The following is a 115343-nucleotide window of genomic DNA, read 5'->3' as shown; positions in this document are numbered from 1 at the left end:
TCGCCGTGACAGGCCAGACACGGCGCGATGCGCTCCTGGAAGGTTTCCGCGCTTGCGATTGAGGCGATAAAGGTAAATGCCAGCGCCGTTATTATTCTATGCATTGGCACCGCCGTCATTGCGAGGAGCGAAGCGACGAAGCAATCCACTCTTCCTTTGTTGAAGGTGGATTGCTTCGCTTCGCTCGCAATGACGTTCCTTCCAATCACTTGGCGCCAGCCACCTTCTGCTTGCCGTAGGTGATGCGATAGACGGCGCCGTTGTAGTCGTCAGAGACCAGCAGCGAGCCGTCCTTCAACTGCAGCACGTCGACCGGGCGACCGATATACTTGTTGTCCTCGACAAACCCGGTGAGGAACGGCTCCACGGATTTGACTGACCCGTCCTTGTTCAGCCGGGCGACGAGGACGTCACCGCCAACCTTCTTGGTCCGGTTCCACGAACCATGGCGGGCGATGAAGATCGCGTTCTTGTAGGACTTCGGGAACATGTTGCCGGTGTAGAACCGCATGCCCAGCGCTGCGGAATGCGGGCCCAGCAGGCCGACCGGCGCGGTGTAGTCGCTGCAGGATTTTCCCCAGCCGAATTCGGGATCGACGATGTTGCCCTGCAGGCAGTAGGGCGCGCCGAAATGTTCGCCCACCTTGGTGATGCGATTGAGTTCATCCTCGGGCACGTCCTCCGACATCCAGTCGCGTCCGTTGTCGGTGAAATAGAGCTGCTTGTTCTCCGGGTGCCAGTCGAATCCGACCGTCATGCGCACGCCGCGCGCGAGCACTTCGGCGCCTGACCCATCGAGATTCATGCGCCTGATCTGGCCGTGCGCATCGCTGTGCAGCACGTTGTTGCCGGGTTGCCCGACCGGAATGTACAGCTTGTTGTCGGGGCCGATGCCGATGAACTTCCAGCCGTGGGCTTCATCCTTGGGCAAATTGTCGTAGATCACGGTCGGCTTCGGCGCATTGTCCAGATTGTCCTCGATCTTGTCGATCCTGGAGATCTTCGACAGTTCGGCGATGTAGAGCGTGCCGTTCTTGAACGCGACGCCGTTCGGACGATAGAGGCCGGAGGCGATCACCTTCACCGAACGCTTGCCGTCCTTGTTGACGACCGCATAGACCTTGTCGATCAGGCGGGTGCCGGCAAACACCGTGCCCTTGTCGCCTTCGATCAGCGAGCGCGCGTTGGCCATCCCGGCGGCGTAGACTTCGATGTTGAAGCCGGCCGGCACCTTCAGCTTGGCGGTCGGCAATTTGTCGGGCGCAGCGGGAATCGGCGGCGGTGCGATCGGGGCGAGCTTGGCGGCGGCTTCATTATCGGCTGGCCGGCCGATCAAGGGCGAGCCCGGCGGAAGCGGGGCGGCGGCTGCCGGCGCCGCACCTGCCGCAGGCGGCGTGGCCGGCTGCTGCGCTGCAACGTTCAACGTCAATGCACCGAAAAAAGCGCCGGCCAGCAACAGGCTGCGCGGCGCCGACGAATAGCTCATCATGGCATTCTCCCTGGCGGAAGCCTTATCCTCGCGCGGACAAGCATGTCAGCGCCGGTGGCATTCCCGGGCGGCACTCTCTAATATTTGTCCGTACATCTGCAATCGGAAAACATCGCTGACCCATCGTCCACGGTCATTCCGGCCGATGCGCAGCATCGAACCTCAGACGTGCATTTGCGCATCGGGGAATCTCGAGATTCCCCAGTGTGCAATTGCGCACCTGAGGTTCGCGCTCTCGCAAGCCCCGCAATGACGGTGGCTGAATCAATGCCGGGTGATGGAGCGATCCGTCGTGTCGAGAATCGCCTCCGTGAACGGAAACTCGAGCACGATCTCGCCCTCGTCGTCGGTGACCTCGATGGTCGCGTTCAGCAGCGCGCCGTCAGTGCCTTCGGTCTTGAGCAGTTCCCGGATCATGGCGCGCGCCATTTCCCAGGCGCGGTCGGGATCCCGCAGCACTTCGCCATCGGGATCGGAAATCAGCTCATCGCCGATACGGGTGTTGAAAAAATAGCGTGGCATCGGCGGTAACCTACTCCATGGAGGCAGCACTTCGTTGCAAAGAAAAATCAACATTCACGGCGCTGCGATCAACCCGGAAACGCTTGATCCCACGCCGTTTTGACCACCTGCCTTCGCACAAAAACGTGACTTATTTCGCAATGCAACATGCAAACACGCATGCCTGCTGCAAAGATTTCACTGGCGAACTTTTTGATCCGCATTACCTTGTGTCCGAGGGCGAAGTTCGTCCGGTAGCAAAAGGAGCGCCTATGGCCTGGAAAGCACCGAAAATCGTCGAAGTGCCGGTCGGCATGGAAATCAACATGTACGCGTGCGCCGCCCGCAAGTAACCGGCAGCGACCGCAAAGGCTTTAGCGAGGTGGATCCCGGGCCTGACACGTTCCCGAAAGCGGAACTGTGTCTTTGGCCCGGATCCGCCTCGTAGCGTTTGACATCACCGTTTGTGCCCAAGTCTTGAATTTGCCAGGAGACGGATCATGCTTCGCGTCGTCGTCCTGGGCGCCGCGGCAGGCGGCGGCGTTCCGCAGTGGAACTGCGGATGTCCGGTGTGCCGGACGGCCCGCAACGAACATCCCGAACTTCAGAGCACGCAGGCCTCGATCGCGGTCAGTGCCGATGGCGAGCACTGGTTCCTGATCAACGCCTCGCCCGATCTGCGCCAGCAACTGACCGCGACGCCGCAGCTTCATCCCAGGGCAGGCCAGCTCCGTCACAGTCCGATTGCGGGCGTCATCCTGACCAATGGCGAGATCGACGCGGTCGCAGGCCTGTTGTCGATGCGCGAGGGATCGCCCTTCACTCTGTATGCGCATGAGCGGGTGCTTGCGATCCTCAAATCCAACAGCATCTTTAATGTGCTGAGCGAAAAGAATGTGAAACGCCAGCCGATCGCGGTCGACCGGGCGTTCGAACCCGCATTGCCCGATGGTTCGCCATCCGGCATCGAAATCCTCCCCTTCGAGGTTCCCGGAAAGGGCGCATGGTATCTCGAAGGCAAGGCGCATCCGGCCGGCGGCAGTGGTGTGGGCGATACGCTTGGGCTTCGCATCCTGGACAAAGCCAGCGGCAAGTATCTCTATTTCCTTGCCGCCTGCGCGCGGGTGACCGACGATCTGAAGGCGCGGCTGAACGGCGCCGCACTGGTGTTCTTTGACGGTACGGTGTGGCGCGACGACGAACTGGTTGCCGCGGGCCTCGGCAACAAGACCGGGCAAAGCATGGGACACATCTCGATGTCAGGCGAGGACGGCGCGATCGCAAGCCTTGAAGGACTCGACATCGGGCGCAAGATGTTTTTGCATATCAACAACTCCAACCCCGCCTTGCTGCACGGCTCGGACGAGCGCAAAACCGCCGAGCAGGCCGGCTGGCACATCCCCGCCGATGGAATGGAGATCACACTGTGAGCGTCGTGCCCGTCACCAGAATGACCGCGCTATCGATCGGCAAAGGCATTTCGCTCAATAACGCCGAGGAACTGGAGGCGACGCTGCGTCACATCGGCGCGACGCGCTATCACAACCTGCATCCGTTCCACCGGCTGCTGCATGGCGGCAAGCTCAACAAGGGCCAGGTGCAGGCCTGGGCGCTGAACCGTTATTTTTACCAGAGCACGATCCCGCTCAAGGACGCGATGGTGATCTCGCGGTTCCGCGACCGCGCGACCCGCGTCGAATGGCGGCACCGGATCGAGGATCACGACGGCGATCTCGGCTCCGAAGGCGGCATCGAGCGCTGGCTCAAGCTGACCGAAGGCCTCGGGCTCGACAGCGCCTATGTGGAATCGACCGAAGGCATCCTTCCCGCGACGCGCTTTGCGGTCGAGGCCTACGTGCATTTCTGCCGCGACAAGACGCCGCTCGAGGCGATCGCCTCCTCGCTGACGGAACTGTTCGCGCCGAACCTTCATGAGGAGCGCATCTCGGGCATGCTGCAGCACTATGATTTCGTCAATCCGGACATCATGAGCTATTTCAGCCGCCGCCTGCAGCAGGCGCCCCGCGACGCCGGATTCGCGCTCGATTACGTCAAGGCGCACGCCAGGACGCCGGCGGAACGCGAGGCGGTCTGCAACGCCCTGATCTTCAAGACCAATGTGCTATGGGTTCAGCTCGATGCGCTGTATCATGCCTATATCGAGGGCCACATACCGCCCGGCGCGTTCGTGCCTCAAGAGGGCTGAAGCCGAAGCCAATAACCAGGAACTAGCGATCGATGGCAGTAAGCCGCAACATCAGTGTCAGCGAGGCGAGCCGGCCGAAATTGCCGCGGCACGCCAAGCTGAAATTTGATGAGACGCGGCAGGTCTGGGTGATCCTGGCGCCCGAGCGCGTGCTGGCGCCGGACGAGATCGCAGTCGAGGTGCTGCAGCTTTGCGACGGTGTTCGCAGCGTCTCCGACATGATCGATCAGCTGACCGCCAAATACGCCGCGCCCCGCGAGGCAATTGCAACCGACGTCGTCGCCATGCTGCAGGACCTCGCCGACAAGGGCTTTCTCACCGAAGCGCGCGAGAAGACGTCATGAGCGACATTCTCACCGACGGCAAAGCGGCAACCGCGCCCCATGACGGGCTCTCGGTGCTGGAGCAGCGGCGCTCGACGGCGGAGACGTTCGGCATCCCGCTCGCGGTGCTGGCCGAGCTGACGCACCGCTGCCCGCTGCAATGCCCCTATTGCTCCAATCCGCTCGAACTCGACCGCGGCGGCACTGAGCTGACCACCGAGGAATGGAAGAAGGTTTTGACCGAGCTCGCCGAAATCGGCGTGCTGCAGATCCATTTCTCCGGCGGCGAGCCGACCGCGCGCAAGGATCTGGTCGAACTGGTCCAGCACGCCAGCGACGTCGGGCTCTACAGCAACCTCATTACTTCCGCTGTGTTGCTGACACGCGAAAAACTGTCCGCTCTGGCCGATGCCGGGCTGTGCCACGTGCAGATCAGTTTTCAGGGCAACGAGCCCATGGTGGCCGACCGCGTGGCGGGCCTGAAGAAGTCGCATGAGAAGAAGCTGGAGGTCGCGAAGTGGACGCGCGAACTCGACTTGCCGCTGACGGTCAACGCCGTCATGCACCGCCAGAACCTGCATCAGCTGTCCGACATCATCCAGATGGCAGTCGATCTGGACGCCGACCGGCTCGAGGTCGCCAACGTGCAGTATTACGGCTGGGCGCTGAAGAACCGCGCCGCCTTGATGCCGACCGTGGCACAGATCGAGGAGACCAGCCGCATCGTCGAGGAAGCCGAAGTGCGGCTGAAGGGCATTCTCGCGATCGACTACGTCGTGCCGGATTATTACGCGCTGCGGCCGAAGAAATGCATGGGCGGCTGGGGCCGGCAATTCTTCAACATCTCGCCTGCCGGCAAGATCCTGCCGTGTCACGCCGCCGAGAGCATCACCGGGCTCGAATTCCTTTCGGTGCGATCCAATCACTCGATCGCCTGGATCTGGCAGAATTCCGAAGCCTTCAACCGCTATCGCGGCACCGGCTGGATGCCCGAACCCTGCAAGAGCTGCGAGTTCCGCGAAGTCGATTTCGGCGGTTGCCGCTGCCAGGCCTTTGCGCTGACCGGCGATGCCGGCAATACCGATCCGGCCTGCACGCTGTCGCCGATGCATGAGCCGATCTTCAAGCAGGCCGAGCAGGAAGCAGCCTCCGACAATAACCGTTTCCTCTATCGCAATTTCGCCGGCGGCACGCTGGAGGCGGAAGACAAGCATGGCGCCTGACGCCGACGCCGGAAAATCCGCCAAACGCGCCGATCCGTTTGCACCGCTGACCTCGGAGCAGCTCGATGTCGGCGATGGCCACGACGTCTATGTCGAGAGCGTCGGCCGTATCGACGGCATTGCGGCGGTCTATCTGCATGGCGGGCCCGGCAGCGGTTGCCAGCCCGATCACCGCCGGCTGTTCGACCCTGAAAGATTCCATGCCGTGCTGTTCGACCAGCGCGGCGCCGGCCGCAGCCGCCCCAAGGGCCGGCGTGAGGACAATACCCTGCCGCATCTGATTGCGGACATGGAGAGAATTCGCGAGAAATTCGGTTTTGAGCGCTGGATGATCGTCGGCGGCTCCTGGGGCGCGACGCTGGCGCTGGCGTATGCGCAAGCGCACCCCGACCGCGTCACCGGCATCGTGCTGCGCGCCACCTTCCTCGGCACCCGCAAGGAGATCGAGGATGGCTTCCTCGAGGTGCTGCCGCGCTTCTATCCGGCGCTGCACGCGGAGTTCCTCGACGTGTTGCCGCCAGCGGAACGTACGCACCCGATCGACGCATATTTCCGCCGGATTCTTGATCCCGACACCGGCGTGCATGGCCCGGCCGCACGGGCATGGGGCGAGACCGAACGTATCCTCTCCGAGCACACGCCGGGCCGCGCCCGGCTCGATCCGGTCAATTCGTCGCGCGCCCTGCCCGCCACGCCGTTCATGGAAGCGCATTATTTCGCCAATGACTGCTTCATGCGGCCGAACCAGCTGATCGAAGAGGCCGGCAGGCTTGCTGACATTCCCGGTATCATCGTGCAGGGCCGTTATGATCTGCTGTGCCCGCCGGCGACCTCGCATGCGCTTGCCGCAGTGTGGCGCGAGGCCGAAATTCGCCTGGTCGAAGGCGCCGGTCACACGCTGTACGATCCCGGCGTCCGCGACGCCGTGATGAAAGCAGTCGCGGATATGGCTTCCAAGATTACCAGATAGGGATTTTCGAAATGCCGATAGCCGGAAAAGGCATGCTGCTGACGTCGATGAACATCGATGCGGCCGACGAGGCCGAATTCAACCGCTGGTACGACCGCGAACATCTCGAAGAGCGCGTCGCGATGCCGGGCTTCCTCGAAGCGCGGCGCTATGTCGCGCACGAAGGTGACCCGAAATATCTCAGCCTCTATTCCACCGAAACCATCGAGGTACTGGACAGCCCGTTCTACCGCACCGCGCTCGCCAATCAGACTGCCTGGTCGAAGGCCAACATTGCCCGCTTCAAGAACATGATCCGGGGCGTTTCGCGTATCACCATCAGCCGCGGCACCGGCCGCGGCGCCGCGCTCGGCATCATCCGGCTGCGGCCGCCCGCCGGCGGCGAGGATAAATTACGTACCGCACTGCGGGATCAACTCGATCCCGCAGAACTCGACGGCATCATTTCCGTGCACCTGCTGGAGAACAATCCGGCGCTGTCGAAACCGATCACTGATGACCCCGCAGCGCCTAATCCGGGCGCCGGCGACTGGTTCGTGCTGATCGACGCCACCGATGTCAGCGCGGTTCCGGCGGCCGCGGCGCGCTTCAACGACAATGCCGCAATCAAGCCGCTGGTGGTGACGAGCGGCGTTTACCGGCTGATGTGGGATCTCGCGAAGAGCGATCTGCACCGTGCGTAACATTGGCGACAACGCCGTGCACTCATGCTGCACCGCCACATAGTATCAGCGAATATTAACGTTCACACGTGCCATGCATGAAAGCTGGCAATCGCGCAAATTTGCCTTTGTGACTCGTCTGGAATGGCTCTAAGCTCCGATAAGATAAGCCTATGATCCAATTCAAAAACCACAAGAACGCCTACTGAGCGTTCAGGCAACAAGGCCGCGTTCGGATTGCTGACGCGGAAAGGTAGGAATGAAACCGACTGACATCTCGGCGCCGGACTACTTTCACAAAGTGGTTGATTGCCAATGGGCCTGCCCCGCTCACACGCCAGTTCCCGAATACATCCGTTTGATTGCCGAGGGGCGTTATAGCGACGCCTACATGATCAACTGGAAATCGAATGTGTTTCCCGGAATTTTGGGACGCACCTGCGATCGCCCGTGCGAGCCGGCCTGCCGCCGCGGCCGCGTCGAGGAAACACCCGTTGCGATCTGCCGGCTGAAGCGCGTCGCCGCCGACTTCAAGGACGACGTCAAGCACCGCATGCCGAAGGTATCGGCGAAGAACGGCAAGCGCGTCGCGCTGATCGGCGGCGGTCCCGCTTCGCTTGCGGTGGCGCGCGATCTTGCGCCGCTCGGCTATCACTGCACGGTGTTCGACGCCGATCCCAAGGCGGGCGGAATGATGCGCAGCCAGATCCCAAAATTCCGGCTGCCGGATTCGGTGATCGACGAAGAAACCGATTACATCCTAAACCTCGGCATCGAGTTCAAGGGCGGTCACCGCATCGACAGCCTGAAGCAGCTGATGGCTGAAAATTATGATGCGATTTTCGTCGGTTCCGGCGCGCCGCGCGGCCGCGAACTCGACATCCCCGGCCGCAAGGAGGCCGCCGCTAATATCCATATAGGCATCGAATGGCTGGCTTCGGTTTCGTTCGGCCATGTCGAGAAGATCGGCCGCCGCGTGATCGTGCTCGGCGGCGGCAACACCGCGATGGATTGCTGCCGCACCGCGCGGCGCCTTGGCGGCGAAGACGTCAAGGTGATCGTGCGTTCCGGCTTTGAGGAAATGAAGGCGAGCCCATGGGAAAAGGAAGACGCCATTCACGAGGACATTCCGATCCTCAATTTCATGGTGCCGGTGGGATTCAAACATGTAGCCGGCAAGCTCATCGGCGTCACCTTCCAGAAGGTGAAGGCGGAATACGACGCCAAGGGCCGGCGTAACCTGGTGCCCGCGGGCGAGCCGGACCAGACCATTCCCTGTGACGACGTGCTGGTCGCGGTCGGGCAGGAAAACGCCTTCCCCTGGATCGAGCGCGACTGCGGCATCGAGTTCGACAAGTGGAACATGCCGCAGGTCGATGCCAAGACGTTCGCATCGACCAATCCGAAAGTCTTCTTCGGCGGTGACGCGGCGTTCGGCCCCAAGAACATCATCTGGGCGGTGGCGCACGGCCACGACGCCGCGCTGTCGATCCACAAGATGCTCTCCGGCGAGGATATCACCGAGCGCCCGCTCCCCGAGGTGCACGTCTCCTCGCAGAAGATGGGAATCCACGAGTGGAGCTACGACAACGACATCTCCGGCGACAAGCGCTACAAGGTGCCGCACCGCGACAAGGTGATTGCGCTCAAGGACATCCGCGCAGAGGTCGAACTCGGCTACGACGTCAAGCTCGCGCTCGGCGAGGCGCAGCGCTGCCTGAACTGCGACGTGCAGACGATTTTCAGCGCGCCCGCCTGCATCGAATGCGACGCCTGCGTCGACATCTGCCCGATGGATTGCATCACCTTCACGGAAAATGGCGAGGAAGAGGATCTGCGGACCCGGCTGAAAGCGCCCTCACCGCGTCACGACCAGGCGCTTTATCTTGCCGACGGGCTCAAGACCGGGCGCGTCATGGTGAAGGACGAAGACGTCTGCCTGCATTGCGGGCTCTGCGCCGAGCGTTGTCCCACCGGAGCCTGGGACATGCAGAAGTACCTCATCGATATGACTCACGCGGGATCACCATGTCAGTCCAAAGCCCGATCAGCAGCGTAAACGACTTCGTCGTCCGTTTCGCCAACGTCAACGGCTCGGGTTCGGCCAGCGCCAACGAGCTGTTCGCGCGCTCGATCCTGCGCCACGGCGTGCCGGTGAGCCCGCGCAACATCTTTCCCTCCAACATCCAGGGCCTGCCGACCTGGTACGAGGTGCGGGTGACCGAGGAAAGCCATCTCGGCGCCCGCGGCGGCGTCGACATGATGGTGGCGATGAACCCGCAGACCTGGGACAAGGACGTCGCCTCGATCGAGCCCGGCGGCTATCTGTTCTACGATTCCACCAAGCCGATGCCGACGTCGAAGTTCCGCGCCGACATCAACGTCATCGGCGTGCCGCTGACCGCGATCACCAACTCGACCTATACCGATCCGCGCCAGCGCCAGCTGTTCAAGAACATCATCTATCTCGGCGCGATGTGCGCCCTGCTCGACATGGACCCGAAGATCGTCGAGCAATTGATATCAGAACAGTACAAGGGCAAGGAAAAGCTTCTCTCCTCGAACGTCCACGCGCTGCATCTCGGCCGTGACTGGGCGCTGCAGAACCTGAAATGCCCCATCGGGCTGCAGGTGAAGAAGGCCGACAAGGTCGGCGACCGCATCTTCATGGAAGGCAACAGCGCGGCCGCGCTCGGCGCCGTCTATGGCGGCGCCACGGTCTGCGCCTGGTATCCGATCACGCCGTCGTCGTCGGTGGCGGAAGCCTTCACCAGCCATTGCAAGAAGCTGCGGCACGACCCCGAAACCGGCAAGGCCAAATACGCCATCGTGCAGGGCGAGGACGAGCTTGCATCGATCGGCATGGTGATCGGCGCCTCCTGGAACGGCGCGCGCGCCTTCACCGCGACTTCCGGACCCGGCGTCTCGCTGATGACCGAGTTCATCGGGCTTTCGTATTTTGCCGAGATTCCCGGCGTGATCATGAACATCCAGCGCGCCGGCCCCTCGACCGGCATGCCGACGCGCACCCAGCAATGCGACATCATCGCCTGTGCGTACGCTTCGCACGGCGACACCAAGCATATCCTGCTGTTCCCGGAAGACCCGGCCGAAGCATTCGAGTTCGCGGCGCAATCGTTCGATCTCGCCGAGCGGCTGCAGACCATGATCTTCCTGATGCTCGACCTCGACATCGGCATGAACCACCGGCTCTGCCGTCCCCTGAAGTGGGACGATTCCAGGCAATATGACCGCGGCAAGGTGATGACCGCAGAGATGCTCGACGAGCCTGGCCGCGATTTCGGCCGCTATCTCGACGTCGACGGCGACGGCATTCCCTACCGCACCTATCCCGGCACGCATCCGACCAAAGGCTCGTTCTTCACCCGCGGCACCTCGCGCGACCGCTATGCGCGCTATTCGGAAGAAGGCGCTGTTTACGCCGACAACATGCAGCGGCTGGTGCGCAAGTTCGAGACCGCGCAGGACATGGTGCCGCGGCCGTTGCAGGCCAACGCCACCAAGCCGACCAAATACGGCGTGATCTATTTCGGCTCGACCGCGCCGGCGATGGACGAGGCGATCGGCCTGCTGGAGGCGCGCGGGCACCAGCTCGACCGCATGCGCATCCGCGCCTTCCCGTTCCACTCCAGCGTCGCCAGCTTCATTGCCGACCATGACTTCGTGTACGTCGTCGAGCAGAATCGCGACGCCCAGCTGCGCCAGTTGATCGTCAACGAGAACGGCATCGATCCGGTGCGGCTGGTGCCGATCCTGCACTATGACGGCACCCCGATCACCGCGCGCTTCATCGCCAGCGCCATCGGCGACCATCAGGACCATCTGAAAGTGACTCCTCTCCGCAAGGCCGTGTCATGACCTACATTGCAAAACCGAAATTCCACCATCCCGGCCTGCCGAAGAACGATCTCGGCTACACCCACAGGGACTACGAGGGCAAGATTTCGACGCTGTGCGCCGGCTGCGGTCACGACTCGATCACCGCCTCGATCATCGAAGCCTGCTTTGAGCTATCGATCGAGCCGCATCGCGTCGCCAAGATCTCCGGCATCGGCTGTTCCTCGAAAACGCCGGATTACTTCCTCGGCAATTCGCACGGCTTCAACTCGGTGCACGGCCGCATGCCGTCGGTCCTGACCGGCGCCAACCTCGCCAACCGCGACCTGATCTATCTCGGCGTCTCCGGCGACGGCGACAGCGCCTCGATCGGCTTCGGCCAGTTCGCCCATTCGATCCGGCGTGGCGTCAACATGACTTATATCGTCGAGAACAACGGCGTTTACGGCCTGACCAAGGGCCAGTTCTCGGCCACCGCCGACCGCGGCTCGAAATCCAAGAAGGGTGTGATGAACACCGACAACGCCATCGACCTGGTGGCGATTGCGCTGCAGCTCGGCGCCAGCTTCGTGGCGCGCAGCTTCTCCGGCGACAAGACCCAGCTGGTGCCGCTGATCGCGGCCGCCATCCGCCACAAGGGCGCGTCGTTCATCGACGTCATCAGCCCTTGCATCGCCTTCAACAACCACGCCGGCTCGACCAAGAGTTTTGACTACGTCCGCGAACATAATGACGCGGTCAACCGCCTCGACGTCATCACGGGTCGCGACCCCATCACCGTCGATTATGCCCCGGGCTCGGTGCAGATGGTGGAGCAGCACGACGGCACCAGGCTGGCGCTGCGCAAGATCGACGCCGATTACGACGCCAACGACCGGCTGGCGGCGATGACCTTCCTGCAGAAGCACGCCGCCAAGGGCCAGGTGGTGACCGGCTTGCTCTACGTCGATCCCGACGCCGAAGACATGCACACCCATCTCGACACCGTCGAGACGCCGCTCAATAAGCTGGAAGCCAAGGAATTGTGCCCGGGCTCGTCAGCGCTGGACAAGATCAACGCCAGCCTGCGGTAGGGCATCTAGTCGTCAGGTCGCAACGTCCATGCATCCTGCGATATGAGCATTAGCCTCGGAAGCAGGCATCGGTTGCTTGCGTACAAGCAATCATCGCGACCGCGCTGCCGACAATAAGCCCGACCGGATTCGCTATCCACGGAATCCGACGGGCGTGCTATGGTTTGTCGACCACGCGTCGATAACTTGCCGCCATAAATTTTCATAATTCCTAGTTGAGAAATATGATGAGGCACAAACCTGCCGCGGTTGCCGCGGCCCTGGCGGCGACGATCTTTTGGACCGTCGGCACAGCAAGCGCAGCCCCCAAAAGCAAGCCGAACCAGATCAAGTACGAATATGTGTCGCCAAAGGACCCGGCACACCAGCCGATCCACGACCAAATGAGGCAGGGTCGCGCACTCGAACACCTGCAGGAACTGCTCAGTCCACTCCGCCTTTCCTACCCGCTGACGCTGAAGGTCGCGGGTTGCGATGGCGCCGCAAACGCCTGGTACGGCGATGAAGTCATCACCGTGTGTTACGAAATGCTGGCGGACATCCTGAAGGGCGCGCCACCGCAAGACCTTCCCGGCGGATTATCCCGGGCGGACACGGTGCTGGGCCCAATTCTCGCGGTGTTCCTGCACGAGACCGCGCATGCGGTTTTCAACATGCTGCAAATACCTGTGCTCGGCCGCGAGGAAGATGCCGCCGATCAATTCGCCGCCTACGTCATGCTTCGACTAAGCAAGGACGAGGCCCGCAGAACGATCCTGGGCTACGCCTATCACCATGCGATTCAGATGCCGGGACCGCAGGTCACCGTTCCTATCCAATCGCTTTCAGGTGAACATTCGACGCCGGCCCAGCGAGCGTTCAACATTCTGTGCATCGCCTATGGCGCAGACAAGACGTTGTTTGCCGATGTCGTCGAAAAGGGCTTCCTGCCCAAGGACCGGGCCGAAGTCTGCGCAAGGGAATACGATGACCTCAACTTTGCCATGACAAAGCTGATCAAGCCGCATATTGACCAGCGCCTGGCCGGAAAATTTCACGGAACCTGGGCACGAACCGTCAGCGCCCGTCGCGCAAATCTGGCGCGTCGATAGGATTTGGGGACGCGGGAGCAGCTGACACCCAACCCACCCCGCGGCTGGCCAGCGAATTGCGCCTCGGCTCGTCAGCGCTGGAAAAGATCAACGCCGGCCTGCGGCAGAGCGGAACGTACGAAGAAAGGGTCTGCCGAGTGCAGCCGACCTTATTGTGCGCGTCTCAATGCGGTTGCACTGGTAGCAACGGAAAACCTTGATGAGTGGCTTGGCCCCGATAGCGGGCAGCTTGCCTAACAGCCGCATTTCGGCGTGGCACTTTTCGCATACCCGGATTTCCCGTATTTGCTGGCCCATCTCGATATGATGTGTACGAAACCCGTCGGAACAATGGAGTTTTGCTCCGTAAGACTACGGCAAAAGAAAAGCCGCCCCCTGCCGAGAGGACGGCGATTAAGGGAGTCTTAGGCTAGTCGTGCCGATGATCGACCTCAGGTGAACGCTCAAGGAAGAGGTTCCGCCGTGCTCAGAGACGGCACTTATGCGGCATGGTTCAAGACCCCCGTAAGCCAAGGCACTGGCATCGTCCATGTTGCAGACGGCAGGATCTGGGGGCGCGACGGCGTCATGACCTACGAGGGGTCATGCGAAGTCGAGGGAGACCGATTCACCGCGGTCGTCATTACAAGAAAACACACCGACGGGCTGCCAACCGTATTCGGCGATGATCAGGAGCTCGAGCTTAAGCTGCAGGGAACGTGCACCGGCAAGATAGCGACCTACACCGGAACGGCGGCACAGTTCCCGGGCCTGCTCCTGGAGGGAACGCTGATTTACAACGAGCAGACGCGCGCCGCGGAGGCGAGCGAGCCCATACCCCCGTTCGATCCGCACAAACTGCCGAAATTACCGACGCGCGGGCGCTGATCGCTCGGGATCGCCGGCGTGGCTACGCCACCGCGGCCAGCCCGCGCGGGTTGGCGACGTATTCCTTCAGCACCTTGCCTGTCGCGTCGACCTCGACCAGCGAGACGTTGTAGGTCCAGAGGTCGGCGAGGTGCTGCAGCACGCGCTTGGCGTCGGTGTCATTGAGCTGCGCGCCGTTCAGCACGGTATGGCGCAGCATCAGATGACGGTCGCCGGCGAGGTCAACATCGACGACTTCGATGTTGGCGTCGATGAAGCCGACGTCGTATGACCGTGACAGGGCGCGGCGCACGCGCCGATAACCGCGCTCGTCGTGGATCGCATCGACCCGGATGCCGGCGGTCTCGGCTGGATCGTCATGCAAGTGGAACATGCGGAAGTGCCGCATCAGCCGCGGTGATAGGAACTGGCTGATGAAGCTCTCGTCGCGGTAATTGGCCCAGACATCGCGGAGGACGCCCATCGTATCGCCCTTGCCGGCGATATCCGGAAACCATTCGCGATCCTCGTCCTCGGGATTGGTCACGATGCGCTCGATATCCTGCATCATCGCAAAACCGAGCGCGTAGGGGTTGAAGCCCGAGAAATATTTACTGTCGAAGTCGGGTTGGAACACGACGTTAGTATGCGACGACAGGAATTCGAGGAAATTGCCGTCGGAGAGCTGCCCCTGCAGGTGCAGCCGGTTCATGATGCGGTAATGGACGTAGGTCGCGGTGCCCTCGTTCATGACCTTGGTCTGGCTCTGCGGGTAAAAATACTGTGCGATGTGCCGCACGATGCGCAGCAGCTCGCGCTGCCACGGCGCCAGGCGCGGCGCGGTCTTTTCCAGGAAGTACAGGATGTTTTCCTGCGGCAGGCCGAGCAGCGCGCGGCGGCGATCGGCGCTCAGCGTTGCCACGCTCTTGACCGGCCCGGTCGGAATGGTCCGCCACAAATCATTGAACACGCTTTCTTCGTGCTGGCGGCGGTACTGGGCCCGCTTCTCCTCGACGCGCAGATCCGGCAGCTTCTTGCCGGGATAGCGGTTGATGCCATGCGACATCAGCGCGTGGGCCGCATCGAGCGTCTGCTCGACCGCCAGCCGGCCGTGACGCTCCTCGCACTGCGCGACATAGGTCTTGGCGAATTCGAGATAATCGAGAATGCCGTCGGCGTCGGTCCACTGCTTGAACAGATAATTGTTCTTGAAGAAATGATTGTGGCCGAAGGCGGCGTGCGCGATCACCAGCGTCTGCATGGTCGCGGTGTTCTCCTCCATCAAATAGGAGATGCACGGCGACGAGTTGATGACGATCTCATAGGCCAGGCCCATCAGGCCCTTGCGGTAGGACGCCTGCTGATAGGCGAAGTGCTTGCCGAACGACCAATGCTTGTAGAACAAGGGCATGCCGACCGAGCAATAGGCGTCGAGCATCTGCTCGGCCGTGATCACCTCGATCTGGTTCGGATAGACATTGAGCCCAAGCTCGGACTCCGCGATCTCCTCGCAGGCGTCATGGATCCGCTGCAGCGTCGGGAAATCCCAATCAGCACCCTGAAACAGCCGTTCGCCTGTCATGGTGCCCTCTCCTGTCTTACGCGGCGCTGGAAGAGATCGTGAAACACCGGGAAGATTTCGCTGCGCTCGCAGACCTTGCGCATCGACAGCGGCGCACCGGCGAGGCGCAGGCGCTCGTACAGCGTCCATAGCGACGAGTCCGGCATCTCGAAAGTCAGCCCGGCATCCTGGCCGACCTCGAGATAGGCAAAGAACTGGCTGACGGGCAGAATCTTCTCGGTCAGCAGCCGGCCCGCCACCTCGCCGTCGGACGTGGAGTTGTCGCCATCGGAAGCCTGCGCGGCGTAGATATTCCAGTCCGCCGGGCGGAACCGCGAACGCACGATCTCGTGCATCTCCTGCAGCGCACTCGACACCAGCGTGCCGCCCGATGCCGGGCCATGGAAGAATGTATCCTCGTCCACCTCTTCGGCGCGGTCGGTATGACGGATAAAGACGATCTCGACATGGCGATAGCGCCGCTTCAGGAAGACATAGAGCAGCGTGTAGAAGCGCTTGGCGAGGTCCTTCATGTGCTCGGTCATCGAGCCCGAGACGTCCATCAGGCAGAACATCACGGCCTGGGCAATCGGCTTCGGCGTGGTCTCGAACCGCCGGTACCGGATGTCGATCGGATCGATGAACGGGATCCGCTTGGCCTTGGCCTTCAGGGTTTCAATCTCGGCCAGCAGTTCGGCGCGGCGCGCCTCGTCGCCGCAAATCAGCAGTTCGGCTTCAAGCGCCGCAATCTCTTCCGGCTTCGGCCGCCGCAGTGCCACCCGCCGCGCCATCGCGCGGCTCACGGTACGGGAAATGGAAATATTCGCCGGCGAACCCGACGTCGCATAACCGGCCCGGCGGATTCCTTCGCTCTCCACCTCGGCAAGCTTGCGCTTGGCGAGATCAGGCAATTCGAGATCGTCCAGAAACAGGTCGACGAATTCCTCGCGGCTGAGAACGAAGCGGAACGCGTCTTCGCTGTCGCCCTCCCCCGCGCCACCGGCCTTGCCGCCCGAGCCGCCCGAGCGCGGCAGCATGTCGCCTTCGATGAACTTCTTGTTTCCGGGAAGTATCATGTCGCGGGTGCCGCCTTCACGGCGGAACCGCGGCTCGTCCATGCCGTCGAGCGGGATGCTGACCTCGCCGCCTTCCAGGACATCCTTGATGTCCCGGTCGTGCGAGGTCTTCTTCACCGCCTGCTGAACCAGCGCCTTTGCCCGGCGCAGGAACCGCTGACGGTTCTCGAGACTCTTGCTGCCCGGATTTAGCCGCCGGTCAACGATGTGAATAGCAACCACTTCGCATCCGCCTCAGCCGGCTTGCTTCACGCGCATATACCATTCGACGAGTCGGCGGACCTGGCGTTCGGTGTAACCGCGGTCCACCATCCGCGCGACGAAATCGTCGTGCTTCTTCTCGGTTTCGCCGTCCTTTTTCGAGCCGAACGAAATGACGGGCAGCAGATCTTCCACTTGCGAGAATATCCGCTTTTCGATCACCTCGCGAACCTTTTCATAGCTGGTCCAGCCCGGATTCTTGCCGCCATTCTGGGCCCGCGACCGCAGCGAGAACTTCACGACCTCGTTACGGAAGTCCTTCGGATTGGCGATACCCGCAGGCTTTTCGATCTTGGTCAGCTCCTGATTGAGCAATTCGCGATCGAGCAATTGTCCGGTGTCGGGATCCTTGAAGTCCTGATCCTCGATCCAGGCATCGGCGTAATCCACGTAGCGGTCGAACAGGTTCTGGCCATAATCCGAATAGGATTCGAGATAGGCCTTCTGAATCTCGTTTCCGATGAATTCGGCATATCGCGGCACCAGTTCGGCCTTGATAAATTCGAGGTAGCGCTTTTCGGTTTCATCAGGGAGCTGCTCGCGACGGATCGACTGTTCCAGCGCATACATCAGGTGAACGGCATCCGCGCCGACTTCCGACGTATCGTGATTGTAGGTTGCGGCGAGCACCTTGAACGCAAAGCGGGTCGAGACGCCGTCCATGCCTTCGTCGACGCCGGCGGCATCCTTGTATTCCTGGACGCTGCGGGCCTTGGGATCGGACTCTTTCAGGCTTTCGCCGTCATAAACCCGCATCTTTGCAAACACGGTGGAGTTTTCGTGACGTCGCAGCCGCGACATGACCGAGAAGCGCGCCAGCGTCTCCAGCGTCGACGGCGCGCAGGGCGCGGCGGCGAGTTCAGAGCCCTGGATCAGTTTCTCGTAGATCTTCTGTTCCTCGGTGACGCGCAGGCAATACGGCACCTTGATGACGCAGATGCGGTCGATGAAGGCTTCGTTGTTCTTGTTGGTCTTGAAGCTCTGCCATTCGGATTCGTTGGAGTGCGCAAGAATGACGCCGGTAAAGGGAATCGCACCGATATTCTCGGTTCCGATATAGTTGCCTTCCTGCGTCGCCGTCAGCAGCGGATGCAGCATCTTGATCGGCGCCTTGAACATCTCGACGAATTCGAGGATGCCCTGGTTGGCGCGGTTCAAGCCGCCGGAATAGCTGTAGGCGTCGGGGTCGTTCTGGGCAAAGGTTTCCAGCTTGCGGATGTCGACCTTGCCGACCAGCGACGAGATGTCCTGGTTGTTTTCATCACCTGGCTCGGTCTTGGCGACCGCGATCTGCCGCAGCCGCGACGGCTGGATCTTGGCGACACGGAATTGCGAGATGTCGCCGCCGAACGATTCGAGCCGCTTGTAGCACCACGGGCTCATCAGCCCGGTGAGGCGGCGGCGCGGAATGCCGTATTTTTCCTCGAGCATCGGCCCGAGTGTTTCCGGATCGAACAGGCTGAGCGGACTTTCGAAGACCGGGCTTAACTCATCACCAGCCTTCAAAACGTAAATGGGGTGAACTTCCATCAACGCCTTCAAACGTTCGGCGAGCGATGACTTGCCGCCGCCGACCGGTCCGAGCAGATAGAGTATCTGCTTGCGCTCTTCGAGGCCTTGAGCGGCGTGCCGGAAGAACCCGACGATGCGCTCGATCGTTTCTTCCATGCCATAGAAGCCGGCGAAGGCCGGATAGGTGCGCATGGTGCGGTTCAAAAAAATACGGCCAAGGCGTTGGTCCCTGGCCGTGTCGATCATCTGAGGTTCGCCGATTGCCGCTAGCAACCGTTCGGCCGCATTCGCATATTTAAGCGGATCGCTTCGACACGATTCCAGATAATCCGCCATCGACATGTCGCTCTGACTTCTGGCTTCGAAGGAGCGGGCGAAGGCGTTGAACAGAGAATCGTTGTACATAGATTCATCTCCTCATGGTTCAGCTATAACGTAGGATGCGCTGGCCAAGTTCCAAGCCCCGGCAAGCCTCCTGCGTATCCAATCGCGAATCACCAACAGCAGATGTGATATCTGACACGCGAGTGACTCCATCACGCAATGCAATAGTCGTGCTAAACGACTCCGCAGCTCAAGAATGTGCTGGAATCCACCGAATCTGTAACCGGAGTGCAACATGCGGCATCCGGAGAAGTACTGGTTTTTCAGGTAGATGAACGAACCTGCAGAGTTCGCGCGGTCGAATACGCGCCGCCGCAATGCTTGTCGATTCATTAATGCGCGCCGCGCGCGGCGTCCGTTCAGCGCGTTGGACCATAACGGACGATCTGAGATCCAGATCACTCCAGGCTGCGTCATCCTCGGCAGATCATCTCTCTGTTCGGTGTCGTTCGACGAATCCAAACGCGCAAATTCCGTTTCTGGGGCTTATGCCACTCACCACGACGGGTGACGTTTGCGTTCTCGTCGGCATGAAGGCCGTCAAGGCGGCGTTCATTGCGACTGTAATCAAGTCCCGAACGCGGCGAACCGATACAAGAGGCTCGCGCGCTAGTACTTTTGGATTAGTCCGGCGCAACCAATTTGCAGATCCTCCTGAGTGCGGCGCAAAACGAACCCGCGCTGCCGCCAATCGGCACAGCTGTGCTCCAGGTCACGGTCCGAATTGGACACCGGCCGGGATTTATTGTGCAAGGCACAATGCGGGCAAATCATGGGGCGCGAACGGGCGCATCGCCCAATATTTAGGCAACCGGCTGCCTGCAGCGGTTTCCCGCCAACTGCCTGAAATTGAACGCAGCCGCGGCCACCTGCGACCAATGAGCAGATTGAAGCCACACCTTGGCGGCGCCTGGCGCCGCACCACTTCGGTGCGGACGGTCGGTGTGTCACGCATCTAGGGACGATCATGAAGCGTATCTTCCTGTGCACCCTCACGCTGGCCGCGATGGCCTCGCTTGCCGGGCCCAGCCATGCTCAGGACGGCGTCGTGAAGGCAAAAGCTGCCGCCTTCGACAACAGGGTGTTCGCCGGCCCCCTCGGTCAAAAGACCTATGCCTGTTTCGTGCGTCGCTATGACGCCAACCACCTGGCGCAGCACCCCAAGCAAAAAGTCAGCGCCATGAAGCTGCTGGTCACCGCCGAAAATCCGCCGGAAGAGAAGATCACCAATTACTCCTTCCGCATCGGCGTCAAATATCGGCATCGGCCGGGCAATTTCGACTCCAGCGGTTATTGCAACCATGTCGTCACCGAGGACAAAGGCAACGAAATCCACTTCGGCTGCGGCGTCGATTGCGACGGCGGCGGCATCGATATCGCGATGAAGGACGACAAATCAGCCATCATCCAGCTGGAGCGGATCAGGATCTGGGACCGCAACAAGCCCGACGACGATTCCAGCAATGATCTGGTGGCAGGCGCCGACGACAAGATTTTCCGGGTCGACCGCGCCGATTTGCGCGAATGTGCCGAACTCGTGACCGACCGCAAGGAACTCGCGGCGCTCAGGCATAAGTGACAGCTTTTAGGCAATCGAGTTGGAAGACGTCATGCATCGACGCAGCATCTTGTGGGCCACGGCGTCCGCTTTCGGTACCGCCTTTGCTGCCTCGCGCGCCGGCGCGGCGACCGAGGCGCCGCCGACGAAAAAACTGAAAGTGGTCTATCACCTCAACGACCTCGACAAGGTGAGCTTTGTCGTCGGCAACATCCAGAACCATCTCGACGGCGTCGGCGGGCCCGACAACGTCACCATCGCTCTGGTCGTTCACGGCCAGGCGCTACGCGCGTTCCACGCCTCCGCGGCCAATCCCGATCTGGCACGGCATGTCGGCCAGTTCGCCAGGGCCGGAATTGAACTCGCCGTCTGCGGCAACACCATGAAATCCCAGAAAGTCGGCCTCGCCGATCTCTTGCCGGGCTTCATTTCCGCCGATCAGGGCGGCGTGGTGCGCATCGCCGAGTTGCAATCGCAGGGCTATCTCTATCTGCGACCCTGATCGCAATCCGCGATCGTGATCGCAATCTGCGATCGTGACCGCGGCGTCCGCTTTCCCGTCACAAAATTGTGCTGGATTTCGGCAACTTCCCGGGCGCTCGTCCCGCGGATCGAACTGACATAAATGGCGTTATCCCACCGGATACACCCTTTCCGACCAGCAGCCATTCAATCGACTTGCCGTCCACTTGCCATCCAATTGTTGACATTCCCGCCTCGCACCCGAAAGCTGCCGGGGAACCCGAAACCGACGACCGGACAGAACAGGCATCATGAATCCCGTCAAAGCACTCGAAAACCATGGTCAGGCCGTCTGGCTGGATTTCCTCGCCCGCGGCTTCGTCGCCAAGGACGATCTGAAGAATTTGATCGACACCGATGGCGTCAAAGGCATGACATCGAACCCCGCGATCTTCGAGAAAGCCATCGGCAGTTCGGACGAATATGACAGCGCGATCGGCCAGGCGCTGAAAAAGGGCGACCGCCCGGTCGCCGATCTGTTCGAACACGTCGCCATTGAAGACATCCAGAACGCCGCTGACGTGTTGCGGCCGGTCTACGACCGACTGAAGGGCGAAGACGGTTTCGTCAGTCTCGAGGTCTCGCCCTATCTGGCGATGGACACCAAAGGCACCATCGCCGAGGCCGAGCGGCTGTGGAAGGACGTCAAGCGCAGGAATTTGATGGTGAAGGTGCCGGCGACGCCGGAAGGCCTGCCTGCGATCGAGCATCTGATCGGCGAAGGCATCAGCATCAACATCACGCTATTGTTCTCGCAAAAGGTCTATCGCCAGGTGGCGGAAGCCTATCTCGACGGGCTGGAGAAACTCGTCGCTGAGGGTGGTGATCCCTCGGGTGTGGCCAGTGTCGCCAGCTTCTTCGTCAGCCGGATCGACAGCGCCGTCGACAAGCAGCTCGACGAGAAGATCGCAAAGGCCAACGACCCCAGCGAAAAGGAACGCCTGAGCGTGCTCAAGGGCAAGGTCGCGATCGCGAACGCCAAGATGGCCTATCAGGACTACAAGGGCCTGTTTTCGGGCGCGCGCTGGGACAAGCTCAAGGCCAAGGGTGCAAAACCGCAGCGGCTGTTGTGGGCTTCGACCGGCACCAAGAACAAGGACTACAGCGACGTTCTCTATGTCGAAGAACTTATCGGCCCCAACACCGTCAACACCGTGCCGCCGGCGACGCTGGACGCATTCCGCGATCACGGCAAGGTGCGTGACAGCCTTGAAGAAAATGTCGAGGACGCCCGACGGGTACTGGAGGAATTGGAAAAGTCCGGCATCTCGCTCGACGCGATCACGGCCGAATTGGTCACGGACGGTGTCAAGCTGTTCGCCGACGCCGCCGACAAGCTCTACGGCGCGGTCGCCCACAAGCGCGCGGCGTCGCTCGGCGCGGGCATCGACAGGCAGCAATTGGCGCTTGGCGACGGCATCAAGAAAGCCGTCGAGAAGAGCACCGAGGACTGGCGGGCGTCAGCGAGAATCCGCCGGCTCTGGCACAAAGACAAATCGGTCTGGAGCAACGACGACGAAAATAAGTGGCTGGGCTGGTTGAACAGCCCGGCTGCCGCTGATGTCGCCGACTACGAGGATTTTGCCCGGCGCGTGAAGGGACAGAACTTTTCGGACGCCATCGTGCTCGGCATGGGCGGATCGAGCCTCGGTCCGGAAGTGCTGGCGGAAACATTCCCGAAGAAATCCGGCTTCCCGAAACTGCACGTGCTCGACTCCACCGACCCCGCGCAGGTCCGCGCGATGGAGAAGAAGGTCGACCTGGCAAAGACCCTGTTCATCGTTTCCAGCAAATCCGGCGGCACTACCGAGCCGAATGCGATGAAGGATTATTTCTTCGATCGCGTTGCCAAGACCATCGGCGCCGACAAGGCCGGCCATCGCTTCATCGCGGTGACCGACCCCGGCTCATCGCTGGAGAAGGTCGCGACCAAGCAGGGTTTCGCCCGCATCTTCTACGGTGATCCCTCGATCGGCGGACGCTACTCGGTGCTGTCGCCGTTCGGGCTGGTGCCGGCGGCGGTCGCCGGCATCGATGTCAAAAGCCTGACCAAGCACACGCTGGCGATGGTGCGCTCCTGCGGCGCCGACGTGCCGCCGCACGAAAACCCGGGTGTGCAGCTCGGCCTTGCGCTCGGCCTCGCCGGGCTCGAAGGCCGCGACAAGGTGACGATATCCTCGTCGAAGAAGATTGCCGATTTCGGCGCCTGGGCGGAGCAATTGATCGCGGAGTCCACCGGCAAGGACGGCAAGGGCCTGATCCCGATCGACGGCGAGCCGCTCGCCGATCCCGCCATCTACGGCGACGACCGCTTCTTCATCGATATCCGAACCGAAGGTGAAGTCGATGCGGCACACGACGACAAGCTGGCCGCCCTCGAGGCCGCCGGGCATCCGGTGGTCCGCATCGTGATGAAATCGATCGACCATATCGGCCAGGAGTTCTTCCGCTTCGAGATGGCGACCGCCGTCGCCGGCGCCATCCTCGGCATCAATCCGTTCAACCAGCCTGATGTCGAGGCGGCCAAGATCAAGACGCGCGAACTGACTGCGGCGTTCGAGAAGACGGGTTCGCTGCCGGCCGAGCAGCCGGTGGTCGCAACCGCCGAGGCCGACATCTACACCGACGAAGCCAATGCAGCCGCGCTGCGCAAGGCCGGCGCCAATGGCACTCTGGAATCTTGGATCAAGGCGCATCTGACGCGTCCCGGCAGCGGCGACTATTTTGCGCTGCTGGCCTATATCGCGCGCGACGGCGGCTCGATCGACACCCTGCAGAAGATGCGGCTGGCGGTGCGTGACGTCAGGCATGTCGCGACCTGCGCCGAATTCGGACCGCGCTTCCTGCATTCGACCGGCCAGGCCTACAAGGGTGGGCCCGACAGCGGCGTGTTCCTGCAGATCACCGCCGACGATGCCAAGGACCTGGCCGTGCCCGGCCAGAAGGCGAGTTTTGGCGTCGTCAAGGCGGCCCAGGCGCGCGGCGATTTCGACGTGCTGACCGAACGCGGCCGGCGCGCATTGCGGGTTCATCTCAAGGGCGACCTCAAGCCGGCGCTTGCCGCGCTGGATGCCGCGATATCGGAAGCGCTCAATTAGGGAAGTATTGGCATGCAGCTTGGCATGATCGGCCTCGGCCGGATGGGCGGCAACATCGTGCGGCGGCTGATGAGGAACGGCCACACGTCAGTGGTCTACGACAAGGATTCCAAGGCCGTTGCCGCGCTGGCGGCCGAAGGCGCTGCCGGCGCCGAGACGCTGGAAGCTTTCGTGGCGAAACTGGAAAAGCCGCGCACCGCCTGGGTGATGCTGCCGGCCGGCAAGATCACCGAAGCCACCATCGACGCACTGGCCACGCTGATGGAGCCCGGCGACGTCATCATCGACGGCGGCAACACGTTCTGGCAGGACGACGTCCGCCGCGGCAAGACGCTGAAAGAACGCGGCCTGCATTATGTCGACGTCGGCACCAGCGGCGGCGTCTGGGGCATCGAACGCGGCTATTGCATGATGATCGGCGGCGACAAGGCCGTGGTCGACCGGCTCGATCCGATCTTCAAGACGCTGGCGCCGGGGATCGGCGACATTCCGCGCACCGGCGGCCGCGACGGCCGCGATCCCCGCATCGAGCAAGGCTATATCCATGCCGGCCCCAGCGGCGCCGGCCATTTCGTCAAGATGATCCATAACGGCATCGAGTATGGGCTGATGCAGGCCTACGCCGAGGGTTTTGACATTCTCAAGAACGCCAATATCGAGGCGCTGCCCGCCGAGCATCGCTTCGATCTCGACATTGCCGATATCGCCGAGGTGTGGCGGCGCGGCAGCGTGATCCCCTCCTGGCTGCTCGATCTCACTTCGTCGGCGCTCGCCGAGAACCAGACGCTGGATAATTATTCCGGCCATGTCGAGGATTCCGGCGAAGGCCGCTGGACCGTCAATGCCGCGATCGACGAGGCGGTGCCGGCCGAGGTGCTGACGGCCGCGCTCTACGCCCGCTTCCGCTCGCGCAAGGACCATACATTCGCGGAGAAGATCCTTTCCGCGATGCGCGCAGGCTTCGGCGGTCATAAGGAGCCGCCGAAGAAGCCGGACTCGAAGGCTTAACGCCCATGGCGGTCGGCAAACTGGCACAGACGAAACCCGATCCCTGCTCCTTCGTCATCTTTGGCGTCACCGGCGATCTCGCGCATCGGCTGGTGATCCCGGCCCTCTACAATCTGGCGGCAGCCGATCTGCTGCCGGAAAAGTTCTGCGTCGTCGGGATAGCCCGCAAGGGCATGACCAGCGACCAGTTGCGCGACAGCCTGATGAAGGGCCTGCATCAATTCGCCACGCGCCAGGTGGACGAGGAGATCGCGATGCGCCTGCTCGCATGCGTCACCTGCATCGAGGCTGACCCGAGGGATCCCTCCTCGTTCGACGCGATGGGCGAGCAACTCGACAAACTGGAAGCCGCGCGAAACACCCAGGGCAATCGCCTGTTCTACCTCGCGACGCCGCCGAGCGCCTTCCTGCCGATCAGCCGCGAACTCGGCCGCACCGGCATGCTGGTCGAGAACGGCACATGGCGGCGGCTGGTGGTCGAAAAGCCGTTCGGCACCGATCTGGCATCGGCAAGAGAGCTCAACAGCGAGCTCCTGAAGCTGGTCGAAGAGCATCAGATCTACCGGATCGATCATTATCTCGGCAAGGAGACCGTCCAGAACATCCTGGTGCTGCGCTTTGCCAACGGCATGTTCGAGCCGATCTGGAACCGCAACCATATCGACCACATCCAGATCACGGTCGATGAAAAGCTCGGCGTCGGCCATCGCGGCAGCTTTTATGACGCGACCGGCGCGTTGCGCGACATGGTGCCTAACCATCTGTTTCAACTGCTGTCGCTGGTCGCGATGGAGCCGCCATCGAAATTCGATGCGCATTCGGTGCGCTCGGAGAAGGCCGACGTGCTGGCCGCGATCCAGACCCAGAGCGAGCAGGAGGCGCTGCACAATTCGGTGCGCGGGCAATATCGCGCCGGCATGGTCGGCGACACCGAGATCGAGGATTATCGCAGGACTGCCGACGTCAAACCCGCCAGCACCACGGAAACCTATGCCGCGCTGAAACTGACCATCGACAATTGGCGCTGGGCCGGCGTTCCCTTTTATCTGCGCACCGGCAAGGCGCTCGGCATCAAGCGCACCGAGATCGCCATCAAGTTCAAGCAGGCGCCGTTCGCGATGTTCCGCGACACGCCGGTGGACCGGCTCTCGCAGAATTACCTGATCATCTCGACCGAACCGACCGAAGGCATCGCGCTGCAGTTCAACACCAAGGTGCCGGGCCCGGCCATCAATATCGACGGCGTCGAGATGAAGTTTCGCTACAAGGATTATTTCCAGGCCGAGCCATCGACCGGCTATGAGACCCTGATCTACGACTGTATGATCGGCGACAACATCCTGTTTCAGCGCGCCGACAGCGTTGAGGCCGGCTGGCGCGCGGTGCAGCCCTTTCTCGACGCCTGGAAGAACGCCGGCGGCAAGGGCCTGAAGGTCTATGAACCCGGCAGCGAGGGCCCCGAGGAGGCCAACGACCTCCTGGAGCGCGATGGCCGAAGCTGGCGGAAGCTCAGTTAGAGATATGTCGAACGACAATCGCCATGTGATGACAGTTGCCGATCCGGCCGCGATGGCCGAGGCCGCCGCGGAGCGGGTCATCGCGCGGATATCGGAAAACGCCGGCCGCGTCGCGATCTGTCTGACCGGTGGTTCTAGTCCGAGACAGCTCTATCAGTTGCTCGGCACTGACCCCTGGCGAAGCCGGATTCCGTGGCAGCGCGTGCACTGGTTCATGGGCGACGAACGCTTCGTTCCGGCAGATGATCCCCTCAACAACATGGGCGTGGCACGGAAAACCTTTCTGAACCAATGTGCGCCGGCCGCCAACGTCCATCCAATCCCGACGAGTACAGCCGACCCCACCGATCCCGGTCGCGGTGCTGCGCTCTATGAGGGCGAACTGAAAGCGTTCTACGGCGCCGATGCCCTCGACCCGGCCCGGCCGCTGTTCGATCTCGTGCTGATGGGCGTCGGGCCCGACGGCCATACCGCGTCGCTATTTCCCGGCGATCCCGCGCTCGACGAGGTCAGGCGCTGGGTGGTCGGCGTACACAAAGCGAATGTCGAACCGTTCGTCCCGCGCATCACGCTCACGCTTCCGACACTCGCTTGCTGCCGCGAAATGCTGTTCGAGATCGCAGGAGCCGACAAACGCGCGATCTTGACGCGCGTTTTCGCAGGCGAGAACCTGCCGGCGAACCGCGCGCGATCCGACGGCGAGACGATCTGGCTGGTGGATCAGGCGGCATTGCCGGAGAATTTTCGTGCGTGATGCGGCAAGCCCCTGCGCGCTGGTGGTGATGGGCGTCTCCGGCTCGGGCAAGAGCACCATCGCTGAAAGCCTGGCCGCGCGGCTGGGCTGGCGCTACGAGGATGCGGACAAATTTCACCCGCCCGCCAATGTCGCGAAGATGAGCGCGGGCCAGCCGTTGACGGATGAAGACCGCTGGCCGTGGCTGCAGGCGATTGCCGACGAGATCGACCGCCTTTCGGCGGCCGGACAACGCGCCGTCGTCGCCTGCTCGGCGCTGAAGCGCAGCTATCGCGACATTCTCGTGCATGGACGCGATGATATCCGCATCGTCTTCCTGAACGGGACGCAGGACCTGATCGCGGACCGGTTAGCTGCCCGCAAGGGGCATTTCATGCCGCCGGGGCTGCTCGCCAGCCAGTTCAGGACGCTGGAGCCGCCGCAGCCAGGCGAACGTCCCATTACGGTGTCGATTGCCGCGCCGATTGAAACCATCGTGGACGACATTGTCCGTCAATTGAAAGTGCCCTCATGAGCCGCATTGCACTTGTCGTTTCCGATGTCGATGGCACGCTGTTGACCAAGGACAAGATCCTCACCGACGACGCAAGGAACGCCGTGCGCGCGCTGCACGCCGCCGGGATCGGCTTCACCATCGTCTCAAGCCGCCCGACCATCGGCATGGGCTTTCTGATCGAACCCCTTGCGATCACGCTGCCGGTCGGCGCCTTCAACGGCAGTTCGATCGTTAATGCGAAGCTGCAGCCGATCGAGCAGCATCTGATCGCGCCAGCGATAGCGCAGCGCAGTCTCGACGTGCTCAATGAATTCGGCGTCGATATCTGGCTGTTCAGCAACGAGCGCTGGTACACGCGCAATCCGGACGGCGAATACGTTCCGCACGAGATACGGGCGATCAAGGCCGATCCGACCATCATCGCGGATTTCACGCCGCATCTGCTAGAGGCCTGCAAGATCGTCGGCGCCAGCTCGGACGCGGCACTGCTCGCGCGCTGCGAAGCCGCAATGCAGCAGGCGCTGGGCACGGAGGCCACCGCGGTTCGCTCGCAAACTTATTACCTCGACGTCACCCCCGCGGGCCACGACAAGGGCACCTTCGTCGAGAACGTCGCCAAACGGCTCGGCATTTCCTTCGACGCCGTCGCCACCATCGGCGACATGCAGAACGACCTGCCGATGTTTGCCCGAAGCGGCATGTCGTTCGCGATGGGAAACGCGGCCGATGACATCAAGCAGCGCGCCACGCATGTCACCGATACGAACGAACGGGGCGGTTTTGCCCGCGCGATGGAGACGGTTCTGAAGTTCGGCTAGATCGAACCGAAGCTACTTCGACCGCTGCATCGCCGGCTTCTCGGTGGTTTGCTTCGCCGCGCTGAGGTTATGGGCGGTATTGATCAGCGCGATATGCGTCAACGCTTGCGGGAAATTACCGGTCTGGCGGCCAGCGCCGGTGTCGAACTCCTCGGCCAACAGGCCGACATCATTGGCAATCGCCACCACGCGCTCGAACAACACCCGCGCCTTGTCGAGTTCTCCCGTCAGCACATAGGCATCGGCGAGCCAGAGGCTGCAGGCCAGGAATGCGCCTTCCGCCGGCTGCTGCTCGACTTCGCGGGGGTCATGCCGCAACACGAAGCCGTCCCGCATCAGGTGTTTCTCGATTGCGACCAGTGTGCCGCGCACGCGAGGATCCGTTGGTTCAAGGAACCCGACCGATGGCAGCAACAGGATGCTGGCATCCAGCATTTTCGAACCGTAGGATTCGACGAACGAGTTCAGCTCGCGATCAAAACCCTTTTCGCAGACGTCGCGATGAATGATGTCGCGCAGCCTCCGCCACTTTTCCAGTGGCGCCTTGAAGCCGAATTTTTCGACGCTCTTGATGCCACGGTCGAATGCGACCCAGGTCATCACCTTGGACGAGACATAGTGCTTGCCGTCGCCGCGGCGCTCCCAGATGCCGTGATCCAGCTGATCCCATTGTGTGGCCAGATGCTCCAGCACCGTGCATTCCAGCGCCCAGCTTCCTTCATAGAGGTCGAGCTTGGCTATTCGCCACTGATGGAAGGCGTCGATCAACTCGCCATAGACGTCGAGTTGCAGCTGCGCGTACGCGGCGTTGCCGACCCGGACCGGCTGCGCGCCCTCATAGCCCGGAAGCCAGCCCGCTTCCCATTCCAGCAGCCGCCGCTCTCCCATGATGCCGTACATGATCTGCATGTTGGCCGGCGATCCCGCCACCGCGCGCAACAGCCAATTGTGCCAGGCGAGGGCTTCCTCGGTGTAGCCCGAGTTCATCAGCGCCAGCAGCGTAAAGGTGGCATCGCGCAGCCAGCAGAAGCGATAGTCCCAGTTGCGCGCGCCGCCGAGTTTTTCCGGCAGCGAGGTAGTGGGCGCCGCGACGATGCCGCCGGTCGGCGCATAGGTCAGCGCTTTGAGCGTGATCAGCGAGCGCATCACGAGATCGCGATGTTCGCCTTCGTAGCTGCAGCGGGCGCTCCATTCGCTCCAGAACGCCTCGGTTTCCTGCAAAGCGACCGCGGCATCGATCGGCCCGGGCACCGCCAGATGCGAGGGCCCGTAGGTAAGGACAAAGGGCACGGTATCGCCCTCGCCTACCTCAAACTCCGCCACCGTGGTCAGGTCCTCGCCGCGGGTCGCGACCGGCGTTCGCAGCACGGTCATGTCAGGCCCGCAAATCGCGAGCAGCCCCGAGCCGTCCTCGCTTTTCCTGACCCAGGGAATGTCGGCGCCAAAACCAAAGCGGATCACCAATTGCATCCGCAGCTTGACCCGGCCGCTGACCCCGCGCACCAGCCGCACCACGTCGGACGCATTGCCGCGCGGCGGCATGAAATCGATCAGCTCGACCACGCCATTGGCGGTGTCAAACCGCGTCTCCAGGATCAGCGTGTTGCCCCGGTAGCGGCGTGACGTCCTGGTGATCTCTTCTGCGGGCGCGATCAGCCAGCGGCCATGCTTATGGGTGCCGAGCAGCGCGGCAAAGCAGGCGTCGGAATCGAACGCCGGCCAGCACAGCCAGTCGATCGAGCCGTCACGACCGACCAGCGCCGCGGTCTCGCAATCGCCGATCAATCCGTAATCTTCTATCCTGCACGACAAGGCTTGCTACCACCTGGATCGGACCTATCCGCGCGACCGCTCGCGTGTCGCCGCCTTCAGCGCGGCAACGTCGATCGTGGACGCGATCTGCTCGAGCGGCACCGGCAGCCGGCGACGCCAGTTCGGGTGTTCGTTGACCGTGCCGGGAATATTGGGCTGGTCCACCAGACCCAAAAAATCCTCCAGCGCGATCGCGAGCAGCCGTGATGGCGTCCGCGCGAGGAAATTCGTCACGGAATAGAGATCGTTTTTGTCGATGCCGTTACCGCGCAGCAAATCGTCCAGCATCGCCAGCGCGTGCCAGCGCGCATCATCGCTTTCTCCGGGGTCGATGCCGAGCGCGCGCTTGGTCTTGAGGTCGCCAAAAGAACGCCAGCCGGCATAGGTCGAGAGATCGTGGGTGTTGAAGGTGACCAGTGCGTTGGCGAGGTAGTGATCGAGGCTCTTGAACGGACCTTGGTCCTCGCGCTCGAACATCATCACCAGATAGGACCAGATGCCCCAGCTGGCGATCTGGTCGCGGAATCCCTCCGGCACCGTGCCGAGGTCCTCGCCGATCACGACGCAGCGGCTGGCGACACTCTCCTGCGCAGTTGCGGCCAATAACGCCTCGAACGGCATCGGCACATAGACGCCGTCGGCGGCGCTGAAGCCTTGCGGCACCAGGTAGAGCCGTTTCAGGCCGAGCACGTGGTCGAGCCGGATCGCCCCGGCGTGCCGCATCGAGGCGCGCAGCATTTCGCGATAGGGCTCGAAGGATTTTTGCTCCAGCCCGGTCGCGTTGAACCCGGCGAGACCCCAGCTTTGGCCCGCGGTGTTGAGCGGATCGGGCGGCGCGCCGACGCCGAGGTGCCTGGAGATCGCCACCTGCTCGTTCCAGGCGTCGAAACCATCGGACTGAACGCCGACGGCAACGTCGAGATAAAGCCCGACCTTCATGCCGAGCTGGTGAGCACGATCCTTCGCGGCAGCCAATTGCCGGTCAGCGGTCCATTGCACGAATTCGACGAAGCCGATCTCGGCCGCGTCGGCGCCATGGTGCAATTCGGCGCACATCGCATCGTCCGGCTGCCGCCACGGCTCCGGCCATTCCCACCAAGGCTTGTTGAATCTGTGCCGGAGGACTTCGAAGCAGGCGAACCGCGACAGCAGGGCGGCGCGCTCGGCCCGGAATATTTCCAGGTCCTGTCGGCGACTTTCTGTCGCACCGGCCGTAAACTGGTCAAACGCCACCCGTAGCGCCCGCCACTTTAGACTGGCAATGCCGACATAATCGATGATTTCGCCGGTCTTGACGCCCGCCAGCGCGCCTCTCGTCTCGTCGTCGATGCGGAATTCAGGGATCTTCTCGACGTCAATATAGAGCGCGTTGAGAAACAGCCGGCTGTTCGGCGAATAGGGGCTGCAATCGCCGGGCCGGTCGTCGAACAGGGCATGCAGCGGATTGAGGCCGACGCCATCGGCGCCGAGATGATGTGCGAGCTCAATCAGGCCTTGGAGGTCCGTAAAATCGCCCATCCCCCAGTTGCGCTCGGACCTGACGCTGTAGAGCTGAACCGCCAGCAGCCAGACACGATCGAAATCCCCGCCAAAAGCCCTTGGCGGCGCCGATATCAGCGGTACGTCCTCTGTGACCACCCCCGCATCGGTCAATTGCAGCCGATGGATGCCCAGCGGCAGCCGTTCGGGCCATGCAATAGCCCGTTCGTTTGCTTCGCCCTCCGCGACAACCTCCGCCCCCGCAACGATTTTCCATCGGACCGGAAGTTTTGCAGTCGCTGCGAGTTCGGTGTGGGCCACCTGCCCTGACCGGACCACGACCGGGGCGCCAATCAGCGGGCCCGGGGCCTGCGGCGGCAAGGCATCGAGGATGATTTTGAGGGCGGCCGCGTCCGTCACACGGCGATGACCCTGACCGTCCACGAATTCGGTCTGGATTCCCTGGCTGGCAGCTTGAGCGAAAAGGTCCATTCGGCACGCGGTTTGCACGCAAACGTCTCAGAGGCGTCGCGAAATTGTCCAAATACAGGAAGGGGATAGACGGTGTCTAACGCTCAGCCCTCTGATCGGTTCCAAGGGAACCAAAGTCGGCTGAGCGGCTTCTTACATATCTCCGGAACGTCTCCTTTCTCGCAAGTGAAATGGGGCGTCGTTTCCATGGCTATGGCATCACCGTGAACAAAAAAGTCCAAACCGGCGAAAGCTCCAAGGCCGGCGTCTCCTTCCGATTCGATACTGCCGATCCGCTGAATGACGGCGGCAGCTTTGCGATCGATGCAAGCGAGGTGCCAGCCGTCGAGTCCAGCGACGACGAGCTTTGGTACAAGGATGCCATCATCTATCAGCTCCACGTCAAGGCTTTTGCCGACAGCAACAATGACGGCATCGGCGATTTCGCAGGCCTGACGGAGAAGCTGGGTTACCTCCAGGATCTCGGCGTCACCACGCTGTGGCTGTTGCCGTTCTACCCCTCACCCGGGCGTGATGACGGCTACGACATCGCCGACTATGGCGACATCAATCCCGATTTCGGGACGATGAAGGATTTCCGGCGCTTCATCCAGGAAGCCAAGCGGCGCGGCCTGCGCGTCATCACCGAGCTCGTCGTCAATCACACCTCCGACCAGCACGACTGGTTCAAGCGCGCCCGGCGCAGCGGCCCGGATTCGAGCGCGCGCAACTGGTACGTCTGGAGCGATACCGACCAGAAATACCAGGGCACGCGGATCATCTTCACCGATACCGAGAAGTCGAACTGGACCTGGGACCCGGAAGCCGGCCAGTTCTACTGGCATCGCTTCTTCGCGCACCAGCCGGATCTCAATTTCGACAATCCGCGCGTGGTCAGCGCGCTGGTGAAGGTGATGAAGCGCTGGCTCGATACCGGTGTCGACGGTTTCCGCCTCGATGCCATTCCCTATCTGTGCGAGCGCGACGGCACCAACAACGAGAACCTGCCCGAGACCCACGCCATCATCAAACGGCTGCGCATCGAGCTCGACGCCTATGCCAAAGGCAAGGTGTTGCTCGCGGAGGCCAACCAATGGCCCGAGGACGTGCAGGAATATTTCGGCCGCAGCGATGAATGCCACATGGCCTATCATTTCCCGCTGATGCCGCGCATCTACATGGCGATCGCGCAGGAAGACCGCTTTCCGATCACCGACATCCTGCGGCAGACGCCTGACATTCCGAGCAATTGCCAATGGGCGCTGTTCCTGCGCAACCATGACGAGCTGACGCTGGAAATGGTCACCGACGTCGAGCGCGATTATTTGTGGTCGACCTACGCCAACGACCCCCGCGCCCGCATCAATGTCGGTATCCGCCGGCGCCTGGCGCCGCTGATGGACAATGACCGGCGCAAGATCGAGTTGATGAACTCGCTGCTGCTGTCGTTCCCGGGCACGCCGATCATCTATTACGGCGACGAAATTGGCATGGGGGACAACATCTATCTCGGCGATCGCAACGGCGTGCGCACGCCAATGCAGTGGACGCCGGACCGCAATGGCGGGTTCTCGCGCGCCGATCCGGCGCGGCTTTATGCGCCCACCATCATGGATCCCGTCTACGGCTATGAATCCGTCAACGTCGAGGCGCAGTCGCGCAGCCTGTCGTCGCTGCTGTCAGCCACCAAACGGCTGATCGCGGTCCGCAAATCGACGCTGGCTTTCGGCCGCGGCACCATGACGTTCATCCGCCCGGAAAACCGCTCGGTGCTGTGCTATGTGCGCCAATACGAGGACGAGGCCATCCTCTGCGTCGCCAATTTGTCGCGCTCCGCACAGGCCACCGAACTCGATCTCTCGGCGTGGAAGGACCGGATTCCCCTGGAGATGCTCGGCCGCACGCGCTTCCCCGCGATCGGCGAACTGCCCTACATGATCACGCTGGCGCCGTACGGTTTCTACTGGTTCGAGCTGCAGGAGCGCGACAAGTCCGAGCCGGTGGCGCAGCGGGCGGTGCCCGAATTCGAAACGCTGGTGGTGCCGCTGGGCGCGACCTGGGTGTCGCTGGCGCGCACCCGCGGCGTGTTCGAACGCGACGTGCTGCCCGGGCATCTGGCGCGGACGCGCTGGTACCCGGAGCGATCGGCCAAGGCCATCCAGCCGACGCTGATTTCGGCGATCCCGTTCTGCGATATCGGTGACAACCGGCCGTGGCTCGCCTTCTTCAAGTCGACGCAGCGTGGCGTCACCACGCGTTATGTGCTGCCGATGCAGATCGAATGGGTGCGGTTCGACCGCGAGCGCTACAACCCACGCGCCCTGGCGGCCGTGCGTCAGGGCGCCCGCGAAGGAACGCTGCTCGACGTCGCCAACGACCAGATTTTCATCGCGATCCTGCTGCGAAACCTCAAGGAGTCGCTGATCGTCGACGAAAGCGAGCAGGGTTTGAAGCTGGAATTCCGGCCGACCAGCCGTTTCTCCGACAAGGCAATCAAGCAGCCCGAGCACATCCGCACGATCGAGACCGAGCGGGCCGACAGTACTGCGCAGGTGGACGACGATTATGTCGTCAAGATCTACCGCACGCTGCAGGCCGGCATCAGTCCCGAGATCGAGATGGGCCGCTTCCTGACCGAGATCGCCGGCTTTGCCAACACGCCGGCGCTGCTCGGCAGCGTCGAACTGATCGATGGCGACGAACGAAACGCCATCGGCATTCTGCATGCTTTCGTCGCCAATCAGGGCGACGCCTGGGCCGTGACCGCGGCCTATCTCGACCGCTTCGTCGACGAGCAGCGGCTGCTGGCGGCAAGCGAGCGTGTCAGGGAAAGCGAGGATCAGGTCTCGTTTCTGCGCTACATGTCGCAGGCCGGCCGGCGCGTCGCCGAGATGCATGTCGCACTGGCCAGCAACAATGAGCTGCCCGACTTCGTGCCGGAGCCCATCAAGCACGAGGATGTCCAGCGCTGGTACGGCGACACCCTGGCCCGCGTCGAGCGCGTCTTCGACACGCTGAAGCAGCGACGCGATGCGCTGAAAGAGGCGGATCGTCCGCTGGTCGATCAGCTATTGGCCCAGCAATCCGGCCTGCCCGATCGGCTGAAGGCGCTGTTGCCGCAAGAAAATGCCGGGCTCAATATCCGCCATCACGGCGACTTCCATCTTGGCCGGCTGCTCATCGTCAAGGACGACATCTTCATCGTCGATTTCGACGGCGACCCGCGGCGCTCCATCGCCGAGCGCCGGCGCAAGGCGCCCGCGGCGCGCGATGTCGCCAGCATGGTTCGTTCGATCGATTATTCGACGACTGCAGCCCTTGAGCGGGCGCTCAAGGTAGCCCACGATGAAAACGGCAGGCTCGGGGCTGCGCTCGCCGAGTGGCGCAATCGGGCGACCGCCGCGTTCCTGGCCGCCTATCGCGAAGCCCTGGTTAACAAGCGCCTTTGGCCGGCCGACCCCGAAGCCGCCGAGTCGATGCTCAACTTCTTCCTGCTGGAGAAGGCATGCTACGAGATCGAATATGAACTATCCTACCGGCCGGATTGGCTACGAACGGCCTTGACCGGAATGCTCCGTATTTTGCCGCAACAGTCGCTTGAGGCCTTATGACCAAGCTACCCGCCGAGGCCTATGCAATCATCCAGGGCAATCACACCGATCCCTTCCATTATCTCGGCCTCCATACCGAGGGCGACCGCAAGATCGTGCGTGCGTTCCTGCCGGAAGCCTCCAATGTCGAGGCAATCGGTGAACATGGTGAACGGGCGCCGCTGGCGCGGATCCATGACGCCGGGCTGTTTGCCGGTGCGCTGCCCAACGGCTCTACGCGCTATCAATTGCGCGCCCGGTTCGGCGACAAACTGGTCGAACTCGACGACCCCTACCGCTTTCCGCCCGTCCTGAGCGACTTCGACCTTTATCTGCTCGGCGAAGGCACTCATCAGCGCATCTACGACAAGCTCGGCGCCCATCCGATGACGCTGGAAGGCGTCGCGGGGGTGGCCTTCGTCGTGCTGGCGCCGAACGCCCGCGGCGTCCACGTGGTCGGCGATTTCAATTACTGGAATCCGCGCCGGCACCCGATGCGGGTGCGCGGCGTCGGCTATTGGGAGCTGTTCATCCCCCACGCCAGCGTCGGCGACCACTACAAGTTCGACATCATCGAACCCAACGGACAACATTTGCCGCTGAAGTCCGATCCGGTCGCCTTTGCCGCCGAAGTGCGTCCCAAGACCGCCTCGATCGTTTTCGACCAGGCCAATCTGCCGCGTCCGCGCCCGGCTCCGACGGGAATGAACGCGTTGAACGCGCCGATGTCGATTTACGAGGTTCATCTCGGCTCATGGCGACGCAAGGGCAGCAACGAATGGCTGACCTACCGCGAACTCGCCGAGCAGCTTCCGGCCTATGTCAGGGATCTCGGATTTACCCATGTCGAACTTCTTCCCATCAGCGAACATCCGTTCGACGGCTCATGGGGCTATCAGCCGACCGGCCTGTTCGCACCGACCAGCCGGTTCGGCACGCCCGAGGATTTTGCCGCGCTGGTCGATGCCTTCCATCGCGAGGGCATTGCCGTGCTGCTCGACTGGGTGCCCGGACACTTCCCCGACGATCCCCACGGCCTCGGCCATTTCGACGGCACCGCATTGTACGAACACGCCAACCCCTTGCAGGGCCGCCATCTCGACTGGGGCACGCTGATCTACAATTACGGCCGCACCGAAGTGGTGAACTTCCTGGTGTCGAACGCGCTGTTCTGGCTGGAAAGATACGCCATCGACGGGCTGCGCGTCGATGCGGTCGCCTCGATGCTCTATCTCGACTACTCGAGGCCCGCCGGCGAATGGATTCCGAACCAGCATGGCGGGCGGGAAAATCTCGAAGCCATCGGCTTCCTGCGCCGCTTCAACACCGAAGTGTTCGGACGCTTCCCGGACGCCACCACCGCGGCGGAAGAATCCACCGCATGGCCGCAAGTCTCCCGCCCGGTCGAATATGGCGGGCTCGGCTTCGGCTACAAGTGGAACATGGGCTGGATGCACGACACGCTGAAATACATCGGCAAGGATCCGATCCACCGCAAATTCCATCACGGCGACATCCTGTTCGGCCTGCAATATGCGTTCTCGGAAAACTTCATCCTGCCGCTGTCGCATGACGAAGTCGTGCACGGCAAACGCTCGATCCTGGGACGGATGCCCGGCGACGACTGGCAGCGTTTTGCGAATTTGCGCGCCTATTACGGCTTCATGTTCGGCCATCCCGGCAAGAAGCTGATGTTCATGGGCTGCGAATTCGGCCAGGAGCGCGAGTGGAATCACGATCACTCGCTGGATTGGCACCTGCTGCAGCAACCAAGGCACGCCGGAATCCACAGCCTGGTCCGCGACCTCAATCACCTCTATCGCACGGTGCCGGCGCTGCACGAGCTGGATTGCAGCCAGCCGGGCTTCGAATGGGTCATCACCCATGATTCCGGCGGCAACGTCTTTGCCTGGGTCCGCAAGGGCCTTGATGCGCGAGCGCGCTGCCTCGTGGTCGTGAACTTCTCGCCCAACGTCTACTATGATTACCGGGTACGTGTGCCGTTTGCCGGCAAATGGAAAGAAGTATTCAATTCGGACTCCGCGCATTATGGCGGCAGCAATGTCGGCAATATCGGCGAGGTCCGGACGCTGGAGGGCAACATCCCCGAACTCAACCTGACCATTCCGCCGCTGGCCGCGATCTTTCTCGTACCGGATAGCTGACGCATGCGCCTGACCGCGGGAACGCCCTCACGTCTTGGCGCAAGCTGGGACGGCAGGGGCACCAATTTTGCGCTGTTCTCGGCCAACGCAGAGAAGGTCGAACTCTGCCTGTTCGACGGCCAGGGCCGCCGCGAACTCGAGCGCATCGAATTGCCCGAGCGAACCGAGGATGTCTGGCACGGCTATCTCAACGACGTCTCGCCCGGGCAGCTCTACGGCTATCGGGTCCACGGGCCCTACCATCCCGAGCACGGGCACCGCTTCAACGCCAACAAGCTGCTGCTCGATCCCTATGCAAGGCGGCTGGCCGGCCGGCTGGTCTGGAGCGACGCGCATTTCGGCTACCGGGCCGGCAGTTCGCGCGAGGATCTCTCCTTTGACCGGCGCGACAACGCCCGCGGCATGCCCAAGGCGGTGGTCGTCGACGAGACCTTCAATTGGGGCCGCCGCGAGATGCGCCCCAACATTTCCTGGGAAGACACCATCATCTACGAGGCCCACGTCAAGGGCCTGACGCAGAAGCGCGACGACGTCCCGCCGGGCCTGCGCGGCACCTATAGCGGGCTCGCCTCGCCTGCGATGATCGATCATCTCAAGCGCCTTGGCGTCACCACCATCGAATTGCTGCCGGTCCACGGGCTGATCGACGACCGCGTGCTGGTCGAAAAGAAGCTGGTGAACTACTGGGGCTACAACACACTGGCGTTCTTCGCGCCCGAAGGGCGCTACGCGCAGGACAATCCGCTCGATGCGTTCCGCACCACGGTGGCACGGTTGCACGACGCCGGCATCGAGGTGATGCTCGATGTCGTCTATAATCACACCGCCGAAGGCAATCATCTCGGCCCGACGCTGTCGTTTCGCGGCATCGACAATGCGTCCTACTACTGGCTTAAGCCGGACAATCGGCGCTTTTATGACGACTTCACCGGCTGCGGCAGTTCGGTCAACCTGACCCATCCGCGCGTGCTGCAAATGGTGATGGATTCACTGCGCTATTGGGTCGAGGTCTGCCACGTCGACGGCTTCCGCTTCGATCTCGCCACCACGCTGGCGCGCGGGCCGAACGGTTACAACCGCAACGCCGCCTTCCTCACCGCCGTGCGGCAGGATCCGGTGCTGGCGACCGTGAAACTGGTCGCCGAACCCTGGGATCTCGGTCTGGGCGGCTACCAGGTCGGCGCGTTCCCGTCGCAATGGTCGGAATGGAACGACCGATACCGCAGCGCGATGCGGCGCTACTGGAGCGGCGCAGGCAGCCTGATCGGCGAAATATCCGGTCGTATGACCGCCTCCTCCGACCTGTTTCACCATGACAATCGCGCGACGCGCGCCGGCATCAACCACATCACCGTTCATGACGGCTTCACGCTGGCGGATTTGTTCAGCTACAACGAGAAGCACAACGAGGCCAACGGCGAAGACAATCGCGACGGCTCCAGCCACAACGACAGCAACAATTGCGGGCATGAAGGCCCGACCGATGACGTTGCGATCATTGCGTTGCGCCGCCAGCTCCGCAAGAATCAGCTGGCATGCCTGATGCTCGCGCAGGGCACGCCGCTGATGCTGGCCGGCGATGAAGTCGGCAACTCGCAAGGCGGCAACAACAACGCCTATTGCCAGGACAACGAGATCGGCTGGGTTGGTTGGGAAAACCTCGGCAAGGAAGGCGAGGACCTCACCGATTTCATCGGCCATTTGACCGGCCTGCGCCGGCGGTTCGGCCAGATCCGCTGCCAGCGCTGGCTCGATGGCCGTCGCGCCGACGGCTCCTACGGCGTGCTGTGGCTGACGCCGGCCGCCGAGGAAATGAAGGAATCCGACTGGAAGTTTCCGGAAGGACGATTCCTCGCCTATGTGCTCGGACCGATGGAACAAGGACAAGCACCGATCTTTATCGTTCTGAACGCCGCCCCCGAAGAGATCGCATTCAAATTGCCCAAGATGAGCAAATACAAGAGCTGGCAGCGGGTGCTGAATACCACCGAAATCGCACAAGCGACGGCCGACTTCGCTGCGGGCGCCGACCTGAAAGCACCGCCGCGCTCGGTGCTCGCCTTTGCGGGCTCAGCATGAATGACCGACAATTTGGCCCACAGCTGACGAAAGACGGCACGCGCTTTCGCCTGTGGGCGCCGGCGGCCAAGCGCGTCGATTTGCTGCTGCAACAACCCCATGCGATGCAGCGCGGCGACGATGGATGGTTTGCCGCCGAGGTCCCCGGCGCGAAATCAGGCGCCCACTATAAATTCCGCATCGATGACGAGATCGATATCCCCGACCCCGCCGCCGATTTCCAGCCCGAAGACGTCTTCGGTCCGAGCGAGGTGATCGACCACGCCGCCTTTCCGTGGCGCGCGACGGAGTGGCGCGGGCGGCCCTGGCAGGAAGCCGTCATCATCGAGGCTCATGTCGGAACCTTCACGCCGGACGGCAGCTACCGCGCCATGATCGGGCGGCTCGATCATCTCGTGCAGACCGGCATCACCGCGATGGAATTGCTGCCGCTGGCGGACTTCGCCGGCAGCCGCAACTGGGGGTATGACGGCGTGCTGTGGTATGCGCCCGACAGCGCCTATGGCCGGCCTGAGGATCTCAAGGCGCTGATCGACGAGGCGCATCTGCGCGGCCTGATGGTGTTTCTCGACGTGGTCTATAACCATTTCGGCCCCGAAGGAAATTATCTCGGCCGTTACGCGCCGGGGTTCTTTACGGAAGCCCACACGCCGTGGGGCAGCGCGATCGATTACCGCGTGCCGCAGGTACGCGCCTTCGCGATCGAGAATGCGCTGCATTGGCTGCGCGATTATCGCTTCGACGGATTACGGCTGGATGCGGTGAACAGCATCGTCGAGCCCGGTGGTCTCTCGCTGCTGCACGATCTCAGCATGGCTGTAGGTCAGCTCGCCGCGGCTACCGGGCGGCACATTCATCTGGTGCTGGAAAACGGCGACAACCGCGCCAGCATTCTGGATGCGGCGCAGGACCCTCCGCGCGGCAAATATCGCGCGCAGTGGAACGATGATTATCATCACGCCTGGCGCGTGCTGATGACCCGCGAGAAGCAGGGATATTATTGCGACTATCAGCGTTCGCCGCTGGACGATATCGCCAGATCTCTATCCTCAGGGTTTGTCTACCAGGGCGAAATGTCGGAGTTTCGCCGCGGCAGGCGCGGCGAACCCAGCGGCAAACTCGCACCGACGGCTTTCATCAATTTCCTGCAGAACCACGACCAGATCGGCAACCGCGCCTTTGGCGACCGGCTCGAAGCAGTGGCGGATCCCAATGCGATCGAAGCGGCGCTCGCCGTCATGCTGTTGGCCCCTGCGATCCCGATGCTGTTCATGGGGGAGGAATGGGGCTCGAAAACACCCTTCCCATTCTTCTGTGATTTCAAGGGCGATCTTGCCGACGCGGTCCGCAAGGGGCGCCGCAGCGAATACGCCTGGGCCTATGCCGAATATGGCGACGAGGTCCCCGACGCGTTGGCGCTATCCACCTTCCAATCGGCTGTCCTCGACTGGAATGAACGTGCCGCGCCGGCGGCACAACGACGGCAGTCAACCGTGCAGCAGATGCTGGCGATCCGCCGGCGGGAGATCGTGCCTCGCCTCGCCAGCGCGGCATTCGGCGAAGCAGAGGCCGCCGGCAATGGCCTGCTGACCGCCAGTTGGCGCATGGGCGATGACGCCACGCTTCGCCTGCTCGCCAACCTGTCGGACCTGGAGATCGCCAATACTTCAGGTGAATTCAAGGGAACCCTGATCTGGGGCAGCGAGTTGGGAGAGCGCGTCCCGCCATGGTCGGTGCACTGGCGCATCGGATAGGAAAATGCCCCCGGCGATCCCGATCGCGACCTACCGCCTGCAGCTCTCGGCGGATTTCGATTTCGATGCGGCCGCTGCCGTCGTCCCGTATCTTGCGGCCCTCGGGATCACGCATCTCTACGCTTCGCCCTTCATGACGGCTCGCAAGGGCAGCACGCATGGTTACGACATCACCGATCACACCCATTTCAATCCCGAGCTCGGCGGCGAAGCCGGCTTCGAGCGGTTGAGCGCGGCGCTGCGGAAATACGATCTCGGACTGATCCTCGACTTCGTCCCCAACCATGTCGGCGTGCATTTCGCCGATAATCCGTGGTGGCTGGACGTGCTGGAATGGGGCCAGACCTCGCCGCACGCGGCATCCTTCGACATCGACTGGGAACTGTTGCCGTATCGCGCGCGTGGCGGCGTGCTGCTGCCGATCATCGGTTCATCCTATGGCCAGGCGCTGGAAAGCGGCGAGATCGAACTGCGCTATGATGCGGGCGAAGGCAGCTTTTCGGCATGGTATTTCGAGCATCGGCTGCCGATCGCACCCGAGCGCTACAGCGAAATCCTCCGAACCGTCGTCAGAGAAGCAGGCGCCGAAGATAGTCCAGCCGGCAAGGATATCCTTGCCCTCGCCGCGCGCTACCACGGGCTGCGCCGCCCGAACCGGAAGGAAGCGCCGGCGTTCAAAGAGGGGCTACGGGCAATCGCTGGAAGTACTGAGGCCATCGCGCACGGGATCGACGCCTATCGCGCCGGACCGGATCGTCCCGCCCAGACGCTGGCGCTGCATCACCTTCTCGAACGCCAGCATTACAAGCTCGGTCACTGGCGGCTTGCCTCCAGCGACATCAACTACCGCCGCTTCTTCGACGTCAATTCGCTCGCGGGATTGCGCGTCGAGGACGCCGGCACCTTCGAGGCCATCCATCAACTCGTCAGACGTCTGATCGCGGAACGAAAGCTGCAGGGCTTGCGGCTCGACCATATCGACGGCCTGCGCGATCCGGTCCAGTACTTTCAGCGCCTGCGCCGCCTGATCCGCGGCGCGCAGGGCGCCAAGCCATTTTACATGGTGATCGAGAAGATTCTCGGCGAAGACGAGAAGCTGCCTTCCTTCACCGGGGTTCACGGCACCACCGGCTACGAGTGGATGAACACGATCACGCAGGCGCTGGTCGACGGCGATGGCCTCGAGCCGCTCGGTGAAATCTTCCGCCAGATCAGCAGCCAGTCGCCGAAACTCGAACCGATCCTGAAGGAGGCCAAGCGCCGGGTGCTTGAAACCCTGCTCACCAGCGAATTCACGGTGCTGACGCGCCTCCTGGCGCGCATCGCCAGCGGACACTATTCGACACGGGACTATTCCGCCGACAGCCTGCGGCAAGCGCTGGAACTCTATGTGCTGCACTTCCCGGTCTACCGGACCTATTTGACGTCGTCGGGGCCGAACGCCCATGACCGTGCGCTGATCTCGCAAACGATCGCGAAGGCGCGCGCGGACTGGTTCGCCGCCGATGACGGCATTTTCGATTTCCTGCGCGATACCCTGACCATGGACCTGCTCAAGCCCGGCCGGCCTCCGCACAGCGCGCCGCGCGTGCGGCGATTTGCGCTGAAGGTGCAGCAATTCACCGGGCCGATGATGGCGAAATCGCTCGAGGACACCACGTTCTATCGCTACCACCGCCTGCTCGCGCTCAACGAGGTCGGCGGTGACCCATCTGCCAGGGCGCTCTCGGTCGAAGATTTTCATCAGGCCATGCAGACGCGGGCCCGGGAATGGCCGCATGGCATGACCGCGACCGCGACGCATGACACCAAGCGGGGCGAGGACGCCCGCGCCCGGATCATGGCGCTGTCCGAGATCCATGGCGAGTGGACCAGCGCCGTGGCGCGGTGGAAGGTTCTCAACGCGCCTCATTTGGTCATCGACGGCGAGATGCGCGCGCCGTCGGCGACATTCGAATACATGCTCTATCAGGCCCTGCTGGGAGCCTGGCAGCCGGACGACGAGGCGTTCCTGGAACGGATGCAGGCCTATGCCCTGAAGGCGGCGCGCGAGGGCAAGGAGGAGACCAGCTGGCTCAATCCGCACGAGGCCTATGAAGCAGGACTGAACACCTTCATCGCGCGCATTCTGGACCGCTCGATTTCCGCCGAGTTTCTCGACGCGCTCGATGCACTGGCGCGGCGCGTATCGCTATTAGGCGCCTTGAACTCGCTGAGCCAGATCACGCTCAAGGCAACGATGCCGGGCGTACCCGATTTCTATCAGGGTACCGAGCTGTGGGATTTCTCGCTGGTCGATCCCGACAACCGGCGGCCGGTCGATTTTGCCAAACGTGCCCACCTGCTCGCTTCACTGCAGACACCGGACTGGGACCAGCTGGTGCAGGATTGGCCGAGCGGCAAGTTGAAACTGGCCTGGACGCGGCAACTCCTCAAGTTGCGCACTGAGCTCGCCGATGTCTTCACGAACGGCGATTATCAGCCACTGGATATCAGCGGACCTCATCGCGACCACTTCATCGCCTTTGCCCGCCGCCGTGGCCGCGAGGCCGCAATCGTCGTCGTCACGAGATTGTCCGCGGCGTTCTCCGAAAGTGGCCGGGCGTGGCCCCGTGCGGAAAGCCATGATGCCACCCTCGATGTCAGCGGCTATTCGGCGGAGGGATTTGCCGACGCCGATGCCTCGCAATTGCGGTTGTCCGACCTGTTGGCGCACCTCCCCGTGGCCGTGCTGAAGGCGAGATATCACGGCGCGGCGATGCCTGCGCCGAAGCGCAGGCGCCTGATGCCAACGCCCTAGTTCTTCTTGGTCAGCAACAGGTTGCCGCGGCTCCGGATCGCGGCCTGGGCCACTTCGGCGAAGCGCTGCAGCAGCCATGGCAACACGACCTCCACCTTCACATGATCGTCGGCGACATCGACATGCCCGGCAGCCGCCTGCCCGAGCGCGCGGACGCGAAAGACCATGCGGTTGTCTTCCCATCGCTCCTCATCGACGCTCAGCACCGGCACGCTCGACGCAGCGCGCGATAGGCCGGACTTGAGGCGTCGCATGGCTTCTTCGCGGCCGAGGCTGTGCGGGATCGAAACGACGAGCGGTGCGGACATCGGAAAATCCTCAGGTCTGATCTTGCGGATGTAATTCCGTTCCGTTCGAAAGGAAGAGGCAAGCTCGATATGTGCGCTGCAATAAACGGAACTTTCACGATTGCCATTTGTTTTTCCGGTTGAGGGCAAGGCAAACAGCACCCAACGCGGGGCTGAGGAGAATTACATGTCAATCGGAACAATCATCCTTATCATTCTTATCATCGCCCTGCTGGGCGGCTTTTCCGGCATCGGCGGCGGTCCGTTCTACGGCACCGGCTATTACGGTGGCGGCGGCCTCGGCCTGGTGATCGTGATCTTGCTGATCCTGTTGTTGCTCGGGAAGCTGTAGGCAATTTTGAGATCGTAGGGTGGGCAAAGGTGCGCTTGCGCCGTGCCCACCTCTTTCATCGCAAGGGAAGAGGGTGGGCACGCTTGCGCTTTGCCCACCCTACTTCCCCGCCAGTTTCTTGATCGCCGCCTTGATCGACGCCGCCGCCTCATCGTAGCCCTGCCATGCCTTGGTTTTGGCCAGCAACGCCGGCACCGTGCGCACGGTGTATTTCTTCGGATCGAGATCGTCCCGTACCTGCGTCCAGGTTAGCGGCATTGAAACCGTGGCGCCGTCCCGCGCCCGCGGCGACAGCACGGCGACCGCGGTCGACATCCGGTCGTTGCGCAGATAGTCGAGGAAGATCTTTCCCTGGCGCTGCTTCTTCGACATGTTGAGCAGATAGCGCTCGGGATCATCGTTCGCCATCCACTGGCAAACGCCCTGCGCGAACGCCTTCGCTTCCTTCCACGTCACTCTGTCTTTGGCGCCGTACAGCAATGGCGTCACCACGTGCAGTCCCTTGCCGCCGGTGGTCTTGCAGAAGCTCTCGAGGCCCAAAGCGGTCAGCCGCTGCCGCATGTCCTTGGCGGCCTCGATCACGTCGGCAAACCCGACATTGGGCGCGGGGTCGAGATCGAACACCAGCCGGCCCGGCACATCGGGCGCGTCAGGCGCGCAATTCCAGGGGTGCAGCTCCAACCCGCCGCTCTGTGCGACGGCGGCCAGGCCCTCGACGCGATCGATCTGCAAATATGGCTTGCGGTCGCCGGAAACCTTGACGAGTTCGAGCAGTTCCGACTTGCCCGGCATGCCATGACGCTGAAAGAACGTCTCCCCCTTGATGCCATCGGGCGCGCGAACCACCGAGCACGGCCGCCCCTTGAGATAGCCGATCATCCATTCGCCGACCGCTTCGAAATAACGCGCAAGATCGAGCTTGGTCACGCCCTTGCCGTCACCGCCGTCGGGCCACAGCGCCTTGTCGGGTTTTGAGATGACGACGCCCATCACTTCAGCGGATTTGGCCGACGATTTGCCGGACCTGATCAAAGGTTTTGCCGCCTTGGTCATGACAGGCCTCTCCGCTTCAACCTCGTTCGCCGGCTTGTCCTGCCGTAGCCCCTTGAACGCCGCCTGCCTGATGTTGCCGCCGTCCGTCCACCCCGCGAATTCGATCTCGGCGACCAGCTCCGGCTTCAGCCAATGCACGTCGCGGGTCTTCTTCGGCGCGTCCTTGCCGCCAAACGGGCTCTTGTCCGAACTCGCCGCCTTCAGCGCCGGCATGATGCGCCGGACCGTGTCCTGCCCAAAGCCGGTGCCCACGAGGCCGACAAAGGCCAGATGACCGTCGCGATAGACGCCGGCCATCAGCGAGCGGAATTTGCCGTTGGTGGTCTTCCATCCGCCCAGCACCACCTCGTGTCCGGCGCGGGTCTTGGATTTGGTCCAGCTTTCGGACCGCCCGGATCGATACGGCGCGTCCAGCTTCTTGGAGATGATGCCTTCAAGCGCCAATTTGTTGGCGGCTTCCAGGACGGAATCGCCGCTTTCCTCGAAATGCGCGACATACTGAATCAGGCGGCCCTTACGCTTCCTGGCTTCCAGAAGCTGCTTCAGGCGCGTCTTGCGCTCGCCAAGCGGCAGGCCGCGTAGATCCTCAGATCCGGCGAACAGCAGATCGAACGCGAAGAAGATCAGCGCGCCGGTTTTGCCGTCGGAGATCGCGGCCTGCAGCGTCGAGAAGTGCGGCACGCCATGATGGTCGAGCGCGGCGATTTCGCCGTCGATCAGCACATCCGGCAGCGATGTCGCCTCCTTGGCGATGGCGCCGAACTTTTCCGTCCAGTCCAGTGCTTTACGGGTTTTCAGGACGGCGTCGCCATCCTCGACCCGCAATTGCATGCGGTAGCCGTCGAATTTGATCTCGTGGCACCAGCCGTCCGAATTGGGTGGGCTTTCGGCCGAGGCGCAAAGTTGCGGCGCGACGAAATCCGGCATCGCATCGGCTTTCTTAACTTTGGCCGCCTTAACCTTGGCCACCTTAACCTTGGCCGCGGCGCGCGCCTTCGTTGGAGGCGCGGACCGCGAGATCGACGTCCTGATCGATGTTTTTCCCTGCGCCCGCGCTTCCGCCGCCTCGCCGCGGTTGGAATGCCACACCGCATCGGCCTGGGCTTTGCCACCCCTCGCCAGCATGAACGGCTTTGGCGCGCTCCCCTTGCCGTTCGCGATCTGATCCATCGAGCGGCCCGACGCGACCGATTTGTCCTCGTCGAGGATATCGTTGGCGTCGCCTTCCCTCACGAACTCGTCGCGGTGTTTAATCAGCAGCCAGTTGGTGCGCTTTCCGCCGTAACGGTCGCCCTTCATCCGCACCAGCACCCAGCTGCCATGCAGCTTCTCGCCGTGCAGGTTGAATTTCAGGTCGCCCTTCTTGAAGCCGCGGTCGGGGTCGTCGGATTCCCAATAGCCGCGATCCCAGAGTTGCACGGTGCCACCGCCGTACTGGTCATCTGGAATGGTGCCTTCGAAATCGCCGTAATCGAGCGGATGGTCCTCGACCTCGACCGCGAGCCGCTTGTCGTGCGGATCGAGCGAGGGACCGCGCGTCACTGCCCACGATTTGAAAACGCCGTCGAACTCCAGCCGGAGATCGTAATGCAACCGAGTCGCGTCATGCTTCTGGATCACGAACCGCCGCTGTTTTGAGGGCGCCACCTTGACGTCGCCGGATGGCTCGCTGGTCTTTTCGAAATCGCGCTTTTTCCGGTAGGTGGTCAGGTTTCGCAGCGACACGGTCAAGCCTCATATCCGTCGGCCGCCCGCGCGGCGGCAAAAACCAGTATCCGAAACCCATGGTAACCGCTGAAGTTCCGAAACCAAACCCCGCCAGACGTGACCTGAGCACGCTTTCGCATCCCCACCGCTAGTCGTCCCGGCCTTGAGCTCAGATGCGCAATTGCGCATCGGGGGACCCATACCGCGTGATCTCTCGATGAAGGCTCGGTCGCAGAGACCTTTCGCAAAACTTCTCCCTGTGGTTATGGGTCCCGGCTCAAGGCCGGGACGACGGCGGTCTTTGTTGCTGCACTGAGCACTGAACATACTTTCGCGATCTCGCGGCCTGATGGGCCCGAGCTTTGCCAGAAACTTCCCGCCCTCTCATCAAGAGGGCGCAGGGAAGACCGGGTGCGCGCTGCACCCGCGGTCCCGTGTGCGGTTAGCACAAGAAATGCTGCACACGAGCATACAGGGCAGCGGAGAACACCCGGCCTTCCCTGCGCAATGGCTTTACGGCTTATGCCGTGATCTCCCCGGAGACGAGTTCTTGGTTGACTCCGTCGCTGCCGTTCGGCTCTCGCCTACCCGACAGCTTGACGCCAGCAACGGGCGCCAGGACCACACGGTTTTGCCGTACGCCTATCCACGCCGTCGTCTCAGCGTAAACCAGCGTCCACCGCAACCCGTCCAACGTCCGTGACGACGGCCGACGCCCTCTGAGTGGGACGGGATGGGCAAACATATGCACCTGATTTGCATTCTGGTAAACAGAAATATTTTTTTCTTTGGGGCTTGACAAGGATTCCGTAAATCAGAAGTGATCTGCCCGTCGGGTTGTTTTGTCGCACCCAACCGTCATTGCGAGCCAACGGGTCGCGCGAATGCGCGCCCGATGACAGGCTCCGCGAAGCAATCCATGCCTCGGGTTGGCGCAAGAAGGATTGCTTCGCTGCGCTCGCAATAAGGGAAATACGGCGTAGCTCTCGGACGGTCGCAACAGGAACCAAAACTAGCACTAACCGTTGAAGTTCCGAACCCAAACGCCTCACCGGAGATTGTCATGGCCCCTCGCGCCTATTGGAAAGGCTCGCTGAAGCTTTCCCTCGTGTCATGCCCGATCGCGCTGTATCCGGCCTCGACCTCCGCCGAGAAAACCCGTTTCCACATGATCAACAAGGAGACCGGCAACCGGCTGAAGCAGCAGATGGTCGATAGCGAGACCGGCGATGTCGTCGAGAGCGACCAGAAGGGCCGCGGCTACGAGTTGAAGAAGGGCGAGTATGTCGAGGTCGAAAAGGAGGAGCTGGAGGCGGTCCAGATCGAGAGCAACCACACCATCGACATCGACAGCTTCGTGCCCCGTGACGAGATCGACAAGCGCTATCTCAACAACCCCTATTATATCGTGCCGGACGGCAAGGCCGGTATCGACGCCTTCGCCGTGATCCGCGACGCCATGAAGGACCAGGACCGCGTCGCGCTGGCGCGCATCGTGCTCACCAACCGCGAGCACGTCATCGCGATCGAACCGCTCGGCAAGGGCCTGCTCGGCACCACGCTGCGCTATCCCTACGAGCTGCGCGACGAGGACAGCTATTTCGACGACATCAAGAGCCCCAGGATATCGAAGGACATGATCGAACTGGCCAGCCACATCCTCGATACCAAGGCGGCGCATTTCGATCCGTCGAAGTTCAAGGACGAATACGAGAACGCGTTGAAGGCGCTGGTCCGGCGCAAGGCCTCCGGCAAGCCGGTGAAGACCGTGGAGCGCGAGGAGAAGGCCGACAACGTCGTTAGTCTGATGGACGCGCTGAAGCAGAGCCTGAAAGGCAAAGGAGCGGCGAAGCGGCGAGCCCACGCCGGCACATCGCGCCGGACGCCGCAACGGCGAGCGGCCAAGAAGGCGCACCGGTCGGCGGCGCGGGCGCGCAAGGCGGGGTAGTTTCGAGAACGCGCCCCACTCATTCGTCATGCCCGGGCTTGACCCGGGCATCCACGACTTCCTTGCCGCAGCAAAGACGTGGATGGCCGGGTCAAGCCCGGCCATGACGAGATAGAGATGCCCTACTTCTTCGCCTTCCGCTTCTTCGCTGTCTTGCGCTTCTTGGCCGCCTTCTTCGGCACCTTCTTGCCCTTGGCGCGCGCCTCGGAAAGCCCGATCGCAATCGCCTGCTTCTTGCTCTTCACTTTTCTGCCGGAACGGCCGCTCTTCAAGGTGCCGGCCTTGCGTTTCTTCATTGCGCGCTTGACGTCGGTGGACGCCTTCTTCGAGTATCGTGCCATGGATCTACCTCCCGATTGGAAGGAAATTAATCATCGCTTGGCATGAAAGTTCCAGAGCCCGCAACCTCAGGCGATCGCGGCATGGAGCTCGGATGAATTTTTCGCAGCCCGCAATCGCGCTAGCGTATCCGGTGATCTCAAACTCCGGGCTACCAGCGCCAGCGCGGCGAGCGCTTCGTTCTCCACTGCCGCCGGCAGCAACAGGACGAACACGACGTCCACCTCCTGTCCGTCGATGGCATCAAACTCGATGCCCTGCTTCAGCTTTGCGAGCAGTCCATAGGGCCGCTTCAAGCCCGTCAGCCGGGCGTGCGGAATAGCGATGCCATTGCCGGTCCCCGTCGATCCCAGCTCTTCCCGCTTCAGCAGATGCGACGTCACCTGATCGACAGCCAGGCCGAGATTGACGGCGGCCGTGGCCGCCAATTCCTGCAACAGCTGCCCCTTCTGCGAGGCCCGAACGTCGATCATGACGTCGGTTGGCGATAGCAGATCGGAAATCTTCATCGTGACTCCAGCCAGGCTGCCGCGTATCAATCCGGCGCGCGCAGCCGATAGCCTATACCGGTTTCAGTCAGAACAAACTGCGGGCGCTCCGGATCGGCCTCGATCTTCTGCCGGAGCTGGCGCACATAGACCCGCAGGTATTGCGCGTCGGTCAGTTCATCCCACAGCTCCTTGAGCAGGAACCGGTGAGTCAACACCTTGCCGGCGTGCTGCACCAGCACGCGCAGCAGTTCATACTCCTTGGGTGACAATTTCACGTCCTTGTCCCCCACCTTGACGATGCGGCGCACAAGATCGACCGCGAGGTCGCCCGATCGGAATACCGGGCGCTCACCCTGGACCTGCAACTGGTGCCGCAGCGCGGCGCGCATGCGGGCGAGCAGTTCATCCATCCCGAACGGCTTTGTCAAATAATCGTCGGCGCCCAGATCGAGCGCCTGAACTTTCCCGGCCTCGTCGCCGCGGCTAGACAGCACCACGATGGGAACGCTGTCGTTGCGACCACGGATCATGCGCAGCAGTTCGTGGCCCTGGATGTCCGGCAGGCCGAGATCAAGGATGATCAGCGCGGGCCCCTCGGCCAGCTTTTCGAGCGCTATCTTGCCGCTGGGAGCTTCCAGAATATCGTAGCCCTGCGTGCTCAATCCCATCCGCAGCAGCTTGCGTATCGGCGGCTCGTCGTCGATGACAAGGACCTTGATCGGTGCGGCACTCATGCGGCGGTGTCCAGTGCATCTGATACGGCCGGGACCGGCAAGCGGATCGTCAGTACGGCGCCGCTCCGGTCAATCCGGTTGGCGGCCGAGATCGTGCCGTGCATGGCCTCGACAAAGCCGCGCGAAATCGCCAGGCCAAGGCCGGTGCCCGGGCGGACGTGATCGCCCTTTTGCGCGCGGTGAAACTTGTCGAATATCATGTCCAGCTCCTCGGGCGGTATACCATCGCCTTCGTCAATGATTTGCAGGGACACCCAATCTCTTTCCCGCGAACTCCTGATCGAAATCGTGGTGTTGGCCGGCGCATATTTCGCCGCGTTGTCCAGCACGTTGAAGAGCACCTGCTCGAACAGCACCGCATCAAGCTGCAGCATCGGCAAGTCGGCGGCCAGCTCAAGCGAAACCTTGTGGCCTCCAAGAATCTTGCTGGCGCGCCGAAGCACGCTGCCGACGATCTCGCCGATATCATGCAGCGCCGCATTCGGCACCACGGCGCCGGATTCCAGCTTTGTCATGTCGAGAAGGTTGGCGATGAAGCGGTTGAGCCGTTCGGACTCGTCGATCACGGTCGCCAGCAGATCCCGCTTTTCGGTATCGCTCAGGCCGCTATCAAGGTCCCGCATCGCGCTTGCGGCGCCGAGCACCGAGGCCAGCGGCGTCTTGAGATCGTGCGAGATCGACGTCAACAGCGCCGAGCGCAGACGATCCGACTCCACCGTGCGTTTGACGCGGTCCATATCCTCCACCAGCAGCACCCGTTCGATCGCGAGCGCGCCCTGATCCATCAAGGCATCGAGCAACCGGCGCTGATCCGGGGTGAGCAACGGCCCGGTCTTGTCATCATCGATGCCGATGACGCCGATCGGCCCGCGTCCGGTTCGCATCGGCAGGAAAAGGCGCTTGGCGCCCGGCAGCGTATCGGCGCCGCGGCCCGCGGCCCGGTCGTTGCCCCATGCCCAGTTCGCGGCGGCGAGATCCGCCTTGTCTAGTTGATCTTCGGGCGGATAGCCGGCCTTGACGGTAATGATGCCGTCCTCCGGCAACAGCAGCACCACCCGCACCTTCAACATCAACGCCGTCTGGTAGGCGGTCGCCCACAACACGTCGTCGAGGGTCGCGGTGCCCGCGAGCTTGCGGCTGAAGGCGTAGAGCGATTCCGTGGTGCGGACCCGGCCCATCGCAGTCACGGCCTGCGTTCGTACCCGCGCCGCGACGTTGGAAACCAGGATCGCAATCAGCATGAAGAAGAAGAAGGCGGCGACATTGGGCGGATCGGTAATCGTAAAGGTATAGACCGGCGGGAGAAAAAAGAAATTGTAGCAGAGTGACCCAACCACGCTTGCAAACAGCGACGGCAACAGCCCGTAACGGACGGCGGCCCCGACCACGGCCGTCAGGAACACGAGATCGACGTTTTCGATGCCCAGCCGCGGATGAACCAGCAGGCCAGCACCGAGCGCAATGGCGACGAACGCCAGGGACACCGCATAGGGCAGCGGATCGAACGGCTCCTGCCGTTCGGCCGTGCGCACCGTTTTCCTCGGAACGGGCTCGGCCGCGAGTTCCTCGCCGGCGATGACGTTGACGGTGATATTGCCGGCACGGCGCACCAGATCGTGCACCACCGAACCGCGCATCAGCTCGAACCACCACGACCGTGCCGACTTTCCGATGATGATCTGCGTCACGTTGTTCGCCTGCGCGAAATGGATGACGTCATCGGCGATGCGGCGGCCGACGCCGGGAATGGTCAGCGCCTCGCCGCCCAGCGCCTCGGCGAGCCGCATCGTGTCGGCGAGCCGGTCGCGCTGCTCGTCGGTCAGTTGCAGGCTGCGCCTCGTCTCGATGCTGATCGCCGTCCATTGCGCGTGCAGCCGATCGGCCAGCCGCTTGGTGTAGCGCACCAGCCCCGCCGATCGCGGGTCCTCACTGATGCAAACCAGAACACGCTCACCTGCGGCCCAGGGCCCGGCGATCGCGTTGGCCTGCATGTGGGTCAGGAGTTGCTCATCGACCCGTTCGGCGGTGCGTCGCAAGGCCAGTTCGCGCAGCGCAGTCAAATTGCCCGGTGAGAAATAGTGTTCGAGCGCCCGTTCGGCCTGCTTGGGGACATAGACCTTGCCCTCCTTCAGCCGCTGGATCAAATCATCGGGCGTGAGGTCGATCAGTTCGATGGCGTCGGCGAGATCGAACACCTTGTCCGGCACGGTTTCGCGCACCCGCACATGCGTGATCTGCGCGACCACGTCGTTGAGGCTCTCGATGTGCTGGATGTTGACCGCCGTATAGACGTCGATGCCATGGGACAGCAGCTCCTCGACGTCGAGGTAGCGCTTGGGATGGCGGCTGCCGGGCGCGTTGGTATGGGCGAGTTCGTCGACCAAGGCGATCTGCGGACGCCGCGCGATCAGCGCGTCGAGGTCCATCTCCTCGAGAACCTGGTCCCTGTATTCGAGCCGCTTGCGCGGCAGCACTTCAAGGCCCGTCAGCAGCGCCTCGGTCTCCGCCCGGCCGTGGGTCTCGACCACGCCGACCACGACATCTATCCCGGCCTTCCTCTTGGCATGGGCGCTTTGCAGCATCTCATAGGTCTTGCCGACGCCGGGGGCTGCGCCGACGAAGATCTTGAGCTTCCCGGCACGATCATTCTCGCGGCGCGCAGCCTCCAGCAACGCGTCCGGCGAGGGTCGTTTTTCATGATCCTGGCGCTGATTTGCCATGCGGCAATATAGTCATGTCATCCGGCGCGGCCTAGCTCCCGTCATTTGGCTGCGGCGGCATCCAGCGCCAGATTCAGTGCCAGAACGTTGACCCTGATCTCGCCGAGCAATCCTGCCATGCGGCCCTGGGTGTGCTCCGTGACCAGCTGGCGGACGCGCTCTTCCGGCATCTTCCGCGCCTTGGCCACCCGCGGCACCTGGAATAGCGCCGCCTCCGGCGAAATATCCGGATCGAGGCCGCTGGCAGAGGTCGTGACGAGGTCGACGGGGACGGAAGCGTTGGCGTTTTCCGCCTTCAGCTTGTCGACATCCTCCTTGAGCCGGTCGGCCAAAGCCTTGCTGGTCGGGCCGAGGTTGGAGCCGCCGGAATTGGCCGCGTTATAGGGTGCCGACACCGTCTTTGTGGAATCCACCGGGTCCGGCGCCGAGGTCGCCGAGAGCCGCCCGTGGAAATATTTGTCTTCCTTAAACTCCTGCCCGATCAGGGCCGAGCCGATCACCTTGCCGTCCTTCTCGATCAGGCTGCCTTGCGCCTGCTTCGGAAAGATCACGCCGGCAATCGCGGTCATCGCGAGCGGATAGGCAAGGCCTGTGATGGCGGTCAGCAACAGCAGCAGGATGATGGCGGGGCGAATTTCGCGAAGCATGGTGTGTCTCCTCAGGCCAGGTTCAAGGCGGTGACCACAAGATCGATAGCCTTGATGCCGATAAAGGGAATGATGATGCCGCCGAGGCCGTAGATCAGCAGGTTGCGGCGCAGCAGTGCCCCTGCCCCGACGGCACGGTAGGCGACGCCTTTCAGCGCCAGCGGAATCAGCGCGATGATGACGATCGCGTTGAAGATGATCGCCGACAGGATCGCGCTTTGCGGGCTCGCCAGATGCATGACGTTGAGCACCTCGAGCTGCGGATAGAACGCCAGGAACATTGCGGGGATGATGGCGAAATATTTTGCGACGTCATTGGCGATCGAGAACGTCGTCAGTGCACCGCGCGTCATCAACAGCTGCTTGCCGATCTCGACCACCTCGATCAGTTTTGTCGGGTTGGAATCGAGGTCGACCATGTTGCCGGCCTCGCGCGCGGCCTGGGTGCCGGTGTTCATGGCGACGCCGACGTCCGCTTGCGCCAGCGCGGGCGCGTCGTTGGTGCCGTCGCCGCACATCGCCACCAGCTTGCCCTTGGCCTGCTCGTCGCGGATCAGCTTCAGCTTGTCCTCAGGCGTTGCCTGGGCGAGGAAATCGTCGACGCCGGCCTCGGCCGCGATCGCCGCTGCCGTCATCGGGTTATCGCCGGTGATCATCACGGTGCGGATGCCCATGCGGCGCAATTCGGCAAAGCGCTCGCGGATGCCGCCCTTGACGATATCCTTGAGGTGGATGACGCCGAGCAGGCGGCCGTCCTTGGCGACAGCGAGCGGCGTGCCGCCGGCCTTGGCGATTTCGTCTGCGATGGCCTGGAGTTCGCGGGCCGCTTCCGTACCCACCGTCGGCTGGATCGCACGAACGGCGTTGCCGCTCGCCATGGTCTGAGCGGTGCCGCCGCCGATGTAATTGAGGATCGCATCGACCGCGCCCTTGCGGACGGACGAGGTGCCTGCGTCGATGCCGCTCATGCGGGTTTGCGCGGTGAAGGGCACGAATGTCGCGGCGAGCTCCTTCATGTCGCGGCTTCGAATGTTGTATTTTTCCTTGGCCAGCACGACGATCGAGCGGCCCTCGGGCGTCTCGTCGGCGAGCGAAGCCAGCTGCGCCGCATCCGCCAGCTCCTGCTCGGTCACGCCGCGGACTGGCCGAAACGCGGTTGCCTGGCGGTTGCCGAGGGTAATGGTGCCGGTCTTGTCGAGCAGCAGCGTATCGACGTCGCCGGCGGCCTCGACCGCGCGGCCGGACATCGCCAGCACGTTGAAGCGCACCAGCCGGTCCATGCCGGCAATGCCGATCGCGGACAGCAACGCGCCGATGGTGGTCGGGATCAACGTCACGAACAGCGCCACCAGCACGACCACCGAAATCGAGCCGCCGGCATAGGCCGCATAGCTCGGGATCGTCACGGTCGCGAACACGAAGATGATGGTGAGGCCGGCCAGCAGGATATTGAGCGCGATCTCGTTCGGCGTCTTCTGCCGCTCGGCGCCTTCCACCAGCCTGATCATGCGATCGATGAAGGTCGATCCCTGCGCCGCGGTGATACGGACACGGATCCAGTCCGACAGCACCTGGGTGCCGCCGGTTACCGCCGAACGGTCGCCGCCGGATTCGCGGATCACGGGCGCGGATTCGCCTGTGATCGCCGCCTCGTTGACCGAGGCGACGCCCTCGATCACTTCGCCGTCGGACGGGATGTTGTCGCCGGCTTCGACCAGAACGATATCGCCGACTTTCAGCGCGGTGCCGGGCACCAGGCGAAACGTCTTGTCCGAACCGGTCAGCAGCTTGGCCTGGCTCTCGGTGCGGGTCTTCTTCAGCGATTCGGCCTGCGCCTTGCCGCGTCCCTCCGCCACCGCTTCCGCGAAATTGGCGAACAGCACCGTGAACCACAGCCACATAATGATCTGGAAGGTGAATCCGAGATTCGTGCCGCCGGTGACGAGGTCGCGCAGGAAGATGATGGTGGTCAGCGCAGCCACGACCTCGACCACGAACATCACGGGGCTCTTGATCATCAGCCGCGGGTCGAGCTTGACGAACGACGACCTGATCGCCGGCACCAGGATCTTCGGGTCTGATATCGCCGAGGCCGTCACCTTTTTCTGCAGTTTCATGGCTTCCATGGACGTAACTCCGAAGAGAGATCGATCAGAACAGATTGTTGGCGTTGTCAGCGAGGTGCTCGACGATCGGTCCGAGCGCCAGCGCCGGGAAGAAGGTGAGACCGCCGATGATCAGGATCACGCCGACGACGAGGCCGACGAACAGGCCACCGGTGGTCGGCAGCGTGCCAGCCGATGGCGGGATCGACTTCTTGGCCGCCAGCGAGCCCGCAATGGCCATCGCCGGCACGATCATGAAGAAGCGGCCGACGAACATCGAACTGGCGAGCGTCAGATTGTAGAACAAGGTGTTGCCGGTCAGGCCGCCGAACGCCGAACCGTTGTTGCCGGTGGCCGACGTGAAAGCGTAGAGCACCTCGGTGAAACCATGCGGCCCGGCATTGGCCATCGACGCCACCGCCGGCGGAAATACCACGGCAACCGCGGTCCAGCCGAGATACATCAACGGCAGCACAAGGATGGCGAGCATCGCCATCTTGACCTCGCGCGCCTCGATCTTCTTGCCGACATATTCCGGCGTGCGGCCGACCATCAGCCCGGCGACAAAGATCGCCAGCACGACGAACAGCAGCATGCCGTAGAGGCCGGCGCCGACGCCGCCGACGATGATCTCGCCGAGCTGCATGTTGATCAGCGGGATCATGCCGCCAAGCGCGGTGAATGAGTCATGCATGGCGTTGACCGCGCCGCAGGAGGCCGCCGTGGTGACCACGGCGAACAGTGAGGATGCAACGATGCCGAAACGGACTTCCTTGCCTTCCATGTTGCCGCCGGAGAGCCCGAGCGCGCTCAGCGTGGAAGTGCCGTTGGCTTCGGCCCAATAGGTGATGGCGACGCCCGCGAGAAACAGCACGCCCATGACGCCGAGGATCGCCCAGCCCTGGCGCTGGTCGCCGACCATGCGGCCGAACACGTTGGTCATGGCGGCGCCGATCACGAAGATCGAAAGCATCTGCACGAAGTTCGACAGCGCGGTGGGGTTCTCGAACGGATGCGCGGCGTTGGCATTGAAGAAGCCGCCGCCATTGGTGCCCAGCATCTTGATCGCGACCTGCGAGGCCACCGGGCCGACCGCGATGGCCTGCTTTCCGCCCTCCAGCGTCGTGGCGTCGACATACGCGCCCAGCGTCTGCGGCATGCCCTGCCAGACCAGGAACAGCGTGTAGATCACGCAGATCGGCAGCAGCACATAAAGCGTGCAGCGCGTGACGTCGACCCAGAAATTGCCGATGGTGCGCATCGAGGAACGCGAAAAACCGCGGATCAGCGCCACCGCGAGCGCGATGCCGGTCGCCGCCGACAGAAAGCTCTGGTGCGTCAGGCCCAGCATCTGCACCAGATAGGACAGCGTGCTTTCGCCGCCGTAGTTCTGCCAGTTGGTGTTGGTGATGAAGGAGATCGCGGTGTTGAACGACAGATCCGGCGCGACCGCGGACTGATCCTGCGGATTGAACGGCAACAGCGCCTGCAGCCGCATCAGGCCATAGATGACGAGGAAGCCGCCGACATGGAACAGCAGCATCGCGACCGTATAGGTCAGCCAATGCTGCTCGCGCTTCTCATCGACGCCACCGATCCAGTAAAGCCCGGCTTCGACCGGCCGCAGCACGGGCGACAGAAACGTGGACTCGCCGTTGAAGACGCGGGTCATGTACCAGCCGAGCGGTTTGACCAGCGCGACCACGATGGCGCAGTACAGGAAAATTTGAATCCAGCCGATGACGGTCATGGTCTAAAACCCTTCAGGATCTCTTTGCGGGCAGCAGCAGGTGAATGAGCGCGATCAGCAGCGCCGAGGTAACGACAAACGCCAGGACGACTTGGACCAGCGTGATCATGGCGTCCTCAGAAGCGTTCGGGCCGCAGCAGCGCGTAAGTCAGGTAGAACAGGAGGCCTAGCGAGACGAGCCCGGCGAGCGAATAATCGAACATCATGATCGTTCTCCCTCAGAGCCGTTCGCAGGCGTAGGCGTAACCAATGCCCGCCAGAAAGAAGCCTGCGCCTAGCGCCAGCACGATAATGTCCAGCATGGGATGTTCCTGTGCGACATGAGCCGCGGGCCGAACGGACGGCCTCGCCTTGATTGGTGGTGAAGTGCCACCGCGCGCATAGGTTTTCGAGATGGGGGCAATGGCGACGTTATAGGAATTCCATAAGTGCCCGTGGTCCCGGGCCACACCAGTCACCTTCCGCCAAATGGGTGACGGTGGCTATGGGTCCCGGCTCAAGGCCGGGACGACGTGGGGAGAGAGCGTGCCCACATCACCCACTTATGAAATCCCTATTTCTCCGCCCTTCGCCGCATCTCGTTTTCAAATGGCGTTTTGACCACCTTGGACCCACGGCTGCGGTTTCAGCCGCCCCACAAGTGAGATCACGCCATGTTCATTCTCGCACAACCCCAAACCCCCGCTGAACCCGGCGACCGGCTGCGCAACGCCTATGCCGTGACCGCTGAATTCCTGTCCGACATCGTCAGCCAGACCTGCCGGCGCTTTCCGTCCGTGGGCCAGAGCGGCAAGACCGCCCGCATCGAGCGTCTGATTCAATCCGGCGCCTGGACCGATGCCGCGCTGGCACTGATCGATCTGGAATTGCCGCAATGGCAGCTCCGCCGCATCGCCTATGACGAAGGCAAATGGCATTGCGCGCTGTCGCGCGAACGCGAACTGCCGGACTGGCTCGATCAATCCGCCGAGGGCCGTCACGCCGATCTGGCGCTGGCGATCCTCAGCGCCTTCGTCGAGGCCCGTCGCCTCAGCGCGCGGGCAGACCGGACCAGCGTCCCGATGGTGCCGCAAAAGACAGACGTATTTTACCAGCCGGTCCTGACCGAGAATTTCGCCTAAAGCCGCGAGCAAGCCTTGGCGCAGCTCCCGAACATTGAAGCGCCCGACGCGCGATCCTATGCGGCTCCTATGCGATCGGCATCTCGCCACTCTCGAATTTATATCCCGCCGGGAAGATATTGGCGGCATGAGCCATGCGGTCTCGAATCGCGCGGCTCACCACTGGAAGGAATACCAACGTGAAGCTCGTCGAACCTCCATCGTGTAGCTCTGCCTCTGCAATCGTCTTCATCGGCAGGAACCAGCGCGGCCAATGGGTCGCCCAGGAACAGAACGGTCTTTATGGCGGCCTGTTCGTCAGCCGCGCGCAAGCGGTCAAATATGCGCTGTTCGAGAACGGCCATCATCCCGAAAGCATCGTCGAACTGGCGCGCGAGATCGAACTCGACATGGGCGAGGCGCCCACGATCTCCAGCGCCGTTCGGCGCGTCGCGTAGCCGGCCGGTCAGATGTCCGTCCCCATGACGTCACTTTCAACTCCCGCCACCTGGCTGGCGGGCTACATACCGGACATTCCCACCCCGTTCGACGAACACGACGCCGTGGATCTGGCAGCCCTTGCGATGCTGTGCGAGCGCCAGATCGAGGCCGGCGTCACCGCCATCCTGGTCAGTGAAACCGCCGGCGAAGCCCCGACGCTGACACCTGCGGAACAGGAAGGCATCGTTCGCACCGCCGTCAGAGCGGCGCGGGGCCGCGTCCGTGTCGTAGCCGGCGCCGGATCCAATTCGACCAGTCACGCGATCGAGCTGGCGCAGCGCGCTGAAGCGGCCGGCGCCGATGCGGTGCTTTCGGTGGTGCCTTACTACAACAAGCCGATGCAGGCCGGCATCCAGGCCCATTTCAGGGCGATCGCGATCTCCACCGCGCTGCCGATCATCCTGCACGACGTTCCATCGCGGACCATGCGCGAACTGTCCAACGACACGCTGTTGCGGCTCGCCAATTCAAAACACTTCATCGGGTTGAGGGATGCGACCGGCGACATCGCCCGGCTATGCCGCTTGCGGCAGCTTCTGCCCGCAGGCTTTCGACTGTTGTCCGGCGACGACACGACGGCGCTGCCGTTCATCGCCAACGGCGGGGACGGCCGTATTTCCGTCGTCTCGAACGTCGCGCCGGAATTGTGCCAGGCGGTATTCTCCAATTGCAGGCAGGCACGGCCACAGACCGCGCGATACCTGCACAACCGCCTGTTGCCGCTGACAACCTGTCTTGCGAATGAAAGCCCGGCGGCGCTGAAATACGCGCTTTTCCTGCTCGGCTTCATATCCCCGGCCACCCGCCTGCCCATCGTCGAACTTACCGATGACGCGAAAGCGGAAGTTGCGAGCGCGATCGCAGCAATCGGCGATGAGGATATCGCCTGCCCGGTCGAGCACTGGCACGGGCCTCGGCTGCACGAGGATGCCGCGCCTCCCTCCCAGGCGCGGCGCGGATGACTTCCGAGGTTCACGGCACGGAATGGTTTGCCGGCACGCTGCGCGCCTGGCATCTGGCGATGCTGCGCTATGCCGTGACGCTTGACAACGCCGACCGGCTGGCCGTGCTCCGGATCGCCCGTGAGATCGACGGGCTCCATCCGCGGCAGGACGGCAGCTCCGAGTTCGAATTTTTTCGCCGCACCAGCGCAGAGCTTTGCGCGGCGATCCTGCAACCGAATGAGCGCGCGCCCGCGGTACTGCAACAGTATCTGGTGCGGCTTGACGATGACCGTCTCAAACGGGCCTTTGCAGCGGCGATCGATGCCAGTCCGCAGCTGGTCGTCTCTCCGATCAGCCGGGCCGCTCGACAGCGCAACGAGCTGTGGAGGGGGCTTTCCTCCCGCAGCAATCATTGAGCGCGGGAGTCATCAAGCCTGCAGTGAATGGCTATATCTAAAGCCTCACGTTCAACCGGGCGACGCGCGCCCAGGACTGCTCTTTAGAGGGACTGCTCTTTAGGGAGACTGCGCTTCAAAGGCCGTGCTTCTCCCGCCATTTCGGTCCGGGGCCGCGCACATAGTGGTCCTCCGGCCGATATCTTGCGACCGGGCCGTCCCAGGACGGACCCAGCAACGTAACCACCACGCCGATGACGTGGCGCAGTTGAGAAACAAGAACCGATGCCCGGAAGGGAAGCTGCCGCATGTAGTCCTCCACGCGAACGATTAACATGGAAGCGACAAAGCCGATGCTTTCAGCCCTTGTTGGACCGATCGTAGCGATAACCCCGGAGCTCGATCTCGCGCTCGATACGGCGCATCTTCGAATCGGCGATGGCCTCGATCATGCTTTTCAGCAAACCGTTGACGCGTCCCAACGCGCCGCGCGTGCGTACGCTCTTGTTCTGGATGCGGCCAAACCGGTAATCGCTGGTGACCAAATGAGCCATCTCGTATCTCCACGGTCGGCTCGCTGTGCGAGCCTCAGAAGCTGAAAATGCGCAGGCCGGCATAGGAAATCGAGGCAGACGTCAGCCCCTTCGCATAGCCGCGGCATAAGCGGCGGCCGGGATCGCGGCGGGCACCTTCCCTTCTCCAGAATTTGCTGCTTTCCGCCTGGAAAAGGCGCACCTAACGATCGCGGTCCAAGAGGCCGAACATACATTTGACCACAAATTCCCCGGTGCTAGCCTTGCCGAGAACACGGCGTCGGCGCAGGTTTCAGCCGCGATCATTGAGGAATGGAAGCCATGAACGTAGCGCCGCAAGCGGACATGCCGAGCGATCCGGTTGCTTCCGAAGGTGTGGTCGCGGCGGGGGCCTATGTCGACGGCCGGCGGGTCGCCAATATCGCCATCGAGGAAGCTTCGAGTTGGCGCAGCAAGCCCGGCCATGTGGTCTGGATCGGGCTGCACGAACCGGACATGACGCTCCTGACGAGCGTGCAGCAACAGTTCCAGCTGCATGATCTTGCCATTGAAGATGCGAACAACGCCCATCAGCGGCCGAAGATCGAGCAATATGGCGACGGCCTGTTCATTGTGGCACGCACCGCGCAGCTCGTCGGCGACAGCATCGCGTTCGGCGAAACCCATCTGTTCGTCGGCGAAGGATATCTCGTCTCCGTTCGCCATGGCGCCTCGACATCCTATGCGCCGGTGCGCGCGCGCTGCGAAAGCTGCCCGCGGGCGCTGGCCCGCGGCGAGGATTATATCCTCTACGCCATTCTCGATTTTATCGTCGATAACTACTCGCCGGTGCTCGAGACCATCCAGGAGGAGGTCGAAGCGATGGAGGAGCAGGTGCTCGCGAGCGCGATGACACGGGCGCAGATCGAGCGGCTGTATCTGTTGCGGCGCGATCTGTTGCGCCTGCGGAACGCGGTGGGACCCCTGGTGGAGGTCTGCCGCCGGCTCGAACATGACAATCTGCCGATGATCCGCCCCACCATGCAGCCGCTGTTCCGCGACGTCACGGACCACGTCCGCACCGTCCAGGAGCAGATCGACTCGCTTCGCGAGGTTCTCGCTTTTGCCTTCGAGGCGAGCCTTTTGGTGGGCCAGGCCCAGGAGACCGCGGTCTCCAAGAAACTCGCCTCATGGCTTGCCATCATCGCGGTCCCGACCGCGATCGCCGGCATCTACGGCATGAACTTCAAGCACATGCCGGAACTGGAGTGGGAGTATGGTTACTTCGCCATTATCGGCACGATCCTGACCGTTTGCGCGGGCCTGTTCTGGCGCTTCCGGCGTGCCGGATGGCTATAAGCTGACCGGCCTACCCCGTTTTCGCAACGCAAACGAGTACCAACTTTGCCCAAGACGCTATAGAATGCCGTCGAGCCAGTGATTTGGCCGATGGATGAGCATCATGATTGCGACATCGATGAGTCGAATAATCGTACCGTCCATGGTTGCGGCATGTAGCGTGGCGGCCATATTCGCCGTCTATTACGTCCGCCACGAGCCGCGGGTCGATACCAGGGCCGCAACCGCCGCGCCGACGATCTCGAAGCCGGCATTGGACGCCCCAAAGCAGGGTGCGCTCGCAGCGGCGCAAGCGGCGGCAAACGCCGTGACGGCCACGCTGGGCGGACCACCCCCACCGCCGGACAGCGTGCCGTCATTCGACATCGCCCGCATCGAGCCGACGGGCGAAGCTGTCATCGCCGGCCGGGCCATGCCGGGCGCAGCGGTGGAACTGCTGCGCAACGGCGAGATACACGATCGCGTGGTGGCGGATCAATCCGGACAATTCGTCATGGTTCCGCCCCGGCTTCCCTCAGGGACTTATGACCTGACGCTGCGGGCCAAGGAGCCGGACGGCAAGCAGACCTCGTCCAAACAGAGCGTGACGGTGGCGCTTGAGCCGAAATCAACCGACCGGCCGGTCGTAGCGTTGATGGCGCCGGACAAACCCACTGTCGTGCTGTCGCAGCCGGCTGTGCCTAAGCCGATGGCCGGTGCAGTGGTTGCGGAGACGGTTGAGATCGAGCCGGGCGGCAAGCTCCATGTCAGCGGCCGCGCCCGCCCCGGCGCCGCGGTGAAGCTTTATCTCAACGACAGCTTTATTGCGTCGGCAACCGCTGCCGCAGACGGACGTTTTGCGGTCACGATCAAGGAGGGGGTCGCCTCCGGCAGCTACCGCGTGAGGCTGGACGAGTTGGAGCAGAATTCCGGCGCGGTGCGCGCCCGCGCCGAGGTGCCGTTCAACGTTCCCGACACGATGGTCACGGCCTCCGTGCCGGCCACCGCGGCCAAACGGCTGGACGTTGCCTCTGCACAGCAGCCGGAGCTGGCCGGCGCCATGGCCGCCGTTCTGCCAGACAAGGACTCGCCGCCAGACAAGGGCTCGCCCTCCACCGTGGTCGTGCCGAAGATCGCCACCACCACCGTCTCGCGCGGCGACAGCCTCTGGCGTATCAGCCAACTCTCCTATGGAGCGGGCACGCGCTACGCCGTCATTTACAAGGCGAATCGGGAACAGATCCGCAATCCCAACCTGATTTATCCCGGCCAGGTTTTTGTCGTTCCGATGCCTGAAGCGCGGCCATAGCGTCTGCGCGAGAGATTGCGCGGCTTTTTAGCTCGCGCTCGATTATGTGCGGCGGCTCTGCTGGACGCGCATGACGACCGTCACGTCTCGGGTGAACGACTAGCTCGCTTCACTCCGCCGCGGTCCACAGCCTGGCCTTGGCCCGCACGGCGCGTCGCAGACCTTTCGGCTTTTAATCATTTGTGCCGAGGCGCCTTCGCCTTGGCACGCTTCCCTGCGGGGCTTTGAGGCGGTACAACCCGCCTGTATTCTCGTGTGTAGCGGCTAAATGAAGTGTAGCGGTGCAGACCAGTGACAATACTTGATCGAATTCTCGACGCGGCCGCGGATAATCTCAGGATAGCGAAAATCCTGGTCCAGCTGGGCCTCGACCCCAACAACATCACCTACGACGCGCTGTTCAATCGCCTGCTGGAGATTTTTCTCCACAATATCACGCTGGCCAACATGTTCGCCCTGGTCGGCGCCATCTTCTTTGTCGCCACCTTGCTGACGCAGACCATGGTGCCGCTGCGCGTCGCGAACATGATCGGTTGCGCATTCTTCGCCCTGTTCGGCGCGCTCACGGCATCCGTCACGACCTTCCTGTTGTATCTCCTGATGGTCCCCATCAATGCGTATCGCCTCCGACAGATGCTCGTTCTGGTGAAGAAGGCCCGCAGCGCAACGAAGGGCGATACGTCGCTGGAATGGCTCAAGCCGTTCATGACCGAACGCAAGTATCGCAAGGGCGATATTCTGTTCAAAAAAGACGATGCCGCCCATGAGATGCTGCTGACCGTCACCGGAAAATTCCTGGTCAAGGAAATCAGCGTCGAACTTCCGCCGGGGCGTTTGATGGGCGAATTTGGTTTCCTCACGCCCGATAACCGGCGCACGGCGACGATCGAATGCATCGAGGATGGTCATGTGCTGACCATCACTTATGACAAGCTGCTCGAGATCTACTTTCAGAACCCGCAGTTCGGCTATTACTTCCTGGTCCTGACCAGCCAGCGCCTGCTGGAGAACATTGCGCGACTCGAAGGGATTGTCGCGCAACACAAGTCCTTGCAGCAGGCTGCGGCTGCGAACGGCCCCAACTAGAGCAGCGGCGTAAGCAATTGGGTTGAATTGGTCGGGCGGCAGCCTCGCTGCACCTCTCCCGCTTGCGGGGTCGAGACGAGCGAAGCTCGCTCTTAGGTCGACGCGCTCAAAGAGCGCGGCGGGTGGGGGCTCTCTGCACAAGTGGGGCTCTCTCCACAATATGACTCGCGGATAGACCCCCACCCATAGCCGATGCTGCGCATCGGCGTTCTTCAACAAGGACGGCGGCCACAGGCCGCCTACGCCTCCCCCAAGCGGGAGAGGGAGTACACCGTCTTCGTGGTAACCAGCGCGGCGTCACCTCTTCAGGCTTAGGCCTACTCCGCCGCGGTCCGCAGCTCGGCCCTTTCGGCGCGCACCGCGCAGAACTTGAACTCGGGGATCTTGCCGAACGGATCGAGCGCCGGGTTGGTCAAGAGGTTCGCCGCCGCCTCGGCGTAGCAGAACGGCATGAACACCATGTTCTCAGGCACGTCGCGGTCCGATCGCACCTTGACCTCGACTGCACCGCGGCGGGTTTCCAGTCTGATGAAATCGCCGGGCCAAACGCTGAGGCGCCGCATATCCTTCGGCGACATGAACGCGACCGCCTCCGGCTCGATCTGGTCGAGCACGCTGGAGCGTCGGGTCATCGAGCCGGTGTGCCAATGTTCGAGCACGCGGCCGGTCGACAGCACCATCGGATACTCGCCGTCGGGCACCTCGTCGGGCGCGATCACATGCGCCGGCACGATCTTGCCGCGACCGCTCTCGGTCGGGAAGCCGGTGGTGAAGATGATCTCGTTGCCGGGCTTGTTCGGGTCATCCGCCGGATAGGTGACGGCGCCTTCACGGACCAGCCGCTCCCAGCTGATGTTCTTGAGCGAGGGCATCAGCTGCGCCATCTCGGTGTAGACGTCGCCGGGGCCCGAATAATTCCACGGCAGCCCCATACGCTTGCCGATCTCCTGGATGATCCAGAGATCCTGTCGCGCCTCGCCCGGCGGCTTGATCACCTGGCGCGCAAGCTGCACGCGGCGGTCGGTGTTGGTGAAGGAGCCGTCCTTTTCGGCAAAGGCCGAGGCCGGCAGGATGACGTCGGCGTGGAATGCGGTCTCGGTGACGAAGAGGTCCTGCACCACGAGATGATCGAGCATGGCGAGCGCTCCGCGCGCATGCTGAAGATCGGGATCGGACATCGCGGGGTTTTCGCCCTCGATATACATGCCGTTGATCTCACCGGCGTGGATCGCGTTCATGATCTCCACCACGGTCAGGCCGCGTACCGGATCGAGCTCCTGGCTCCACAACTTCTCGAAATTGCCGCGCATGTCGTCGCGGCTAACCGGCTGGTAGTCCGGCAGGAACATCGGGATCAGGCCGGCGTCGGACGCGCCCTGCACGTTGTTCTGGCCGCGCAGCGGATGCAGGCCGGTGCCGGGACGGCCGACCTGTCCGGTGATCAGCGCCAGCGCGATCAGACAGCGCGCATTGTCGGTGCCGTGGACATGCTGGCTGATGCCCATGCCCCAGAAGATGATCGACGATTTGGCGCGCGCATAGGTCCGCGCCACCTCGCGCAAGGTTTCTGCCGGCACGCCGCAGATCGGCTCCATCTTCTCCGGCGTGAACTCCTTGATCTTCTCCTCCAAATCCTGAAAGCCCTCGGTGTAGCCCGCGATGTACTGATCGTCGGTCAGGCCTTCGGTGATGATCGTGTTGATCATCGCATTCAGCATGGCGACGTCGGAGCCGGGCTTGAACTGCAGATGTTGGGTCGCGTGGCGCGACAGCGATTGCCGACGCGGATCCAGGACGAAGAGCTTGGCGCCCTTCTTCGCCGCGTTCTTGATGTAGGTTGCAGCGACCGGGTGGTTGACGGTCGGATTTGCGCCGATCACGATGATGACTTCGGCATCCATCGCCGCCGCGAACGGGGCCGACACCGCGCCGGAGCTCAAGCCTTCGAACAGCGCCGCCACCGACGAGGCGTGGCACAGCCGCGTGCAGTGATCAACATTGTTGGAGCCGAAGCCGGTGCGCACCAGCTTCTGGAACAGATAGGCCTCTTCGTTGGAGCCTTTGGCGGAGCCGAAACCGGCCAGCGCCTTGACGCCCTTCTCATCACGGATCTTCACGAGGCCGTTGGCGGCGATATCCAGCGCCTCTTCCCACGACGCTTCGCGGAAATGCGTGAACGGATTGGCCGGATCGACCTGGTCGTTGGCATCCTTCTTCGCGTTGGGCAGCCGCACCAGCGGCTTGGTCAGACGATGCGGGTGATGGATGTAGTCAAATCCAAAGCGGCCCTTGACGCAGAGCCGGTTGTGGTTGGCCGGGCCGTCGCGGCCCTCGGCGTAAATGATTTTCTCGTCCTTGACCTGGTAGGTGACCTGGCAGCCGACGCCGCAGAACGGGCACAGCGAGTCGACTTCCTTGTCGGCATAGGTCACGCGGGTCTGGTTCTCGTCCAGCATCACCGACGGCATCAATGCACCGGTCGGGCACGCCTGCACGCATTCGCCGCAGGCCACGCAGGTCGATTCCCCCATCGGATCATCGAAGTCGAACACGATTTTCGACCCATGGCTGCGATAGGCCATGCCGATGACGTCGTTGACCTGCACTTCGCGGCAGGCGCGTACGCACAGGCCGCACTGGATGCAGGCATCGAGATTGACGCTCATCGCGGGATGGCTGACGTCGCTTTCCCAGCGCTCGGCCGCGGGGAAGCGGCTCTCGGTGACCTCGACCTTTTCGGCCCAGTGCCAGAATTTTGAGTCAGGATCGTGCGAGGTCTCGCGCGCCGGCTGGTCGGCGACCAAGAGTTCCATCACCATCTTCTGCGCCGCGACCGCGCGCGCGCTTTCGGATTTCACCTTCATGCCGACGGCGGGGGTACGCTTGCAGGACGCCGCCAGCACGCGCTCGCCCTCGATCTCCACCATGCAGGCGCGGCAATTGCCGTCGGGCCGATAGTCCGGCGCGGGCGAATAGCACAGATGCGGGATTTCCTGGCCCTGGCGCTTTGCCACCTGCCAGATGGTTTCGCCTGCGTTGGCCTCAACCTGCTTGCCGTCGAGTTCGAACTTGATCCTGGTCATTCCGCGGCTTCTTTCGGCACGAATTCTTCCGGAAAATACTTAATCACTGACGTCAGCGGATTCGAGGCTGCCTGCCCGAGCCCGCAGATCGAGGCATCGCGCATCGCCTGGCTCAACTGGTCGAGCAGTTCGCGGTTCCAGACCGGGCGCTCCATCAGGATCGCCGCCTTCTGGGTGCCGACCCGGCACGGCGTGCACTGGCCGCAGCTTTCATCCTCGAAGAAGCGCATCAGGTTCAGCGCCGCGCCCCGCACGCTGTCGTGTTCGGACAGGATCACGACCGCGGCCGAGCCGATGAAGCAGCCGTATTTTTCCAGCGTTCCGAAATCGAGCGGGATGTTGTCCATCGACGCCGGCAGGATGCCGCCGGACGCGCCGCCCGGCAGATAGGCATGGAACGTATGTCCGTCGGCCATGCCGCCGCAGAACTCGTCGATCAGTTCGCGCACGGTGACACCCGCAGGCGCCAGCTTCATGCCGGGATTCTTGACGCGGCCCGATACCGAATAGCTGCGCAGGCCGTGACGGTCGTTGCGGCCGTGGCCCTTCCACCAGTCGGCGCCCTTTTCGACGATGTCGCGCACCCACCACAGCGTCTCGATGTTGTTGATCAGCGTCGGCAGGCCGAACAGGCCGACCTGGAACGGATATGGCGGCTTGTGGCGGGGCAGACCGCGCTTGCCTTCGATGCTTTCGAGCAGCGAGGATTCCTCGCCGCAGATATAGGCGCCGGCGCCGCGGCGCATATGCAGCACCGGTCCGCCCGCCGGCAGTTTTGCGATCTCGCGCTCCAGAATTTCGCGCGAGGCCGGATATTCGTCGCGCAGGTAGATGTAGACGTCGGTCGCCTCGACCACGTGGGCGCCGATCAGCATGCCCTCGAGGAAGCGATGCGGGTCGGTCTCGAGGTAAAAGCGATCCTTAAACGTGCCGGGCTCACCCTCGTCGCCATTGATCGCCATCAGCCGCGGGCCGGGCTCGCCGAGCACCGCACGCCATTTCCGCCCGGTCGGGAAGCCGGCGCCGCCGAGGCCGCGCAGCGAGGCGTCGTCGAGCGATTTGAGCAGGTCTTCCTTGGAAAGCGCACCGGAGCGCAAGCGATTGAGCAGCGCGTAACCGCCGCCGGCGACATAGGCGTCGTAACCAACATACTCAGGCAAATGCGCATGCGTCTCGCCGGCCTTCGCGGCGGCAAGCACGCTTGCAGTGGTTGCATGGTCGACAAAGTGATGGCCGACTTCGGCCGCGGGCGCGGTATCGCAGCGGCCGACGCAGGGCGCGCGCACCACGCGAATGCCGGGGCCGGCTTTGTCCTGCAATTCATGCAACAGTTTTTCCGCGCCCAGCATCGCGCAGGTCAGCGAATCGCAGATGCGAATGGTCAGCGGCGCAATATCCGGCTCGCCTTCCTTCACGATATCGAAATGCGCGTAGAAGGTTGCGGTCTCGAACACTTCGGCAAACGACAGCTTCATCTCGTCGGCGAGTGCGGCGAGATGGCCTGCGGAAATCTGGTGATACGTGTCCTGGATCAGATGCAGATGTTCGATCAAGAGATCGCGCTGCCGCGACCGGTCGCCGAGCAGCTGTTCAATCTCGTACGCGGCGGTCGGATCGACCTGGCGGCCCTTCGGCGTCGCCTTGGCCCGCTTCCGCCCGGCGCCGGGGTGCTCGAACGAGCGCACTTTCTGCACGTCTTGAACCATGGAAAACGTCTCGTTCCTGCCTGTATGTTTCCGCGATCATAAATCGTGGCATGCCAGATGCCAAGAGAATTGTCGCGTTTTGATAAGCATTTAAGGCGACACGCCCGGCGCGGTCATGCCGCTCGCCGCCCGGACGAGGCTTCGCGTCGGAAGCCATCTTTTCGATCAGCGAATGAGAACTGGAATCGATCCAAAGATCAATAAAGCCGTCTCATGTTGCGATAGCGAAAGCGTATCGATCTGGCTTTGCGATCGGTCGATACGGATTCAAAATGGATCCGTCTCTCAGTTTCCGCCGTTCGCCTTTTCGATCAGGAATACGATTCGCGTCTCCGCGCGTTCCGTAATCTCGACCTTGTCGCCGGTTTCGCGGATCAGATTCGGAATATCGATCACCGACAGCGGATCGGTGCAGTGGACTTCAAGCCGCTCGCCGGGCTTGACCGATTTGAGCGCCTTGCGCGTCTTCAACGCCGGCAGCGGGCATTTAAGGCCGGTGAGATCGAGCTTTGTCGTTGTCATCAAGGGAACATGGCGAAGCGGATGCGCATCGTCAATGAGCCGTCAGACTAGGCTCGCATAGGAAAGGAAGCCGACGTTCTGGCCAGGTTCGACAAGCGTGATCTCTTCGCCGAGTTCGACAAGCCCGTCGGTGTCGACCAGCGAGGACAACAGCCCCGCACCCTCGCGCGGAAACTTCACCGCTTCGAGCACGCCATCGCCGGCCTTGCGCAGGGTGACGCGGACATATTCGCGGCGCGCGATTTTCTTCTTGTAGGCGAAGGCGGCGCGAACCGGCATCGGCACCAGCTTCTGTTGCCGCGCGCCCGACAGGGCAAGAATGGTCGGCCGCACCACGTGGGCGAAGGTGACAAAACTCGCCACCGGGTTGCCCGGCAGGCCGATGAACGGCGTGCCGCCGATGATCCCCATCGCCACGGGACGTCCCGGCTTGATCGCCATTCGCCACAGCACGAGCGAGCCCACGCTTTCGACGCTGGCCTTGACGTGATCTTCTTCGCCGGTCGATACGCCGCCGGTGGTGAGGATCAGGTCGTGGGCGCCGGCGACTTTCTTTAGTGCGGCAGCGAGCGCGGTGGGCTCGTCCCTGATAATGCCGAGGTCGCTGACCTCGCAGCCGAGCCGCGCCAGCATCGCCATCAGCATGAAACGGTTTGAATCGAACAGCTGCGCCGCTCCGCGTGGCTCGCCCGGCGAGACCAGCTCATTGCCGGTGGAAAACACCGCGACCCGAATCCGCCTGTTGACGCCAAGTTCGGTCAGGCCGAACGCCGCTGCCAGCGCGACATCCTGCGGCCGCAGCCTTTGTCCGGCCGTCAATGCCGCGTGGCCCAACGGGATATCCTCACCCGCGGGACGCACATTTGCACCGAGCTTCAGCCCCGCCGGAAGCACCACCTTGCCGTCGTCGAGGCGAACATCTTCCTGCATGAAGACGGTGTCGGCGCCGTCGGGCATCGGCGCACCCGTGAAGATCCGCACCGCCTCGCCCGGCCTGATCGGCGCGCGCGCGGAAGCGCCGGCCTGAATGCGGTCGGCCACCGCAAACGCCTGCTCGTTTTCTTTGGGCAGGTCGCGGCTCGACACCGCATAGCCATCGACGGCGGAATTGGTGAAGGGCGGCAGCGGCAGCGGCGCCGAAACGTCCTGAGCGAGCACGCGTCCATCGGCATTGGCGAGCACGACGGTCTCGACCTCCTGCACAGCGATAACCCTGGCTGCAATGATGCCGACGGCCTCATCGACCGACATCATCGGACCGCCGAAGGCAAAGCAATCGTCGGACAATTGCGCCATCGCGAATTAGCTCTCCGCTTCGCTCTTTGCCAGCACCTCTTCGACCGGTATCGCCGAGCGCAGCATCATCGCGGCAATCGCCTCGATATCGTCGAGATGGGCGGTGGGAAGCCGGGTTTCAACCGGTGTATCGGTGGCGATGCCGACCACGCCGGGATCGTCGGGAAACAAAAATGGCTTGCCGTTGGCGGCGCGGAAAACCTCGATCTTGCGGTGCGGCTCGCGCTTGAAACCCTCGATGACGACGAGATCGACCCGCGACATCCGGGCCAGCAGTTCCGGCAGGCGCGGCTCTTCGGCGCCGCGCAATTCATGCATCAGGGCCCATCGCCGCGCGGAGGACACCAGCACCTCGGTGGCGCCGGCCTCGCGATGCCGCCAGGAATCCTTGCCCGGGATATCGACGTCGAAGGCGTGATGGGCGTGCTTGATCACGGAAACCCGCAGGCCGTCTTTCAGCAAATGCGGGATCACCCGCGCCAGCAAGGTGGTCTTGCCGGCGCCGCTCCACCCCGCGAGGCCAATCACTTTCATCGCATTCTCCGCACCCTAGCCGGAACCGGGCTGGGTTTTCTCCTGAGGTGCTTTATATCGGCTGCGAGCCAATGTCATGCTAACCTGCGGAAATGATGAAGATCGACAAAGCCCCCGTCCCCCTGATCGTGCCCAATCCTGATGATCCCAGGCTGACCGAGCGCGTCACCGGGACCGATCAGACCGGCGCCACTGTGGAAATCAGGGTGCCGGTGGAGCGGCCGCTGACGCTGTATCTGAACGCGCAGGAGATCGTCACCATGATGACGATCGGCGACTATCCGGAGTACCTGGCGCTCGGCTACCTCTTGAACCAGAACATGCTGAAATACGACGATGTCGTCACCGAGGTCGAATATGACGACGACCTGCAGGTGGTGGTGGTGCGCACCGAGCACCACACCAATTTCGAGGCCAAGCTGAAGAAGCGCACGCAGACCTCGGGCTGCGCGCAGGGCACCGCATTCGGCGATCTCTTGGAAGCTGTGGAAAGCGTCGCACTGCCGAAGGCGGAGCTGCGCACCTCCTGGCTCTACGAGATGACGCATGCGATCAACACCATGCCTTCACTGTATCTCGAGGCCGGCGCGATCCATGGCTGCGTGCTGTGCAAGCAAGGCACGCCGATCTGCTACACCGAGGATGTCGGCCGCCACAACGCCGTCGACAAGATCGCGGGCTGGATCTATCGCCACGGCGTCGATCCCGGCGACAAGATTCTCTACACCACGGGCCGGCTGACCTCCGAGATGGTGATCAAGACGGTGCGGATGGGGATTCCCATCCTGGTGTCGCGCTCGGGTTTTACCGCATGGGGCGTCGAACTGGCGCGGCAGGTCGGCCTGACGCTGGTCGGGCGCACGCGCGGTAAGCGCTTCATCGCGCTATCAGGCCAGGAACGCATCGTGTTCGACCAGAACCTCGCCTTTGTCGAAGAGGAATCGGCGCGGCACAAGCGCAAGGGCGAAGACCGTGACGAGTGAAGCGACGGCAAGAGCCGCGCTGATAGTACCGGGCGTGCTGCTCGCCGGCGGTCTGGCGCGGCGGATGGGCGGCGGCGACAAGCCGATGCGCACCATCGGTGGCCGCACCATACTCGACCGCGTGATCGCGCGGTTGCAGCCGCAATGCGATGGCCTCATTCTCAATGCCAATGGCGATCCCGCACGCTTTGCCGCGTTCGGGCTGCCGGTGATCGCGGACGGCGTCGCCGATTTTCCCGGGCCGCTGGCCGGCATTCTGGCGGCGCTGGATTGGGCCGCGGCCAACCGGCCGGAGGTCAAGTGGGTGCTGAGCGCCGCGGCGGACTGCCCGTTCCTGCCGCGGGACCTGGTTTCGCGTCTCGTCGGGGCAGTGCGCGATGAGAACGCAGAGCTTGCGGTCGCCGCTTCCGACGGCCAGTCGCATCCGGTGATCGGATTGTGGAGCGTGGCGTTGCGCGAACAACTCCGTCACGCGCTTGTGGTCGAGGACGTCAGGAAGATCGACCGCTGGACCGCGCGCTACCGCCTTGCCACCGTGGCCTGGCCGGTCGAGCCGATCGACCCGTTCTTCAATGCCAACACCATGGATGACATTGCGGAAGCGGACCGGCTGGCGGCGCTGGATGGCGGCTAGGTGGATCCCCTGTATGCTTTGAACCGGATCGCCGTTCACGGCGACCACTGAACGCCGAGGGTACTCAGCGGGCGTTGAGATGTCGTCATGATCGAGGTTTTTGGGGCTGTTCTGGTCTTCATCCTGCGGGCGGTTTACTTCGTCCTGGAGATCGTGACGTTTTTCTCAAATCTGAAGCAGTTGGCCCGATGGGCAACCGGCAGCGCCACACTCGTCGACGTGCCTGCGGAACCGAAGATTCTGTCCCCCGCGGCTCGGCGCGCGCTCGAGGAGGCCGAACAGCGCCGAGCTCATGCCGCCAGTGGCTCGGTCCAGGCATCGTAGCCATAGACCCAATCGGTATCGGTCTTTCCGCTGAGCCAGGTATTGGTTCGCGAGGTCTGCTGGACCCGCGCGGTTCGCGCCTTGCGGGTTGCCTCGAACCTTCGAAACGCATTCGGCACGCCATCGCGCTCGACGCCGTCGAGACAGCGTGACAGCACCGCGGCGTCCTCGATCGCCATCGCCGCGCCTTGCGCCATATAGGGCGTCATCGGATGGCAGGCATCGCCGAGCAGCGTCACGTTGCCCTCGCCCCAGCGCTCCAGGGCATTGCGATCGACGATCGCCCATTTGTGCACGTCCGGGCACGCGGCCAGCACCTGTTCGACCTGGCGGTCGAAGCCCGAAAAAGCCTTGCGCAATTCCCTGACGTCGCCCTTGGCCGACCACGACTCGATCCGAAACTCCGGCTCCGGCTGGCTGGTGACGAGATAGATTTCGCTGCGGTCAGGCTTGACGTAGTAGATGACGATGTGCCGGTCCTCGCCCCACCATTTGGTGCAATCGTCAATTTTATGGCCGCCGAGAAGCGATGCAGGATAGGTGGTGCGGTAAGCGATGCGCCCGGTAAAGTGCACCGGCGAAGTGTCGAACAGGATGTCTCGGACGACGGAGTGAATGCCATCGGCGCCGATGACGGCGTCCGCGATCGCGGTCTCACCATTCGCGAAGGAGAGTCGGACGCCGTCGCTGATCTCGTCGAGTCCGACCAGTTTGTGGTTTAACTTGACGCATTCATCGGGAACGGCGCTCGCCAGCGCCGCATGCAGATCGCCGCGGTGCGCCAGCAGATAGGGCGCGCCGAATTTCTGCTCGGCGCTCTCGCCAAAGATCATGTCGAATTTGACTTCGCCGGTCTTCCAATCCCGGTTGTTCCAGGAGCGTGGATAGAACGACTGGCTGCGCAGGCGTTGCTCGAGCCCCAGCCCGCGCAGCACCTTCATGGCGTTGCAGCCGATCTGGATGCCGGCGCCCAATCGCGCAAATTGCGAGGCCTGCTCATAGACGGTGACGTCGATGCCGACCCGCCGCAGCGCCTCCGCCGACGCGAGCCCGCCCATGCCAGCGCCGATGATTGCAATCGAAAGACGCCGCGTCATGGTCTCCCCGCCATTTCAGGCCGGTCGAAACCCGGCTCTTTCCAGCGCCGCGCGGCCTTCTTCCGACGCCAGCGCGTCGAGAAAAGCCTGTACCGCCGCCCGCTGCTTGCGCGCCGTCACCAGCGCGAAATCATAATGCTCTTCGGCGAAGGGAATGAAACCCAGGTCGGATGCATGGGCCACCGGCGCGATGGTCATGCCCCAGTCGGCGCGATGCTGCGCCACGGCGGCGGCGACTGCGTTGTGCGAGCGCGGCTGATTCCAGTAACCGTCGGGCTTGGCGCCCGCCAGCAGCCGGTCGATCAGGATGCGCGTGCCGGCGCCCTGGTTGCGGTTGACCATGATGCAGGCGGGGTCGGCGAGCGCCGCACGCACCGCGGCCTCGGCGCCCAGGCTCTCGAAGCGCGCATCGCCCTTGCGGAACACGATGCCCTGCATCCGCCGCCAGCCCGGCACCAGTTCAAGTCCGTCGGTGAGATAAGGCGTGTTGTAGGTGTCGGTCTTGTCGTCGAACAGATGGATCGGCGCAAAATCGCATTCGCCGCGCTTGGCCGCCGCCAATCCGCCGAGGCTGCCGACCGCGATCGATCGCACCGAGAGACCTGCATGCGCCAGCGGCGCGGTGACGAGATCGAGCCCGGTGCAGTGGCTGCCGACGATCACGAGATCAGGCACCCGCACATGCGGCGTGAACAGCGTCACTTCGGCATCAGTGCCTGCCGGCATCTGATCGGCCAGCGCATCGATGCGCAAAAAACCATCGGCCTGCGCGAATGAGGTGATCGCGCCCGAGCCCTTGCCGGTGGGATAGGCGATCAGACCGTCCGTTCCCTCAACCAGCGAGACCATGACGAATTCGGTGCGGCCGAGTTCGGAGGCGATCCGCACCGGAATTCTGGCGCTGACCTTGGCGTCCAAACGCGGCGGCAGGCCCGCCATGCGCCGCAACACCGGCACGATCATGTCGTGGAAGGTGAACATCGCCGAGGTCGGAAATCCCGGCAGGATCACCACCGGCTTGCCGTCGCAAACCGCGAGGCAGAGCGGCTTGCCCGGCTTCAGCGCGACGCCATGCGCAATAATGCCGGGCTTGCCGAGCCGCGCGATGATGCGGTGGGTCACATCGCCCGCGCCCTTCGAGGTGCCGCCCGAGAGCACCAGCATGTCGCTGATTTGCAGCGCACTGCGCATCGCAGATTCAAGCTGCGCCTCGTCGTCGGGAATGGCGCCCAGGAACATCGCCTCGCCGCCGTTCTCCGACATCGCGGCGGTGACGATCGCGCCATTGGTGTCGTAGATCGCGGCCGGGCGCAGCGGCGAACCCGGCTGCACCAGTTCGTCGCCGGTCGAGATAATGGCGACGCGCAGCCGGCGCGCGACGGCAACTTGCGCGATGCCGCAGGCTGCCAGCATCCCGATCTCGCGCGAGCCAATCATGGTGCCGGCGCGCAGCAGCACCTCGCCGCGCGCGATGTCGGAGCCGGCATAGGACACGAACTGACCGGGCGAAGCGGCGCGGCGAATTTCGATCGCGCGGGTTCCCGCCGGCTGCGTGTGCTCGACCATGACGATGGCATCGGCGCCGCGTGGCACCGGACCGCCGGTCGCAATCGACGTGGCGGTTCCCGACAGCACCGGCCGCGTCGGCGCGGTGCCGCAGGCGATCACCTCGTCATTCAGCATCATCCGCACCGGCGTTGCTTCGCCGGCTGAAGCGAGATCGGCGGAACGAACCGCAAAACCATCGACGTTGGAACGATCAAACGGCGGCACGTCAATCGGCGCCACGATATCTTCGGCCAGCGCGCAGCCGAGTACATCCGCAAGCGCCCATCGTTCGCTGGGCACCGCGCGCGGAAACAGCGCGGCTTCAAACCGCGCCAGCGCTTCCTCGCGCGACAGTATGATCAAGAACTGGTCCTGATCGACGGGTTCACGGTCTTTCGGCGAGGGTGTACGGGTCATGCCGGCATTCCATATCATTCCCGCAGCATATAGCCATCGACGCCGCTGCCTGCAGCAAATCCTTCCGCGCCGCCCGGCACGGTTAACCAGGCCTCGGCGCGCGCGATCGCATCGAGCGACAGTTCCCCGACCGCCAGCGTCACCCAGGCTCCCGCTTTTCGCTCCAGCAGCACGACTTCCGCAATGCCAACGGCGGAGGCGATCTTGCGGGCCAGCGGCAGATTGAGCGTCTTGCGCGGCCGCCGCCCCGACAGCCGGTCGAGTGCGGGCAACGCCAGCGTCCACCACGCCGCGAACGCCTGATCAGGCGCGCCCGGCAGCACGACCACGGGCGTGTTGCCGATGCGGCCGACCGCCGAGGTGCGGCCGGGCTGCACGGCGATGCCATGGGCGAGAACCTCGCCACACCCGGCCAATGCCGTCACCGTCACGTCGGTGCGGCCGACGCCGCTACCGCCGACAATCAGCAGCAGATCGCATGCGCCGACTTCGATCACTGCGGCAATCGATGCGGCGTCGCGGCCAACAGCGGTAACGGACACCACATCGGCGCCGGCGGTGCGCGCGCTCTCCGAGATCAGGTCCGACGTCACCGAGCCGCCGGGAATATTGACGATCCGCAGGCGCGGCCGGCGCACCTTCAGCCGCTCTATTCCCGCCGCCCGCGCGATCATGAGGTCACGTGCCAGCACGCGCCGCCCCGCCTCGACCACACTGCTGCCTGCGGCAATGTCACCACCGGCCCGGCGCACGCCCTGCCCCGGGATCGCTTCCGCCAGCGCCTGCGGCATCGGGCCGGATAGCTCGACAGCATCGGCATCGAGCACGCAATCGCAGCCATCAGGCATGGCGGCACCGGCTTCGACCCAGACCGGCAACGCCGTCAATGGCAATGGCGAATAGGACGACGCGCCGACAAGATCACGGGCGGGCAACGCAAAGCCGTCGCTGGCGGCGATGTCGTGCGGCGGCAACGCACCCGATGGCGGCATGTCGGCGGCAATACAACGCAGCGCTTCCGCGAGCGGCAGTTCCGCAGGCGTTACCGGCTCGACACCGTGCAACAGGGCGGCAAGCGCCACATCGAGCGGCGTAAGCGAAGTCGGAAGGCGCTGTTGCGAAATCATGGCCCGCTATGCCCTGAATCGGGCCGGAAATAAACAGAACCGGATACCGCCGGCGGTCGGCCCCCTCCTTCCGGCCAAGTTGACGACGGCCCAAATTAGTTGCAATCGGGACCAATTGGCTTTAGTTGCAAGTGGGACCAATTGGCGGAAAGCAACCGCCTGAAGACACACGCGGCCAACGTGCCGATACACAGGGAGAAGAGGGATGCTCGTCAAAAACCTATCCATGCTTGGCGCGCTTGCGGCCGCGATGCTGGCGTCGCCTGCGGCGCTCGCGCAACTTTCAGATGACATCGTCAAGATCGGCGTTCTCACCGATATGAACGGCCCGGCGGCGACGCCAACCGGTCAGGGCTCGGTCACGGCCGCGCAGATGGCGATCGACGATTTCGGCGGCAAGGTGCTGGGCAAGCCGATCAGCCTGATCGTCGGCGACCATCAGCTGAAACCGGATATCGGCGGCGGCATGGCGCGGCGCTGGTACGATGTCGACCAGGTCGACCTGATCGTCGACGTTCCGGTGTCGGCGGTCGGCCTTGCGGTACAGAACGTCGCCAACGAGAAGAAGAAGCTGTTCATCACGCACTCGACCCTGGCCGCGGATTTCCACGGTAAATTCTGCTCACCCTACGCCATCCAGTGGGTGATCGACACCCGCTCGCTCGCGGCCGGCACCGCGCAGGCGGTGGTGAAGCGCGGCGGCGACAGCTGGTTCTTCATCACCGATGATTATGCGTTCGGCCACGCGCTCGAACGCGACGCCTCCGCCGTGGTCACCGCCAATGGCGGCAAGGTGCTGGGTTCGGTGCGACCGCCGCTTGCGACCCCCGACCTGTCGTCCTTCGTGCTGCAGGCGCAGGCTTCCAAGGCCAAGATCATCGGCATCGCCGCCGGCCCGCCCAACAACATGAACGAGATCAAGACCGCCTCGGAGTTCGGCGTCTTGAAGGGCGGCCAGCAGATGGCGGCATTGCTGGCGCTGATCACCGACATTCATTCGCTGGGATTGCCGGCGGCGCAGGGCCTCTTGCTGACGACCTCGTTCTACTGGGACATGGACGACAAGACCCGCGAATGGTCGAAGCGCTATTTTGCCAAGATGAACCGGATGCCGACGATGTGGCAGGCCGGCGTCTACTCCTCGGTCATGTATTATCTCAACGCCATCAAGGAGGCTGGCACCGACGAGCCGCTGAAAGTGGCGGCGAAGATGCGCGAAAAACCGATCGAGGACTTCTTCTCCCGCAACGGCAAGCTGCGCGAGGACAATCTGATGGTGCATGACCTCTGGCTGGTCGAGGTCAAGAAGCCGGAAGAGTCGAAATACCCGTGGGATTATTACAAGATCCTGGCCAAGATCCCCGGCGACGAGGCGTTCGGGCCGATTGATCCGGCATGTGCGATGGCGAAGAAGTAGATTCTCACCATCGTTGCGACACTACACTCCACCGTCGTCCCGGCGAGGGCCGGGACCCATAATCCCGGTCATCTGTTGTTGGAAAAAGCCGTCGACCATTTGTGCTTAACAATAACTGCCGCGGCGTATGGGTCCCGGCTCAAGGCCGGGACGACGTGTTGAGAGAGCAGCGCCCTACTTTACCACCCCGACCTCGCGGAAATATTTCAGCACGCCCGGATGGATCAGCTGCAGATTGGGCGCAGCGGCGGCCGTGTTCACGGCCGTTGTCTCGCAGGCCTGCGGCAGTTTCTTGCACAACGACCCCTCCGCGCCGTGCAGCGTTTTCGCCAGCCGATACGCGACATCATCCGGCAGGCTTTCGCGCGCGAGGACAAAACTCCATGAGCCGATCGAATCGATCGCCGCCGGCTGGTTCGGGTAGCTGTTGGCGGGCACTGTCAGCGGCTTGAGAAAGGTATGCTTGGCGCGGACCCTGGCGATCTCGCCGGCGTCGGGCGCGATGAAGCGGGCGCCGCCGGGGCTTTCCGCCATGCTCTTGAACCCGGGCCAGCCGATGCCCGCGCCCCACAGCGCCGCGGCACGGCCGTCCTGCACCATGGCCGGACCGTCGCCGGCACGGTCGAGATAGATCGACTTGAAATCCTCGTCCTGCTTCAGCCCGATGCCGTCGAGCATGTATCGCGACAGGATCGGCAGACCCGAGCCCCTGGCGCCGAACGCCACGGGCTGGCCGACGAGATCGCGAATGGTCTTGTAGGGGCTGTCGGCGCGCACCACGAACATGCCCGGGCTGGAATACATCGCGGTCAGGATCTTCAGCCTGGTCGGCGCCCGCCCGATGCCCATAAAGGCCTCGTAGGAAGGCTCCCCGGCCACCAGCGCGATATCGAGTCCGTCCGTCTCGAGCAGCGGAATGTTCTCGCTGCTGCCCTTGGTGTTGCGCGGCTCGATCGACAGCGTCGGATCGGCGGCGTTCATGACTTCCGCGAACGCATTGCCATAGACCGGGAAGCCGCCGCCCGGTGTCGCAGTGCCAAGGCTGATTGTTGTTTTTGGTATGGCCTTGCTTCCATCTTGCGCCGCCGCGCCGCCTGCCAGCAGGAGAACGCCGGCGCAGACGATATGAGCGAGTTTCATGTTTGGCCTCAAGCGTTGCTCCCCGGGGACGTCTAATCAACGCGCAGCGGAGGTTGCAGGCAAGTGTTGACTTTTATGAAGTTCGGCAAGTCACGGGCGAGACCGGGAATTGGCGCAATAGGGTGGAATTGCCTGCGTTTGGGTAGATTAACCCCGGCATTGCGGGATTGCGATCACCACTGTAAACGATGCCCGCACCGTTGCTGGCCGCCTCAAAACGGCCGCTCGCGGCGGGGCCTGTAGCTCAATGGTTAGAGCCGGCCGCTCATAACGGTCTGGTTGCAGGTTCGAGTCCTGCCGGGCCCACCAGCCTTCGCTCGCGAAGCGAGTGAAGGCTGCCGCGCCGAAGCCCACTTGGGCGAAGGCGGGCGCGGCCGCGAGCTACGGCTCGGCAGGCCACAGGCCCTTCGGGCGACGCGTGGCGCAGCCACGCAGGGCCGAGGGGTGAAGCGTGGTGTCCGGCGTAGCTTGAGCGCAGCGAAAGCGAAGACGGACTGGAAGCTTCAACCTAGGGCCTTCCAGCCTCAAGCCACCGCGCCCTCGATCGGTGAGAATGGCATGCCGAGGCTTCTGGCCACCGGCTCGCAGGTCAGCCGGCCCCGGTAGACGTTCAGACCGGCGCGCAAATGCGGGTTCTCGAGCACGGCCGCAAACCCCTTGTTGGCGAGCGCCAGACCAAAAGGCAGCGTGGCATTGTTCAGCGCCTGGCTGGAGGTCAGCGGCACAGCACCCGGCATGTTCGCGACGCAGTAATGGATGATGCCCTCCACCTCAAAGGTTGGATCAGAGTGGGTGGTCGGGTGCGAGGTCTCGAAGCAGCCGCCCTGGTCGATCGCGACATCCACGATCACGGCCCCCTTGCGCATCGAACCCAACATCTCCCGCGTCACCAGTTTCGGCGCGCTCGCTCCCGGGACGAGCACCGCACCGATGACGACATCGGCGGCAAACACCTCTTCCTCGATGCTGTCGATGGTCGAGAATTTCGTGCGAACGCGCCCCTCGAACAGTTCGTCCAGCTCGCGAAGGCGGCCGATCGAACGGTCGAGAATGGTGACCTCGGCGCCAAGGCCGACCGCCATGCGGGCCGCGTGCGTCCCGACGACTCCGCCTCCAATCACCACGATGCGTGCCGGCTGGACGCCCGGCACGCCCCCGATCAACAGGCCCCGGCCTCCCGCATGCCGTCGCAACGCCGCGCCGGCCGCTTCGATCGCAAGCCTGCCCGCCACTTCGCTCATCGGCGCCAGCAGCGGCAGGCCGCCATGGGCATCCGTCACGGTCTCATAGGCGATTGCGGTGCATCCGGACGCGATGAGGCCCTTGGCCTGGTCGGGATCGGGCGCCAAATGCAGGTATGTGAAGAGAATCTGGTCTTGCCGCAGTTGCGACCATTCCGATGCTTGAGGCTCCTTGACCTTGACGATCATCTGGCTGGACGCAAACACCTCGCGGGCGGAGTCCAGCACAGTAGCACCGGCCTTGCGATAAGCATCATCCGTCGCGCCGATGCCGGCGCCGGCATTGGTCTCGACCACGACGCTGTGCCCCGCCGCCACATATTCGCGAACGGCCCCCGGCGTCAGACCGACACGGTATTCGTGCGTCTTGATCTCCCTGGGTACACCGATCTTCATGGCAACCTCCGCTGTATGGCACGCCTCCTTTTCTAGGCGGGAACAGCGGTTTATTTCCCGGCGAAACTTGCGCACGTACCGGCAAATAGTGCAGAAATTCAACGAGATTTGGCACTATGGCGCAGGATTTCAAACATATGGACCATGACAAGATCGACATGACGATTCTCGCCGAACTCAGCGCCAACGCGCGGGTCAGTCAGACCGAACTGGCGGACCGGGTGGGACTTTCGAGCACCGCGATCGCGCGGCGGCAACGCGCTCTGGAAGACGAAGGATATATCAGAGGCTATCAGGCCATCCTCGATCCGAGCCGGTTTGGCCTCAACACGACCGTGCTGGTCCGAATCGCGCTCAACAGCCAAAGCGACGAGGCGCTGAAATCGTTCGAAGCCGCCGTCGTCAACTGCCCGTCGGTGATCCGCACGTTTCTGATGTCGGGAAACGACGACTATCTCCTGATCGTGCTGGCGCGCGATATCGAAGACTTCGAGAGGATTCACCGGACCGAACTGTCGCGCCTGCCGCACGTCTCGCGCATCCAGTCGAATTTCGCGCTTCGCGAGATCATCGATCGCGCGGTTCCCCTGGCGATCTTCGGAAAACCCGGGCGTCCGGCACGAAAGCAGATCAGAAAACGGGCCGGCTAACGCAGGTAGACCCATGCCCGGCGGCCGGCCACCGGCAACGACCCGCCGCCGTTGCGTAAAACCCCTCGCTCGAGGATCGCCGTCTCGTCAGGCCCGGCGCCGTCGAGAAAGACTTTCACCGCGGTGCGGGCCCGCAAATCGATCTCGGAAAGCGTTGGTATCGCGCCGAGCTGAAGCACAGCTTCCAGGTGAATGTTGCCATAGAGCATGCCGAGGAACTGGCGGGCTCCGGCTTCGCAATCCGCAAGATCGATCTCGCCGGCCTGCTTTGCTCTTGCAAGAATATTTGTCAGGACCTCGATCGCCCGCTTAGGGCCATGCTGCGCATAGACCCGCGTCGCATTCGGGTAGCGGTCCGCTTCGAGGATGGCCGTATAACAAACCTCCAGCAAGGCCGGCGTCATCATCGTTTCGAGAAGATTGCGCCCGATGATGATGAGCAATTCCCTGAGCGGCAGCGAAAGCTGGTCGGCACTGACACTCAATGCATTGGACGAGTATTGGCTGACGACCTTGGCGAACTGGTCGACCAGAAGCTGCTCCACGTTCTCGCGCCGCGTTGTCTTCTCGCGGAGCAGTTCCTTGTAGAGACCGTGAGGCGTCCATGTCCAGCTCGGCCGCCCAAGCACGAACGCCGTGATAACAGCGCAATTCGACCAGCCGCGCATCTGGCTCGCTCTACCAGGAACCTGCTCGCGGACGCGAAGGATATCGCCCGTCCCACCCCAGCGAAGAAATTTGACGGCATCGGCCGGCGGCAGGATCGTCACCATCATACGGGTCCACCACGGCTCCACGAGCAGCCAGCTCCCGGTGTTCGTCGGCCGCATGGCAAAGACGTGCTTATGCTTGTGATGGACGAACCGATGCCACCATTGTCGTTTCAGGCCGGGGACGAAGCAAATGATCCAGTCGACGGGCTCGACCGTCACCAGCGATCCATGCTCGTCGGCGCAGTTGGCCAGATCCGACGGGACAACGTCGACGACCTTCAGGGGTAATGGCCTGTCGCTGCTCCGCGCCAGCAAGGACCGTCCCGCGCGGGCAGTATCAAATGGCGCGTTCATATCTGACGCTCCTCGCGCTTGCACATCCATGCAGGAACCTTTCAACGCCGGCCTTGACGCGGTCGGCGGTTGTCCCGTTCTGGCTTGTCACGGGATTCAGCATCAATGCCTGGTAGAGCGGCTCCCTCAGCAGTCCCATCAATTGCTCCGCGCATACCTGCGCGTCCGATATCGACAGGATTCCTCTTTCATTGGCCTCCGACAGAAACTCCCGCAGCCTCCTTGCGACGATCTCCGACCCTGCCTCGTACAGCCGCTTCTTGAGAGACGGGTTGCGTGCAGCTTCGGCCATCATCATCCGGACGAACCCGACCAGGGTGGTCGAATATTCTCGCGAGGCAACGAGTCCGAAGGCGACAAGGGTATCTCGAACATCGTCAAGGGTATTTGGACGTACCCTCCTCATCAATGGCTGCGATATGAACAGGGCTTCGTGCTCGGCAACCGCGACGACGAGATCGTCGATACTTTCGAATGCCGACCAGATATCTTTTTGCGAATATCCGCTACGATGAAAAATATTGTCGAGGCCGCCGGGCGCGTCGCCGGGATGAGCGAGGGCCTCGCTGATCGCCGACACGATGTCGGAGCGAGAGTCCTGTCTCGATTCGGTGTCGTCCGCTCGAGTGGACGTGGAACGTCTCATGTTACGGCTCCTCGCTTCGGGATGACTGCGCGGCGTGCGCTTTGGCGTAGCGGTGGAATCCGATCTTGATGGAGACCAGCACGGGCGCGGCGATGACGAAAAGCACCGCGACGGCATTGAACGCGGTGTCGAAGGCGATCACGGTGGACTGACCGGTGACGGCCCTGCCCAGCAGACTCGTCGCAGCCCGGCTGGCGGCCACGGCGTCCATTCCTCGCGCCGCGAGCATGGTTGTCATCGCCGTCAGCCGCTCGCTCACCGCAGGAACGCCCGCGGTGACGCTGGCGCCGAGCACCGCAACATTGCCGGCGACGTTATGGTCGATCAGTGTCTGGAGGCCGGCGACCCCCATCAGACCACCAAGCTGGCGACCCGCATTGAAGAGACCGATGCCGGACGCACGTCTGTGGTCATTGAGATGGCTGAAAGCGATCAGCGTGATGGACAGAAACAGGAAGCCGAGGCCGAGGCCCCGCAACAGGATGGCTGCCATCATGTCGTGCGCGCCGCTTTCGCTGGTCGAGCCTGACAGCATCCACATCGCAATCATGATCATCAGGATCCCAATGGGCACTGTCGCGACCGGAGGAACGCGACGAACCTGGAAGAGGAAAGCGGCTATGAGGAGCGTGCCGATGAAAAATGCGCCGCTCGGCAACAAGAGCAGGCCGGCGTCGGTAGGCCTGAACGCGAGAACGGAAACGGCAAAGGACGGGATCAGGAACGCGCTCCCGAACAGCGCGGCGCCGGCGACAAAGCTGACAATGAAGGCGAAGGAAAAATCCTCCGTTCGGAACAAGGTGAAATCGAGCAGGCCCCGCCCTTTGGCGATCACCTGGTGGCCGAGAAACAGCAGCAGGGCGGCGGCGCCCAGCACCGTCAGCCACAGGATGCGAGGTTCCTCGAACCAGCGCCATCGGTTGCCCTGATTGAGAACATAGGTGAAGCAGAGAAATGCGACTGACATCAGCGAGAAGCCGATCCAATCAAACGGACGGCGCACGGCCGCAGCGGGCTTCGGGGCGTCCGCGATCAACAGTAGGCCGGCCGCTGCCAGGGCCACCGGAACGACGCTGACGAAAATCCATGTCCAGGACTGGCTGTCGAGCAACCATCCCTGGAGCGCCGGGGCGATGGTCCCGGGAGCGACGACCGATCCCATCGCAAACAGGGCTTGAAGGATCGGTTGGTGGGCGCGCGGATAGGCGAGAAAAATGATCGCCTGGCCGCCGATAAGCAAGGTGCCTCCAGAGAAGCCCTGTATCATGCGCAGTGCGACCAACAGGTCCAGCCGGGCCGTGATGACGGCAATGCCGCATGCCGCGCCCATGACCAGCGTTGAGCCGATGATCAGGCTGTGCGGATCGACGCGGGTCATCAGCCAGGGGGCGGTCATGAACCCGATCAGTTTCATCGCGGTGTATCCGATGTCCAGCCAGGCGGCCTCGTCGGGAGTTGCGTAGGTGTCGCCGATGATATAGCCGCGCCCGAGCGACAGCACGGTGCCTGCGATCGCCTCCGTCAGCGTCGCAAGCACGACACCCACGACAAGAAGCGATCCGGTCGCAGATCTGTCGCGGCTCGGCGTATCGGCGACTACAGCGGTCATGATCCGCTCCTCCGGTCGACCTCGACGCGTGCGGACAGCCCAGGCACGAGGCGGCCGGGCAACGGGTTGCTGGCAAACCGGATCTTCACCGGCACGCGTTGCACTACGCGAATGAAGTTGCCTGTCGCATTGTCTGCCGGAAGCAGGCTGAAGGCGGACCCGCTGCCCGGCGCAAAGCTGTCCACCAGGCCTTCGATCGTCTCATTCGGATAGCCGTCGACCCTGATGCGGACGCGCTGGCCGGGCCGGATATGTTCGATCTGGGTTTCCTTGAAGTTCGCCACGACCCAGACGTCCTTGACCGGAACGATGTCGAGCAGGGAGGCGCCCGGCGCGACCAGCCGGCCGATGCGGACCTGGCGGTTGCCGATCACGCCGTCGACCGGCGCATGCACCACCGTGTTGTCGAGATCGATCTGGGCGAGATCGCGTGCGGCCTGTGCCTGCGCCACGGCAGCAACGGCCGCTTCGCGCTGGGTGGCCAGAACGGCAATGCGCTGCTGCTGGGCCTCCACCATCGCCGACGCCGCCGACACGCCCGCCTCGGCCCTCGACAGCGCCGCATCGCTTTCATCGACCGCGGCCTGGCTGACGGCGTTGGTGCGGATCAGTTCGCGGCGGCGGTCGGAGGCCTTGGTCGCCAGATTCTTCTCGGCCACGGTCGAGCGTCGCTGCGCTTCGGCCTGCCGAACCAGCGCGTGCTGAAGCTGGATGTCGGCATCGACATTGGTGAGGCGGGCCTGCGCAGCTTCGACGTTCGCCACGGCTTGCGCCAGTTTTGCGCGATAGTCCCGGTCGTCGATCCGGAACAGGACGTCACCCGCCTGAACGGTCTGGTTATCCTCGACCTCGAGGGTCGTGACGTAGCCCGCAACCTTCGGGGCGAGCGAGGTCACGTCACCGCGGATATACGCGTTGTCGGTCGACGTCTCGCCGATCGAACGCGCCCTCCATCCCGTAGCGACGATCACCACTGCGCCGAGGCACAGCAGCAAGCCAATCGTCTTCTTCTTGTTACGCTGCATGACGGCCTCCGGTAATGAGCGTTACCAATTGACGTCTATGGTAATGGGCGTTACCAGTCAAGGGATGGATCGAGATAGATGAATGGCCAAGGCTGAGAAAGGGCGTGCGAACAGTCGCCGAGAAGCCCTGCTTCGCGCCGCGGCCGAGGTGTTTTTTGAACAGGGCTACGCGGCGACGAGCATCGACGCGATCATCGAACGCGCCGGTGGCTCGAAACGCAACATCTACAATGAATTCGGCAACAAGCAGGGCCTGTTCTCCGCCATCGTCAAGGAAAACGCGGACAGGGTGCTTTCGACGTTGGTCATCGAGCAGACCGAAGGCCACGATCTGCGGGCGACGCTGACGGCGTTTGGTCAGCATCTGATGGGCGTTTACATGTCGCCCACCCTGATCGGCATCTACCGGATTGCCGTCACCGAGGCCAACCGCTTTCCCGATCTTGTGAAGTCGTTTTACGAACAAGGCCCCGGCCGGGCTACGTCCCGGCTCGCCGAGGTCCTTGAAGCCGCCAACAAGCGCGGGGAAATTCGGACCGATGATTGCTCGCGCATGGCCGGGCACTTTGTCGGCATGATCCGCGACAACCTTCATCTGCAGGTCGTTCTCGGGCTGCGCGCGGCGCCGTCGGATCGAGAAATCCAGGCGGCGGTCGGTTCGGCCGTGGAGGTCTTTCTGAATGGTGTTCGACCTGGCCGGAGCAAGTAGACAGCTTGCATTCGTCGTCTTCGGCATCGAGCCATTTACCGGACGGCCGCGCCGGGTATTGATAGCGATCATCATTTTCTCCCTTATGTGAGGAAATGCTCATCGTCTTGCCTACCGTGCAGTCCATCCGCCATCGACGGAGATCGTCGTACCTGTGATCTGCTCCGCAGCAGGCGAGCACAGGAAAGCGACCGTGCCGCCAAGCTGCTCCGGCGAGGCGAAATCCAGCGACGGCTGCTTCTCGGACAGCAGCTCTTCGGAGGCTTCCTTCTGGCTGATGCCGCGTTGAGCTGCGATGTCGCTGATCTGCTTTTCCACCAGCGGCGTTCGTACCCAGCCGGGACAGACCGCATTGCAGGTGACGCCGGTCCCGGCGGTCTCCAGGCCGACCACCTTGGTCAGGCCGACCATCCCGTGCTTGGCCGCGACGTAAGCGGCCTTGTGCGTCGAAGCGACGAGGCCGTGCGCGGAAGCGATGTTGACGATCCGTCCCCAGCGCTGCTTTTTCATCTGCGGCACCGCCGCCGCAATGCCGTGAAATGCCGCCGACAGGTTGATCGCGAGGATTGCATCCCACTTGGCCGCCGGAAACTCATCCACCGGCGCGGTGAACTGGATGCCGGCATTGTTCACGAGGATGTCGAGGCGCCCGAATTTCGCGATCGTCGCGGCAATCAACCCGCGCACGGCGTCGCCCTTCGACATATCGGCGCCGTCGTAGACGACGCGCACGCCGTGCTCGCGTTCGATCGCGCGGCGGATCGCCTCGATCTCGCTGGCCTCGCCAAAGCCGTTCAACACCAGATCGGCGCCGGCCTTCGCCAGCTCCCTGGCGATGCCAAGGCCGATGCCGCTGGTCGATCCGGTGACGATCGCTACCTTGCCCTTCAACATGAGATTTCCTTTCAGGTGCTTTGAGAAATGAAACCCAGCCGGGGCTCAGTCGCGGCGATGCACGTCGTGCGTGACGATGCCGAGTTCCGGTGCCGGCGGGTCGAGGCGGTGCGGGTCGGCCAGCGTGCGGCGGATGTCTTCGAGCCCGCTCTGCCAATGCGTACGCATCGCGCTCAACCCGAACTCGTAGTCCCTCGAATGGCCTTCGTAGATCTTGGACTGGTAGATCAGGTGAACGATGTTGTAGGAGCGATGGCGCGCCATATCGGCGATGGCGCGGATTTCCGGCTTCGCCTTTGCGCTGGCCGGCAGCTCCTCCATGGTCCGCTGCAACGCCTGACGCATCTTCTGCATCCGCAGCACCTGGTCGGTGACGGCGCGCGTGCGGCTCGAATACTGGATGTCCTTCTGCCGGCTCGACACCTCCATCAAGTCCTGAGGGACGCGGCCCCTGGCCGACCAGAGATCGATCTGGAATGTCAGCGTGTCAGATGGCTCGCCGGACAGCACGCGCGATAGCGGCGTATTCGAAACCACACCGCCGTCCCAATAGTGCTCGCCTTCGATTTCGACGGCGGGGAATCCCGGCGGCAGCGCGCCGGAAGCCATGAAATGCTTCGGTCCCAGCCGGCGTTCGGCGGTGTCGAAATAGGTCAGATTGCCGGTGCGGATGTTGACCGCGCCGACGCTGACGCGCACTTCGCCCGAGTTCAACCGGTCGAAATCGACGAGCCGTTCCAGCGTCTGTTGCAATGGCGCGGTGTCGTAGAAGCTGGTCGCGGCATCGCCCGTGAACGGCGACCACAGCGGCGACGGGAAGCGCGGCTTGAAGAAGCCGGGCTGACCCTGGACCAGGGCCCGCGTTGCCGCCAACCTGTTGCGCACCGAGTTGATATCGAAGGCAAAGGGCAAGGCGTTGGCCAACCCCTCGCCTGCGGGCCACTCGATCGAGAAGGCACAGATCGTCTCCCAGAACTCGCGCAACCGCTGCACGCGCTCGGCTTCGGGCGAGCCGGCGATGATAGCGGCGTTGAGCGCGCCGATCGAGATGCCGGCCAGCCAGTTCGGCCGGATGCCGGCCTCGTGCAGGCCCTCATAGACGCCGGCCTGATAGGCTCCAAGCGCGCCGCCGCCTTGCAGCACCAGAGCGACGACATCGTACGGCAGCGGCCTTTCTTGCTGCGGCACCGGACTGGATCGTTCACGCATCACGTTCAACATTGCCAAAACTCCCTGCATTGTGGCTGACCCGATCAGCCGGCATTCGCTTCGATCAGGATTTCGGACCCGGTCCCGCGTCGACGTAGCGTCGCGCCAGGCGCCAGATAGTCGTGGACCACGGTGCCAAGCCCGAGCGTGAGGTCGGCCACAACGTGTTTGGCCGAAACCACCTCAAGCACCGGCAGTTCGGCGACGGGAGCGAGCGCATGCGAACAGAGGTCGAGCGCCGCCGGCCCGGTCCACGCACCCTTCACGGTGATGTCCTCGAGGTGGAAGCGCACCAGCTCGCAAATACGTGCCGTGCCGTCGACATGCGGGATGATCTTGAGCAGAAAGTTGGGTGCGGCGAGCTTTCTGGCCTCGACCGTTGTGTCGAGGGCGCGGTGCTTGTAACCCATGGTGCCGGTGGCGATGCGGACCGAGCCGTAGTTCAGCGTGCCGACCAGCGTGTCGGTCTCGACCGCCAGTTTCGGCTGCGCCAACTTCTTCGGAAAGCCCCACAGTTCGCGCCCGCCTGCAATCGGCGGGTGATCATTGAGGAACATCTGATGCACGAAGCTGCCGGCCTCGCCCCGGTAGGACACCGGGATGACCTGGCCGCTTTCGGTGTAGTCGCCGAAGCCGGTTGAATCAGGCATGCGGATGAATTCGTAATTCACCACCGGCTCGGTCACTTCGAGCGGCTCCGGCACGATCCGGCGCAGCGCTTCGGGATCCGTTCGGTAGCGAATGATGAAGTACTCGCGGTTGATGAACCGGTAGGGGCCGGGTGGAAAGGCCGAGTTCGTCAGCGGCATGGCGAACGCGGTCGCGCGAACGGTCTCGTGTTTCATCGAGGTCGAACTCCATAAGGATTTTGGGTGTGCGGGCCGCGCTCCGGCGGCGGTAACGCGGCCCGTATCGGATGGGGCGCTTACGACGCGCCCTCGTTCAAACCATGCGGTCAGTAGTCCCAGAAGACCGGCACCCAACGAAAGGCGTCGCCTTCGACCGCCACATGGCCGACGGACGGGAACGGCAGGTGAGTAGCCACCAGCAGCCCGCGGGTCTCAGCCAGTTCTCGCAAAAGACGGATACGAACGCGGGCCGACTCCTCGGGGTCGTGTTCGAAGCCGTTGTACCATTCGGGGTGCTCGAACCCGACCGCGAACACGAGGTCGCCTGCGAACGTCAGCCGGTCGCCGCCGGACACCACGCGGACCACGCTGTGCCCGGGGGTGTGGCCTCCGGTGCGAGTGACGAGCACTCCCGGCGCCACCTCGTACTCCTCCTCGAAGGTGCGCAGCTGGCTGCGGTACTCTTTCACGAACCGCTTGGCGGTCGATCGAAGCGCGTCCGGGAATCCGGGCGGCATTGAGACGTGGGAGAAATCGGGCGCCTCCCAGAACTTGACCTCGGCGGCCGACACGTGGATCCGCAGGTCCGGACGCAGCTGCTCCTTGACGCCGTCGACGAGCAGCCCGCCAATGTGGTCCATGTGCATGTGCGTCAGCACCACGTCGGTCACGGACGCAAGATCGATGCCGGCCGCTTCCAGTCGCTTGATCAGCTGCCCGGCCCGCGGCAAGTGCAAGTCAGGATCTAACCCAAGCCCGGCGTCGACGAGGATGGTCCGGTCGCCGCTGCGCACCACGACCACGTTGAGCGCCCAATCGTAAGCGTCCGGCGGCAGGAACATGTCCTTCAGCCAGGTCGCCCGGACGGCCGGGTCGATGTTGTGCGCCAGCATGGCGGTTGGCAGCGGCAGCACGCCGTCGCTGACCACCAGCACCTCAATGTCGCCGACCTGCACCGCGTAGCGCGACGGAACTAATTCGGTGGGCCCCGGTGCAGCGGGGTGTGAGGTGTTGGCCAGGCTTGTGTCTAGGTTCATGTTTGTCTCCCGTTTCAAGGTGAAGGTTACTGGCTGGTCTTGGTTGAGCGGGCCGCGCAGCCAGCGCGGAACGCGGCCCGTTTCGCGTGAAGGGTCTAGAAGAAGCCACTCACATCAGTCACACGCTCCGGATCGGCCGAGGCCAGCGCGGCAGCACGCTCGGCCTTCGGCGGATAGATCCAGACGGTGTTGATCTCCTGCTTGGTCTTCTTGCCGACGTCGCCGACCATCCCGACCTTGCGCTCCCAACCGACCGTGAACAGCGCGCCGGCCTCTCCGAGGTCGAGACAGGTGACGTATCCCTCCTGGTGATAGGGCTTGGTCGGAACGCCGAGCAATTCAGCGGCGGCATTGTTGCCGGCAAAGGCGCCCATCCGCGTGGCGTGCTGGCACGACATCAGCGCGTAATTGCCGACATCGTCGCTGGCTGCTCTGGCGGCATCGCCGGTGGCGAACACGCCGGGCACCGACGGCACGCGCAAATCCCGATCGACCAGCAGCCGGCCAAAATTGTCGCGCTCGGCCGGGATCTGCTGGGTCAACGGGGCGGCACGAATGCCGGCCGCCCAGATCAAGGTCTCGGTTTCGATGTGTTCGCCGTTGGAAAGCGTGACGCCGGATTTGTCCAGCGACGCGACACCGGCGCCGAGCCGGGTCTCCACGCCGACCTTGCGCAGGGCATCTTCAATGACGGGGCGCGGACCCGCGCCCATATCCGGAGCGATCGCGCTGTTCCGATCAACGATGATGACGCGCGTCTTGGTATCCTTGCCGAAGATCGCACGAAGCCGAGTGGGCATCTCCGTCGCCGCCTCGATGCCGGTGAACCCGCCGCCGGCAACGACGACCGTGTTGCGCCCGTTCATTGCCGGCCGATCCGGCAGGCTGTGCAGGTGCCGGTCGAGGGCAATCGCATCGTCGAGTTGGTCGACGCTGAAGCCGTGTTCGGCAAGGCCGGGAATATTCGGGCGGAACAGCCGGCTGCCGGTGGCCACGACCAGCCGATCGTAGGAGAGACTCTTCTTCGCACCCTTGGCGGCGACGATGTTCACCGTCCGGGCCTTGGTGTCGATGGTCTCCGCGCTGCCTTGCACGTAGACCACATCGACCGCCTTGAGCACATCCAGCAGCGGCGCAGTCAGCGTTTCGGGTTTCGGTTCGTAAAGCCGAGGGCGAACCACCAGCGTCGGCTCTGGCGCAACCAGCGCGATCTCGAGCTGTTCGGGGGAAACGCCCTGGATGTCGCGCAGGCGGGCGGCGGAAAGTGCAGCGTACATGCCGGCGAAGCCGGCGCCTATGATAACCAATCGCATGTGATCTACTCCTGTGGTTGATCTTCCCAGATTTCCACGCGTTACCGCGCTGCAGCTCATTGGCGGCAGCAATCGACGACGACGCGAAGACGTGAAACGAAGGTGACGGGCCCCTAAGGAGGGGAGCAGTCCAGCATGAGCGGCATGGGCCGCTCACATACCGCGCGGCAGCTTTTGGAACTGCGTGTCGAGCCGCGTTGAAAGACGATCGATTGAACGGGATTCGGCCAGCTCTTGAAGATTTCGGCGCCGTCGTTGATCACGATGGAGCTCATCGGATTTTTACCTTGGGTCGCTTGCGCCGGATTTCCCGCTTCCTCGCCCGTCGGTGAGGTGAAGCGCACCGTCAACGAAAGGCCGTAGATGAGGGCGCTCGCGACCACTCTTCGTCGTGACGTGATCGCATTTGGGCCGACGAAATTCTTCCAGGCCATTGTCTATCTCCCTCGTTCTCGGCGTAACCATCGCATGGTCTTTGTTTAGCGGACCAAACCGCTGACTGCCCCAGAGCGATTGACGTACCTGTAGAGAGATTGCTGCTAACGCGTGCGCCTCCGCCAATCGCTCGGGGTCTCGCCGGTCAGCTTCCTGAATGCCGCGGCGAAGGCGTTTTGGGAGGCGTAGCCAAGCGTCGCTGCGATCGAGACGACCGACGTGTCGGTGTCGCGCAGCATGTTCATGGCCTGCTCGAGCCGGTGCTGGCGCAGCCATGCGTGAGGGGAAAGCCCGGTGCTTTCCTTGAAGGCACGGCAAAAGTGGAAGCGCGACAGCCCGGCATCCGAAGCCAGCGCTGCAAGAGATACGTCCGCATCGCTGTCCGAGCGCAGGCGTTCGATGGCGCGGCGCAGTACCGTGGGCGCGAGGCCGCCTATGGTCGGCTGGACCGCGATTGGCGAGCCAATGTGCGCAGCCAGGAGGTGCGTGGCCAGGACGTCTGTCAGCTGATGCCTGAACAGGGTATCCAGTGCGGCACTGCCTCCAATCATATCCGCCGCGCTCAAGAGCAATCGGGACGCGGTGAGATCGGGATGTCCCGTCCGTTCCAGGAGATCGCCGGGAGCGGCGATATCGGCTTCGCCGGCGACGCGTTGGAGCGTCGTGGGCGGAAGATAAAGCTGAACGACATTGACCGGGCCGGGAATATCCCATCGGGCGCTTGAGCCGGCGGGAATGATCGTCACAACCCCGGAACGCGCCGTTCCGATCGCCACTGATCTTCCCGACCGTCGCTCCAGCTGTTGCAGGCCGGTCGGGTAAGTCATGATGACGTGATCAGCCATGGGCTCGACGACGTCATGCAGCGCATTGTGCTTCCAATGCGCGATCGCTCCACTGGACGGATCGGAAGCCTGGCGCAGCGGAGCGGTCTTGAGCACGCGCGCCATCTCCACACCGGCAGGACGCCGGTCGGCATTCGGCAAATCGCGCTGGTGTGCCGTGGAAGCGCCTGGCTGATTTTTCTGCGAGGAATCGCGCAAAATTGGCTTGCAGCTCATGACTTGTCCTCGCCATTGAGGGCGGTCGGTTATTCGCAGAGCGTTCGCTGCTATCGCGTACGCCGTCTCCACTCGCCCGGTGTTTCGTTGGTCAGCTTCCGGAATGCGGCGGCGAACGCGGTCTGGGAGGAATAACCGAGCGCGGCTGCGATCGAGACGACGGAATCGTCAGTGTCGCGCAGCATGTTCATGGCCTGCTCGAGCCGGTGCTGGCGCAGCCAGGCATGGGGTGAAAGCCCGGTGCTTTCCTTGAAGGAACGGCAGAAATGGAAGCGCGATAGCCCGGCATCGGACGCCAGCGCCGCGAGCGAGACGTCCGCATCGCTATCCGAGCGCAGGCGTTCGACGGCGCGGCGCAGCACTGAGGGCGACAGTCCACCCAGGGTCGGTTGGAACGTGGTCGGCGAGCCGGTGTGCGCAGCCAACAGGCGCGTGGCCAGCAGGTCCGTCAGCTGATGCCTGAACAGCGTATCCAGGCGCCCATTTCCCTCCATGGCATCGGCCGCGGTCAGCAGCAATCGGGATGTAATGGGATCGGGATGCGCCGTTCGCTCTAAGAGATCGGTTGGTGCGGCCGTGTCGGCTTCGCGGGCCACGCGCTCCAGCATTGTGTGCGGAAGATAGAGCTGAACGACATCAACGGGTTTCGGAATATCCCATCGCGAGCTCGATCCTTCCGGAATGATGATCACGACCCCGGGACGAAACGTTCCAATCGCAACCGATTTTCCGGTCCGCCGCTCCATGCGCTGCATCATGCCGTTGTAGGCCATGATGACGTGATGGGTCATGGGCTCGACGACGTCGTGCAAGGGCTCATGTTTCCAGTGGGCGATCCCGGCACCGGAGGAATCCAGAGCCATGTGAAAGGGCGTGGTCCCGAGCACACGCGCCATCTCCGCATCGGCAGGACGCCCATCGGCATTCGGCAGGTCACTCCGGCGCGCTTCAGACGCGACCGGCAGATCCTCCGAAGGTTCGCGCAAGTTCGGCTTGCTCATGGTCTCGTGCTCACTTTAACCATTGTCTCTTGGAGACCTACAGGATGATGGCAAACGCCGCGTGACGGTATCATGCGGCACGTCTGATCCCGCTGGCCCGGCGAATAGATGAACCTGTACCTTGGGATAGGGTTGGCGGGGACGTGTGTTAAGCCACAGACAATCGCGTCATGCGACCGCGGTGCTCGGCAATGCTGAGGTTGGGAGGCGCAGTTCGTGGTCGGTGCCGGCATCCGAATCGATCGGAAGTGTGAATTGAAACGCCGCACCTGTTGGGACGTTTGCTGCCGCCCATAATCGTCCTCCGTGATCCTCGACGATCGAACGGCAGATGGAAAGTCCCATCCCCAGGCCGCTCGACTTCGTCGTATAAAATGCCTCGAAAGCTCGATCGATCGCCCCCTCTGACAGCCCCGGGCCAGAGTCACGCACCGCAACGAGAATGGAGTCAGCTTCAGCCTGGGTGCTGATCAGTAACTCACGAGGCTCGTCGCTCATTTGGCTCATCGCCTCGACTGCATTGACGATCAAGTTCAGCATCACCTGTTGGATCTGGACCCGACTGCCCTGAATGAGAGGTAAACCCTCCGCAAATTGAGTCCGCAGCTGAACGCTGCTTTTCGACACTTCACCGCGCGTCAATCCGATAACTTCCGAGATAGTTTCATTGATCTCCAGGCTGTCCTTTCGCGTCGGCTCCTTCCTGACCAATGCATGGGTCCGGTCGACAACTTCAGTGACACGCATGCCGTTCAGCACGGCTCGGTCTATTGCCTTCTTCGCCCTCTCGACATCCGGCTGCTCGCGAGCGAGGAAGCGCTGAGCGGTTTGGGTATTCAGGAGCGCGGCCGTGATCGGCTGCTTGACCTCATGCGTAATGGACGCCGTAAGCTGCCCCAAAGTTGCCAGCCGGTTGGCGTGGGCCAATTCCGTCTGCATGCTGCGGAATCGCCGCTCGCTCTCACGCGCTTCCACTTCTGCCCGTCTACGCTCGGTCAGATCGAGCACAAACGCGACACCCTGGCTGTCTGTCCCTTCAAGGGTCGCGATGCCGATCAACACTGGAATACGGCTGCCATCCTTCCGGATATACTCCTTTTCAAAGGGCTGCACGGCTCCCTTGTTTTTTACCTCGGACATCATCAACGCATCGCGATCACGCCATTCGGCGGGCGTCATGTCCGCCCAGCTCACGCGGCCGGACAGGAGATCGTGCTGATCATACCCAACGATGCGCAAATACTCGCTATTGGCATCAAGAATCCGCCCCTCGTCATTCCAGATGACGATGCCGATAATGTTGGCATCGACGAGGCGGCGAATTTTCGCTTCACGCTGTTCAATCTCCCGCTGCGTGGTTGCAATGGATCTCAAGTCCGCCTGCAGCACGTCGCGCCACTGCAACAGCAGTCTGAGATAGAGATCGCTGTATCCGTTGCTTTTCCTGTCGAGAACACAAATCGTTCCAAATATCTCGCCATCGGGCCAACTGATCGGCACGCCGAGGTATGAAATCATGCCAAGTTTGATGTCAGGGTTTGATTTCCACGCCTCGTCCTGCAGAGCGTCCGGGACGATCAATGGTCGGCGGGTGTTCATGACAGTCTCGCAATAAAGCCCTGTATTGAGACACGCGAGTTCGTCCGGTTCGTAAGGATTTCCCTTGGACTCGCTGGAAACGAGGACTTTGATATTTGACGGCTCTACCCTCATGATCAGGGCGGAGGGGACATTTACGATATCGGCCAGAAGATCTGCGATCTCCTGCCATTTCCGCATGATATCCGCGGGTACTTGCATGTTGTGGAGCCTGTCCACCTCGACACGCATGTCCGTTGCGCGCAAATCCTCCGAACGCGATGCCACGCTCTCAGATGCGAGATCAGACAACGCCGTTCCCGGCGGGGATGTGAAGGATTGTTCGCGGCCGCCCGGGGCGGCGTTGTGGACAGGACTAGCCATCGGAAGGCCCCTGCCCAACGCCGTCAGGGCCAGAGCCGACGTTCCGCAGGGCGGACTGCAGGTAACGAAAGAGGACGTCGCTGCTTACCGGCTTGGTCAGGTATGCATAGGCCCCACCTCTCATGGCGCGAGATCGGGTCGCCGGATTGGTGTCAGCCGTGACAATGATGACCGGCATCGCGGAACGGAGACTGCGCAAATACCGCAGCAGGTCAAGCCCGCTATGGCCCGGCATGCTCACGTCGGTAATCAGGCAATCGAACCTGTCAGGGACATATTCCGCCATGAAGGCCTCCGCTCGCTCGAAAGTGCGACACGATAGATCCAGCACCATAAGGAGGTCGGAAAGGGCCTCCCGAATAGCTTCGTCGTCATCCACGATTGCGACCAGGGGCGCTTTGGACAAGCCGATAACCTTCGCTAGCGTGGCCGACTGACCACACTCTCGTCTCGCCCATTGCTGGCCGGGTCGTAACCATCCTTTGGTCTAGGGTGATTTTCCCTCGCGGATCTCCGCAGGCAGCTGTTCCCAGATGCGAATGAGCTGCCCGACGGACGTGGCCTGCATCTTCTTCGTCACGTTGCCACGGTGGAGCTTGACGGTGATCTCGCTGATGCCGAGATCGAACGCGATCTGTTTGTTGAGGCGGCCCCTTGCCACTTCGCGCATGACCTCGCGTTCGCGCGGCGTCAACTTCGCGTAACGATCGACGTGCAGCTTGATCTGCCGGGCGGCGGTCCGTAGCGAAATGTCCTTCTCGATTCCGGCCGTGACGGCGTCGAGCAGCGTCTGGTCCCGGACGGGCTTTGTAAGGAAGTCAATGGCTCCCGCCTTCATCGCCTGCACGGTCATTGCGATGTCGCCATGGCCGGTGAGGAAAATGATCGGTCGCGTGTGACCGTTCAAGCCGAGATGATGCTGAAGATCGAGGCCACTTGCGCCGGGCATGCGAACATCGAGGATCAGGCAGCCCGGCCGCTCCGGAAGATCGGCCTGCAACAGTTCCTGTGTCGATCCGAAGCAACATGCGTCGATTCCCACCGACAGCAGAAGTTCTCGAATTGCGAACCGGACGTCCTCGTCATCGTCCACGATCAGGACGAGTGGGCGATCCGTCTTGTCGGCAGCCATGCTCATGGGTAATCGGGGTAAGGTTGGTAGGGCGGATGAGCGGGCCAGTGCGGTGGTGGCAAGCATTGCTTAGTCTCCTAATCGCTACTGCCCCATTGCCTGTCGCGGTCGTTCAACTTGAGTCGATCGTTCGGGGCGTGTTCTAAACTCCGTACAAGTACGGCGTCTTTCCTAAAGCTGCCGTCCTTTGCCGGAACCTGCTCCAAGCGCGCAATCGTGATACTAAGGGCTGAGACGCCGCGAACGCGTGACCAGGTGATCAAGCAGGAAAATCATTGAATTTGCTCCGAAAATCGTCTTCCCGCGACTGCGCCGGTTGATGTCACAACAGCTTCGCGTTTTGCGAGCAAGCCTAGACGTTCGCTCGGCGATATCAGATAATCCGCCGCGACCTCGCGATACGATGATGACCTGCCTGGTCCAATTCCGCGCATGAGACCGAACCAGATGATACAGACGGGCGCCTTCGGGCAAAGGCTCGGGCAAATCCTGCATTTGAAGGATGCGCCGCCGTCGCTGATGACGCGGTCACTGCGCGGTGTGCAGCTCGCATTCACTGAAACCCGCAATGACAACCCCGTGCCGGGTCTTTCCGGTTCGTTCGCGCTTGAGGATGCTTTTCTCGTCAGCCTGAAACTTCACGATTTCCCGGACTGCGAACTCTGGGAGAATGGCAAGTGCGTGATGAAGGCGGATGTCCCGGCGGGGACGACATATCTGTACGATCTCAAGCGCGATCCCCGCTATGTGATCGACAAGCCATTCCACTCCCTGTTTTTCTATCTGCCGCGCTCCGCGCTCGACGGCCTCACCGAACAGTCCCGCACGCCGCGCGTCGGTGAGCTCGCCTGCGATCTTGGTGTCGCCCATGATGACGCGATCGTCCGTCACATCGGCGCGTCGCTGCAGGAAGGCTTGCGACGGCCGGGCGAGACCAATCAGCTTTTCGTGGATCACATGATGCTCGCCCTCACCGCACACGTCGCGCAGGCGTACGGCGGACTGCGTCCCGACGCCAAACCGACCCGCGGCGGTCTGGCGCCGTGGCAAATGAGGCGCGCCTGTGAAAGGATCGAGTCCGATCTTGGCGGGAAAATTTCATTGCAACAAATCGCGGCCGAGTTTGATCTGTCAGTCAGCCATTTTTCACGGGCTTTTCGCAGCTCCACCGGCCTGCCGCCGCACCAATGGCTGCTCCGCCAGCGGGTGAAGGCGGCCAAGCAGCTGATGACCGTCCCCGACCTGTCGCTGTCCGAGATTGCGATATCGGCCGGTTTTGCCAATCAGAGCCACTTTACGCGGGTGTTTTCGGCCGCGGTCGGCGTCAGCCCGGGAGCGTGGCGCCGCGAAGCGCAAAATGCCCCGGAAAGCGAGAATTGATCCGGGTCAATGCCGGGCGTAGCGGATCAGCGGCGCTTCCCCAGTGAGATGACGTAGGCGGCGCGGCGCGCCGCAAAGATCTCGTCGGGCGGATGAGCGATGCCTTCCGCGAGAGTTGCCGGATTGAAGATGGAGGCGTCGCACGCCTCGTCCGCTTCAACACCGGTGATGACGATCGTGCCCAGCCGCACCGTTTCGCGGGCATCCTCGTCCGGCCATCGCCTGGTCACGTCCATGACGGGATCGCCGGGGCGGTCGAGCAGCGCCATCACGTTGAGCCGGACATCGCCTTTGGCGATCCGGTTCTTGAGGTCGTCGTAAAGGAAATCGGCCGACTTCGGCCTCGCCTGATCCCCGGTCGGCGTGACGTCTGCGCCGACTGGCGCGACCTTGAACTTGATGAACCGCGTCTCGCCGTTCGAACTCGTCGCGGGAAAGGCGTGCACGCCCCAATAGGTCGTGCCGGCAAGACTACCGGGCAGCGGAAGCGCGGCGATGTAGTTGGCCTGATGCAGCGTTTCGGGGTTGGCGGCGGAGAATGCCTTGACCTTCTTCATGTTCGGCTTGCCGCCTGGTCCGGGCATGCGCACCTTGAGGTAGGCCAGCATCTGGTCGGGCGTCCTCGCAAAGTGCACCGGAGCGCTTTGCAGGAGCATGTCCGAGCGATGATCTTCGCCGCCGAGCCGGAAGCTGAAGCCGCGCAGCACGCGGTCATCGCCGCCGCCCACCGAGAAGCGCGCCAGCACGCGCGATGGCTTTGTGAAGCTTTGGGATCTCGTTATTTCCGACGCCCGGTCCGACGGAATATAGGTGCCGCGAACGCATCGGCCCTCGGCAAAGCTCGCGCGTGCCCTTGGCGGATGACCGGTTAGCGCGTTCAGGCCGTCGACGATCAACGCGGGTGTGGCCGCGCCGGCTGGGAACTGGACCACGGCGGGACCTTGGTTTTGAGCACTCGGAGCGCATTCTAGGCGCTATGCAAATCGGGCGTCTTTCCCAAAGCGACCATGTATTGTCCGATCCTGCGCCCCATCCCCACTGCACGGGCCAATTCACCCTAGACCAGGGGACTAGAAGCACGCACCCCTCGTAGGGTAGCGCAAACGGCTCCATGCGACGCATCCTCAGCGCCATCGCGTCAAGGAAATGGAGAGGACGATGCCCGTAATCGAGCGGCGGCAAGCAGCGGAGAAGCCTGTTTCATTGCCGGATCGGTGTCGAGATAAAGTCCTTTCACGCGGCTCCCTGCCGACTTCTCCGGCCGCGATCCTGCCCGACTTCATCGGCAGGAACCGCAAGTGCTTGGCCGGGCAGTCCGATGCGATCGACGATGGCAGGCTCGCCTATGCCACCAGCCATGCGACGGAGGCGGAGGAAAGCATCTCCGACGAGAGGCTTCTCAAGAGCGTTGCGGAAGGCGACAAAACAGCGATGCACATCATGTTCGCCCGTCACCGTGCCAGAGTGCTTCACTTCATCCAGCGGACGGTCCGCAATCCGGGCATTGCCGAGGATCTCGTCAGCCAGGTATTCCTCGATGTCTGGCGCTCCGCGAACAGGTTCGAATATCGCGCGCGGGTTTCCACGTGGCTGCTCTCGATTGCCCGTTTCAAGGCGATCAACTCGCTGCGAGAGCGCATTCATGAGAGCATCGATCAGGATGATGTGCACGGAATCGCAGATGAAGGTGACACGCCTGAAATCGCGCTTGATCGAAAGGAAACCAACGGCATTTTGCGCGCGTGCATCGCCAGACTATCGCCAGCCCATCGCGAAATCATCGACATGGTCTATGCGCGCGAGAATTCGCCCGCTGAAGTGAGCGAAATGCTCGATATTCCTCTTGCCACCGTGAAGAGCCGAATGTTTTACGCGCGCAAGCAACTTGCGAGCATGCTCGTGAACGCCGGTTTCGAGGTCCCAGCATCAACAAGGCGGGGAAAGCAAAGTCATCTCGCGGCTTGCATCTAGAGTCCGGGCACAGCTATCGGCAATCGCCCGGCCGGCCTCCTGCGACACGTTAAGGGAGGCAGGACCGAGCGGCGAACATGACGCGGCGACGCAGCAATTGCGGCCGGGAACGCTGCTATCGCGAGCAACCGCTCGGCAAAGCCGTTGACATTCCAGCGCATTGTCAAAATACTCGGCCATAATAAAGAAAAATCGATGGGAGGACACGATGCCCACTTCACGCAGAACACTGCTGAAGACTTCTGCGGCTGCGGCCGCCGCATTCAGCTTCGATTGGACACGTGCCCAGGCGCAAGCCGAAACGGTGCGCATCGGCCTGATCTACGACTTGACCGGCCCGTTTGCAGCCGGCGGATCGGTCGCCTCCTCGATCGGCGCGCAGATCGCCATCGATCTCGTCAATGAAAAGGGCGGCATCGGCGGCAAGTACAAGGTCGCCGCGGTCGCCGCCGATTCCCAGAGCAAGCCAGAAATCGCGATCAATGAGGCGGTGCGCCTGATCGACCAGGAGAAGATCGACATCATCAACGGCGTCTATGCGAGTTCGCATGCGGTGCCGCTCGCGGCCAAGGTCGAGCAGCAGAAAAAGATCCTCTGGATCACGACCGCGGTCTCGACCGCCGTGTTCAAGGACAAGAACCTGCAATATGTCTTCCGCGCCCAGATACATTCCGATCAGTATGGCCAGGCCTTCGCCGGCTTCATCGCCGAGCATGCGAAAGCAAAGCTTGGAATGGAGCCCAAGGACGTCAAGGTCGCGCTGATCCACGAGGACGGCCCCTATGGCGTCGGTGTTGCGGCCGCCGACGAGGCCTATTCCAAGGAAGCCGGCCTGCAGGTCGTGCTCCGCGAGGGTTATTCGGCGTCCGCCCCCGACCTCTCGGTGCTGGTGACCAAGCTCAAGCGTGCGAGGCCCGATGTGATCTCTCACGCGGGATACAACCCTGATATCACGCTGTTCCTGCGCCAGGCGCGCGAGAACGGCCTCAAGTTCAAGATGCTGTTCGGCGCCGGCGCGGGCTACAGCCAGCTCGACAAGCTGCGCGCCACCTTCGCCGCGGACATCGACAATTTCTGCAATATCGATCCGGTGCCTGCGCAATTGCTCGATCCGACCAAACTGGCGCCCGGCATCGGCGATCTCACCAAGACAATGATCACACGCTACAAAGAGAAGACCAACGCGACCGACGTGCCACCGCACTGCTCGATGGGCTTCAACCAGACCTGGATCCTGCTCAACAGCGTGCTGCCCGCCGCCAAGGACAAATACGGCGGCTTCAATCCCGATGCCATTCGCAAGGCCGCGCTCGACGTCGACATCCCGCCGGGCGGCACGATCCAGGGCTACGGCGTCAAATTCTTTCCGCCGGGCACGCCGCTCGCCGGTCAGAACGAGCGTTCGACCCCGGTCGTGATGCAGAATGCCGGGGAGCACATCTCGGTGGTTTGGCCGACCAATATCAGGACGCAGGACCCGGTGTTCCCGCTGCCGAAATCATCGGTCTACGCGTCGTAGCGCTTTCACCCCGTCCCCTTGTGGGAGAGGGTGGACGCGATGCGCAGCATCGCGGACGGGTGAGGGTCTCTCTCCGCGCGTGAGCCTCTCGCAACAGAATTTGCGGATCGAACCCCTCATCCGGCGCTTCGCGCCACCTTCTCCCACAAGGGGAGAAGGGAAGAAGCTCGTCGCTACAACGTCACTCTCCGGCCCTCTTCGGCGGCCCAATAGCCGGCGTAGTTGACCTTGATCGTCTCAAACGCCAGCGCGAGATCTGAGAGTGGCTGCCTCCCGGTCGCGACGCATTCCATGAAGTCCTGGACTTCCTGCAGGTAGCCGCGCGTCCATTCTTCCTCGAGGCACACATACTGCCAGCCGGTCTTGCGATCGACCTTTTCGGTGATGTAGACGCTGGCGAGTTTTTCCTCTGATGTCTGGTAGCTCATCATGTGCGTGTTCGGCGTGATGTTGGCGAACAGCGCGCCGCCGCTGGTGTAGGTTTCGATCAGGTTGCGCACGCCGCCGGCGATCATGTCGCCGGAAAAGATCGTCGCCTTGGTTCCGTCGGAGAAAGTCGCGGTGAGCGTGCCCCAATCCTCGACGTCGACCGGATTGGATTTGATGACGCCGCGTTCGTCCGGCCGCAGGCAGGCCGCGACGTTGCCGACGTCGCAGGTCACGCTGGCGACGCTGATCGTCTCACCCCGCGCTTTCGCCTCGACCTGCTTGAGATAAAGCACCGCCGAAAGCGGGTGGCATCCCATCCGGATCAGCGAACCGCCGCCGGTCATCGCCCATTGCGCGGCATGTGCCGCATGCGAGCCGCTGTGGCTCTCCTCGCCTTTCATGAACAGGATCTTGTCTTTGGTGGCACGGAGGATCTCCACGGTCTTGGTCACCGCGGGCGCGTAGATCCAGTCTTCCGCATACATGAAAAGTTTGCCGGTCTTCTCGATCGCCGCACGGGTGATTTCCATCTCTTCCAGCACGCGCCGATACATCAGCGCCTTGGACACGTGCTTACCGATCGGCGCCTTGTCATCTTCTCGCCCGAAATAGCCCGCGAACGGCTTCTCGCAGATCACGTGTTTGCCGGCCTGCATCGCCTCGACGATCATCGAGGCGTGCAAATTCGGCGGCGTGCAGATGTCGATGACATCGAGCTCGCCATCGGCGATCAAATCGCGAAAACTGCGATACGCCGCCGGAATCTGGTGCCGGCGGGCGAACTCAAGGACATGATCGCCCCGCGCCGCGACGGCCCGGACCTCGACATCCAGGCCATAGACGCGCTTGTACGCATACATATGCAGCTCGGACACAAAACCGCAGCCGGCCAGACCGACCCTGATCTTTGCCATGATACCTCCGAGAGTCATGTCTAGCCGGCAGTAATTCGGCTAGCTACCCTTCTTTGGCTCTTCGAAAGGGCACACCATCGTAAATTTAAGGGTCGGCTCAGCGTTGAGTGTGGTCCATTCTATTTTGACGTCGTGGAGCGTCGGATCAAGATCAGCAGCCTTTTTCACCATCACATCGATGATGATTTGAATCGGTGGCTCCGAATTAAAGCACTTTCGAATCGCGGCATCGGCTAAGTCGCACTTTGTCGCGGGAACCGCGGCATCGCTCGGCGAAAGCGGCAGCTTGTTGGGTTGCTTCGAGAGACTGTCTCGGGCCGCCTGCATCGATTCCTGCCAAAGCTCGTGGGTTTTTCCGGGCCATTTATCTTTTGGCGTCAGGATAGGCTGATAGTCACCCCACTTCATGGTGGCCAGATTAAACCCTGCATGCTCTTTCAGTTTCTTGACGCTGTCCGGCATAGCCTTGGTCGTATAGTTGACGTTCATGGCATAGATAAATTTCGGGTCCTGATAAAACCCGGCAAAAAAACTCTTCTCAGCCATTGTCACCTCCACTTTGTTTCACTGCCTCAAGAGGCCGTTTCACACCAGACGTAAATTGACGATGCTATCAAAGTTGACGCGCAGCTTTCAGTGCCGAACGGACTCGCCGTTCACCTTGGCCAGTAACGCCTCCGCCTTCGCGACGAGAGGCTTATGCTCAAGCCGCTCGGCAATGGCTATACAGTTCAGCAAGCATTGGCTTATTTGTTCCGGATCGGCCTCCGGCCGCATCGCGAACATCCTCCCTTCCGATAACCACGTTTCCGCTTCAAGACCTTCATACCCTTGCTGGCGAGCTCCAGCGCGAACGGATCTGACGTTTTCCAGCGCATCCGCTGACGCGTTCTGTGCAAGCGCCAGATAGTTGGGCGCCCGCAACATGACCGATGAATGACCGACCGCGTGTGCCTGGTCCCGTGCTTCCGTCAGAACGACCTTGGCCTCGTCGATCAGGCCGAGCTCCAGGTTTGCCATTCCGCAAAGGCAAGCGAGAATTGGGATGTAGAGTTTTGTTTCGTGCTCCTTGGCCAGCTTCAACGCCTTCTCAAGCTCGGCTCTTGCGCCCGCGAAATCGCCGCGGTTGAGCAGGATCGAGCCCGAGCAATAACCAACCGACACGCGATCGATGGGTCGCCCGGTACGATCGGCAATCGCGCGCGCATGACCTTGAACGACCTCTGCCTGGTCCCAGTCCCCCAACATACTCAGCACGACAGCCCACATCATGTAGCAAAGGATCGCCAAACCTTGCGGGGTGTTGCCGAGCGGAGCCCTGGGATCCGGCCCCGTCAGTTGCTGGCATGCTCGTGCGAACATTTTCTCCGCTTCACGGCACCGGCCCGCGACAAAATAAGCCTGGCCCAGGCCGAACTCCGCGTAGCTCAGCCATCCACGATCGCCGAGTTGCTCGGCCCTCCCGACGGCCTCCTCCCCGGCCTCGATCGCTTCGACGGGCGCGCCATAAAAATTGAGCGCTGCTGCGCGCACCGCCATGGTCGCAACCTTGCGCGCATGGTCCCCGATCGCCGCTGCGCGCGCATCGGCCTCCTTCGCCAGGCTCAGCCATTTGTCGACAACGCCAAAGGAAGAAAACGCCACGCGCGACTCGATCCGCAGATCGATGGCAAGCGTCTCGCGCTCGGCCGATAGCGGCGCCTTGTCGAGTGCGTCGATCGCAATCCCGAAATACTGCGCGCCCTCGGCCAGCGCCGAGCGATCAATGCATTTCCTGGCAATGTTGCGGGCGAACAGCGCGCTCTTTCGCCAGTCCTTTGCGCCTGTTGCGTGGTAGAGAAGAACGTCGGACTGGTCGTCCGGACGACCCGACGCTCCAGCCTCGATACTGGCGAGAATTCGCCGATGCAGTTTTTCGCGCGCCGCTTCCAGCATGGATTCATACGCTTCCTGGCGGATAAGTTCGTGCGGAAATTCGTAGACGTGGCTTGGCAACAAACTGACTTCGATCAGGAGTTCGGCGCGATCGAGCGCGGCCAGTTGAGACTGCAGCTGCTCGTCGGGCAGACCAGTTACCTCCTGCAAAATGCGGGCGGTTGCCTGTGTTCCGACCGCAGCCGCTGTTCGAAGCAGAATCTTTTCATCCCAGCTCAAACGATCAATGCGCGCGGCGATCATGCCTTGAATGGTCGCGGGCATGCCCAATCTATCCGGAGGGATGTCAACGCTGACGCTATCGTGGTGCCCGCCGAGAACGACCTGATCCGAAAGGCCGCGACACACCTCTTCGATAAAGAGCGGTACGTTGCCGGTATGCCGGAGGATCCGGTCCTTCAGGTCCGTCACCGACGGGGAATGCCCAAGGATATCGTCCAGCATCTCGCGACCAGCGTCGTCGTCCAGCGGACGCAACCACAGACTGACCGAGCTTCGTCGGCTGCGCAGCTCCGGCGTTCCGGTGGACCTGCTGGTGGTCACGATCAGCAATGGATGACGGGCGGTCAGCGATTCCAGGGATTCAATTGGCGCCGCACTCGCACTGTCGATCCAGTGCAAATCCTCGATCAGCAGCAGAACCCGCGAGTCCTGGGTTATGCGCTCAATGACGGCACGGCTTGCCTCTGCAATTGCGCGACCACGTTGCCTCGGCTCAAGCTTGCTCCAGTCCGGATCCGAAACCGGGAGGTCCAGCACGGCATCGATCGCCGCGTGCCAGATCGGCGGCAGACCGGCGAGTGGATCCTCGCCCGGGATCGGCTTGCCGGCCCGCAAATGGGGCGACAGGGCCGATTGCAGAACGTTCTTCAGCACGGCAAAGGGCGAGGCTTGCAAGGGCGGGCTGCATTCGGCCTCGATCACGCGCCATCCGGCCGCCCGCAACTCCTCCACAAACTCGTACACCAGACGCGATTTTCCGATGCCCGGATCGCCAAGCACGGAAACCATTTTCCCGTCTTTCGCGATTCCGTTGGCCACCGCTCTAAGAGACTTCATCTCAGAGTCTCTTCCGACGAACCGCCCGATGCTTCGAGCCTTGCGAACCTGCCAGGTTGAAAGCTGGTGAACCGCGACCACCCTGTACATCGGAATTGGGTTTGCGAAGCCCTTCAGAAGCCTTGGCTCCATCGTCTCGAAGTCGATGAACCCTTCGGATAGCAGCCGGCACGCTTCCGAGGCCATAATCTGTCCCGGTGGGGCGACAGCCTGCAGTCGTTCCGCCAGGTGCTGTGCTGATCCGCCGAATTCGTAGACGTGGGAGACGTCACTCGAAACGACATAGGCCAGCACGTAGGCGGAGTGCAGCCCCACGCGCACCTGGATGCTCGGGTCGCCAAGTTCTGCAACACGCCGGATCAGTTCGATCGCGGCGTGGCAGGCAAGGCGACTATGGTTATCGTCAGCGCTTGGGGCGCCAAACGCGGCCACCAATCCGTCCCCGAGCTCCTTGCTGACCGTGCCGCGAAATTGTCGAACCGCGGCCCGCATCGCTGACAGTGCGGGTTCGAGACGGGAGACGGCATGTTCGGGATCGAGGTCCGCAACAATAGCCGTCGAGCCGACGATATCCGCGCGCAGGATCGTTACGAATTTGAGTTCGGCCTTGGGTTCGCTAGAGGCCTGGAGATCTTCGGAAACGCCACCGCCGCCGTTGATGGTTACGCGTAGCGAGTCTCCGCAATAAGCGCAGAAACTGCTTTCCGGCCGATTGGATTTACCGCAGCTGTCGCATCGCTTTTGCAGCGCCCGAGCCCCGCAGGCCGCGCAGAACTTGTCCCGCTCATCCATTGCCGATCGGCACGCATCACAAAACATAATCGCGTCCTGACGGGATCAGTCGATTATTCAAGTAATTTCTTGTGTTTAGCCTTTTGCTGCCATTCGGAATGGTGACCCATTCCGCCCGCCTCTGCAAGGTTGTTATCCCCGATGAACCACCGGATTAAGACGGCCTTTTGTCTGCCCCGCGTCTGGATGCACCGATCGTCACTTTGCGGGGTCAAGCCTTAACCATGTCGGCTCATCGGAGCAGACCGGATGCTGGCAGCCCCGAAATCTCGGGGTACCCGGCGTCAAGCAGTCATACCGCCCGACGGAAAAAGCCTGACCTTTCATCCTTGCGGATGAGATGGACCGCCTGCTTCAACACCTGAACAGCAGTTGCGCGGCGATGTAGCAATGGACGTTGAGGCGCGACTTTGTTGGCTGCAATCCGACGCTGACAATGGCCCTCGACACCAAGGCAGATGCAAACAATCAGTGAGGAGAAGGCCTGCTCCCCCTAGAGGCCCGCATCGCGGACCACCGCGCTCCAATTGCGCGTCTCGTCGTCGATGAATTTGCCGAACTCCGCGGCCGTGCTGCTGTCCGTCGGCGATCCCCGGCTGCCGTCCGCGGCGGGAATGGGCGATCTCCCATGTCTGCGCCGGCGGCCGGCCAGCGCGGGCCAACGGTCGCGGCAGCGTCACTTCGGATAATCCCCCGAACGTAGGGTGCCAAAGGTTGCATCCGCGTTCCATTGTGGCTTGTGGCCGGGCGGGCTTTAGTTCTAACCTCGCAGCAAAAGCGCCATAGAGCGCGGACTGGGCGACAAGAACCAAACAAAGCGAGATCTTGGGAGGATCAATGAAACGCAGGACGCTTCTCGGCGGAACGATCGGCGCGGCCGTGCTTGGCCTAACTTTTGGGCTCACCTCAGCCGCACTCGCTCAGCAACCCCCGATCAAGATCGGCATGTCGATGGCGCAGACCGGCGGTCTCGCCGGCGGCGGCAAGGCCTCGCAGCTCGGCATCGAGATCTGGCGTGACGACGTCAACGCCAGGGGTGGCCTGCTCGGCCGCAAGGTCGAACTCGTCGTTTATGACGACAAGTCGAGCGCTTCGGAAACGCCGGCGATCTATTCCAAGCTTCTGGACGTCGACAAGGTCGATATCCTGTTCGCGCCCTACGCGACCGTGCCCACCGCGCCGCTAATGCCGCTGGTCAAACAGCGCGGCATGTTGCTGATGGGCAACTTCTCGTTCCAGGTGAACAGCAAGGTTGGCCACGACATGTGGTTCAACAATGCGCCATGGGGACCGGCCGACAGCTGGGCGGCGTCCTTCCTCGAACTCGGCCAGAAGGCCGGGGGCAAGACCATCGCGCTGCTCGCGGCCGACCAGGAATTCGCACAAAACCTGGCGCTGACCGCACGCGACGTCGCCAAGAAGATGAACATGCAGATCGTGTTCGACCAGGCCTATCCGCCGAACACGGTGGAATTCTCCTCGATCCTGCGTGCGCTCAAGGCTGCCAAGCCCGACATCGTCTATGTCGCATCCTATCCGCCGGATTCGGCCGGGATCCTGCGCGCCGTGAACGAAATCGGAATCGGCAACAACGTCAAGATCTTCGGCGGTGGCATGGTCGGACTGCAGTTCGGCGCGGTCATGGAAAACCTCGGCTCCCTGCTCAATGGCGTCGTCAACTACAACACCTGGCTGCCCGAACCGAGCATGCAGAACGAGGGGACCAAGGCGTTCTTCGAGACCTATACCAAGCGCGCCATCGAAGCCAAGGTCGATCCGCTCGGCTACTATCTGGCGCCGTTCGGCTACGCCAGCGGCCAGATGATCGAGCAGGCGATCAAGGCAGTGGGATCGCTCGATCAGAAGGCGCTCGCAAAGTATCTGCGCGAGAACGAGCACAAGACCATCGTCGGTCCGATCGCTTTCGCCGCGGACGGCGAGCGCAAGGAATCCGCAACGCTGCAAGCGCAGTTCCGTGGCGTCGTGGACAAGAATATGGATCAGTTCCGCAAGCCCGGCACCCAGGTGATCCTGTTCCCGGCGAAAATGAAATCCGGCGATCTCATCAGCCCGTTCGAGGCTGCCCGGAAATAACCATCGCGGCTGATCTCCGGACCATGGTGCGCTGACCCCGGTCGACGCACCAGCGCCCCGGGTAATTTGAGTGGGACAGGCAGGGCGTGCGCGAACCGGGGAAGCGGCGGCTCAGGAGCGGGTCAAGGGGGACCTTACGTGTTTTCATTTGAACTGCTGCTCGATGCAGTAGTGCTCGGGGTGCTGCTCGGCTGCTTCTACGCGGCGGTCAGCCTTGGGCTGTCAGTCGCGTTCGGCCTGCTCGACGTTCCCCACGTCGCGCACCCGGCCTTTCTTGTGCTCGCGTCCTACGCCGTCTATGTGCTCAATGAGTTTTATGGAATCGACCCGCTGCTGGCGGGACTGCTGATCACACCGTTCCTGTTCGTATTCGGTCTTGCCGCCTACCGCCTGTATTACGAGACATTCGAAAAACGCGGCAGCGACGCCGGCGTGCGCGGCATCGCGTTCTTCTTCGGCATCGCCTTCATCATCGAAGTCCTGATCATCCTGCAATTCGGCGTCGACCAGCGCTCGGTCACCGCGACCTATATCGGCAAGGCCTGGCGCATCGGCGATATGCGGATTCCCTACCGGCTGGTGGTCGCGTTCGCCGTCGCCACTTTGCTGACCACTCTGCTGGCGCTCTATCTGTCCAAGACCTTCATGGGACGCGCGATCCGCGCGGTCGCCCAGGACCAGGAGGCGCTGCGGCTGATGGGCGCCAACCCGATCCGGATCAAGCAATGGGCGTTCGGCATCGCCACCGCCGTGCTCGGCATTGCCGGCGCCCTGCTCATCATCGTAGCCCCCGTCGATCCGACGCTCGACCGCGCCTATATCGGGCGGACCTTCTGCGTCGTCGTCATGGCCGGGCTCGGCAGCATGACCGGCACGCTGGTTGCGGCCATCATCCTTGGCGTCGCCGAATCGATCGTGCTGACCCTGTTCGGCGCCTCCTGGGCGCCGGCCATTTCCTTCGCGATGCTGCTCGGTGTTCTCGCCGTGCGGCCGCAAGGCCTGTTCGGCAGGCGATCATGAAGCGCAACGGCATCTTTTTCTGGGTTGGCGCGGCGGTCTTTCTGATCGCCATTGCGCTGATGACAAAGCTCATCACCAACGAATACCCCTTCTTCGCCGGCTATGTGATCCTGCAATTCATCGTGCTCGCGGTGGCCTGGAGCATCCTCGGCGGCCATGCCGGCTATGTGAATTTCGGCACCAGCGCGTTCTTCGGCATGGGCGTCTACACCGCCGTGTTCCTGTTCAAGGTGGCCGGTGCGCCGCTCCTCGTGCAGATTGCGGCCGCTGCTGCCGTCGGCGCGCTGATGGGCTTTGCACTTGGCCTGCTGACCCTGCGCATGCAGGGCATCTTCTTCTCGATTGCGACGATCGCGCTGACCATCGTCATCGAGACCTCGATCACCAACTGGCGCTATGTCGGCGGCGCGGCCGGCATTCAATTACAGCGCCCGCCGGTGACGTGGCCGTTCTCGGGCTATGTCCAGATGCTGTTCTTTGTCCAGGCGGTGCTCGTGGTGCTGGCGGTTGTGGTCTCGCGCTACATCCAGAATTCGTGGATCGGCCGCGGCCTGCAGGCGCTGCGGGACGACGAACTCGCTGCAGAATGTACGGGTGTGCCGACCCTGCGGCTGAAAGTGCTGGCCTGCGTCGTCTCCGGCGCGCTGATGTGCGCGGCTGGCGCACCCGCCGCGATGTATCTGCAATACGCCGACCCCTCCTCCGCGTTCAATCTCAACTATTCGGTCTCGACGCTGGCGATGTCGTTGATCGGCGGCACCGCGCATTGGGCCGGCCCGATTGTCGGCGCCATCCTGCTGGGCACCACGCAGCAATTGCTGACCGTGACCATCTCGTCGGAAGTGAACGTGCTGGTGCTCGGCGTCATGCTGGTGCTGTTCGTGGTGGCCGCCCCCGAAGGGCTGATCGGCCTGCTGCGCCGGATTCGCCGCCACCGCAGGGAGGGCAAGCAATGACGCCCCCCGACACCAGCGCACCCCTGCTGCAGATATTAGGGCTCACAAAGCGCTTCGGCGGCTTCACCGCGCTCGACAATGTCAGCGTCGATATCCACCCCGGCGAGCGCTTCGGCCTGATCGGCCCGAACGGCTCGGGCAAGACGACGCTCATCAACTGCATCTCCGGCGCGTTCCGCACCGAGGCCCGCACGGTGGTGTTCCGCGGCGAGGACATCACGCAATTGCCGGCGCATGTCCGCACCCGCCGCGGCATCGCCCGCAGCTTCCAGATCCCGCGTCCGTTCAAGAGCATGACGGTGGTCGAGAACCTGATGGTGGCGCTTGATTTCGCGGTGGCCACGGATCCGCTGGTCTCGGCTGCGCACCGGCACGACACCGCGATGTCGATCCTGTCGGGCATGGGTCTCGCGTCCAAGGCCAATGCATCCGCCACAACGCTGAGCCAGGTCGAACTGCGCAAGATGGAGCTCGCCCGCGCGATGGCGACGCGGCCAAAGCTGCTGATATCGGACGAGGCGATGGCCGGGCTTTCGTCTTCGGAAGTCGACGAGGTGCTTGATCTCCTGATGAGCCTTGCGGACCAGGACATCACCGTCATCATGATCGAGCACATCATGCAGGCGGTGATGCGGTTTTCGCAGCGCGTGATGTGCCTCGACGCCGGCAAGATCATCGCGATCGGCGCGCCGAACGAAGTCATGGCCAACCAGCGGGTGCAGGAGGCCTATCTTGGCACTTAGCCTTGCGATCTCCGGCCTCGATGCCGGTTACGGCGCCGTCAAGGCGCTGCGCGGCGTCTCGCTCGATGTCGAGGCCGGTGAAACCGTCGCCCTGCTCGGCACCAACGGCAACGGCAAGAGCACGCTGATGAAGTGCGTCGCCGGGCTGGTGCGGCCGCAGCGCGGAACCATGCAGCTAACGATCGATGGCACC

At 62.8% G+C, this 115343-nt stretch carries 97 protein-coding genes and 1 tRNA gene (2 of these 98 cut by a window edge); 49 read left to right on the top strand and 49 right to left on the bottom strand.

What is annotated here, in order from left to right:
* From JQ609_RS01890 to JQ609_RS01880, 3 genes are all read right to left on the bottom strand, one after another.
* On the bottom strand, positions 1-104 hold the 5' end (the start) of the coding sequence (locus JQ609_RS01890; protein ID WP_212271801.1) for a c-type cytochrome. It extends 463 nt beyond the left edge of the window; 104 of the gene's 567 nt are visible here — the first part of the coding sequence; its start codon is at positions 102-104; its stop codon lies off the left edge, out of view.
* Positions 105-205: 101 nt separating this feature from the next.
* Positions 206-1489: a sorbosone dehydrogenase family protein gene (locus JQ609_RS01885; protein ID WP_212271800.1), complete on the bottom strand. Its 1284-nt coding sequence runs from the start codon at positions 1487-1489 to the stop codon at positions 206-208.
* 264 nt (positions 1490-1753) lie between these two features.
* Positions 1754-2011, bottom strand: coding sequence for a DUF6894 family protein (locus JQ609_RS01880; protein ID WP_212206436.1), 258 nt, complete (start codon positions 2009-2011; stop codon positions 1754-1756).
* Positions 2012-2262: 251 nt separating this feature from the next.
* Here JQ609_RS01880 and pqqA point away from each other — a divergent pair, with 251 nt between their 5' ends.
* The 12 genes from pqqA (at position 2263) to JQ609_RS01820 (ending at position 14263) form a co-directional block, all read left to right on the top strand.
* Entirely contained in the window at positions 2263-2343 is an 81-nt protein-coding gene (gene pqqA / locus JQ609_RS01875) for a pyrroloquinoline quinone precursor peptide PqqA (RefSeq protein ID WP_012029362.1), read from the top strand.
* Positions 2344-2490: 147 nt separating this feature from the next.
* On the top strand, positions 2491-3420 hold the full coding sequence (gene pqqB / locus JQ609_RS01870) for a pyrroloquinoline quinone biosynthesis protein PqqB (RefSeq protein ID WP_212271799.1): 930 nt from the start codon (positions 2491-2493) through the stop codon (positions 3418-3420).
* 20 nt (positions 3421-3440) lie between these two features.
* Positions 3441-4196, top strand: a complete 756-nt coding sequence (gene pqqC, locus JQ609_RS01865; RefSeq protein ID WP_249127556.1) for a pyrroloquinoline-quinone synthase PqqC — start codon at positions 3441-3443, stop codon at positions 4194-4196.
* Positions 4197-4228: 32 nt separating this feature from the next.
* The gene (gene pqqD / locus JQ609_RS01860) at positions 4229-4540 is read left to right on the top strand and encodes a pyrroloquinoline quinone biosynthesis peptide chaperone PqqD (RefSeq protein ID WP_212206429.1); all 312 of its coding nucleotides are present in this window, start codon (positions 4229-4231) and stop codon (positions 4538-4540) included.
* Entirely contained in the window at positions 4537-5742 is a 1206-nt protein-coding gene (gene pqqE, locus JQ609_RS01855) for a pyrroloquinoline quinone biosynthesis protein PqqE (RefSeq protein WP_212271798.1), read from the top strand. The genes pqqD and pqqE overlap by 4 nt, the downstream gene beginning before the upstream one ends.
* Complete coding sequence (pip, locus tag JQ609_RS01850; protein ID WP_212271797.1) at positions 5732-6712, top strand: prolyl aminopeptidase; 981 nt, start codon at positions 5732-5734, stop codon at positions 6710-6712. The genes pqqE and pip overlap by 11 nt, the downstream gene beginning before the upstream one ends.
* Before the next feature lie 11 nt (positions 6713-6723).
* Complete coding sequence (locus JQ609_RS01845) at positions 6724-7395, top strand: DUF4286 family protein (RefSeq protein WP_212271796.1); 672 nt, start codon at positions 6724-6726, stop codon at positions 7393-7395.
* 238 nt (positions 7396-7633) lie between these two features.
* The gene (locus JQ609_RS01840; RefSeq protein WP_212271795.1) at positions 7634-9433 is read left to right on the top strand and encodes an FAD-dependent oxidoreductase; all 1800 of its coding nucleotides are present in this window, start codon (positions 7634-7636) and stop codon (positions 9431-9433) included.
* Positions 9403-11253: a 2-oxoacid:acceptor oxidoreductase subunit alpha gene (locus JQ609_RS01835; protein ID WP_212206412.1), complete on the top strand. Its 1851-nt coding sequence runs from the start codon at positions 9403-9405 to the stop codon at positions 11251-11253. Before JQ609_RS01840 ends, JQ609_RS01835 begins: the two co-directional genes overlap by 31 nt.
* Positions 11250-12305, top strand: coding sequence for a 2-oxoacid:ferredoxin oxidoreductase subunit beta (locus JQ609_RS01830; protein WP_212206410.1), 1056 nt, complete (start codon positions 11250-11252; stop codon positions 12303-12305). The genes JQ609_RS01835 and JQ609_RS01830 overlap by 4 nt, the downstream gene beginning before the upstream one ends.
* Before the next feature lie 224 nt (positions 12306-12529).
* Positions 12530-13396 (top strand): DUF4344 domain-containing metallopeptidase, encoded by an 867-nt coding sequence (locus JQ609_RS01825; protein WP_212271794.1) that lies wholly within the window; start codon positions 12530-12532, stop codon positions 13394-13396.
* Positions 13397-13858: 462 nt separating this feature from the next.
* A complete protein-coding gene (locus JQ609_RS01820; protein WP_212271793.1) occupies positions 13859-14263 on the top strand; it encodes a hypothetical protein in 405 nt (134 codons plus the stop codon).
* 22 nt (positions 14264-14285) lie between these two features.
* Here the strand turns inward: JQ609_RS01820 and JQ609_RS01815 are convergent, their stop codons facing one another.
* From JQ609_RS01815 to JQ609_RS01805, 3 genes are read right to left on the bottom strand one after another with little or no spacing between them, the layout of a single operon-like run.
* Entirely contained in the window at positions 14286-15824 is a 1539-nt protein-coding gene (locus JQ609_RS01815; protein ID WP_212206399.1) for a SpoVR family protein, read from the bottom strand.
* Complete coding sequence (locus JQ609_RS01810) at positions 15821-17092, bottom strand: YeaH/YhbH family protein (RefSeq protein ID WP_212271830.1); 1272 nt, start codon at positions 17090-17092, stop codon at positions 15821-15823. The genes JQ609_RS01815 and JQ609_RS01810 overlap by 4 nt, the downstream gene beginning before the upstream one ends.
* 21 nt (positions 17093-17113) lie before the next feature.
* Positions 17114-19057 (bottom strand): PrkA family serine protein kinase, encoded by a 1944-nt coding sequence (locus tag JQ609_RS01805; protein ID WP_192740101.1) that lies wholly within the window; start codon positions 19055-19057, stop codon positions 17114-17116.
* 946 nt (positions 19058-20003) lie between these two features.
* On the opposite strand from JQ609_RS01805, the gene JQ609_RS01800 reads away from it, so the two are divergent.
* The 8 genes from JQ609_RS01800 (at position 20004) to JQ609_RS01765 (ending at position 28807) form a co-directional block, all read left to right on the top strand.
* Complete coding sequence (locus JQ609_RS01800) at positions 20004-20615, top strand: hypothetical protein (protein ID WP_212271792.1); 612 nt, start codon at positions 20004-20006, stop codon at positions 20613-20615.
* A 31-nt stretch (positions 20616-20646) separates the two neighbouring features.
* Positions 20647-21096: a DsrE family protein gene (locus JQ609_RS01795; RefSeq protein ID WP_212271791.1), complete on the top strand. Its 450-nt coding sequence runs from the start codon at positions 20647-20649 to the stop codon at positions 21094-21096.
* A 271-nt stretch (positions 21097-21367) separates the two neighbouring features.
* Positions 21368-24214, top strand: coding sequence for a bifunctional transaldolase/phosoglucose isomerase (locus JQ609_RS01790; protein WP_212271790.1), 2847 nt, complete (start codon positions 21368-21370; stop codon positions 24212-24214).
* Positions 24215-24226: 12 nt separating this feature from the next.
* On the top strand, positions 24227-25222 hold the full coding sequence (gnd, locus tag JQ609_RS01785; protein WP_212271789.1) for a phosphogluconate dehydrogenase (NAD(+)-dependent, decarboxylating): 996 nt from the start codon (positions 24227-24229) through the stop codon (positions 25220-25222).
* Between the two features lie 5 nt (positions 25223-25227).
* Positions 25228-26739: a glucose-6-phosphate dehydrogenase gene (gene zwf / locus JQ609_RS01780; RefSeq protein ID WP_212271788.1), complete on the top strand. Its 1512-nt coding sequence runs from the start codon at positions 25228-25230 to the stop codon at positions 26737-26739.
* Between the two features lie 4 nt (positions 26740-26743).
* Positions 26744-27493, top strand: coding sequence for a 6-phosphogluconolactonase (pgl, locus tag JQ609_RS01775; RefSeq protein ID WP_212271787.1), 750 nt, complete (start codon positions 26744-26746; stop codon positions 27491-27493).
* A 28-nt stretch (positions 27494-27521) separates the two neighbouring features.
* On the top strand, positions 27522-28007 hold the full coding sequence (locus JQ609_RS01770) for a gluconokinase (RefSeq protein ID WP_212271829.1): 486 nt from the start codon (positions 27522-27524) through the stop codon (positions 28005-28007).
* Entirely contained in the window at positions 28004-28807 is an 804-nt protein-coding gene (locus JQ609_RS01765) for a Cof-type HAD-IIB family hydrolase (protein ID WP_212271786.1), read from the top strand. The genes JQ609_RS01770 and JQ609_RS01765 overlap by 4 nt, the downstream gene beginning before the upstream one ends.
* Before the next feature lie 12 nt (positions 28808-28819).
* Here the strand turns inward: JQ609_RS01765 and JQ609_RS01760 are convergent, their stop codons facing one another.
* Both JQ609_RS01760 and malQ read right to left on the bottom strand, forming a co-directional pair.
* Positions 28820-30619: a glycoside hydrolase family 15 protein gene (locus JQ609_RS01760; RefSeq protein WP_212271785.1), complete on the bottom strand. Its 1800-nt coding sequence runs from the start codon at positions 30617-30619 to the stop codon at positions 28820-28822.
* Between the two features lie 24 nt (positions 30620-30643).
* Positions 30644-32590 carry a 4-alpha-glucanotransferase gene (gene malQ / locus JQ609_RS01755; RefSeq protein WP_212271784.1) on the bottom strand — a complete coding sequence of 649 codons (1947 nt, stop codon included), beginning with the start codon at positions 32588-32590 and terminating at the stop codon, positions 30644-30646.
* A gap of 299 nt (positions 32591-32889) precedes the next feature.
* Here malQ and treS point away from each other — a divergent pair, with 299 nt between their 5' ends.
* Genes treS through treY form a run of 5 tightly spaced genes read left to right on the top strand, consistent with a single transcriptional unit; the run spans position 32890 to position 44957 of the window.
* Positions 32890-36180, top strand: coding sequence for a maltose alpha-D-glucosyltransferase (gene treS, locus JQ609_RS01750; protein ID WP_312014787.1), 3291 nt, complete (start codon positions 32890-32892; stop codon positions 36178-36180).
* Positions 36177-38324 carry a 1,4-alpha-glucan branching protein GlgB gene (gene glgB / locus JQ609_RS01745; RefSeq protein ID WP_212271782.1) on the top strand — a complete coding sequence of 716 codons (2148 nt, stop codon included), beginning with the start codon at positions 36177-36179 and terminating at the stop codon, positions 38322-38324. Before treS ends, glgB begins: the two co-directional genes overlap by 4 nt.
* Before the next feature lie 3 nt (positions 38325-38327).
* A complete protein-coding gene (glgX, locus tag JQ609_RS01740; protein ID WP_212206359.1) occupies positions 38328-40403 on the top strand; it encodes a glycogen debranching protein GlgX in 2076 nt (691 codons plus the stop codon).
* Positions 40400-42157: a malto-oligosyltrehalose trehalohydrolase gene (gene treZ, locus JQ609_RS01735; RefSeq protein ID WP_212271781.1), complete on the top strand. Its 1758-nt coding sequence runs from the start codon at positions 40400-40402 to the stop codon at positions 42155-42157. The genes glgX and treZ overlap by 4 nt, the downstream gene beginning before the upstream one ends.
* A 4-nt stretch (positions 42158-42161) precedes the next feature.
* Positions 42162-44957, top strand: a complete 2796-nt coding sequence (treY, locus tag JQ609_RS01730; protein ID WP_212271780.1) for a malto-oligosyltrehalose synthase — start codon at positions 42162-42164, stop codon at positions 44955-44957.
* Here the strand turns inward: treY and JQ609_RS01725 are convergent.
* Positions 44954-45265, bottom strand: coding sequence for a polyhydroxyalkanoic acid system family protein (locus JQ609_RS01725; RefSeq protein WP_212206353.1), 312 nt, complete (start codon positions 45263-45265; stop codon positions 44954-44956). The two genes, treY and JQ609_RS01725, sit on opposite strands and share 4 nt — an antisense overlap.
* Positions 45266-45431: 166 nt before the next feature.
* On the opposite strand from JQ609_RS01725, the gene JQ609_RS01720 reads away from it, so the two are divergent.
* Positions 45432-45596 carry a DUF3309 family protein gene (locus tag JQ609_RS01720; protein WP_065752791.1) on the top strand — a complete coding sequence of 55 codons (165 nt, stop codon included), beginning with the start codon at positions 45432-45434 and terminating at the stop codon, positions 45594-45596.
* A 99-nt stretch (positions 45597-45695) separates the two neighbouring features.
* Here JQ609_RS01720 and ligD read toward each other — a convergent pair whose 3' ends face one another.
* Positions 45696-48374, bottom strand: coding sequence for a DNA ligase D (ligD, locus tag JQ609_RS01715; protein ID WP_212271779.1), 2679 nt, complete (start codon positions 48372-48374; stop codon positions 45696-45698).
* 1045 nt (positions 48375-49419) lie between these two features.
* Here ligD and JQ609_RS01710 point away from each other — a divergent pair.
* Positions 49420-50304 (top strand): Ku protein, encoded by an 885-nt coding sequence (locus JQ609_RS01710; RefSeq protein ID WP_212210249.1) that lies wholly within the window; start codon positions 49420-49422, stop codon positions 50302-50304.
* 122 nt (positions 50305-50426) lie between these two features.
* Here the strand turns inward: JQ609_RS01710 and JQ609_RS01705 are convergent, their stop codons facing one another.
* The 8 genes from JQ609_RS01705 to JQ609_RS01670 form a co-directional block, all read right to left on the bottom strand.
* Positions 50427-50645 carry a DUF6496 domain-containing protein gene (locus JQ609_RS01705; RefSeq protein ID WP_212210248.1) on the bottom strand — a complete coding sequence of 73 codons (219 nt, stop codon included), beginning with the start codon at positions 50643-50645 and terminating at the stop codon, positions 50427-50429.
* A gap of 66 nt (positions 50646-50711) precedes the next feature.
* On the bottom strand, positions 50712-51152 hold the full coding sequence (locus JQ609_RS01700) for a PTS sugar transporter subunit IIA (RefSeq protein WP_212210247.1): 441 nt from the start codon (positions 51150-51152) through the stop codon (positions 50712-50714).
* A 26-nt stretch (positions 51153-51178) separates the two neighbouring features.
* The gene (locus tag JQ609_RS01695) at positions 51179-51868 is read right to left on the bottom strand and encodes a response regulator (RefSeq protein ID WP_212210246.1); all 690 of its coding nucleotides are present in this window, start codon (positions 51866-51868) and stop codon (positions 51179-51181) included.
* On the bottom strand, positions 51865-54588 hold the full coding sequence (locus JQ609_RS01690; RefSeq protein WP_212271778.1) for a sensor histidine kinase KdpD: 2724 nt from the start codon (positions 54586-54588) through the stop codon (positions 51865-51867). The genes JQ609_RS01695 and JQ609_RS01690 overlap by 4 nt, the downstream gene beginning before the upstream one ends.
* A 41-nt stretch (positions 54589-54629) precedes the next feature.
* Positions 54630-55235: a K(+)-transporting ATPase subunit C gene (locus JQ609_RS01685; protein WP_212271777.1), complete on the bottom strand. Its 606-nt coding sequence runs from the start codon at positions 55233-55235 to the stop codon at positions 54630-54632.
* 11 nt (positions 55236-55246) lie between these two features.
* Positions 55247-57361, bottom strand: a complete 2115-nt coding sequence (gene kdpB / locus JQ609_RS01680) for a potassium-transporting ATPase subunit KdpB (RefSeq protein WP_212271776.1) — start codon at positions 57359-57361, stop codon at positions 55247-55249.
* Between the two features lie 25 nt (positions 57362-57386).
* Positions 57387-59090: a potassium-transporting ATPase subunit KdpA gene (gene kdpA / locus JQ609_RS01675; RefSeq protein WP_212271775.1), complete on the bottom strand. Its 1704-nt coding sequence runs from the start codon at positions 59088-59090 to the stop codon at positions 57387-57389.
* A 116-nt stretch (positions 59091-59206) separates the two neighbouring features.
* Positions 59207-59296 carry a K(+)-transporting ATPase subunit F gene (locus tag JQ609_RS01670; RefSeq protein ID WP_212210241.1) on the bottom strand — a complete coding sequence of 30 codons (90 nt, stop codon included), beginning with the start codon at positions 59294-59296 and terminating at the stop codon, positions 59207-59209.
* Positions 59297-59743: 447 nt separating this feature from the next.
* Here JQ609_RS01670 and JQ609_RS01665 point away from each other — a divergent pair, with 447 nt between their 5' ends.
* From JQ609_RS01665 to JQ609_RS01650, 4 genes are all read left to right on the top strand, one after another.
* Complete coding sequence (locus JQ609_RS01665; protein ID WP_212271774.1) at positions 59744-60211, top strand: hypothetical protein; 468 nt, start codon at positions 59744-59746, stop codon at positions 60209-60211.
* Between the two features lie 179 nt (positions 60212-60390).
* The gene (locus JQ609_RS01660) at positions 60391-60648 is read left to right on the top strand and encodes a hypothetical protein (RefSeq protein ID WP_212271773.1); all 258 of its coding nucleotides are present in this window, start codon (positions 60391-60393) and stop codon (positions 60646-60648) included.
* Between the two features lie 24 nt (positions 60649-60672).
* Entirely contained in the window at positions 60673-61653 is a 981-nt protein-coding gene (gene dapA / locus JQ609_RS01655) for a 4-hydroxy-tetrahydrodipicolinate synthase (protein ID WP_212271772.1), read from the top strand.
* Positions 61650-62051 carry a hypothetical protein gene (locus tag JQ609_RS01650; protein ID WP_212271771.1) on the top strand — a complete coding sequence of 134 codons (402 nt, stop codon included), beginning with the start codon at positions 61650-61652 and terminating at the stop codon, positions 62049-62051. Before dapA ends, JQ609_RS01650 begins: the two co-directional genes overlap by 4 nt.
* 115 nt (positions 62052-62166) lie before the next feature.
* On the opposite strand, the gene JQ609_RS01645 is transcribed toward JQ609_RS01650, so the two are convergent.
* On the bottom strand, positions 62167-62340 hold the full coding sequence (locus JQ609_RS01645; protein ID WP_212210237.1) for a hypothetical protein: 174 nt from the start codon (positions 62338-62340) through the stop codon (positions 62167-62169).
* A gap of 49 nt (positions 62341-62389) precedes the next feature.
* Positions 62390-62584: a hypothetical protein gene (locus JQ609_RS01640; RefSeq protein WP_212271770.1), complete on the bottom strand. Its 195-nt coding sequence runs from the start codon at positions 62582-62584 to the stop codon at positions 62390-62392.
* Positions 62585-62884: 300 nt separating this feature from the next.
* On the opposite strand from JQ609_RS01640, the gene JQ609_RS01635 reads away from it, so the two are divergent.
* From JQ609_RS01635 to JQ609_RS01625, 3 genes are all read left to right on the top strand, one after another.
* Positions 62885-63901, top strand: coding sequence for a magnesium and cobalt transport protein CorA (locus tag JQ609_RS01635; RefSeq protein ID WP_249119493.1), 1017 nt, complete (start codon positions 62885-62887; stop codon positions 63899-63901).
* 160 nt (positions 63902-64061) lie between these two features.
* A complete protein-coding gene (locus tag JQ609_RS01630) occupies positions 64062-65189 on the top strand; it encodes an Ig-like domain-containing protein (RefSeq protein ID WP_312014785.1) in 1128 nt (375 codons plus the stop codon).
* Positions 65190-65480: 291 nt separating this feature from the next.
* Complete coding sequence (locus JQ609_RS01625; protein ID WP_212210234.1) at positions 65481-66275, top strand: Crp/Fnr family transcriptional regulator; 795 nt, start codon at positions 65481-65483, stop codon at positions 66273-66275.
* 317 nt (positions 66276-66592) lie between these two features.
* Here the strand turns inward: JQ609_RS01625 and fdhF are convergent, their stop codons facing one another.
* The 5 genes from fdhF to mobB all read right to left on the bottom strand — a co-directional run bounded on the left by fdhF (position 66593) and on the right by mobB (position 73416).
* A complete protein-coding gene (fdhF, locus tag JQ609_RS01620; RefSeq protein ID WP_212271768.1) occupies positions 66593-69358 on the bottom strand; it encodes a formate dehydrogenase subunit alpha in 2766 nt (921 codons plus the stop codon).
* On the bottom strand, positions 69355-71064 hold the full coding sequence (locus JQ609_RS01615) for an NADH-ubiquinone oxidoreductase-F iron-sulfur binding region domain-containing protein (RefSeq protein WP_212271767.1): 1710 nt from the start codon (positions 71062-71064) through the stop codon (positions 69355-69357). The genes fdhF and JQ609_RS01615 overlap by 4 nt, the downstream gene beginning before the upstream one ends.
* A 285-nt stretch (positions 71065-71349) precedes the next feature.
* A complete protein-coding gene (locus tag JQ609_RS01610) occupies positions 71350-71586 on the bottom strand; it encodes a sulfurtransferase TusA family protein (RefSeq protein ID WP_212000343.1) in 237 nt (78 codons plus the stop codon).
* A gap of 42 nt (positions 71587-71628) precedes the next feature.
* Positions 71629-72882, bottom strand: a complete 1254-nt coding sequence (gene glp / locus JQ609_RS01605) for a gephyrin-like molybdotransferase Glp (RefSeq protein ID WP_212271766.1) — start codon at positions 72880-72882, stop codon at positions 71629-71631.
* 6 nt (positions 72883-72888) lie between these two features.
* A complete protein-coding gene (mobB, locus tag JQ609_RS01600; RefSeq protein WP_212210229.1) occupies positions 72889-73416 on the bottom strand; it encodes a molybdopterin-guanine dinucleotide biosynthesis protein B in 528 nt (175 codons plus the stop codon).
* 92 nt (positions 73417-73508) lie between these two features.
* Between mobB and JQ609_RS01595 the strand changes: the two genes are divergently transcribed.
* The 3 genes from JQ609_RS01595 to JQ609_RS01585 all read left to right on the top strand — a co-directional run bounded on the left by JQ609_RS01595 (position 73509) and on the right by JQ609_RS01585 (position 75357).
* Positions 73509-74399: a formate dehydrogenase accessory sulfurtransferase FdhD gene (locus JQ609_RS01595; protein WP_212271765.1), complete on the top strand. Its 891-nt coding sequence runs from the start codon at positions 73509-73511 to the stop codon at positions 74397-74399.
* On the top strand, positions 74389-75033 hold the full coding sequence (mobA, locus tag JQ609_RS01590) for a molybdenum cofactor guanylyltransferase MobA (RefSeq protein ID WP_312014784.1): 645 nt from the start codon (positions 74389-74391) through the stop codon (positions 75031-75033). The genes JQ609_RS01595 and mobA overlap by 11 nt, the downstream gene beginning before the upstream one ends.
* A gap of 87 nt (positions 75034-75120) precedes the next feature.
* The gene (locus JQ609_RS01585) at positions 75121-75357 is read left to right on the top strand and encodes a hypothetical protein (RefSeq protein WP_212271763.1); all 237 of its coding nucleotides are present in this window, start codon (positions 75121-75123) and stop codon (positions 75355-75357) included.
* Here the strand turns inward: JQ609_RS01585 and JQ609_RS01580 are convergent.
* The 3 genes from JQ609_RS01580 to JQ609_RS01570 are packed head-to-tail and all read right to left on the bottom strand — an operon-like array spanning position 75324 to position 79546.
* Entirely contained in the window at positions 75324-76454 is a 1131-nt protein-coding gene (locus JQ609_RS01580; protein ID WP_212271762.1) for an FAD-dependent monooxygenase, read from the bottom strand. The genes JQ609_RS01585 and JQ609_RS01580 overlap by 34 nt on opposite strands.
* A 15-nt stretch (positions 76455-76469) precedes the next feature.
* A complete protein-coding gene (locus tag JQ609_RS01575; protein ID WP_212271761.1) occupies positions 76470-78419 on the bottom strand; it encodes a molybdopterin biosynthesis protein in 1950 nt (649 codons plus the stop codon).
* 14 nt (positions 78420-78433) lie between these two features.
* A complete protein-coding gene (locus JQ609_RS01570; RefSeq protein WP_212271760.1) occupies positions 78434-79546 on the bottom strand; it encodes a molybdopterin-binding protein in 1113 nt (370 codons plus the stop codon).
* A 205-nt stretch (positions 79547-79751) separates the two neighbouring features.
* Here JQ609_RS01570 and JQ609_RS01565 point away from each other — a divergent pair, with 205 nt between their 5' ends.
* Positions 79752-80963: an ABC transporter substrate-binding protein gene (locus JQ609_RS01565; protein WP_212271759.1), complete on the top strand. Its 1212-nt coding sequence runs from the start codon at positions 79752-79754 to the stop codon at positions 80961-80963.
* A gap of 174 nt (positions 80964-81137) precedes the next feature.
* Here JQ609_RS01565 and JQ609_RS01560 read toward each other — a convergent pair whose 3' ends face one another.
* The gene (locus JQ609_RS01560; RefSeq protein ID WP_212271758.1) at positions 81138-82103 is read right to left on the bottom strand and encodes a TAXI family TRAP transporter solute-binding subunit; all 966 of its coding nucleotides are present in this window, start codon (positions 82101-82103) and stop codon (positions 81138-81140) included.
* A gap of 233 nt (positions 82104-82336) precedes the next feature.
* Here JQ609_RS01560 and JQ609_RS01555 point away from each other — a divergent pair.
* Positions 82337-82412 (top strand) — tRNA-Ile (locus JQ609_RS01555).
* A 215-nt stretch (positions 82413-82627) separates the two neighbouring features.
* Here the strand turns inward: JQ609_RS01555 and ald are convergent.
* Positions 82628-83740 (bottom strand): alanine dehydrogenase, encoded by a 1113-nt coding sequence (gene ald, locus JQ609_RS01550; protein WP_212271757.1) that lies wholly within the window; start codon positions 83738-83740, stop codon positions 82628-82630.
* Between the two features lie 137 nt (positions 83741-83877).
* Between ald and JQ609_RS01545 the strand changes: the two genes are divergently transcribed.
* Complete coding sequence (locus JQ609_RS01545) at positions 83878-84390, top strand: Lrp/AsnC family transcriptional regulator (protein WP_212210219.1); 513 nt, start codon at positions 83878-83880, stop codon at positions 84388-84390.
* Here the strand turns inward: JQ609_RS01545 and JQ609_RS01540 are convergent.
* The 4 genes from JQ609_RS01540 to JQ609_RS01525 are packed head-to-tail and all read right to left on the bottom strand — an operon-like array spanning position 84387 to position 88737.
* Positions 84387-85418: a TetR/AcrR family transcriptional regulator C-terminal domain-containing protein gene (locus JQ609_RS01540; RefSeq protein ID WP_212271756.1), complete on the bottom strand. Its 1032-nt coding sequence runs from the start codon at positions 85416-85418 to the stop codon at positions 84387-84389. The two genes, JQ609_RS01545 and JQ609_RS01540, sit on opposite strands and share 4 nt — an antisense overlap.
* Before the next feature lie 22 nt (positions 85419-85440).
* Positions 85441-86103 (bottom strand): TetR/AcrR family transcriptional regulator C-terminal domain-containing protein, encoded by a 663-nt coding sequence (locus tag JQ609_RS01535; RefSeq protein WP_212271755.1) that lies wholly within the window; start codon positions 86101-86103, stop codon positions 85441-85443.
* Position 86104: 1 nt separating this feature from the next.
* A complete protein-coding gene (locus tag JQ609_RS01530; protein WP_212271754.1) occupies positions 86105-87712 on the bottom strand; it encodes an MFS transporter in 1608 nt (535 codons plus the stop codon).
* Positions 87709-88737, bottom strand: a complete 1029-nt coding sequence (locus tag JQ609_RS01525; protein WP_212271753.1) for an HlyD family secretion protein — start codon at positions 88735-88737, stop codon at positions 87709-87711. Before JQ609_RS01525 ends, JQ609_RS01530 begins: the two co-directional genes overlap by 4 nt.
* Positions 88738-88819: 82 nt before the next feature.
* Here JQ609_RS01525 and JQ609_RS01520 point away from each other — a divergent pair, with 82 nt between their 5' ends.
* The gene (locus JQ609_RS01520; RefSeq protein WP_212271752.1) at positions 88820-89446 is read left to right on the top strand and encodes a TetR/AcrR family transcriptional regulator; all 627 of its coding nucleotides are present in this window, start codon (positions 88820-88822) and stop codon (positions 89444-89446) included.
* 111 nt (positions 89447-89557) lie between these two features.
* Here the strand turns inward: JQ609_RS01520 and JQ609_RS01515 are convergent, their stop codons facing one another.
* The 11 genes from JQ609_RS01515 to JQ609_RS01465 all read right to left on the bottom strand — a co-directional run bounded on the left by JQ609_RS01515 (position 89558) and on the right by JQ609_RS01465 (position 100404).
* On the bottom strand, positions 89558-90340 hold the full coding sequence (locus JQ609_RS01515) for a 3-hydroxybutyrate dehydrogenase (protein WP_212271751.1): 783 nt from the start codon (positions 90338-90340) through the stop codon (positions 89558-89560).
* 45 nt (positions 90341-90385) lie between these two features.
* Positions 90386-91561, bottom strand: coding sequence for a patatin-like phospholipase family protein (locus JQ609_RS01510; protein WP_212271750.1), 1176 nt, complete (start codon positions 91559-91561; stop codon positions 90386-90388).
* A gap of 32 nt (positions 91562-91593) precedes the next feature.
* The gene (locus JQ609_RS01505) at positions 91594-92394 is read right to left on the bottom strand and encodes an acetoacetate decarboxylase (protein WP_212271749.1); all 801 of its coding nucleotides are present in this window, start codon (positions 92392-92394) and stop codon (positions 91594-91596) included.
* A gap of 110 nt (positions 92395-92504) precedes the next feature.
* The gene (locus JQ609_RS01500) at positions 92505-93434 is read right to left on the bottom strand and encodes an MBL fold metallo-hydrolase (RefSeq protein ID WP_212271748.1); all 930 of its coding nucleotides are present in this window, start codon (positions 93432-93434) and stop codon (positions 92505-92507) included.
* Between the two features lie 95 nt (positions 93435-93529).
* On the bottom strand, positions 93530-94747 hold the full coding sequence (locus JQ609_RS01495) for an NAD(P)/FAD-dependent oxidoreductase (protein ID WP_212271747.1): 1218 nt from the start codon (positions 94745-94747) through the stop codon (positions 93530-93532).
* 113 nt (positions 94748-94860) lie between these two features.
* Positions 94861-95181: a hypothetical protein gene (locus tag JQ609_RS01490; RefSeq protein WP_212271746.1), complete on the bottom strand. Its 321-nt coding sequence runs from the start codon at positions 95179-95181 to the stop codon at positions 94861-94863.
* A gap of 105 nt (positions 95182-95286) precedes the next feature.
* On the bottom strand, positions 95287-96243 hold the full coding sequence (locus tag JQ609_RS01485; protein ID WP_212210208.1) for an AraC family transcriptional regulator: 957 nt from the start codon (positions 96241-96243) through the stop codon (positions 95287-95289).
* Positions 96244-96293: 50 nt separating this feature from the next.
* On the bottom strand, positions 96294-97244 hold the full coding sequence (locus tag JQ609_RS01480) for an AraC family transcriptional regulator (RefSeq protein WP_212271745.1): 951 nt from the start codon (positions 97242-97244) through the stop codon (positions 96294-96296).
* A gap of 168 nt (positions 97245-97412) precedes the next feature.
* Positions 97413-99206, bottom strand: coding sequence for an ATP-binding protein (locus JQ609_RS01475; RefSeq protein WP_249127516.1), 1794 nt, complete (start codon positions 99204-99206; stop codon positions 97413-97415).
* Entirely contained in the window at positions 99199-99612 is a 414-nt protein-coding gene (locus tag JQ609_RS01470; RefSeq protein ID WP_212271744.1) for a response regulator transcription factor, read from the bottom strand. The genes JQ609_RS01475 and JQ609_RS01470 overlap by 8 nt, the downstream gene beginning before the upstream one ends.
* Before the next feature lie 81 nt (positions 99613-99693).
* On the bottom strand, positions 99694-100404 hold the full coding sequence (locus tag JQ609_RS01465) for a response regulator transcription factor (RefSeq protein WP_409363419.1): 711 nt from the start codon (positions 100402-100404) through the stop codon (positions 99694-99696).
* Positions 100405-100785: 381 nt separating this feature from the next.
* Here JQ609_RS01465 and JQ609_RS01460 point away from each other — a divergent pair, with 381 nt between their 5' ends.
* Positions 100786-101718, top strand: a complete 933-nt coding sequence (locus JQ609_RS01460; protein ID WP_212271743.1) for an AraC family transcriptional regulator — start codon at positions 100786-100788, stop codon at positions 101716-101718.
* A gap of 26 nt (positions 101719-101744) precedes the next feature.
* On the opposite strand, the gene JQ609_RS01455 is transcribed toward JQ609_RS01460, so the two are convergent.
* A complete protein-coding gene (locus tag JQ609_RS01455) occupies positions 101745-102650 on the bottom strand; it encodes a catalase (protein WP_212271742.1) in 906 nt (301 codons plus the stop codon).
* 391 nt (positions 102651-103041) lie between these two features.
* On the opposite strand from JQ609_RS01455, the gene JQ609_RS01450 reads away from it, so the two are divergent.
* Together JQ609_RS01450 and JQ609_RS01445 are read left to right on the top strand one after the other, a co-directional pair.
* Complete coding sequence (locus JQ609_RS01450) at positions 103042-103689, top strand: sigma-70 family RNA polymerase sigma factor (protein ID WP_312014786.1); 648 nt, start codon at positions 103042-103044, stop codon at positions 103687-103689.
* Between the two features lie 208 nt (positions 103690-103897).
* Positions 103898-105208 (top strand): ABC transporter substrate-binding protein, encoded by a 1311-nt coding sequence (locus JQ609_RS01445; RefSeq protein ID WP_212210202.1) that lies wholly within the window; start codon positions 103898-103900, stop codon positions 105206-105208.
* A gap of 173 nt (positions 105209-105381) precedes the next feature.
* Here JQ609_RS01445 and JQ609_RS01440 read toward each other — a convergent pair whose 3' ends face one another.
* From JQ609_RS01440 to JQ609_RS01430, 3 genes are all read right to left on the bottom strand, one after another.
* Positions 105382-106551 (bottom strand): Gfo/Idh/MocA family protein, encoded by a 1170-nt coding sequence (locus tag JQ609_RS01440; RefSeq protein WP_212271740.1) that lies wholly within the window; start codon positions 106549-106551, stop codon positions 105382-105384.
* Between the two features lie 39 nt (positions 106552-106590).
* Positions 106591-107097, bottom strand: coding sequence for a hypothetical protein (locus tag JQ609_RS01435; RefSeq protein WP_212210200.1), 507 nt, complete (start codon positions 107095-107097; stop codon positions 106591-106593).
* Between the two features lie 87 nt (positions 107098-107184).
* On the bottom strand, positions 107185-110364 hold the full coding sequence (locus tag JQ609_RS01430; RefSeq protein ID WP_212271739.1) for an AAA family ATPase: 3180 nt from the start codon (positions 110362-110364) through the stop codon (positions 107185-107187).
* A gap of 810 nt (positions 110365-111174) precedes the next feature.
* On the opposite strand from JQ609_RS01430, the gene JQ609_RS01425 reads away from it, so the two are divergent.
* From JQ609_RS01425 to JQ609_RS01405, 5 genes are all read left to right on the top strand, one after another.
* A complete protein-coding gene (locus JQ609_RS01425) occupies positions 111175-112431 on the top strand; it encodes an amino acid ABC transporter substrate-binding protein (RefSeq protein WP_212210198.1) in 1257 nt (418 codons plus the stop codon).
* A 138-nt stretch (positions 112432-112569) separates the two neighbouring features.
* Positions 112570-113451, top strand: coding sequence for a branched-chain amino acid ABC transporter permease (locus JQ609_RS01420; protein WP_212033112.1), 882 nt, complete (start codon positions 112570-112572; stop codon positions 113449-113451).
* On the top strand, positions 113448-114407 hold the full coding sequence (locus tag JQ609_RS01415) for a branched-chain amino acid ABC transporter permease (RefSeq protein ID WP_212210197.1): 960 nt from the start codon (positions 113448-113450) through the stop codon (positions 114405-114407). The genes JQ609_RS01420 and JQ609_RS01415 overlap by 4 nt, the downstream gene beginning before the upstream one ends.
* Positions 114404-115150 carry an ABC transporter ATP-binding protein gene (locus JQ609_RS01410; RefSeq protein ID WP_212271738.1) on the top strand — a complete coding sequence of 249 codons (747 nt, stop codon included), beginning with the start codon at positions 114404-114406 and terminating at the stop codon, positions 115148-115150. Before JQ609_RS01415 ends, JQ609_RS01410 begins: the two co-directional genes overlap by 4 nt.
* A protein-coding gene (locus JQ609_RS01405; protein WP_212271737.1) for an ABC transporter ATP-binding protein crosses the window boundary here: on the top strand, positions 115140-115343 show its beginning. The gene runs 534 nt beyond the window's last position; only the first 204 of its 738 coding nucleotides appear in the window; its start codon is at positions 115140-115142; its stop codon lies beyond the right edge, outside the window. Before JQ609_RS01410 ends, JQ609_RS01405 begins: the two co-directional genes overlap by 11 nt.

It is taken from the genome of Bradyrhizobium sp. AUGA SZCCT0169 (assembly GCF_018130085.1).
Lineage (GTDB): Bacteria > Pseudomonadota > Alphaproteobacteria > Rhizobiales > Xanthobacteraceae > Bradyrhizobium.
Note: the sequence above shows the minus strand (reverse complement) of the source record. Positions and strands in the feature narration are given on the sequence as shown.

Bases quoted from the DNA above. Each gene is read 5' to 3' on its own strand.
- JQ609_RS01885 (WP_212271800.1), bottom strand. From the start codon at position 1,489: ATGATGAGCTATTCGTCGGCGCCGCGCAGCCTGTTGCTGGCCGGCGCT.
- JQ609_RS01880 (WP_212206436.1), bottom strand. From the start codon at position 2,011: ATGCCACGCTATTTTTTCAACACCCGTATCGGCGATGAGCTGATTTCC.
- pqqA (WP_012029362.1), top strand. From the start codon at position 2,263: ATGGCCTGGAAAGCACCGAAAATCGTCGAAGTGCCGGTCGGCATGGAA.
- pqqB (WP_212271799.1), top strand. From the start codon at position 2,491: ATGCTTCGCGTCGTCGTCCTGGGCGCCGCGGCAGGCGGCGGCGTTCCG.
- pqqC (WP_249127556.1), top strand. From the start codon at position 3,441: ATGACCGCGCTATCGATCGGCAAAGGCATTTCGCTCAATAACGCCGAG.
- pqqD (WP_212206429.1), top strand. From the start codon at position 4,229: ATGGCAGTAAGCCGCAACATCAGTGTCAGCGAGGCGAGCCGGCCGAAA.
- pqqE (WP_212271798.1), top strand. From the start codon at position 4,537: ATGAGCGACATTCTCACCGACGGCAAAGCGGCAACCGCGCCCCATGAC.
- pip (WP_212271797.1), top strand. From the start codon at position 5,732: ATGGCGCCTGACGCCGACGCCGGAAAATCCGCCAAACGCGCCGATCCG.
- JQ609_RS01845 (WP_212271796.1), top strand. From the start codon at position 6,724: ATGCCGATAGCCGGAAAAGGCATGCTGCTGACGTCGATGAACATCGAT.
- JQ609_RS01840 (WP_212271795.1), top strand. From the start codon at position 7,634: ATGAAACCGACTGACATCTCGGCGCCGGACTACTTTCACAAAGTGGTT.
- JQ609_RS01835 (WP_212206412.1), top strand. From the start codon at position 9,403: ATGTCAGTCCAAAGCCCGATCAGCAGCGTAAACGACTTCGTCGTCCGT.
- JQ609_RS01830 (WP_212206410.1), top strand. From the start codon at position 11,250: ATGACCTACATTGCAAAACCGAAATTCCACCATCCCGGCCTGCCGAAG.
- JQ609_RS01825 (WP_212271794.1), top strand. From the start codon at position 12,530: ATGATGAGGCACAAACCTGCCGCGGTTGCCGCGGCCCTGGCGGCGACG.
- JQ609_RS01815 (WP_212206399.1), bottom strand. From the start codon at position 15,824: ATGACAGGCGAACGGCTGTTTCAGGGTGCTGATTGGGATTTCCCGACG.
- JQ609_RS01805 (WP_192740101.1), bottom strand. From the start codon at position 19,057: ATGTACAACGATTCTCTGTTCAACGCCTTCGCCCGCTCCTTCGAAGCC.
- JQ609_RS01800 (WP_212271792.1), top strand. From the start codon at position 20,004: ATGAAGCGTATCTTCCTGTGCACCCTCACGCTGGCCGCGATGGCCTCG.
- JQ609_RS01795 (WP_212271791.1), top strand. From the start codon at position 20,647: ATGCATCGACGCAGCATCTTGTGGGCCACGGCGTCCGCTTTCGGTACC.
- JQ609_RS01790 (WP_212271790.1), top strand. From the start codon at position 21,368: ATGAATCCCGTCAAAGCACTCGAAAACCATGGTCAGGCCGTCTGGCTG.
- gnd (WP_212271789.1), top strand. From the start codon at position 24,227: ATGCAGCTTGGCATGATCGGCCTCGGCCGGATGGGCGGCAACATCGTG.
- zwf (WP_212271788.1), top strand. From the start codon at position 25,228: ATGGCGGTCGGCAAACTGGCACAGACGAAACCCGATCCCTGCTCCTTC.
- pgl (WP_212271787.1), top strand. From the start codon at position 26,744: ATGTCGAACGACAATCGCCATGTGATGACAGTTGCCGATCCGGCCGCG.
- JQ609_RS01770 (WP_212271829.1), top strand. From the start codon at position 27,522: ATGGGCGTCTCCGGCTCGGGCAAGAGCACCATCGCTGAAAGCCTGGCC.
- JQ609_RS01765 (WP_212271786.1), top strand. From the start codon at position 28,004: ATGAGCCGCATTGCACTTGTCGTTTCCGATGTCGATGGCACGCTGTTG.
- malQ (WP_212271784.1), bottom strand. From the start codon at position 32,590: ATGGACCTTTTCGCTCAAGCTGCCAGCCAGGGAATCCAGACCGAATTC.
- glgB (WP_212271782.1), top strand. From the start codon at position 36,177: ATGACCAAGCTACCCGCCGAGGCCTATGCAATCATCCAGGGCAATCAC.
- glgX (WP_212206359.1), top strand. From the start codon at position 38,328: ATGCGCCTGACCGCGGGAACGCCCTCACGTCTTGGCGCAAGCTGGGAC.
- treZ (WP_212271781.1), top strand. From the start codon at position 40,400: ATGAATGACCGACAATTTGGCCCACAGCTGACGAAAGACGGCACGCGC.
- treY (WP_212271780.1), top strand. From the start codon at position 42,162: ATGCCCCCGGCGATCCCGATCGCGACCTACCGCCTGCAGCTCTCGGCG.
- JQ609_RS01725 (WP_212206353.1), bottom strand. From the start codon at position 45,265: ATGTCCGCACCGCTCGTCGTTTCGATCCCGCACAGCCTCGGCCGCGAA.
- JQ609_RS01720 (WP_065752791.1), top strand. From the start codon at position 45,432: ATGTCAATCGGAACAATCATCCTTATCATTCTTATCATCGCCCTGCTG.
- JQ609_RS01710 (WP_212210249.1), top strand. From the start codon at position 49,420: ATGGCCCCTCGCGCCTATTGGAAAGGCTCGCTGAAGCTTTCCCTCGTG.
- JQ609_RS01705 (WP_212210248.1), bottom strand. From the start codon at position 50,645: ATGGCACGATACTCGAAGAAGGCGTCCACCGACGTCAAGCGCGCAATG.
- JQ609_RS01700 (WP_212210247.1), bottom strand. From the start codon at position 51,152: ATGAAGATTTCCGATCTGCTATCGCCAACCGACGTCATGATCGACGTT.
- JQ609_RS01695 (WP_212210246.1), bottom strand. From the start codon at position 51,868: ATGAGTGCCGCACCGATCAAGGTCCTTGTCATCGACGACGAGCCGCCG.
- JQ609_RS01690 (WP_212271778.1), bottom strand. From the start codon at position 54,588: ATGGCAAATCAGCGCCAGGATCATGAAAAACGACCCTCGCCGGACGCG.
- JQ609_RS01685 (WP_212271777.1), bottom strand. From the start codon at position 55,235: ATGCTTCGCGAAATTCGCCCCGCCATCATCCTGCTGCTGTTGCTGACC.
- kdpB (WP_212271776.1), bottom strand. From the start codon at position 57,361: ATGGAAGCCATGAAACTGCAGAAAAAGGTGACGGCCTCGGCGATATCA.
- kdpA (WP_212271775.1), bottom strand. From the start codon at position 59,090: ATGACCGTCATCGGCTGGATTCAAATTTTCCTGTACTGCGCCATCGTG.
- JQ609_RS01670 (WP_212210241.1), bottom strand. From the start codon at position 59,296: ATGATGTTCGATTATTCGCTCGCCGGGCTCGTCTCGCTAGGCCTCCTG.
- JQ609_RS01665 (WP_212271774.1), top strand. From the start codon at position 59,744: ATGTTCATTCTCGCACAACCCCAAACCCCCGCTGAACCCGGCGACCGG.
- dapA (WP_212271772.1), top strand. From the start codon at position 60,673: ATGACGTCACTTTCAACTCCCGCCACCTGGCTGGCGGGCTACATACCG.
- JQ609_RS01650 (WP_212271771.1), top strand. From the start codon at position 61,650: ATGACTTCCGAGGTTCACGGCACGGAATGGTTTGCCGGCACGCTGCGC.
- JQ609_RS01645 (WP_212210237.1), bottom strand. From the start codon at position 62,340: ATGCGGCAGCTTCCCTTCCGGGCATCGGTTCTTGTTTCTCAACTGCGC.
- JQ609_RS01640 (WP_212271770.1), bottom strand. From the start codon at position 62,584: ATGGCTCATTTGGTCACCAGCGATTACCGGTTTGGCCGCATCCAGAAC.
- JQ609_RS01635 (WP_249119493.1), top strand. From the start codon at position 62,885: ATGAACGTAGCGCCGCAAGCGGACATGCCGAGCGATCCGGTTGCTTCC.
- fdhF (WP_212271768.1), bottom strand. From the start codon at position 69,358: ATGACCAGGATCAAGTTCGAACTCGACGGCAAGCAGGTTGAGGCCAAC.
- JQ609_RS01615 (WP_212271767.1), bottom strand. From the start codon at position 71,064: ATGGTTCAAGACGTGCAGAAAGTGCGCTCGTTCGAGCACCCCGGCGCC.
- JQ609_RS01610 (WP_212000343.1), bottom strand. From the start codon at position 71,586: ATGACAACGACAAAGCTCGATCTCACCGGCCTTAAATGCCCGCTGCCG.
- glp (WP_212271766.1), bottom strand. From the start codon at position 72,882: ATGGCGCAATTGTCCGACGATTGCTTTGCCTTCGGCGGTCCGATGATG.
- mobB (WP_212210229.1), bottom strand. From the start codon at position 73,416: ATGAAAGTGATTGGCCTCGCGGGGTGGAGCGGCGCCGGCAAGACCACC.
- JQ609_RS01595 (WP_212271765.1), top strand. From the start codon at position 73,509: ATGATGAAGATCGACAAAGCCCCCGTCCCCCTGATCGTGCCCAATCCT.
- JQ609_RS01585 (WP_212271763.1), top strand. From the start codon at position 75,121: ATGATCGAGGTTTTTGGGGCTGTTCTGGTCTTCATCCTGCGGGCGGTT.
- JQ609_RS01580 (WP_212271762.1), bottom strand. From the start codon at position 76,454: ATGACGCGGCGTCTTTCGATTGCAATCATCGGCGCTGGCATGGGCGGG.
- JQ609_RS01575 (WP_212271761.1), bottom strand. From the start codon at position 78,419: ATGACCCGTACACCCTCGCCGAAAGACCGTGAACCCGTCGATCAGGAC.
- JQ609_RS01570 (WP_212271760.1), bottom strand. From the start codon at position 79,546: ATGATTTCGCAACAGCGCCTTCCGACTTCGCTTACGCCGCTCGATGTG.
- JQ609_RS01565 (WP_212271759.1), top strand. From the start codon at position 79,752: ATGCTCGTCAAAAACCTATCCATGCTTGGCGCGCTTGCGGCCGCGATG.
- JQ609_RS01560 (WP_212271758.1), bottom strand. From the start codon at position 82,103: ATGAAACTCGCTCATATCGTCTGCGCCGGCGTTCTCCTGCTGGCAGGC.
- ald (WP_212271757.1), bottom strand. From the start codon at position 83,740: ATGAAGATCGGTGTACCCAGGGAGATCAAGACGCACGAATACCGTGTC.
- JQ609_RS01545 (WP_212210219.1), top strand. From the start codon at position 83,878: ATGGACCATGACAAGATCGACATGACGATTCTCGCCGAACTCAGCGCC.
- JQ609_RS01535 (WP_212271755.1), bottom strand. From the start codon at position 86,103: ATGAGACGTTCCACGTCCACTCGAGCGGACGACACCGAATCGAGACAG.
- JQ609_RS01530 (WP_212271754.1), bottom strand. From the start codon at position 87,712: ATGACCGCTGTAGTCGCCGATACGCCGAGCCGCGACAGATCTGCGACC.
- JQ609_RS01525 (WP_212271753.1), bottom strand. From the start codon at position 88,737: ATGCAGCGTAACAAGAAGAAGACGATTGGCTTGCTGCTGTGCCTCGGC.
- JQ609_RS01520 (WP_212271752.1), top strand. From the start codon at position 88,820: ATGGCCAAGGCTGAGAAAGGGCGTGCGAACAGTCGCCGAGAAGCCCTG.
- JQ609_RS01515 (WP_212271751.1), bottom strand. From the start codon at position 90,340: ATGTTGAAGGGCAAGGTAGCGATCGTCACCGGATCGACCAGCGGCATC.
- JQ609_RS01510 (WP_212271750.1), bottom strand. From the start codon at position 91,561: ATGTTGAACGTGATGCGTGAACGATCCAGTCCGGTGCCGCAGCAAGAA.
- JQ609_RS01505 (WP_212271749.1), bottom strand. From the start codon at position 92,394: ATGAAACACGAGACCGTTCGCGCGACCGCGTTCGCCATGCCGCTGACG.
- JQ609_RS01500 (WP_212271748.1), bottom strand. From the start codon at position 93,434: ATGAACCTAGACACAAGCCTGGCCAACACCTCACACCCCGCTGCACCG.
- JQ609_RS01495 (WP_212271747.1), bottom strand. From the start codon at position 94,747: ATGCGATTGGTTATCATAGGCGCCGGCTTCGCCGGCATGTACGCTGCA.
- JQ609_RS01490 (WP_212271746.1), bottom strand. From the start codon at position 95,181: ATGGCCTGGAAGAATTTCGTCGGCCCAAATGCGATCACGTCACGACGA.
- JQ609_RS01485 (WP_212210208.1), bottom strand. From the start codon at position 96,243: ATGAGCTGCAAGCCAATTTTGCGCGATTCCTCGCAGAAAAATCAGCCA.
- JQ609_RS01480 (WP_212271745.1), bottom strand. From the start codon at position 97,244: ATGAGCAAGCCGAACTTGCGCGAACCTTCGGAGGATCTGCCGGTCGCG.
- JQ609_RS01475 (WP_249127516.1), bottom strand. From the start codon at position 99,206: ATGGCTAGTCCTGTCCACAACGCCGCCCCGGGCGGCCGCGAACAATCC.
- JQ609_RS01465 (WP_409363419.1), bottom strand. From the start codon at position 100,404: ATGCTTGCCACCACCGCACTGGCCCGCTCATCCGCCCTACCAACCTTA.
- JQ609_RS01460 (WP_212271743.1), top strand. From the start codon at position 100,786: ATGATACAGACGGGCGCCTTCGGGCAAAGGCTCGGGCAAATCCTGCAT.
- JQ609_RS01445 (WP_212210202.1), top strand. From the start codon at position 103,898: ATGCCCACTTCACGCAGAACACTGCTGAAGACTTCTGCGGCTGCGGCC.
- JQ609_RS01440 (WP_212271740.1), bottom strand. From the start codon at position 106,551: ATGGCAAAGATCAGGGTCGGTCTGGCCGGCTGCGGTTTTGTGTCCGAG.
- JQ609_RS01435 (WP_212210200.1), bottom strand. From the start codon at position 107,097: ATGGCTGAGAAGAGTTTTTTTGCCGGGTTTTATCAGGACCCGAAATTT.
- JQ609_RS01430 (WP_212271739.1), bottom strand. From the start codon at position 110,364: ATGTTTTGTGATGCGTGCCGATCGGCAATGGATGAGCGGGACAAGTTC.
- JQ609_RS01425 (WP_212210198.1), top strand. From the start codon at position 111,175: ATGAAACGCAGGACGCTTCTCGGCGGAACGATCGGCGCGGCCGTGCTT.
- JQ609_RS01415 (WP_212210197.1), top strand. From the start codon at position 113,448: ATGAAGCGCAACGGCATCTTTTTCTGGGTTGGCGCGGCGGTCTTTCTG.
- JQ609_RS01410 (WP_212271738.1), top strand. From the start codon at position 114,404: ATGACGCCCCCCGACACCAGCGCACCCCTGCTGCAGATATTAGGGCTC.